The organism is Paenibacillus sp. GCM10012306, from assembly GCF_042649265.1.
In the GTDB taxonomy this organism is placed as follows: Bacteria; Bacillota; Bacilli; order Paenibacillales; family Paenibacillaceae; genus Paenibacillus_AQ.
The window spans coordinates 1-115,343 of sequence record NZ_JBHRYW010000003.1; the positions used below are offsets into that span (position 1 = coordinate 1).

At 45.6% G+C, this 115,343-nt stretch carries 115 protein-coding genes and 1 pseudogene (1 of these 116 running past the window's edge); 85 read left to right on the forward strand and 31 right to left on the reverse strand.

Going from position 1 to position 115,343, the window contains the following annotated elements:
- Positions 1–306 precede the first annotated feature (306 nt).
- The gene (locus ACFORK_RS07220; RefSeq protein ID WP_379197181.1) at positions 307–948 is read right to left on the reverse strand and encodes a TetR/AcrR family transcriptional regulator; all 642 of its coding nucleotides are present in this window, start codon (positions 946–948) and stop codon (positions 307–309) included.
- Between the two features lie 286 nt (positions 949–1,234).
- On the opposite strand from ACFORK_RS07220, the gene ACFORK_RS07225 reads away from it, so the two are divergent.
- Entirely contained in the window at positions 1,235–2,743 is a 1,509-nt protein-coding gene (locus tag ACFORK_RS07225) for a DHA2 family efflux MFS transporter permease subunit (RefSeq protein ID WP_379197183.1), read from the forward strand.
- Between the two features lie 25 nt (positions 2,744–2,768).
- Positions 2,769–3,128 (forward strand): DoxX family protein, encoded by a 360-nt coding sequence (locus ACFORK_RS07230; RefSeq protein WP_379197186.1) that lies wholly within the window; start codon positions 2,769–2,771, stop codon positions 3,126–3,128.
- 94 nt (positions 3,129–3,222) lie between these two features.
- On the opposite strand, the gene ACFORK_RS07235 is transcribed toward ACFORK_RS07230, so the two are convergent.
- Both ACFORK_RS07235 and ACFORK_RS07240 read right to left on the reverse strand, forming a co-directional pair.
- On the reverse strand, positions 3,223–3,891 hold the full coding sequence (locus tag ACFORK_RS07235) for an S-layer homology domain-containing protein (protein WP_379197188.1): 669 nt from the start codon (positions 3,889–3,891) through the stop codon (positions 3,223–3,225).
- 86 nt (positions 3,892–3,977) lie between these two features.
- Positions 3,978–4,553, reverse strand: coding sequence for a hypothetical protein (locus ACFORK_RS07240; RefSeq protein ID WP_379197190.1), 576 nt, complete (start codon positions 4,551–4,553; stop codon positions 3,978–3,980).
- A gap of 283 nt (positions 4,554–4,836) precedes the next feature.
- On the opposite strand from ACFORK_RS07240, the gene ACFORK_RS07245 reads away from it, so the two are divergent.
- Entirely contained in the window at positions 4,837–5,307 is a 471-nt protein-coding gene (locus ACFORK_RS07245; protein ID WP_379197192.1) for a Fur family transcriptional regulator, read from the forward strand.
- A 101-nt stretch (positions 5,308–5,408) separates the two neighbouring features.
- On the opposite strand, the gene ACFORK_RS07250 is transcribed toward ACFORK_RS07245, so the two are convergent.
- On the reverse strand, positions 5,409–5,828 hold the full coding sequence (locus ACFORK_RS07250) for a GNAT family N-acetyltransferase (protein WP_379197194.1): 420 nt from the start codon (positions 5,826–5,828) through the stop codon (positions 5,409–5,411).
- A gap of 285 nt (positions 5,829–6,113) precedes the next feature.
- Here ACFORK_RS07250 and ACFORK_RS07255 point away from each other — a divergent pair, with 285 nt between their 5' ends.
- On the forward strand, positions 6,114–6,707 hold the full coding sequence (locus tag ACFORK_RS07255; protein WP_379197196.1) for a YdeI/OmpD-associated family protein: 594 nt from the start codon (positions 6,114–6,116) through the stop codon (positions 6,705–6,707).
- 125 nt (positions 6,708–6,832) lie between these two features.
- On the opposite strand, the gene ACFORK_RS07260 is transcribed toward ACFORK_RS07255, so the two are convergent.
- Positions 6,833–7,204: a cupin domain-containing protein gene (locus ACFORK_RS07260; protein ID WP_379197198.1), complete on the reverse strand. Its 372-nt coding sequence runs from the start codon at positions 7,202–7,204 to the stop codon at positions 6,833–6,835.
- A gap of 176 nt (positions 7,205–7,380) precedes the next feature.
- Here ACFORK_RS07260 and ACFORK_RS07265 point away from each other — a divergent pair, with 176 nt between their 5' ends.
- The gene (locus ACFORK_RS07265) at positions 7,381–7,968 is read left to right on the forward strand and encodes a TetR/AcrR family transcriptional regulator (RefSeq protein WP_379197200.1); all 588 of its coding nucleotides are present in this window, start codon (positions 7,381–7,383) and stop codon (positions 7,966–7,968) included.
- Between the two features lie 815 nt (positions 7,969–8,783).
- Here the strand turns inward: ACFORK_RS07265 and ACFORK_RS07270 are convergent.
- A pseudogene (locus tag ACFORK_RS07270) lies at positions 8,784–9,463 on the reverse strand (TIGR00266 family protein).
- 264 nt (positions 9,464–9,727) lie between these two features.
- Here ACFORK_RS07270 and ACFORK_RS07275 point away from each other — a divergent pair.
- Positions 9,728–10,138: a hypothetical protein gene (locus ACFORK_RS07275; protein ID WP_379197202.1), complete on the forward strand. Its 411-nt coding sequence runs from the start codon at positions 9,728–9,730 to the stop codon at positions 10,136–10,138.
- Between the two features lie 122 nt (positions 10,139–10,260).
- A complete protein-coding gene (locus ACFORK_RS07280; RefSeq protein ID WP_379197204.1) occupies positions 10,261–10,506 on the forward strand; it encodes a hypothetical protein in 246 nt (81 codons plus the stop codon).
- On the opposite strand, the gene ACFORK_RS07285 is transcribed toward ACFORK_RS07280, so the two are convergent.
- Positions 10,503–11,321 (reverse strand): helix-turn-helix domain-containing protein, encoded by an 819-nt coding sequence (locus tag ACFORK_RS07285; RefSeq protein ID WP_379197206.1) that lies wholly within the window; start codon positions 11,319–11,321, stop codon positions 10,503–10,505. The two genes, ACFORK_RS07280 and ACFORK_RS07285, sit on opposite strands and share 4 nt — an antisense overlap.
- Before the next feature lie 319 nt (positions 11,322–11,640).
- On the opposite strand from ACFORK_RS07285, the gene ACFORK_RS07290 reads away from it, so the two are divergent.
- The 5 genes from ACFORK_RS07290 (at position 11,641) to ACFORK_RS07310 (ending at position 16,810) form a co-directional block, all read left to right on the forward strand.
- Complete coding sequence (locus ACFORK_RS07290) at positions 11,641–12,408, forward strand: sugar phosphate isomerase/epimerase family protein (RefSeq protein WP_379197208.1); 768 nt, start codon at positions 11,641–11,643, stop codon at positions 12,406–12,408.
- A complete protein-coding gene (locus ACFORK_RS07295) occupies positions 12,401–13,498 on the forward strand; it encodes a Gfo/Idh/MocA family protein (RefSeq protein ID WP_379197210.1) in 1,098 nt (365 codons plus the stop codon). The genes ACFORK_RS07290 and ACFORK_RS07295 overlap by 8 nt, the downstream gene beginning before the upstream one ends.
- Before the next feature lie 48 nt (positions 13,499–13,546).
- Complete coding sequence (locus tag ACFORK_RS07300) at positions 13,547–14,629, forward strand: Gfo/Idh/MocA family protein (RefSeq protein ID WP_379197212.1); 1,083 nt, start codon at positions 13,547–13,549, stop codon at positions 14,627–14,629.
- Positions 14,630–14,681: 52 nt separating this feature from the next.
- On the forward strand, positions 14,682–15,650 hold the full coding sequence (locus ACFORK_RS07305; RefSeq protein ID WP_066370351.1) for a sugar phosphate isomerase/epimerase family protein: 969 nt from the start codon (positions 14,682–14,684) through the stop codon (positions 15,648–15,650).
- Between the two features lie 173 nt (positions 15,651–15,823).
- Positions 15,824–16,810: a phosphotransferase family protein gene (locus ACFORK_RS07310; RefSeq protein WP_379197215.1), complete on the forward strand. Its 987-nt coding sequence runs from the start codon at positions 15,824–15,826 to the stop codon at positions 16,808–16,810.
- Between the two features lie 100 nt (positions 16,811–16,910).
- On the opposite strand, the gene fabV is transcribed toward ACFORK_RS07310, so the two are convergent.
- Positions 16,911–18,101 carry an enoyl-ACP reductase FabV gene (fabV, locus tag ACFORK_RS07315; RefSeq protein WP_379197217.1) on the reverse strand — a complete coding sequence of 397 codons (1,191 nt, stop codon included), beginning with the start codon at positions 18,099–18,101 and terminating at the stop codon, positions 16,911–16,913.
- A gap of 234 nt (positions 18,102–18,335) precedes the next feature.
- On the opposite strand from fabV, the gene ACFORK_RS07320 reads away from it, so the two are divergent.
- From ACFORK_RS07320 to ACFORK_RS07330, 3 genes are all read left to right on the forward strand, one after another.
- Positions 18,336–19,403 (forward strand): ABC transporter ATP-binding protein, encoded by a 1,068-nt coding sequence (locus ACFORK_RS07320; protein WP_379197219.1) that lies wholly within the window; start codon positions 18,336–18,338, stop codon positions 19,401–19,403.
- Positions 19,404–19,650: 247 nt separating this feature from the next.
- Complete coding sequence (locus ACFORK_RS07325) at positions 19,651–20,397, forward strand: VOC family protein (RefSeq protein ID WP_379197221.1); 747 nt, start codon at positions 19,651–19,653, stop codon at positions 20,395–20,397.
- Between the two features lie 76 nt (positions 20,398–20,473).
- Positions 20,474–20,743 (forward strand): NifU N-terminal domain-containing protein, encoded by a 270-nt coding sequence (locus ACFORK_RS07330; RefSeq protein WP_379197223.1) that lies wholly within the window; start codon positions 20,474–20,476, stop codon positions 20,741–20,743.
- A gap of 85 nt (positions 20,744–20,828) precedes the next feature.
- On the opposite strand, the gene fabF is transcribed toward ACFORK_RS07330, so the two are convergent.
- A complete protein-coding gene (fabF, locus tag ACFORK_RS07335; RefSeq protein WP_379197225.1) occupies positions 20,829–22,067 on the reverse strand; it encodes a beta-ketoacyl-ACP synthase II in 1,239 nt (412 codons plus the stop codon).
- Between the two features lie 123 nt (positions 22,068–22,190).
- Between fabF and ACFORK_RS07340 the strand changes: the two genes are divergently transcribed.
- Positions 22,191–23,042 (forward strand): helix-turn-helix transcriptional regulator, encoded by an 852-nt coding sequence (locus ACFORK_RS07340; protein WP_379197227.1) that lies wholly within the window; start codon positions 22,191–22,193, stop codon positions 23,040–23,042.
- 449 nt (positions 23,043–23,491) lie between these two features.
- Here ACFORK_RS07340 and ACFORK_RS07345 read toward each other — a convergent pair whose 3' ends face one another.
- Positions 23,492–24,655 carry an MFS transporter gene (locus ACFORK_RS07345; protein WP_379197229.1) on the reverse strand — a complete coding sequence of 388 codons (1,164 nt, stop codon included), beginning with the start codon at positions 24,653–24,655 and terminating at the stop codon, positions 23,492–23,494.
- 158 nt (positions 24,656–24,813) lie between these two features.
- Between ACFORK_RS07345 and ACFORK_RS07350 the strand changes: the two genes are divergently transcribed.
- A complete protein-coding gene (locus tag ACFORK_RS07350) occupies positions 24,814–25,572 on the forward strand; it encodes an exodeoxyribonuclease III (protein ID WP_379197231.1) in 759 nt (252 codons plus the stop codon).
- Between the two features lie 78 nt (positions 25,573–25,650).
- Here ACFORK_RS07350 and ACFORK_RS07355 read toward each other — a convergent pair whose 3' ends face one another.
- Both ACFORK_RS07355 and ACFORK_RS07360 read right to left on the reverse strand, forming a co-directional pair.
- Positions 25,651–27,087: a serine hydrolase domain-containing protein gene (locus tag ACFORK_RS07355; RefSeq protein WP_379197233.1), complete on the reverse strand. Its 1,437-nt coding sequence runs from the start codon at positions 27,085–27,087 to the stop codon at positions 25,651–25,653.
- 71 nt (positions 27,088–27,158) lie between these two features.
- Positions 27,159–28,301, reverse strand: coding sequence for a VanZ family protein (locus tag ACFORK_RS07360; protein ID WP_379197235.1), 1,143 nt, complete (start codon positions 28,299–28,301; stop codon positions 27,159–27,161).
- An 82-nt stretch (positions 28,302–28,383) separates the two neighbouring features.
- On the opposite strand from ACFORK_RS07360, the gene ACFORK_RS07365 reads away from it, so the two are divergent.
- From ACFORK_RS07365 to ACFORK_RS07385, 5 genes are all read left to right on the forward strand, one after another.
- Complete coding sequence (locus tag ACFORK_RS07365; protein WP_379197237.1) at positions 28,384–28,731, forward strand: hypothetical protein; 348 nt, start codon at positions 28,384–28,386, stop codon at positions 28,729–28,731.
- A gap of 119 nt (positions 28,732–28,850) precedes the next feature.
- Entirely contained in the window at positions 28,851–29,453 is a 603-nt protein-coding gene (locus ACFORK_RS07370; protein ID WP_379197239.1) for a hypothetical protein, read from the forward strand.
- Between the two features lie 149 nt (positions 29,454–29,602).
- Positions 29,603–30,328 carry a response regulator transcription factor gene (locus tag ACFORK_RS07375; protein ID WP_379197241.1) on the forward strand — a complete coding sequence of 242 codons (726 nt, stop codon included), beginning with the start codon at positions 29,603–29,605 and terminating at the stop codon, positions 30,326–30,328.
- A 1-nt stretch (position 30,329) separates the two neighbouring features.
- Positions 30,330–31,670: a sensor histidine kinase gene (locus tag ACFORK_RS07380; protein WP_379197243.1), complete on the forward strand. Its 1,341-nt coding sequence runs from the start codon at positions 30,330–30,332 to the stop codon at positions 31,668–31,670.
- Between the two features lie 58 nt (positions 31,671–31,728).
- Positions 31,729–32,961, forward strand: coding sequence for an aminopeptidase (locus tag ACFORK_RS07385; RefSeq protein WP_379197245.1), 1,233 nt, complete (start codon positions 31,729–31,731; stop codon positions 32,959–32,961).
- Between the two features lie 43 nt (positions 32,962–33,004).
- Here the strand turns inward: ACFORK_RS07385 and ACFORK_RS07390 are convergent, their stop codons facing one another.
- The 3 genes from ACFORK_RS07390 to ACFORK_RS07400 all read right to left on the reverse strand — a co-directional run bounded on the left by ACFORK_RS07390 (position 33,005) and on the right by ACFORK_RS07400 (position 36,967).
- On the reverse strand, positions 33,005–34,621 hold the full coding sequence (locus tag ACFORK_RS07390) for an AraC family transcriptional regulator (RefSeq protein WP_379197247.1): 1,617 nt from the start codon (positions 34,619–34,621) through the stop codon (positions 33,005–33,007).
- Positions 34,622–34,730: 109 nt separating this feature from the next.
- Positions 34,731–35,747 (reverse strand): ABC transporter substrate-binding protein, encoded by a 1,017-nt coding sequence (locus tag ACFORK_RS07395; RefSeq protein ID WP_379197249.1) that lies wholly within the window; start codon positions 35,745–35,747, stop codon positions 34,731–34,733.
- 125 nt (positions 35,748–35,872) lie between these two features.
- Positions 35,873–36,967, reverse strand: a complete 1,095-nt coding sequence (locus ACFORK_RS07400) for a M23 family metallopeptidase (RefSeq protein ID WP_379197251.1) — start codon at positions 36,965–36,967, stop codon at positions 35,873–35,875.
- A gap of 212 nt (positions 36,968–37,179) precedes the next feature.
- On the opposite strand from ACFORK_RS07400, the gene ACFORK_RS07405 reads away from it, so the two are divergent.
- The 13 genes from ACFORK_RS07405 to ACFORK_RS07465 all read left to right on the forward strand — a co-directional run bounded on the left by ACFORK_RS07405 (position 37,180) and on the right by ACFORK_RS07465 (position 50,375).
- Positions 37,180–37,932, forward strand: coding sequence for a response regulator transcription factor (locus ACFORK_RS07405; RefSeq protein WP_379197253.1), 753 nt, complete (start codon positions 37,180–37,182; stop codon positions 37,930–37,932).
- A gap of 2 nt (positions 37,933–37,934) precedes the next feature.
- On the forward strand, positions 37,935–39,701 hold the full coding sequence (locus ACFORK_RS07410; protein ID WP_379197255.1) for a sensor histidine kinase: 1,767 nt from the start codon (positions 37,935–37,937) through the stop codon (positions 39,699–39,701).
- 307 nt (positions 39,702–40,008) lie between these two features.
- Complete coding sequence (locus tag ACFORK_RS07415; protein ID WP_379197256.1) at positions 40,009–40,710, forward strand: metallophosphoesterase; 702 nt, start codon at positions 40,009–40,011, stop codon at positions 40,708–40,710.
- A 31-nt stretch (positions 40,711–40,741) separates the two neighbouring features.
- Positions 40,742–41,416, forward strand: a complete 675-nt coding sequence (locus ACFORK_RS07420; RefSeq protein WP_379197257.1) for a hypothetical protein — start codon at positions 40,742–40,744, stop codon at positions 41,414–41,416.
- Positions 41,417–41,729: 313 nt separating this feature from the next.
- A complete protein-coding gene (locus tag ACFORK_RS07425) occupies positions 41,730–42,554 on the forward strand; it encodes an ABC transporter permease (RefSeq protein ID WP_379197259.1) in 825 nt (274 codons plus the stop codon).
- A 15-nt stretch (positions 42,555–42,569) separates the two neighbouring features.
- A complete protein-coding gene (locus tag ACFORK_RS07430) occupies positions 42,570–43,610 on the forward strand; it encodes an ABC transporter ATP-binding protein (protein WP_379197260.1) in 1,041 nt (346 codons plus the stop codon).
- A 27-nt stretch (positions 43,611–43,637) separates the two neighbouring features.
- Positions 43,638–44,831, forward strand: a complete 1,194-nt coding sequence (locus tag ACFORK_RS07435; protein WP_379197262.1) for an extracellular solute-binding protein — start codon at positions 43,638–43,640, stop codon at positions 44,829–44,831.
- On the forward strand, positions 44,828–45,718 hold the full coding sequence (locus ACFORK_RS07440; RefSeq protein WP_379197264.1) for an ABC transporter permease: 891 nt from the start codon (positions 44,828–44,830) through the stop codon (positions 45,716–45,718). The genes ACFORK_RS07435 and ACFORK_RS07440 overlap by 4 nt, the downstream gene beginning before the upstream one ends.
- 15 nt (positions 45,719–45,733) lie before the next feature.
- Entirely contained in the window at positions 45,734–46,216 is a 483-nt protein-coding gene (locus ACFORK_RS07445) for a hypothetical protein (RefSeq protein WP_379197266.1), read from the forward strand.
- Positions 46,197–47,207: a CehA/McbA family metallohydrolase gene (locus ACFORK_RS07450; RefSeq protein ID WP_379197268.1), complete on the forward strand. Its 1,011-nt coding sequence runs from the start codon at positions 46,197–46,199 to the stop codon at positions 47,205–47,207. Before ACFORK_RS07445 ends, ACFORK_RS07450 begins: the two co-directional genes overlap by 20 nt.
- Complete coding sequence (locus ACFORK_RS07455; RefSeq protein ID WP_379197270.1) at positions 47,200–47,925, forward strand: glycerophosphodiester phosphodiesterase; 726 nt, start codon at positions 47,200–47,202, stop codon at positions 47,923–47,925. Before ACFORK_RS07450 ends, ACFORK_RS07455 begins: the two co-directional genes overlap by 8 nt.
- 21 nt (positions 47,926–47,946) lie before the next feature.
- Positions 47,947–48,981 (forward strand): LacI family DNA-binding transcriptional regulator, encoded by a 1,035-nt coding sequence (locus tag ACFORK_RS07460; protein WP_379197272.1) that lies wholly within the window; start codon positions 47,947–47,949, stop codon positions 48,979–48,981.
- A gap of 20 nt (positions 48,982–49,001) precedes the next feature.
- The gene (locus tag ACFORK_RS07465; protein WP_379197274.1) at positions 49,002–50,375 is read left to right on the forward strand and encodes an MATE family efflux transporter; all 1,374 of its coding nucleotides are present in this window, start codon (positions 49,002–49,004) and stop codon (positions 50,373–50,375) included.
- A 78-nt stretch (positions 50,376–50,453) separates the two neighbouring features.
- On the opposite strand, the gene ACFORK_RS07470 is transcribed toward ACFORK_RS07465, so the two are convergent.
- Positions 50,454–51,755: an MFS transporter gene (locus ACFORK_RS07470; protein WP_379197276.1), complete on the reverse strand. Its 1,302-nt coding sequence runs from the start codon at positions 51,753–51,755 to the stop codon at positions 50,454–50,456.
- 198 nt (positions 51,756–51,953) lie between these two features.
- Between ACFORK_RS07470 and ACFORK_RS07475 the strand changes: the two genes are divergently transcribed.
- From ACFORK_RS07475 to deoD, 5 genes are all read left to right on the forward strand, one after another.
- The gene (locus ACFORK_RS07475) at positions 51,954–52,889 is read left to right on the forward strand and encodes a DNA-binding transcriptional repressor DeoR (protein ID WP_379197278.1); all 936 of its coding nucleotides are present in this window, start codon (positions 51,954–51,956) and stop codon (positions 52,887–52,889) included.
- Positions 52,890–53,054: 165 nt separating this feature from the next.
- Entirely contained in the window at positions 53,055–53,720 is a 666-nt protein-coding gene (gene deoC, locus ACFORK_RS07480; RefSeq protein ID WP_379198536.1) for a deoxyribose-phosphate aldolase, read from the forward strand.
- A gap of 59 nt (positions 53,721–53,779) precedes the next feature.
- Positions 53,780–54,175, forward strand: coding sequence for a cytidine deaminase (locus ACFORK_RS07485; protein WP_379198538.1), 396 nt, complete (start codon positions 53,780–53,782; stop codon positions 54,173–54,175).
- Positions 54,176–54,192: 17 nt separating this feature from the next.
- Positions 54,193–55,374 carry a phosphopentomutase gene (deoB, locus tag ACFORK_RS07490; RefSeq protein WP_379197280.1) on the forward strand — a complete coding sequence of 394 codons (1,182 nt, stop codon included), beginning with the start codon at positions 54,193–54,195 and terminating at the stop codon, positions 55,372–55,374.
- 26 nt (positions 55,375–55,400) lie between these two features.
- A complete protein-coding gene (gene deoD, locus ACFORK_RS07495; protein ID WP_379197282.1) occupies positions 55,401–56,108 on the forward strand; it encodes a purine-nucleoside phosphorylase in 708 nt (235 codons plus the stop codon).
- A gap of 124 nt (positions 56,109–56,232) precedes the next feature.
- Here deoD and ACFORK_RS07500 read toward each other — a convergent pair whose 3' ends face one another.
- A complete protein-coding gene (locus ACFORK_RS07500; protein ID WP_379197284.1) occupies positions 56,233–57,156 on the reverse strand; it encodes a LysR family transcriptional regulator in 924 nt (307 codons plus the stop codon).
- A gap of 117 nt (positions 57,157–57,273) precedes the next feature.
- Here ACFORK_RS07500 and ACFORK_RS07505 point away from each other — a divergent pair, with 117 nt between their 5' ends.
- The gene (locus ACFORK_RS07505) at positions 57,274–57,897 is read left to right on the forward strand and encodes a histidine phosphatase family protein (RefSeq protein ID WP_379197286.1); all 624 of its coding nucleotides are present in this window, start codon (positions 57,274–57,276) and stop codon (positions 57,895–57,897) included.
- A gap of 36 nt (positions 57,898–57,933) precedes the next feature.
- On the opposite strand, the gene ACFORK_RS07510 is transcribed toward ACFORK_RS07505, so the two are convergent.
- From ACFORK_RS07510 to ACFORK_RS07520, 3 genes are all read right to left on the reverse strand, one after another.
- Positions 57,934–58,911 (reverse strand): phosphotransferase enzyme family protein, encoded by a 978-nt coding sequence (locus ACFORK_RS07510; RefSeq protein ID WP_379197288.1) that lies wholly within the window; start codon positions 58,909–58,911, stop codon positions 57,934–57,936.
- Between the two features lie 215 nt (positions 58,912–59,126).
- Positions 59,127–59,378 (reverse strand): hypothetical protein, encoded by a 252-nt coding sequence (locus ACFORK_RS07515; RefSeq protein WP_379197290.1) that lies wholly within the window; start codon positions 59,376–59,378, stop codon positions 59,127–59,129.
- Positions 59,365–59,781 carry a hypothetical protein gene (locus ACFORK_RS07520; RefSeq protein ID WP_379197292.1) on the reverse strand — a complete coding sequence of 139 codons (417 nt, stop codon included), beginning with the start codon at positions 59,779–59,781 and terminating at the stop codon, positions 59,365–59,367. The genes ACFORK_RS07515 and ACFORK_RS07520 overlap by 14 nt, the downstream gene beginning before the upstream one ends.
- A 242-nt stretch (positions 59,782–60,023) precedes the next feature.
- Here ACFORK_RS07520 and ACFORK_RS07525 point away from each other — a divergent pair, with 242 nt between their 5' ends.
- From ACFORK_RS07525 to ACFORK_RS07555, 7 genes are all read left to right on the forward strand, one after another.
- On the forward strand, positions 60,024–60,152 hold the full coding sequence (locus tag ACFORK_RS07525; protein WP_379197294.1) for a YjcZ family sporulation protein: 129 nt from the start codon (positions 60,024–60,026) through the stop codon (positions 60,150–60,152).
- A 190-nt stretch (positions 60,153–60,342) separates the two neighbouring features.
- Positions 60,343–60,450 carry a YjcZ family sporulation protein gene (locus ACFORK_RS07530; RefSeq protein WP_379197296.1) on the forward strand — a complete coding sequence of 36 codons (108 nt, stop codon included), beginning with the start codon at positions 60,343–60,345 and terminating at the stop codon, positions 60,448–60,450.
- A gap of 204 nt (positions 60,451–60,654) precedes the next feature.
- Positions 60,655–62,472, forward strand: coding sequence for a sensor histidine kinase (locus ACFORK_RS07535; protein WP_379197298.1), 1,818 nt, complete (start codon positions 60,655–60,657; stop codon positions 62,470–62,472).
- Positions 62,462–63,547, forward strand: a complete 1,086-nt coding sequence (locus tag ACFORK_RS07540) for a response regulator transcription factor (RefSeq protein ID WP_379198540.1) — start codon at positions 62,462–62,464, stop codon at positions 63,545–63,547. The genes ACFORK_RS07535 and ACFORK_RS07540 overlap by 11 nt, the downstream gene beginning before the upstream one ends.
- Positions 63,548–63,638: 91 nt before the next feature.
- A complete protein-coding gene (locus ACFORK_RS07545; protein ID WP_379197300.1) occupies positions 63,639–64,934 on the forward strand; it encodes an ABC transporter substrate-binding protein in 1,296 nt (431 codons plus the stop codon).
- A gap of 100 nt (positions 64,935–65,034) precedes the next feature.
- Positions 65,035–65,916 carry a carbohydrate ABC transporter permease gene (locus ACFORK_RS07550; RefSeq protein ID WP_379197302.1) on the forward strand — a complete coding sequence of 294 codons (882 nt, stop codon included), beginning with the start codon at positions 65,035–65,037 and terminating at the stop codon, positions 65,914–65,916.
- Positions 65,916–66,743, forward strand: coding sequence for a carbohydrate ABC transporter permease (locus ACFORK_RS07555; RefSeq protein WP_379197304.1), 828 nt, complete (start codon positions 65,916–65,918; stop codon positions 66,741–66,743). The genes ACFORK_RS07550 and ACFORK_RS07555 overlap by 1 nt, the downstream gene beginning before the upstream one ends.
- A 642-nt stretch (positions 66,744–67,385) precedes the next feature.
- Here ACFORK_RS07555 and ACFORK_RS07560 read toward each other — a convergent pair.
- The 4 genes from ACFORK_RS07560 to ACFORK_RS07575 all read right to left on the reverse strand — a co-directional run bounded on the left by ACFORK_RS07560 (position 67,386) and on the right by ACFORK_RS07575 (position 71,946).
- Entirely contained in the window at positions 67,386–69,035 is a 1,650-nt protein-coding gene (locus tag ACFORK_RS07560; protein ID WP_379197306.1) for a DUF4179 domain-containing protein, read from the reverse strand.
- Positions 69,004–69,585, reverse strand: coding sequence for an RNA polymerase sigma factor (locus ACFORK_RS07565; protein ID WP_379197308.1), 582 nt, complete (start codon positions 69,583–69,585; stop codon positions 69,004–69,006). The genes ACFORK_RS07560 and ACFORK_RS07565 overlap by 32 nt, the downstream gene beginning before the upstream one ends.
- A 488-nt stretch (positions 69,586–70,073) precedes the next feature.
- Positions 70,074–70,496 (reverse strand): GNAT family N-acetyltransferase, encoded by a 423-nt coding sequence (locus ACFORK_RS07570; RefSeq protein ID WP_379197310.1) that lies wholly within the window; start codon positions 70,494–70,496, stop codon positions 70,074–70,076.
- Between the two features lie 871 nt (positions 70,497–71,367).
- A complete protein-coding gene (locus ACFORK_RS07575; protein WP_379197312.1) occupies positions 71,368–71,946 on the reverse strand; it encodes a hypothetical protein in 579 nt (192 codons plus the stop codon).
- 849 nt (positions 71,947–72,795) lie between these two features.
- On the opposite strand from ACFORK_RS07575, the gene ACFORK_RS07580 reads away from it, so the two are divergent.
- The 24 genes from ACFORK_RS07580 to ACFORK_RS07695 all read left to right on the forward strand — a co-directional run bounded on the left by ACFORK_RS07580 (position 72,796) and on the right by ACFORK_RS07695 (position 94,181).
- Positions 72,796–73,056 (forward strand): hypothetical protein, encoded by a 261-nt coding sequence (locus ACFORK_RS07580; RefSeq protein ID WP_379197314.1) that lies wholly within the window; start codon positions 72,796–72,798, stop codon positions 73,054–73,056.
- Between the two features lie 123 nt (positions 73,057–73,179).
- Entirely contained in the window at positions 73,180–73,569 is a 390-nt protein-coding gene (locus ACFORK_RS07585; protein ID WP_379197316.1) for a hypothetical protein, read from the forward strand.
- A 505-nt stretch (positions 73,570–74,074) separates the two neighbouring features.
- Positions 74,075–75,445 (forward strand): hypothetical protein, encoded by a 1,371-nt coding sequence (locus ACFORK_RS07590; RefSeq protein WP_379197318.1) that lies wholly within the window; start codon positions 74,075–74,077, stop codon positions 75,443–75,445.
- 22 nt (positions 75,446–75,467) lie between these two features.
- Positions 75,468–75,842: a hypothetical protein gene (locus ACFORK_RS07595; protein WP_379197320.1), complete on the forward strand. Its 375-nt coding sequence runs from the start codon at positions 75,468–75,470 to the stop codon at positions 75,840–75,842.
- 25 nt (positions 75,843–75,867) lie between these two features.
- A complete protein-coding gene (locus ACFORK_RS07600; protein WP_379197322.1) occupies positions 75,868–76,233 on the forward strand; it encodes a hypothetical protein in 366 nt (121 codons plus the stop codon).
- Between the two features lie 75 nt (positions 76,234–76,308).
- A complete protein-coding gene (locus tag ACFORK_RS07605) occupies positions 76,309–76,983 on the forward strand; it encodes a hypothetical protein (RefSeq protein ID WP_379197324.1) in 675 nt (224 codons plus the stop codon).
- 417 nt (positions 76,984–77,400) lie between these two features.
- A complete protein-coding gene (locus ACFORK_RS07610) occupies positions 77,401–78,408 on the forward strand; it encodes an ABC transporter substrate-binding protein (protein ID WP_379197326.1) in 1,008 nt (335 codons plus the stop codon).
- A 25-nt stretch (positions 78,409–78,433) separates the two neighbouring features.
- Positions 78,434–79,357, forward strand: a complete 924-nt coding sequence (locus tag ACFORK_RS07615; RefSeq protein WP_379197328.1) for an ABC transporter substrate-binding protein — start codon at positions 78,434–78,436, stop codon at positions 79,355–79,357.
- On the forward strand, positions 79,354–80,514 hold the full coding sequence (locus ACFORK_RS07620; protein ID WP_379197330.1) for a phosphotransferase enzyme family protein: 1,161 nt from the start codon (positions 79,354–79,356) through the stop codon (positions 80,512–80,514). The genes ACFORK_RS07615 and ACFORK_RS07620 overlap by 4 nt, the downstream gene beginning before the upstream one ends.
- Before the next feature lie 534 nt (positions 80,515–81,048).
- On the forward strand, positions 81,049–81,801 hold the full coding sequence (locus tag ACFORK_RS07625; RefSeq protein WP_379197333.1) for an ABC transporter permease: 753 nt from the start codon (positions 81,049–81,051) through the stop codon (positions 81,799–81,801).
- Positions 81,802–81,812: 11 nt separating this feature from the next.
- Entirely contained in the window at positions 81,813–82,574 is a 762-nt protein-coding gene (locus ACFORK_RS07630; RefSeq protein WP_379197335.1) for an ABC transporter ATP-binding protein, read from the forward strand.
- Between the two features lie 29 nt (positions 82,575–82,603).
- Positions 82,604–83,452, forward strand: coding sequence for a MerR family transcriptional regulator (locus tag ACFORK_RS07635; protein ID WP_379197337.1), 849 nt, complete (start codon positions 82,604–82,606; stop codon positions 83,450–83,452).
- Positions 83,445–84,278 (forward strand): sulfurtransferase, encoded by an 834-nt coding sequence (locus ACFORK_RS07640; RefSeq protein WP_379197339.1) that lies wholly within the window; start codon positions 83,445–83,447, stop codon positions 84,276–84,278. The genes ACFORK_RS07635 and ACFORK_RS07640 overlap by 8 nt, the downstream gene beginning before the upstream one ends.
- 195 nt (positions 84,279–84,473) lie before the next feature.
- Entirely contained in the window at positions 84,474–84,551 is a 78-nt protein-coding gene (locus ACFORK_RS07645) for a VOC family protein (protein WP_379198542.1), read from the forward strand.
- A 114-nt stretch (positions 84,552–84,665) separates the two neighbouring features.
- On the forward strand, positions 84,666–86,942 hold the full coding sequence (locus ACFORK_RS07650) for a preprotein translocase subunit SecA (RefSeq protein WP_379197341.1): 2,277 nt from the start codon (positions 84,666–84,668) through the stop codon (positions 86,940–86,942).
- Between the two features lie 232 nt (positions 86,943–87,174).
- On the forward strand, positions 87,175–88,035 hold the full coding sequence (locus ACFORK_RS07655) for a CPBP family glutamic-type intramembrane protease (protein ID WP_379197343.1): 861 nt from the start codon (positions 87,175–87,177) through the stop codon (positions 88,033–88,035).
- A 199-nt stretch (positions 88,036–88,234) separates the two neighbouring features.
- On the forward strand, positions 88,235–89,257 hold the full coding sequence (locus ACFORK_RS07660) for an ABC transporter ATP-binding protein (protein WP_379197345.1): 1,023 nt from the start codon (positions 88,235–88,237) through the stop codon (positions 89,255–89,257).
- On the forward strand, positions 89,254–90,063 hold the full coding sequence (locus ACFORK_RS07665; RefSeq protein WP_379197347.1) for an ABC transporter permease: 810 nt from the start codon (positions 89,254–89,256) through the stop codon (positions 90,061–90,063). The genes ACFORK_RS07660 and ACFORK_RS07665 overlap by 4 nt, the downstream gene beginning before the upstream one ends.
- Before the next feature lies 1 nt (position 90,064).
- Positions 90,065–90,868, forward strand: a complete 804-nt coding sequence (locus ACFORK_RS07670) for an ABC transporter permease (protein WP_379197349.1) — start codon at positions 90,065–90,067, stop codon at positions 90,866–90,868.
- A gap of 102 nt (positions 90,869–90,970) precedes the next feature.
- On the forward strand, positions 90,971–91,420 hold the full coding sequence (locus tag ACFORK_RS07675; RefSeq protein WP_379197351.1) for a GyrI-like domain-containing protein: 450 nt from the start codon (positions 90,971–90,973) through the stop codon (positions 91,418–91,420).
- Between the two features lie 16 nt (positions 91,421–91,436).
- Positions 91,437–91,805 (forward strand): VOC family protein, encoded by a 369-nt coding sequence (locus ACFORK_RS07680; RefSeq protein WP_379197353.1) that lies wholly within the window; start codon positions 91,437–91,439, stop codon positions 91,803–91,805.
- A 480-nt stretch (positions 91,806–92,285) separates the two neighbouring features.
- Complete coding sequence (locus tag ACFORK_RS07685) at positions 92,286–92,480, forward strand: hypothetical protein (protein WP_379197355.1); 195 nt, start codon at positions 92,286–92,288, stop codon at positions 92,478–92,480.
- A 129-nt stretch (positions 92,481–92,609) separates the two neighbouring features.
- Positions 92,610–93,512 (forward strand): metallophosphoesterase, encoded by a 903-nt coding sequence (locus ACFORK_RS07690; protein WP_379197357.1) that lies wholly within the window; start codon positions 92,610–92,612, stop codon positions 93,510–93,512.
- 45 nt (positions 93,513–93,557) lie between these two features.
- The gene (locus ACFORK_RS07695) at positions 93,558–94,181 is read left to right on the forward strand and encodes a C39 family peptidase (protein WP_379197359.1); all 624 of its coding nucleotides are present in this window, start codon (positions 93,558–93,560) and stop codon (positions 94,179–94,181) included.
- Between the two features lie 97 nt (positions 94,182–94,278).
- Here the strand turns inward: ACFORK_RS07695 and ACFORK_RS07700 are convergent, their stop codons facing one another.
- Both ACFORK_RS07700 and ACFORK_RS07705 read right to left on the reverse strand, forming a co-directional pair.
- Positions 94,279–94,800, reverse strand: coding sequence for a dihydrofolate reductase family protein (locus tag ACFORK_RS07700; protein ID WP_379197361.1), 522 nt, complete (start codon positions 94,798–94,800; stop codon positions 94,279–94,281).
- Positions 94,801–94,893: 93 nt separating this feature from the next.
- A complete protein-coding gene (locus ACFORK_RS07705) occupies positions 94,894–95,919 on the reverse strand; it encodes a LacI family DNA-binding transcriptional regulator (RefSeq protein WP_379197363.1) in 1,026 nt (341 codons plus the stop codon).
- 289 nt (positions 95,920–96,208) lie between these two features.
- Between ACFORK_RS07705 and ACFORK_RS07710 the strand changes: the two genes are divergently transcribed.
- The 9 genes from ACFORK_RS07710 to ACFORK_RS07750 all read left to right on the forward strand — a co-directional run bounded on the left by ACFORK_RS07710 (position 96,209) and on the right by ACFORK_RS07750 (position 107,526).
- Positions 96,209–97,261 (forward strand): 2,3-butanediol dehydrogenase, encoded by a 1,053-nt coding sequence (locus ACFORK_RS07710; protein WP_379197365.1) that lies wholly within the window; start codon positions 96,209–96,211, stop codon positions 97,259–97,261.
- 270 nt (positions 97,262–97,531) lie between these two features.
- A complete protein-coding gene (locus ACFORK_RS07715) occupies positions 97,532–98,005 on the forward strand; it encodes a MarR family transcriptional regulator (protein ID WP_379197367.1) in 474 nt (157 codons plus the stop codon).
- Positions 98,006–98,162: 157 nt separating this feature from the next.
- The gene (locus tag ACFORK_RS07720; protein WP_379197369.1) at positions 98,163–99,398 is read left to right on the forward strand and encodes an MFS transporter; all 1,236 of its coding nucleotides are present in this window, start codon (positions 98,163–98,165) and stop codon (positions 99,396–99,398) included.
- A 115-nt stretch (positions 99,399–99,513) separates the two neighbouring features.
- Positions 99,514–100,047 (forward strand): CueP family metal-binding protein, encoded by a 534-nt coding sequence (locus tag ACFORK_RS07725; protein ID WP_379197371.1) that lies wholly within the window; start codon positions 99,514–99,516, stop codon positions 100,045–100,047.
- Positions 100,048–100,321: 274 nt separating this feature from the next.
- Positions 100,322–102,547: a methyl-accepting chemotaxis protein gene (locus tag ACFORK_RS07730; protein ID WP_379197373.1), complete on the forward strand. Its 2,226-nt coding sequence runs from the start codon at positions 100,322–100,324 to the stop codon at positions 102,545–102,547.
- Positions 102,548–102,629: 82 nt separating this feature from the next.
- Positions 102,630–103,304, forward strand: coding sequence for a response regulator transcription factor (locus ACFORK_RS07735; protein WP_379197375.1), 675 nt, complete (start codon positions 102,630–102,632; stop codon positions 103,302–103,304).
- Positions 103,301–104,668: a sensor histidine kinase gene (locus tag ACFORK_RS07740; RefSeq protein WP_379197377.1), complete on the forward strand. Its 1,368-nt coding sequence runs from the start codon at positions 103,301–103,303 to the stop codon at positions 104,666–104,668. Before ACFORK_RS07735 ends, ACFORK_RS07740 begins: the two co-directional genes overlap by 4 nt.
- Before the next feature lie 201 nt (positions 104,669–104,869).
- A complete protein-coding gene (locus ACFORK_RS07745; protein WP_379197379.1) occupies positions 104,870–105,826 on the forward strand; it encodes an alpha/beta fold hydrolase in 957 nt (318 codons plus the stop codon).
- Positions 105,827–106,107: 281 nt separating this feature from the next.
- Positions 106,108–107,526: a GNAT family N-acetyltransferase gene (locus tag ACFORK_RS07750; protein ID WP_379197381.1), complete on the forward strand. Its 1,419-nt coding sequence runs from the start codon at positions 106,108–106,110 to the stop codon at positions 107,524–107,526.
- A 107-nt stretch (positions 107,527–107,633) separates the two neighbouring features.
- Here ACFORK_RS07750 and ACFORK_RS07755 read toward each other — a convergent pair whose 3' ends face one another.
- Positions 107,634–107,906, reverse strand: coding sequence for a barstar family protein (locus ACFORK_RS07755; protein WP_379197383.1), 273 nt, complete (start codon positions 107,904–107,906; stop codon positions 107,634–107,636).
- Positions 107,903–108,484, reverse strand: coding sequence for a ribonuclease domain-containing protein (locus tag ACFORK_RS07760; RefSeq protein ID WP_379197385.1), 582 nt, complete (start codon positions 108,482–108,484; stop codon positions 107,903–107,905). The genes ACFORK_RS07755 and ACFORK_RS07760 overlap by 4 nt, the downstream gene beginning before the upstream one ends.
- 206 nt (positions 108,485–108,690) lie before the next feature.
- Between ACFORK_RS07760 and ACFORK_RS07765 the strand changes: the two genes are divergently transcribed.
- On the forward strand, positions 108,691–109,287 hold the full coding sequence (locus ACFORK_RS07765) for a TetR/AcrR family transcriptional regulator (protein ID WP_379197387.1): 597 nt from the start codon (positions 108,691–108,693) through the stop codon (positions 109,285–109,287).
- A 183-nt stretch (positions 109,288–109,470) separates the two neighbouring features.
- Positions 109,471–110,292: an SDR family oxidoreductase gene (locus ACFORK_RS07770; protein ID WP_379197389.1), complete on the forward strand. Its 822-nt coding sequence runs from the start codon at positions 109,471–109,473 to the stop codon at positions 110,290–110,292.
- 205 nt (positions 110,293–110,497) lie between these two features.
- On the opposite strand, the gene ACFORK_RS07775 is transcribed toward ACFORK_RS07770, so the two are convergent.
- Both ACFORK_RS07775 and ACFORK_RS07780 read right to left on the reverse strand, forming a co-directional pair.
- Positions 110,498–111,277 carry a glucose 1-dehydrogenase gene (locus ACFORK_RS07775; protein ID WP_379197391.1) on the reverse strand — a complete coding sequence of 260 codons (780 nt, stop codon included), beginning with the start codon at positions 111,275–111,277 and terminating at the stop codon, positions 110,498–110,500.
- Between the two features lie 48 nt (positions 111,278–111,325).
- Positions 111,326–112,576, reverse strand: coding sequence for an MFS transporter (locus tag ACFORK_RS07780; RefSeq protein ID WP_379197393.1), 1,251 nt, complete (start codon positions 112,574–112,576; stop codon positions 111,326–111,328).
- A gap of 386 nt (positions 112,577–112,962) precedes the next feature.
- Between ACFORK_RS07780 and rpe the strand changes: the two genes are divergently transcribed.
- The gene (gene rpe, locus ACFORK_RS07785; RefSeq protein WP_379197395.1) at positions 112,963–113,637 is read left to right on the forward strand and encodes a ribulose-phosphate 3-epimerase; all 675 of its coding nucleotides are present in this window, start codon (positions 112,963–112,965) and stop codon (positions 113,635–113,637) included.
- Between the two features lie 16 nt (positions 113,638–113,653).
- Positions 113,654–114,598 (forward strand): ribokinase, encoded by a 945-nt coding sequence (gene rbsK / locus ACFORK_RS07790; protein ID WP_379197397.1) that lies wholly within the window; start codon positions 113,654–113,656, stop codon positions 114,596–114,598.
- Positions 114,599–114,700: 102 nt separating this feature from the next.
- Here rbsK and ACFORK_RS07795 read toward each other — a convergent pair whose 3' ends face one another.
- Positions 114,701–115,343: the 3' portion of a LacI family DNA-binding transcriptional regulator gene (locus tag ACFORK_RS07795; RefSeq protein ID WP_379197400.1), read on the reverse strand. 350 nt of this gene lie beyond the right edge of the window; the window shows 643 of its 993 coding nt (coding positions 351–993); the start codon falls outside the window, past its right edge; it ends in the stop codon at positions 114,701–114,703.

The window sequence follows — 115,343 nt, forward strand, 5'->3', positions numbered from 1 at the left end:
TGCACGGTGCGTTAGGGTATCTCTCTCCCGCTCGCTTTGCACAGCAATTTACTAAAAAATCCGTTGCGTGACTGTCCACTTTCTTGACAGAGGTCCAAAATAAGGTACAAAAATGCTCTTATTGCCTAATTTACCTCTATTTAAGAAAAATAAGGTACAAAAATGCTGTTAGTTGAGGAGGCAGAGTCATTTTTCTTTGTTAAGACTAATGGTACTGAGAATAGGAGATTTGCGACCTAAACTGAAGCCCAACTTCACCAGAATAACGCCTGGTCTTCTGTTTGAATCTTAATTTCACTTCATATGTCACTCTTTTTTTCTGGCAAGTCCGTCAATAAACAAGGTGAGTATTCCCTGAGTAATATCTTCCTTGGTAGATTGATGCGCCTTCTGCTGGTAGAGATAAAGATCAGGGCTCAGCACGGACAGGAGCGCAGTCACGGTAAAGTGAGGGTCAATGTCCATGATCTCACCATTCTCGGCAGCTTGTGACAGCAATTCTGTAAGAATAACATTTACCCGTTTGAAAAAAGGGTGCTCGAATTGGGTGAGCTGCTTCTTGCCCACAAACTCAGATTTGATCAGGTGCAGCAGCTCCGCATGCTGATCAATAAAATCGACCACTTGCTCGATGCTGTTCTTGAGGCGCTGAAGTGCTGGAACGTCTGCGGTGGGAGCTTGGCCTTCCCGTTCCAGCTCGGTCAAGAAACGTCCTGTGCTGTCGCGCAGTAAGGCTGAGCAAATCTCACCTTTGTCCGTGAAGCGGCGATAAAGAGAGCCTTGGCCGATCCCGGCCTGCTTGGCAATACTGTACATACTTACATTTTCCAGGCCTGACGCTTTGAACAGTTCTCGGGCTGCGTTCAATATTCGTTCATGATAGGGATCGATACTTTGTTTGTTTACTGGGTCTATAGGGGAAAGCGAGGATTCCTCTGTTTTTTTCATAAGGGGCTCCTTTTGGCAGCAGCGTATATTTAGGCTCTTTCTTTAAAAACAGCACTTGGGAAGAACCCTCTGACCCCGTAGCCTCTTCACGGATATGAGGTCAAGCGCTGATTTTGGTGATGAGCCTATTATTATTTTAAAAATAAAATAGGGAATTGACAATGCGGACAATTGTCCGTAGACTAATGAATGCCTATACGGACAATTGTCCGTTCAAACTAATTATAATTTGAATCCATTTCAAAGGTCAATGAAACCTGAGATGGCGATAGAGGAGGAAGAGAGAATGGAACATACGGTACAACCGGAGCAAGAATTTCGCATCACAAGCATCCTGATTCCGCTGATTGCGATTATTGCTGGCGTATTCATGGTAGCACTAGACTCCACTGCTATGAACGTTGCATTACCCACACTGTTGAAGGACTTCGGTACAAATTTGACTACATTGCAATGGGTAGTTACTGGCTACATGCTGGCACAGGCCACAGTGATTCCGCTGTCGGGTTGGCTTTCCGACCGGTTTGGAGCCAAAACAGTATTCTTGAGTGCTGTTGTTTTGTTTACGATAGGATCGATACTGTGTGCGCTGCCCAATAGCGCAGAATGGCTGATTACATTTCGGGTCATTCAGGGACTTGGGGGAGGTAGCGTAATTCCGATAGCCATGGCGTATGTCTACAGATTGAGCCCGCCCGGTAAGGTTGGCGTAGTCATGGGCATGATGGGCATTCCTGTCCTGTTTGCACCGGCAATAGGCCCTGTATTATCGGGCTGGCTTGTTGAATACCATTCCTGGCGTTGGATTTTTCTAATCAATATTCCAATTGGCATCATCTGTTTGTTAATCGGCATGCGAAAGTTGCCTAAAGTTGAGCGAACTCAAGTCCCGGGGATGGATAAGTTTGGAATGCTTCTCGGGCCGCTGGCTTTTGCCGCATTAACCTACGGTGTCAGCCAGGGCGCTGAGAGCTGGACGTCGGGCAAAACGCTGATCGGTCTCGGTCTTGGTGTCGTTGCCCTGATCCTGTTCGTTATTGTGGAATTAAGGGCGCGGACACCGTTATTGGAACTACGTGTGATGGGCTCCTTAGATTTCAGTCTAGGCATCATCGTCCAGTGGATTGGACAATTCGGGCTGTACGGTGCGTTGTTCCTAATGCCGCAATTCTTGCAGCAGGCCCGCGGTTTCGGTGCGTTTGATACCGGACTGACGATGTTGCCACAAGCCATTGCCTCCGGACTGATGATGCCGATTGCCGGGTTTCTGTTCGATAAAATCGGAGTGCGCTGGCTCGTCGTTGGCGGACTCGGCTTGATCTCCGGCGCGCTGTATCAGTACTCCCATGTGGATCTGACAATAACCTCACGGGATGTAATTTTGCCGCTGCTGATGTGCGGCGCGGGGATGGGGATGATGATTATGCCGATGAATACGCATCTCCTTAATAAAGCGCCACGCCATCTGGTAAACCGGGTGACTTCGTTGACCAACTCGATGCAGCAGGTAATTAATTCTTTGGCGATTTCGACACTTGTGACGATTCTAACCTCCAGAACAGCGACGCATGCACTTGAAATGAAGGAAGCGGCTGCTGCCGCGGGAGCAAGTTCTACAGCAGCTTCGCCGGAAGCGGTCAAGCTGGCTACCCAGAATTTACTTGTAAAAGGCTTCGACGACACCTTCCATATTATGATGTTCGTCGCTATTGGCGGCGCAGTGATGGGACTACTCCTTCGCAGAGGTAGCAAAAAGGCGGAAGAGACACCGCATACGGAGATCATGCACGGCTAAAGGATCAAGTGAGGAGAAACTTAGAATGACTATTGCCTTATGGATTGTCCAGATCTTATTAGCGCTCATCTTTTTAATAGCTGGTGCCATGAAATTGTTCCAGGAGAATAAAGCGAAGGAAATCATGATCTGGGCAAGAGAAGCATCGAGAAGTTTTATAGTATTTGTCGGGTGTGCTGAGATATTAGGCGGACTCGGTCTAATCTTACCTGGAGCTCTGGGGATATTACCAGTATTAACACTTCTTGCAGCCATTGGCACAGCTATCATTCTTATTTTAGTAGCATTATTACATGCAAAAAGAAAAGAAAAAGGTGTAGGGATTAACCTTGTATTTCTATTATTAGCTTTATTTGTGGTCATTGGTCATATGACCTTCAAGTAGACAAATAAAAAAGAACCTCTAACTTCGCGCAAACCGCAAGATCAGAGGTTCTTTTTCCGTTATAGATAGGGAGTTACTGCGAATATTGAAATCATTATTCAGCAACAGTTTCGCGGGATTTCAGGAAGTCCACGGCATTATAGACCATGATCGCGGCCTCCGCACGGGTGATTTCACCTTTTGGATTGAATTTTCCGTTGCTGTCCAGCGTGTTGATTTTGTAGACTAGCGAGCGTTGAACGGCACCTTGGTAAGAAGGGTCCAACTGGCTGTCATCCGCGATGTTGGCAGGCTTGATGTTGATCATTGGCAGATTGCCGATGGCTTCCACGCCCTGAATCAGCATGCTGGTGAATTTCTCTCTGGTCAAGGTTTGAGTAGGGTTTATATCTTTTGGAATGTCTACACGGTTGTAGTGTGCATTAATGAAGGCTTCTGCGTACCAGGCATTGTCCTTCACATTAGTGAACAGGCCGCTGGCTTTAGGGGCAATATTGAAATCTATCGCAGCCAGGCTGAGCTGAAGTCCTCCGGCAATGAATTGTACACCTTGGGCAACCGTCACTTTCGAAGCAGGTAGGAAGGAGGTCTCTGTAACTCCCTTGATCAAGCCTTGATCTTTAAGGGCAATAATCTTTTCTTTGCCAGCTACAGTATCAAGATCCTTGAAGCTAGTCTCTGCGGCAAACACTTGACTCCCGAGGGAGAAGGAGAGAAGTGTTACGGTAGCAATCGCTGCAAATGCGCTTTTTTTCAAACTCATGTTAGTTCCACCTTGTCATTGGATTGGCCGCTTGGCCATTATTTGTTTCCTTTGACGAGGCAATGATTGGAAAGGTTGCAGGCCATTTAATAGGATTCACGAAAAAGCAGATTACGGTAGGGATACTTACTGAACGGCGTCCTGAATAACAGGGCTACACCACTATCTTCGATGATTACAGAGCGCAGGGCAGCACTTTTCACGAGCTTTCGCACCAAACATTTCACAGTTCTTTGGTCTTTGCGGCGGATTGCGCATGCTAAGGTCTTGGCAAAACTGGAGTCCGTGGCCAGCTTTCGGTAGAAAGGCAGTAAAGCACGGGCAATGTAGCGGTGGGCTTGTGTATTAAAAGTAAATTGGACCAGACCCGGCGGGATCGTGGTTCCATTCGTATAATAGCCGACAGGCGAAGTAAAGGGAAAAGAAATAAAGTAACCGATGGCATTCGTGCCATAATTCTGATTTCCAGCCAGTGAGGGGATTTTTGCCAACAGCTCCTCCATAAGGTTGAGATTTGCTGTAACTACTGCTTTTGACCACTTCCGGGCGAACTTGTCGTCCTTGGCGATTTTTATATAGAACGGCAGCATGGCCCTGGCAGTTTTGCGCAAAACATAAGCCGTGACATAGGCCCGGGATTTCTTCCGTACCAATTGCGACATACACACCATCTCCTTCATATAGGTTACACCCGTCTATATAAAGTATGGGGGTTGGGCTTATATCTGATTGGGCGATTGCTCCGCATGTGAAAATATATTTTTGACCTGTATACGGTTTTGGAACACTGGACAAGGATGTTATAATAGATTTAGACTCTTTTCAAGTGATGGTAAATTTGTTATGCTCATATCGTAATCATTACTATTTGAGTGTTGAGTGTTTGGAACAGTATCGTCTCAAGGGAGTGTAGATGCTGATTCGTTCTGGAAAGGCGGGAGACTTATGAATCCAATTGAAAATATTAGCCAGCAGTTTGCAGCACACAATTATAAATTAACGCGTCAACGCGAAGCCATAGTCCAGGTATTGCTGGATAACGAGAAGGATCATCTCAGTGTTGAGGAAGTGTACATGCTGGTCAAGAACAGCTATCCGCATTTGGGACTGGCAACGGTGTACCGGACGCTGGAGCTGCTGTCGGAGCTGCATATTGTTGAGAAAATGAACTTTGGTGACGGCGTGGCCCGTTACGATCTGCGTGATGAGTCGCATGCTCATATGCACCATCATTTGATCTGTCATGTCTGCGGCAGACTCGAAGAGATTAAGGACGATTGGCTATTGGATCTGGAGAAAAGGCTGGAGCATGAATACGGCTTCACCGTTACCGATCATCGTCTGGATTTCAAGGGTACATACGGTACCTGCAAGCAGACCGGCTGCAAGCGTGACAAGGAGAAGAAGGCAGTTTAAGGAAAATTTAAAGCCAGTCCAGTCTGGGTGTATCCAGACCACAACTGGCATGAGAAGTGAGGAGCGGGGGCAACCCCGCTTTTTTCAAATTCAAGACGGTCTTAAAGGTCCTTTTTGAGATAATAATGGGTGTGGCTGCCTGCATTTTCAAGGGTACCGTATACTTCAAATCCTAGTTTCTTGTAAAAATCCAAGGCTTGGAAGCTTAAGGTATCTACTTTTATGAACTCGCACTTTTTCTCTCTGGCCAATGATTCAGCTTCTAGCATTAGTGCTTTGCCATAACCTGACTTTCTAAGCTCTTCGTTAACAAAAAGATATTCGATCTCAAGCCAATTCCAGCATATCTCCCCAACAAGTCCCCCATAGATTTGATTATCTGCATCCTTCAGGAATAGATTGACCACTTCGCATCTACCTTTTAAATCGTCCGGAAAATGTAACATATTATATTCGAACATTTTATTCTCAATATATGCCTGGTGCTCGTTATTATTTTCTTTGTGAATATGAAGATTCATCTAGTCGTCACTCCTGTTTAGTAGTTTTATGGTGATGCAAGAGCTGTTCAACTTTATTGTATTAGTGATACAGGGAAGATGGAGTGAAGAGAATAACTATAATTAAAATATACTAGAATCTGGTATGTAATCTGTACAATCTTTAAAAAAGCATTAAAATTGAAACAGTGATAGTCTGTGCCGACCAGCATGGATGAAGTGCAAAAGGGGCAAACTAAGGCTAGTAGACTTGAAAAATGAACTGCTTATTTTGTAAACATAAATTGATGATAAGGGTGTTTCTTGATGACAACTAGTAGATTGAATCCCAAGGTTGATGAATTTCTAGGTAAATCTAAAAAGTGGAAGGAAGAATATGAGAAGTTGAGAAATATCGTTCTCGACTGTGGGTTGACCGAAGAATTTAAATGGATGCATCCTTGTTATACGCATGAGAATAAGAACATCGTTTTAATACATGGTTTTAAAGAATATTGTGCACTGCTCTTTCATAAAGGTGCCTTGCTTAAGGATGCGCAGGGTATATTGATCCAACAAACGGAGAATGTTCAGGCGGCGCGCCAGATTAGGTTCACCAATGCTCAAGAAATAGCTGACATGGAAACCATTTTAAAAGCTTATATTCATGAAGCCATTGAAGTTGAAAAGTCCGGTTTGCAAGTGGAGTTGAAAAAGAACACAGAATACACTATTCCTGAAGAATTGCAGAATAAATTCGCTGAAATCCCTGGCTTGAAAGACGCCTTTGAAGCATTGACGCCGGGACGGCAAAGAGCATACATTCTCTATTTCTCTGATGCCAAACAATCCAAAACTCGAGTAGCCAGGGTTGAAAAATATGTGCAGCACATTCTGGATGGTAAGGGATTGAATGATTAAGATCGCCTTTCTGTCAAAATGCTATATTCTGATTTTAATTAGATCAATGAGTCCTGTTTATTAGGTTCATTGGTCTATTTCTTGAATAGGTGCTTCTAAATGTTCTGCTAGAAATCTAATGTGATCTAAGAAGGATGGATCGTGTTTTTTGAAGTCATATAAACTGCAGGATTCAATGTCTCACTTTCAATAATGAGGGCTGTTAACCCTGTACTTGTTTTTGTTTCGTGCCATTCCTCCTTTTGCCAAAACACAGCATCTCCAGCTTGAACTTTAACATACTCATCTGTTTCACCTCTTACCAAGCCCTCTCCTGCCATAATAAGAAGAAGTTGAGGTATCACTGCTTGATGATATCCAACGATCCCGTTTCCTTCTAAAAACATACATCCAATATGAGCTGCCGATTCTGTCTGAATAATACGAGACATCATAAAGTCAGAATCGAGCTTCGTAATTCTTTTCCCGGTTTCTTTACTAAAACTATAAATCTCCATGGTAGGCTCCTTTTTGTTTATATTTGAAAATAAGGGGTTTATTCAAACGGTAGGCGAATCGGGTGTCTGCTCAGGCAATCATCCCGTGTCCGAAGGCGATGGAAGTCCCGATATACATAGCGGGGAGACTATATGCGAAGGTCCATTATTTAATACAGCTGTGCTATACTCGGAACATGCCCAAAATAGTAAATCATGATGATCGTCGAAAGTTATTTGCAGAAGCGGCCTGGCGAATTATACGCTGGGAAGGCCTGAAAGCCGTGTCTGTGCGGAATGTTGCCAAGGAGTCCGGAATGTCGTTAGGGTCGTTGCGGCATTATTTTGTTACCCAGGACGAGCTACTGTCATTTTCCATGAAGCTGGTGTTGGAGCGGGCCGGTGAGCGTATTCGAAGGATAACATTTTCAGATAATCCCCGTAGTGCTGCTGAGCTGCTGATTGGTGAACTGCTGCCGCTGGAAGAAGAGAGGCGTGCGGAAGTCGAGGTTTGGCTTGCTTTTGTCGGCGGGGCGGTAGCGGTATCTGCTCAGGGACTAAAACTGAAGATACATAATGAGTTATATGAATATTTTCGGGGACTCATCCATTATCTCGCTGATCGTAATTTGTTGAAGAAGGGTGTGGACCTTGGCCTAGAGAGCAAAAGACTACATGCGATGATAGAGGGCTTAGTACTTCAACATATTCTTCATCCCGAAGAATTAACTCCGGAGGAGATGACCCGGCTGGTTGCATATCATCTGGATAGCCTGATAGTCTAAGCAAACAAATCCAAATCCAAATCCCAATGCAAATCCCAATGCAAATCCCAATGCAAATCCCAATCCCAATGCAAATCCCAATCCCAATGCAAATCCACTCAACCTTCAGACGTGCAGATCCGGTAAAGTGAAAGTGGATGTAATGCAGCGCTTAAACAACTGGAAATTCTCAGACTGTTGAGAAAGTAGTTGTTTTGAGAAAATCGATACCCTTGATTAATGAACTGATCTCGAAATCCGGACTTGCTTCTTGTTCCCTCTGGTAACGGACCTCAGATCCGTTATTTCCTAACAACTGATCGTTCCAGAAAATAACGGACTCCAGAGACGCTATTAGCAGAAATCGGGTGTGAAATCCACGGTTTGGGAGGAAATAGCGGCACCTGAGTCCGTTACATGTTCCAGAAGCTGCTTGATGTGTAAATAACGGCGCTGGGGTCCGTTAGCCCCCATGCATACGTCTTCAACCTTCTGAAGCAGTGGTTTTGACATGCATTGATGATGACGCTGAGCCTGATTTATAAGGCTATTTCGCATCAACAATCGTAGAGAATGGTGTTTCTCGACAGTCTGAGAAATTCCCTTTATTTCGAGCAAAACCGTTGAAAGGGGAGAATTAACGGTACATTTTCCTGTTAAATCAGAGCCAAGCCCCCAAAGGGTGTGAGGAGGACCTGTATCCGGCTCTGATCAGTCCAACTCCACCGTGCTGCGCGACCTGCGTACGGCGGCTTTATTTGCACAGCAGCTCATCTCGAAAGGCTGTGCCACCGAGGTGGAGGAGCAAACGGTTCAAGGCCCCAAATATCAGAGCGTTAACTTCGGTTAGGTACAAACGACTTGATCCAATTTCCAAAGCTGCCAGGGTTCCGGCTCTGTACGTAAATCACGCCTTCGCCGCGGAAGCGGCAGACGAGCGCCTCTCCGCTGGTGATGCTGCTGAGCCAGCCGGAGGAGGCTTTTTCAATTTTGTAATCCATATAATCCGGCCAAGCCACCAGATGCCCGTTGTCGATGATCGTTTCTTCGCCAGGTCCTAGATGGATGGGATGAATGGCGCCGAAGGAAGAGAGGAAGACGGTGCCTCTGCCGCTGATTTCGACAATGAAAAAACCTTCGCCAGAAAAGAGGCCTCGGCCAAATTTTGCATTTTGGTGCTTACTTGAATACCTTGTGTTCCGGCAAGGAATCCGTCCTTTTGCACGAGTAGCCGGTATGAACCGTCTAGCTCAATGGCCTGCACATTTCCGATTGACCTCGGTGATAGCAGCACTTCACTATGTCCTCGCGTGGCTGTCAGCTCCTGAAAGAAGAACTTTTCTCCGCTCAGCATTCGCCCAAGCCCTTTCATAAGTCCGCCGTCCACAGTCCCCCGCAGCTCTACGTTTGGTGACATCGCCACCATTGCGCCCATTTCAGCTTTGACACTTTCACCCGGATCGAGATCCACCTTCAGCATAGCGAATGCACCTTCATGCAAAACCTCGTATTTCATCCTTTGTTCCTCCGATTCTATGGATTAATACTGCTTACACTATATCCCAAGTATACCGAATTCCTGCTGGTGTTGATAGTTGCTATGAAAGTAAGCGATTTTGGTATAAAAGCCAAGCCTGAATACTATAATATACTATGCCCTAGACCCCAGAAAGCTTGTCCCTTCGTTTGAAAAATGGCTATTTCGGTTATATGAAAGATACAGTGCACTGGAATTCCTGTTCGACCAAGCTACAATACGCCATACAGAAGAGGTGCAGCTATGAAACCAAAGAATATCAAGGAATTTGCATTCCCGTTGATAATATCTATCCTGCTTTTGTCCCTGTTCGGTCAAGCCGCCTTTGCCCATCCCGTTAAGGGTGGCACATTTGAGCAGAGTCAGAAAAAGATCGTAACGAGAGAGAGAACGCCTTTGATTAAAAAGACTGTTCATGCCACCTATGAGGGTCAGGCAGACGGTCATACGGTCGAAGTTTCGGTATACGGTGAACCGATAGCCTTGCAGTTCAAGCAAGGTCTGCAGCCGGCAATCAGCTCGCTGGAGACCGGAGATGCAGTGGTCATCAGCTACACCGTACAGAAATTCGTGGATGATCCAGTAGTTCTGCTATGCAATCTGCTGTCCATTCGAAAACTCGAGCCTGGTGAAATCAAGCACAGAACAGATTAAAGAATATTTTACCGGGGCTTCATTCCTCCTGTCTGCTGTTATGATATGTTTTCTGTGCTACAATAAAGAAGAGCAACAAGCATACACACCATGGTCAAAATAGAACAGGAGAGTGACGCCACATGGCACGTACAAAAACGAAAAAAACACTTCTGAAAGCAGAGCGCTCGGGAACCTGGAGCAATGTCAGTCAACGCAGAACCAATGAAGATTACAGCGCAATCTCACAGCATGTGCGGGTGACCCCGACCAAACGACAGCAATTGAACAAAATAAAACACAAGGAGCGGATCTTCCATGATGGCGCTCCTTTTTTGTTGGGCAATACTATGATAAGAACCTGCCAATACGCCGTAGCCGCAGCTTAAATCTGGGATCTACTGTGGGCCCGGTACTCTTTTGGCGACATGCCGAATCGGCTTCGGAAAATCCGGTGAAAATAAGTATAGTTGGCAAAGCCACAGGTCTCCGCCACATGCTCTAGTGGCATTGGACTGAATGTAATGCGCTCCCGCGCCATTTCCAGTCTGACGTCGTTCAGATACTTGACGATACTCGTCCCGAAGGCTTCCTTGAACAGATGAACGGCCCGGGAGACAGAGATATCGACATGACTAGCCACATCCTCCAGCTTGAACGGCAAGGCGGCGTGTTCTTCTATATATTGCTTCATACGGTAGGCTAGGAACCCTTTGGGGCTAACGGTTGGCTGCTCGGTCGTCAGTCTGTCGATTTCCATACATACGATTTGCAGATAGCAAGATGAGATTTCCGGTGAAAAATCCGATTGGCGGCGCTGCTCCAGCACGAGCTGACGGAATAGCCCGAGGAAGTTGTCGCTGAGCGGTACACTGACCTTGTCCGGACGTTTTCTGCTATACCACCACTCTTCAATCCAACTCCCTCCGCAATAAATGTGATAGTCCCCACTTTCAATACGTGGTCTGCCTGAAGGGAATTCCTCTTCGTCGATGATGAGATTATAAGGGGCGGTAGGCGTGAACAGCATAATATCGCCCGGCTCCACCGGAGAGATTACTCCGTCGATCAAAGCCCGGCACCGGCCTTCGCTCTGGAGACGAATGAGGTAATACTGAATGCCCTGGCTTAACGACATCCGGAACGGCTTGCGGTGAAAAGAAAATCCCGCGGATAGTACGTGACAATCAGCTGCTTGTATCATTAGTCCTCCAAATATTTTTTTAAAAGATAACCAAATTGTTCATGTTGGAATCATATTATTCATTTTATTATAAACGCTCTCATATTACCATATAGCTAGGTTCAAGAGAAAGAAATTGAACAGATAAGGCTGAAATAGGGCGCTGTAGGTTGAAAAAGGGCATTTTATATTTTTTAGTTCAAAAATATGGTAATAATGTCTTCATACTATACATGACCCTATTGTTCATGTCGTAAATTTAGATACTATCCATAATTTGGTGTACCTGAATGAAGAACGCAGTAGAAGTTAACCCTAACCCAATTGGAGTGATCAGACTATGTTGAAGATTGGTCTTCAGCTATACACGCTGAGAGAAGAACTGGAGAAGGATTTCGAAGGAACCGTTCGTAAAGTGGCAGCCCTGGGCTACCGTGGTGTGGAGTTCTTCAATTATTTTGGACGTACGCCTGAACAAGTGAAGCAACTGCTGGATGAGACCGGACTCGTTGCCTTAGGGGCACATAGCCCATACAATGCCATGATTAAGGATGCGAAGCAGGAAGTAGCATTCAATCTGCACATCGGCAATCCAAACCTCATTATTCCGTACCTTAATGAAGAAGAGCGGAATTGGAAGGATGTTGCGGTTAATCTGCGAGTGATCGGTGAACAATGCAAAGAACAGGGTGCTGTTCTTTCCTATCATAACCATGATTTTGAATTTACCGAGCAAGTAGAAGGCCGTACGGCTTGGGATTATCTGTTTGATGAAGTTCCAGCAGATCTGCTTCACGCTGAACTTGATACCTGCTGGGTACATTTTGCCGGCTACGATCCGGTAGAGTACATCCACAAATATGCAGGTCGCCTGCCGATCATCCATCTCAAGGATGTGAAGAAACGCGAAGACGGTTCACCGGAAACGGTTGTACTGGGCGAGGGCGAAGTGAACCTGACTGCGATCCTGAAAGCAGCAGAGCAAGCAGGCGTGGAGTGGGCTGTTGTAGAACAGGATTACTGCAGCCGTCCAGCGTTTGAAAGCGTTACAGATAGTTTGAACTGGGTAAAGGCATACGCAAATCAAGGGGGAAATATAAATGTCTAACAAGTTGAAAATTGCAATTATCGGGTGCGGAGGAATCTCGAACGGTAAACATATGCCGAGCTTGTCGCGTCAGGCTGACGCTGAGATGGTAGCTTTCTGCGATATTATTGAAGAGCGTGCTCAGGAAGCGGCTACGAAGTACGGTGTCGAAGGCGCTGCTGTCTATACCGATTTCCGTGAAATGCTGAAGGACGGGGGGTTCGATGTTGTCCATGTATGTACACCGAACGATAGCCACTCCGAAATTACGGTAGCTGCATTGGAAGCAGGCAACCATGTTATGTGTGAGAAGCCGATGGCGAAGACTACTGCCCAAGCGCAAGAAATGCTGGATGCAGCCAAACGTACAGGCAAGAAGCTGTCTATTGCTTACCAGAACCGTTACCGTTCCGATAGCGAATATTTGAAGGCGATGTGTGAGAACGGTGAACTGGGCGATATCTATTTCGCCAAAGCAATCGCGTTGCGTCGTCGTGCAGTTCCAACCTGGGGTGTATTCCTTGATGAAGAGAAGCAAGGCGGCGGACCTCTTATTGACATCGGTACCCATGCGCTCGACCTTACGCTGTGGATGATGGATAACTACAAACCGCGCAGCGTAGTTGGCTCGACCTTCCATAAGCTGGGCGATCGGAAGAATGCTGGTAATGCTTTTGGCGAGTGGGACCCTGAAGAATTCAAGGTTGAAGACTCTGCCTTTGGTTTCATTACGATGGAGAACGGTGCAACGATTGTGCTGGAATCCAGCTGGGCACTTAACGTTGCCGAGTACGGAGAGGCTAAGACTTTGCTCGCAGGTACGGAAGCTGGCGCGGATATGACCAATGGTCTGCGTATTAATGGTGACCGCGGCGGACGTCTGTACGAGACCAAAGTAGACTTGTCTTCCGGCGGAGTAGCTTTCTATAGTGGCGGACAAGAGGATGCATCCGATCGTGAAGCGCGTTTGTGGCTGGAAGCGATCAGAGAAGATAAAGAACCTGTAGTGAAACCAGAGCAGGCATTTGTGGTAACGCAAATTCTGGAGGCTGTTTATGAGTCGGCACGTACTGGGCGTGCGGTGTATTTTGACGGAACATCCGATAATTAATTCAATACCAAAGCTAAATTACTTTAAATAAAAGCAGGTGTGGAAACGATGAGCGCAAACAAACATTCTCTGGTTATTGTAGGCTTCGGAGGCATGGGCAGTTATCACAGCAAATTGATTAAGGACAACAGCCGTCTGGAAGTTACAGGAACCTTCGATCTACTGGAAGATCGTCGCAAAGCCTCCGTTGAAGCAGGCTATACGTCTTATGCAAGCTTTGATCAGGTGCTGGCCGATCCGACGGTTGAGGTGATCCTGATTGCTACACCTAACGACGTGCACAAAGACATTGCTATCTCTGCATTACGGGCAGGCAAGCACGTCATTTGCGAGAAGCCGGTGGCGATGAACAGTCAGGAATTTGAGGAAATGATGTCGGTTTCCAAGGAAACCGGCCGTGTGCTAATGGTGAATCAGAACAGACGCTGGGATGAAGACTTCCTGGTGATCAAAGAAATGCATGCCAAGGGTACAATCGGTGATCTGTTCCAGATCGAATCCCGTGTTCATGGAGCCAACGGTATTCCGGGCGACTGGCGTCATCTGGAGGCTCACGGCGGCGGAATGCTGCTGGACTGGGGCGTACATTTGCTGGACCAGCTGCTCTTTCTCATCGACAGTAAAATCACCAGTGTATCCAGCCGCTTGAGCTTTATCCTCGGCGACGAGGTGGATGATGGCTTTGAAGCGTATCTGCAATTCGAGAATGGCGTAATTGCAACGGTAGAAGTGGGAACGACGAACTTTATCCAACTGCCAAGATGGTATGTCAAAGGGATTGAAGGAACGGCTATCATCGAGGATTGGTCGCTGTCTGGAAGAGTCGTGACCAGAAACCATGAGTCCGTCAAGGTTGAACCGAAGCCGATTCAGGCAGGGGTAGGACTGACCAAGACGATGGCGCCTCCTTCTGAGGGTGCGACCCTAACAGAAGCATTGCCAGCACCGTACAAGATGTCCTCTGGCTTCTACGATAACTTTGCAGATGTCATTGAAGGAACCGCAGAGCCTATTGTCAAGAATACAGAAGCACTGCGTGTGTTGAAGCTGATCGAGGCGATTTTTGAATCCAGCCGGAGCAAGCAAGCGGTGACGGATTTTGATACCTATGAGACGTTAGTTCTAAGCTAAATCTTGGATTCGAACTGAATAATTCTCCTAAAATAGAGAGGTGGCACATACTATGAAACTTGGCGTATTTATGGTTCTCTTCGGCGGACGCAAGCTGGAAGACGCATTGGATTATGTAGCATCCAAAGGATTAAAGGCTGTGGAAATTGGTACCGGTGGTAACCCGGGTAAAAGCCACTGCGATCCGGCCCTGCTGCTTGAGAACGAGACAGCGTTGAAGGAATTCAAACACGCGGTAGAGTCACGCGGATTGACGATCAGTGCTCTGAGCTGTCACGGCAACCCGTTGCACCCGCAAAAGGAACTGGCCCGCAAGGATCACGAGGACTTCGTGAACTCTGTGAAGCTCGCTCAAAAGCTGGGCGTTCCGGTAGTCAACACCTTCTCCGGTTGTCCTGGAGACCACGAGGATGCGAAATATCCGAACTGGCCAGTAGCCCCATGGCCGAATGACTATCAGGAAATTCTGACCTGGCAGTGGGAGAACAAAGTAATTCCTTACTGGAAAGAAACGGGCGCTTTTGCCGCTCAGCATGATGTGAAGATCGGTCTGGAGCTGCACGGCGGATTCTCCGTACATACTCCGGCTACACTGCTTCGTCTCAGAGAAGCGGCGGGCGAGGTTATCGGAGCCAACCTGGACCCGAGCCATATGTGGTGGCAGGGTATTGATCCTGTACAAGCGATTCACATTCTTGGTCGTCAAGGCGCGATTCATCACTTCCACGCCAAGGATACCGTCATTGATCCGGTGAACGTGAACATGCACGGGCTGACTGACATGCAGCCGTACACCAATATGCTTGACCGTGCTTGGCAGTTCCGTTCCGTTGGCTTCGGTCATGATGTGAAGACCTGGGCGGATATCATCAGTGCCCTGCGTCTTGTAGGCTACGATTATGTAGTGAGTATTGAACACGAAGACGGACTGATGTCGGTAGAAGAAGGCTTCTCCAAAGCCGTTGATAACCTTCGTCAAGTTCTGATCGAGGAACCATTGGCCGATATGTGGTGGGTCTAATCATCAAGAGCAGTAGAACATAGAACGGAGAAAGTTCCCCTCAGAAAGCCGCCAGCTGCTGGCGGCTTTCTGCTGTGACCGAGGGATCGGAAGAGCCCTCTGAATCCGTAGCGGCCCAATGAAGCGTCGACCGCTGATTTTGGTTTTAAGTCGATAATAAGGGTGGTTATTTCATGGAGAGCGTAATCAAGGCTAAGTTAAATGATGAGCAATTGAATCTGCTCGTCAAATCAGCATTTGGTGCGGCGACAGTCATAATGCGGCAAACAGAGCTGACCGCAGGCATGTTCAATACAGGGTATGATCTGGAATTAAACGACGGCAGGTCCGTTATTCTGAAGGTCGCGCCTGCGGCGGAAGTGGAGACGTTAAGCTGTGAAAAAGATATTATGCGCACCGAAGTTGAAGCACTGCGTCTGATCCGCGCCACTGGACTTGTACCGGTGCCGGAGGTGTTCAGCTATGACCTGAGCCTGAAGCTTATCCCTTATCCTTACTTTTTTATGGAGAAGATTGAGGGTCAGCCGTACAACGAAATCAAGGAAGGTCTCACTCCGCAAGAGAGGGAAGCGATAGAGTCCCAGATTGGGCGGTATAACAGGTGTATTAACGAGGTCACAGGGGAACACTTTGGCTATTTCCATCAGGAGAAGAGCAGTCTGACAGCCACATGGCGTGCAACTTTTGAAATGATGATGGACAATCTGCTACAAGATAGCGAGCGACTAGGAGTGCAACTGCCGGTCTCTTATGCAGAGATTAGGGAGAGAATAAATACACAGCTCCCGACTCTCGATGAAGTAACTCAGCCCAGACTGGTGCACTGGGATCTGTGGAACGGCAACGTCTTCGTAAAAGACGGGAGCATTACAGCGATTATCGACTGGGAGCGGGCGCTGTGGGGTGATGAACTGATGGAGTACTATTTCAGACGTCAAGAGGGTTCTCCCGCCTTTTATCAAGGGTATGGGATGACAACGGATAGTCCAAACCAGCGGATACGTAAAAAGCTCTATGATCTCTACTTTGATCTCATTATGGTCATCGAATGCTATTCACGGAAATATGAGAATCAAGGCCATGTTGAATGGACGCATCATAATTTTGTTCAGGGCTGGGGACTATTCTGTGGTGAAGAAGAGGCGGGTTCAGTGGTCTAGGGTGCATTGTACTGCCTAGTTACATTAAATAAGCCGGAGCCCTCTGAGAAGAGGATTCCGGCCTTGTTTGATATTTTTTTATAATACACTTGTCAAGAGATCAGCGAACATTGGGAACACTGACAATAGGATTGGATTCAGCTTCATAATCTATGCCCGCTGTCTCGAAACCGAATAGTTGGAAGAATTCACGCCGGTATCCCTGAAGGTCTGACAGCTCGTAGATATTCTCTGTTGTAATCTCGTTCCATAGCTTGGTTATTGTCTCCTGTACCGCAGGAAGCATCTCCAGGTCGTCCAAGCGAATCCGGCCTTCCGTATCCACCGGTGTACCTTCCGGAGCATACAGGCGGTCTGAGAGCAGGCGGTAGGCTTGCTGTATGCAGCCTTCGTGAAGCCCTTGCTCTTTCATGACTTTGTATAGTAGAGAGATGTACAGCGGGACGACAGGAAGAGCGGAGCTGGATTGCGTGACCAATCCTTTCGTAACGGCTACGTAGGCTTTTCCGCCCTGTGGTGCCAGCTGGGCATTTATTTCTTTGGCTGTTGCCTCAAGGTGATCCTTGGCTCTCCCGATGGAACCATCGCGGTAGATGGCACGGGTCAGCTCGGGTCCAATGTAAGAAAAGGACACAGTGGTGGCATCGGCAGCGAGTACGCCGGCTTCATTAAGGGCAGTGATCCACAGTTTCCAATCGTCTCCACCCATTACCGCTACAGTGGCGTCCAATTCTTCTTCAGTAGCGGGGTCAAGGGTGACGAGCCCGACTTCTCCATTATGAAAATTTACGGTTTTGTTAGTATATGGATGCCCAACCGGCTTCAGTACGGATGTATGAGTGATGCCAGTGGCTGGATCAGTCCGCCGCGAAGTGGCTACACTGTAGACAACGAGATCGACTTGGCCCAGCTCGCTGCGGATCAGTTCAATAGTTCGAGACTTTGTCTCGTCGGTAAAAGCATCACCAGTAATGCTGTAGGATTGCAGACCGGCCTCTGCCGCAAGCTGTTCAAAAGCAGCGGAGTTGTACCAGCCTGCTGAAGCCGTACGGGTGTCGCTGGCTGTGCTGGGGCGGTAGACGCCAATGGTGGCAGCCCCCGACCCGAAGGCTGCAGCAATGCGTGAAGCAAGACCGTATCCGGCTGAGGCTCCAATCACAAGGACTTTTTTCGGGCCGTTGATCGGCGGCTGTGAGGTGATATATTCCACTTGCTCAGCCACCTGGGCGGCACAGCCTTCGGGATGGGCTGTTGTGCAAATAAAGCCGCGCGTTCTCGGTTTGATCATCATAATGACGTTACCTCATTTCAATGGTAGAATTGGGGAATGGCTATTGATATAGCGTGTTCTTATCTTAACAAGGACTTCTCCAAAGGAGAAGCTGAATAAAAAATTGAACACCTGTTAATTTCAGAAAACGCTTGACGTAGGGCTATGAAACTAGATAAAATTATACTTATTGCTCATCGTGGAATGAGATTTTTTATCATAATTTTCGGGAAATTGAGAGGGTGACGTGATAAGATGGAGCGCCTATTAGAGGTAAAAGACTTAGCGATTTCGTTCAACACACGTGGTGGAGAAGTACAGGCCATCCGGGGTGTTAGCTTCCATGTAGATAAAGGTGAGACACTTGCGATTGTTGGTGAATCCGGTTCCGGTAAGAGTGTAACTTCACAAGCTGTAATGAAGCTCATACCTGAACCGCAGGGTATTTATAAGCGCGGACAGATCCTGTTCGAGGGACAGGACATTATCAGTAAGACCCAGAAGCAAATGCAGAAGGTTCGTGGTAAAGAGATCGGTATGATCTTCCAAGACCCTATGACCTCGCTTAACCCAATGATGAAGGTGGGTAAGCAGATTACAGAGGTGCTGTTCAAGCACGAGACTATCACCAAAGAAGCCGCAAACAAACGTGCAATTGAGCTGCTCTCACTTGTGGGAATTCCTTCCCCAGAGAAACGGTTCCAGCAGTATCCGCATGAATTCAGCGGCGGGATGCGTCAGCGTGTCGTTATCGCGATGGCACTGGCTGCTAACCCTAAATTGCTGATTGCGGACGAGCCAACGACTGCGCTCGACGTAACTATCCAGGCGCAAATTCTGGATTTGATGAAGGATTTGCAGAAGAAGATCGGTACAGCGATTATCTTTATCACCCACGATCTAGGGGTCGTTGCGAGAATGGCTGACCGGGTTGCCGTAATGTATGCTGGACAAATTGTTGAGACAGGTACTGCGGAAGAGATTTTCTATGATCCGAGACATCCGTACACTTGGGGTCTGCTGGCTTCGATGCCAAGTCTGGAGAGCAAAGGCTCCCTGCTTACTGCGATTCCGGGAACACCTCCCGATCTGATCAAGCCGCCTAAGGGCGATGCTTTTGCCCTGCGCAGCTCGTATGCTATGCAGATTGATCTGGAGAAAGAACCGCCACTTTACAAAGTATCAGATACGCATTTCGTGAAGTCCTGGCTGCTGCACCCGATGGCACCTGCGGTAGAACCGCCTGATGTGGTGAAGAAGAGACAACGTGTTCTGAAGAACACGTATGCAGAGCCTGTGCTGGTTGAAGGCGTAGTTCTGTAACAATAGATGTACAAGTTAACTTTAATTGCAATGCTTAAGTCCTGCAAGGGGCTTATATAGTAACCGGGTCGCTGCAGCGGCCCGGTTTTTATGTTTTCCAGAATAAAATTTTGTGCGTTCCAGGAAAAATGCTGTACATTTCAGGATACAGTTAGCCGTAGCCCTCGTGTTCTCAATAGCGGCAGCCTGTGATACACTTTATTTAAAATATTTTACCAATTGAAATCATTCTAGGTGAGGTGATTCTTTGAAGATTAATCACTTGGTCGTGAATGTGGACGCTTACATACAAGAAGACAAAGAGAGAATAGCCGATATCGAGTCCATAGGATTGCCTTATATGCCCAAATGGGGCAAGGGGACAAAAGGGTTTAAAGTATCCAATCTATGGATTGGGCAGGAATACTTCGAGTTCGTCAGAATTAAAGCTAAAGACGGCGGGGGATGGGTTCAGGAATGGACTACAAAATATCTTGCTGGGCATAGAGGTCTGATTGGCTTTGCCTTGGAAGTCGAGAACATAGAAGACACTTATCACAAACTGCGTAGCTTAAGCGTCGATGTAACCCCGCCGGAGCCACTTAGGTTCCGCTGGTTCTTCAATCTTTTGACCAGGACGATGCCTTGGCGTAATGCATACCTGCCTGGATTTACAGGCGTGCCTTTTCAATTCTTTCTCCAGCAGATGAATGATGAGAAATCTCGCAAGTTCATGGAACAATATATGGTGCCGAACAGTCAGGATCAAGGGATTACAGGCATTTCAGAGGTGAACATTCACGGTGAACTAACGGAAGACGACACCCGGATCATATTCGCGTTATTCGATGACTGTGAGCAGAGGGACGGCACAATAATCATTCGTTTGGGTGCGCAGTGTATTCGTTTTGTAAATGCAGTTGACTATAAAGTGGAAGTTCTTCTGGCCTGCAGCAATCCGCTTTATGCTGGTAAGGAGATAGATGTACATAATCTCCACATACGCAACATGTAGACTCCTTCGAAAAAGCGCACAGATTGGGCAATTCAGGACAGCCGTGCTACAATGGCTTGTGAAGGAGAGTGGTACCATGTCTATTCAAATCAATGTTCAGAACACCCCTAATCCCAATTCGGTCAAAATCAACACTAACCAAACTATCTTTGAGGGACCCTCAAGCACATCCCTAAAAAGCGGAGATGTCACAGAGCATCCTTTGGCACAAGCGCTGCTGGCGATTGAAGGTGTCGATAACATCTTCGGCATTCGCGATTTCGTAACGGTCAGCAAACTTCCGGATGCGGAGTGGGATCAAATTTTGCCTCAAGTAGAGCAAGCCTTTACAACAGTATACGAGTAGGACAACAACCGCAAAACCCCCCAGTATCGCAAGTACGCGATACTGGGGGGTTTTTAGATGTGGTGCTCAAAGTGCGTCTTGCCAGTTACTCTTCGTATTTACGAACCACGATGACAGCATTATGGCCGCCAAATCCGAAGGAGTTCGAGATCCCGATATTGAGATCCGCTTTGCGCGCTGTATTGGGCACATAGTCCAAATCGCAGATTTCATCAGGGGTTTCCTGGTTGATGGTAGGAGGGATGATTCCATCCTGAAGGCTTTTGATCAGGGCGATGGCTTCCAGGCCACCTGCGGCACCTAGAGCATGTCCGGTCATGGATTTGTTCGCCGTGACCGGAATGCGGTAAGCGGCTTCGCCAAACAGCTTCTTAATGGCCATAGTTTCGGAGCGATCGCCAACAAGGGTGCTGGTGGCATGCGCGCTAATCACGTCCACATCCTCCGGCTGAACCCCTGCTTCGGCTAGGGCCAGCTTCATCGCCTGATAGGCGCCGATGCCTTCGGGATGAGTCGCGACCATATGATAGGCATCTGAGCTGGCGCCATAGCCAATGACTTCGCCGTAGATGACGGCATTTCTGCGCAGGGCGTGCGAGAGAGATTCCAGGATGACAATCGCCCCGCCTTCACCGATGACGAAGCCGTCCCGACTGCCGTCAAAGGGACGGCTGGCTTTAGCCGGTTCGTCATTACGCGTGGACAGCGAAGTGGCATTGCCGAAGCTGGCCAGCGCGATTTCTGTAATAGCGGCCTCGGAGCCCCCGGAAATTATGACATCGGCACCGCCGTAACGGATCAGGCGGAACGCTTCTCCGATCGCGGTATTGCCGATGGAGCAAGCTGTGACCGGAGATAATGTAGGTCCCAGCGCCCCGAGCTTGATGCTGATCGTCGCTGCCGCCATATTGGAGATCAGCATAGGGATCAGCGTCGGGCTGACTTTTTGCGGGCCGCGTGACTTCAGTATAGCTTCCTGCTCCATCAGGGTCTGGATGCCTCCCACCCCGGAGCCGACATACACGCCTAGACGTTCGCGATCTATCTCGTCAAGATTAAGGCCGGAATGCTTCCAGGCATCCTCTGCGGCAGCCAGAGCAAACTGCGTGAAGCGGTCCATCCGCCGGGCCTCCTTGCGCCCGAATCTGGACTCTGCATCGAAGTCATGTACCACCCCCGCGATTTTGCTTTTAAAGGCCGATGTATCAAAAGAAGTAATCTGCGTAATGCCAGATTGCCCCTGAACCAAACCATTCCAGAATTGCTCCACCGTATTTCCTAACGGCGAGATTAATCCCATACCTGTTATAACTACGCGTTCCATAATGCAACCTCCCAGATAAAGTGTAGGTTTATTTTTTCATTTTCGATATCCTATTACAAGTTGTAGTTTATCCTAGTATAATCAGTGATATAATAAATTCAGAGTTAAGGGGGGATTAACAGTATGTCCAATCAGACGAGGCTTCAGGCTCTGTCCGATTTTCTAAAAGCGCGCCGTGCGGCCATTTCGCCGTCTTCCGTGGGACTGCCTGAGGGAACAAGACGTCGGACACCGGGCCTGCGAAGAGAAGAGGTTGCCCAACTGGCAGGCGTCAGCAGTACCTGGTATACCTGGCTGGAGCAGGGGAGGGATATTAAGGTCTCTTCGTCCGTACTGGATTGTATAGCGACAGCGCTACAAATGACCAAGGATGAACGAAAGTATCTGTTTGCGCTGGCTTTGGAGACGGGAGCCGGAAGCCCGGTGCTTCCACAGGAGGAGACTTCGGTCATCAGCCCGTCCTTGCAGAAGATTCTGCAGGAGCTGAAGTATTGCCCGACGATTATTTCGGATCGCCGCTGCGGGATTGTCGGCTGGAATGAGGCCGCGGCGCATGTATTTCTCAATTTTTCCAAGCTGCCTGCTGAAGAGAGGAATATGATCCGATTGTTGTTTGTGCGCAAGGAGTTCCAGCGTCTCGCAGTGAATTGGGAGCAGTTCGTGAGCGGGTACCTGTCCATTTTCCGTGCCTATTACGGTCAGTACGTTGAGGACCAATGGTATGATGATTTTATTGCGGAGATGAGAGAGACGCATCCTGATTTTAACGAGCTTTGGGAGCAGAGTCGTGTCAGCACGGCCCCGGATGTGGTGCTAGAATTCAGGCATGCCAAGGCCGGGAAAATGCTTTTTCATCTCACTTCCCTACAGGTTCACGGCACTACGGATCTAAGATGTAGCATTTATACGCCAGCAGGTGATTCCAATACAGAAGCGAAGCTGAAGCAGTTACTGGAGCAGCACGAGTTGAGCTAGAGGGGAGAAGCCCCGATAATCCAATGATCAGGACCTCATATTTAAAAGCATCACCAACCAGAGTGCGGTCAGTGATGCCAAGGAAGGGGAAAATCAAGGGGTGAGTATGGGCGGATACTCGGTAAAGCTTTAGAAATCGGTCGTGGCGATTTCAATTGTGCCGGATACGGCTCCGGCCGCTGTGCTTAGCAGTCCAGCAACAAGCAGTCTGTTCACGGAAAGTGTGAGACTGTTGAAAGCGGGAATTGTGTAAGTGATCACTGGCGCGTTAACACGGGTAAGAACAAGTTCTACAGGAAAAGCAGAATTGTTCTGTACAGTAGCTATTGTATTAACCTCCTTTTCGCTTTGATAGAATATGATATGCTGGAAATCTATCAATGCTTTCTTATATGACTTAGGAGGTAAGCACATTTTAATAGCGTTAAGAGTATGTATCCCGATTTCAGCTAAGCAACATCTTCACTCCGGAGAGGTCGTTTTCCATACACCCGGTACAGCAGGAACCCAACGATCATCCCCAGGAAGGACATGAGGGAAATTGTCAAGTAAAGCGTCTGACCGCCAAAGGTTTTGTACATTGCTCCGCCTGCATAAGAGGCGAGAATACCCGAGACTCCGAAGAACAGCAGGGCAAGTACGGTCTGACCTGTAGCCCGCCATTCCACCGGCACAATTCGGTACAGATATTGAATCGCAGCAGAGTAGAAAACCGGGAATGTCAGGAGTTGCATAATTTGCAGATAGACAAGCCAGTGGGGATCGGTAATCCATGCCGAGAGGAAAAAGCGAACACAATAAAAAGCAGCCGCAAGGGTGATAATAATCAGTTCTTTCCCTTTGCGCAGCCACCAGAAGCTGAGGGCGAACACCGCAATCTCACTGGATGCCGCTAAAAACCATGCCTGTCCAACTAGTTCCGGACTACCTCCCAGTTCTTTGATATAGACCCCGAGGAAAATATCATTCATCCGGGCGGGAACGGAGCAGATGAAGACCAGCACCAGGAATAATAAGGTCTCTTTGTTGCTTAGGAATTGTTTGAGACTGCCTAGAGTGACCGGCTTGCTTGCGACTGGCGCATCAGGCATAATCCAGCTTATAGCAAAGCTGATTACGCCAATACCTGCGAACAGCCAGGCCATGCTGTGTGCTCCTAAATAAGACATCACATAACCTGTAACGAGAGCAGTTACTCCATATCCCAGCGCACCATATGTACGAATGGACCCGTAGCTGACCCCGGAAGCCTCAGCGATGCTGAAATTAAGGCTTTCAGTCAGTGGATCAATCGGCATGAGGAAGAAATATAAGAGCATAGCGAATAGGACGAGCAGGATGTAGCTGGTAGAATCGTATAGCAGATATCCGATAACGCTGGAGAACAGCAGCAGAAGCAGCAGCACCTTGCGGATCGTTTTTGTTTTATCGCTGATCATCCCCCACAAGGGTTGAGCGATAAGCGTGACGAAGCCCCCGGTTCCGACGATAAAGCCGATTTGGGCCGGGTCCAGTCCCTGCTCACCAAGATAGACAGGAAGAAAGGGAATAAACATCGCCAGTAGTGAAAAATACAAAAAATTAAAGCCTCTTAAAAGTTTTGGTGCATTCATAGAAATTCTGATCCCTCACGTATTCCATAGATTATGTTGACTCGTCATTGTATTGTATCATGAATATCTAATCTGTTATGAATGAAACTGAGAAATAATGGAGCAAAGTTGGAATTAGTGGTTGAACTCAAAACAAAAGAGATGGAGAAAATGAGATTATGAAGCTAGTATCATGGAATGTGAATGGCCTGAGGGCCTGTGTGACTAAAGGTTTTAATGAGTTCTTCGAAGAGATGGATGCCGACATCTTCTGTATCCAGGAGACCAAGCTGCAAGCGGGGCAAATCTCGCTGGAACAGCATGAAGAATATTACCAATACTGGAATTATGCGCAGAAGAAGGGCTATTCGGGGACGGCGGTATTCAGTAAAGTCAAGCCGCTTAACGTGAGATATGGACTGGAAAGCGATGAAGAGGCGGAAGGGCGGATCCTTACTCTGGAATACGAGAGCTTTTATCTGGTGAACGTATATACTCCGAACGCCAAGCGCGACCTCGCCAGGCTGGATTACCGGCTAGAGTGGGAAGATCGCTTCCGCAGCTACTTGCAGGGATTGGACGCCATCAAGCCGGTCATCGTGTGTGGTGACCTCAATGTCGCTCATGAGGATATCGATCTTAAGAATGCCAAGTCTAACAGAGGCAATTCTGGTTTCACTGATGAGGAACGAGGCAAAATGACGGAGCTGTTAAGCACTGGCTTCATAGATACGTTCAGAACTTTTAATCCTGAGCTTGAGGGGGCTTACACCTGGTGGTCCTACATGCCAAAAGTGAGAGAACGGAATGTCGGCTGGCGTATCGACTACTTCCTGGCTTCGGCCAGACTGGCCCCACAGCTAGTATCCGCAGGGATTGAATGTCATGTGCTGGGCAGTGATCATTGCCCGATCACACTGGTTATTGAGGAGCTATAAAAAAAGGGCGTTCCGGCAGCCATGTACAATGGTGCGGAGCGCCCTGTTTGTATGATTAGAAGAGTGGAGGGTGGTGAACTATATTCTTCCGATTATGGCATCACGATTATCTGTATCAGGAACCACGTTAACTTTTTCCTTCAGCGCAATGGTTTGTCCATCCATCTTTACTTCCACTGTGATGAGGATAGCTGTTTCAATAAACCGGATCGTGTATTCAAACGTATCTTCGTCTTTCCAGGTGAAGGAACTGACTACTTTAAGATCTGTTTCTTCTATCAAATTGCTTCTTCCCGCCAGCCATGCACTGCGTCCGGCTCTAATAGTATATGAATTTTCCTTGTGGACCATTGTAATAACGGCTTCATTCCCGGTGAAGGCTACAGAAAATGATATCCAGCCCTGTGGATCCTCAAATTTATAAATCTTCCCATTCATCAATTCCTCATTATCCGAAAAATCCAGGCCATGGGGCGGAAGAATCGCCAGTTCTCTTAATTGAACAGCAATTCGCTCGGCTTCGATCTCATTAGCAGCTAACGTTTCAGGTTTCATCGCTGGAAGCAGATGATCCCATATCGTGTTAAGAACGAGTTGCGTATCTCCTTGCGCGCCTGTAATGGCTATCACAGCTTGCTGCTCCGGCATAACCAGGCAAAATTGGCCGAAGAAGCCGTCACCACGGTAAGCATGATGGCGACATTGCCAGAATTGATAGCCATAACCTTGGTTCCAGTCGCTATCTGGATTGTCACCATTAGCAATTTGCTTCGTGGTAGCTGCCTGTATCCATTCTTCGTCCAGAAGGCGTTCGCCGTTCCATACTCCTTGTTGCAGGTATAGCAGTCCCAGCTTAGCAATGTCTTCCGTAGTCAGACTGAGGCCGAATCCTCCGGCACTGATTCCCCGTGGACAAGTGTCCCAATGCGGATTAATAATGCCGAGTGGGGCGAACAGTCTTGGCCCCAGATAGTCCAGCACCGTCTGTCCGCTCACCTTTTGGATAATGGCGGACACCATATAGGTAGCCCCGTTGTTATAAAGGAAATGAGTGCCTGGTTCTTTCTCCAGCGGGACTCCCAAAAAAGCTTTAACCCAGTTGCCTTCCGGCTGTTGGTTCATGGTCTCTATAGTATCTTGTGTATGTCCGGAAGCCATCATCAGTAAGTGCTTGATAGCCAGCCGTTCCAAATAAGGTGAGATCTTCTCCGGCAGATCTTCCGGAAAGAATGAAATGATGAGATCATCTACCGTCAGAAGCTTCTCTTGTACAGCAAAACCTACAGCAGTTGAAGTGAAGCTCTTACTGACTGAATACAGCGCGTGTGGAAGATCAGCACTGTAGGGATTCCACCAGCCCTCGGCGGCAACCTTGCCGTGCCGGAGTAGCATAAAGCTATGTAGTTCCACTCCGCTGCTGCTTATAGCAGCAAGAAAACGCTCTATACCCTTAGAGTCTATACCAAGTGCCTCAGGCTGGCTTCTTGGCAAGCTTACATTTATGCTGGATGTCATTCTAAGCTCTCCTCTGCTCGGATTCTGTCACTCCATCTATTGTAAACAATTCCCATTGCGCTGGACAATCTTTAATTCACGGAAACAGGGGGTACTTCCTCTTTGGGTGACCCCATTTTCTCCGGCCAGGATATAGCATGGCTTGTCCCGCTGATGCTCTCATAGAACAACACGGAGTCTTTCTTGAGAATCTTGATTATCAGATGAATAAAGAATAGTAGATCGATTAGCATGAACAACCCTTGTAGCCTTAGATACCAAGAAGAAGACAATGCATCTACTACCTTCGGTTCAAGAAGCAGTACTTGTAGTCCAAAGAATCCCCAATAAAGTACCCCGTACCGCTTAACAAGCTCCCAGAGGGTGATTTTTGTTCCGTTTAATCCCTGTAGATGAATCCGTACAACCCATTTGCCAAAGGTCCGCCCGTTGGTCAGCCGCGGCAGCAAAATGTAGTAGATACCTGTTGCAATCCAATACGCACCTGGGACATTTAGGAAGCGTAGTAGCAAGTAGATGAGAAGGAGTACACAAAGGTCCATCATAAAAGCGAGACTGCGGCGTAGCGAAGTTACCCGTTTGTTAACAAGGTTAGCTTCTGCATCCAGTTGTTCAATCCTCGGAAGCAATCCCGATATCCAAGAGGCTGCCCGGAAGCCGAGAATTCCGCCCAGCGTATTGGCCATGAGATCGTCAACATCAAATACCCGGTAAGGATGGTCGTAGAACCCATAGATCCCTGTAATCTGCGTGACCTCGAAGAAGAGGGACAGGCTAAAGGACAGCATGAGACATACCACCCAGCGGGTACGGAAATAATAGTTCAGGAACATGCCGAAAGGCACCGTCAGCAGAACATTGAACAGAACCTGAAGAAAGGCTGGTTCACTCAATATGGACCAGTAGGACTTCGGAGCATCCGCAGATCCCGCGCGAAAACCTTGCATGATATCCTGAATAAACTGGAAGGGAATACTCTGGATGGAGTTGCCGGTCGGCGCCAGATTATGACGGGAAGCCGGAAGAGGCAGAAGGACTAGATATAAGGCGTTCATTAAGTAGAGCAGAAGCAGATACAGCATTAATGCCCTCACCTTATGAATATAGCCATGCCTGCGGTATTGGACGATCATAAACGGCAGCGTGAAGAACAGTGCTGCAATTGGAAACGTCATAAAAGCATAGGAAATAGGAAACAAATACGATCGAAACATGATACACCTGCCATTCAGTTTTTTAGCATACTTATTTAATCGACTCTTCCGGCATAGATATGTCAGAGAGGAGCGTGATGCAATGGAGAAGAAGGTACAGCAATACTATAAACTTAAGCAGAAACAAAAAGAGATTGAGAAGGAACTGGCGGAACTTCGGGAAGAAATTATTGCTTATTGTAGCAGTCAGGACTTAAGTGATGCTGAGCTTGGGGGTTATAAGGTCAAGCTTGTGGTGCAGAACCGCAAGGAATACGATGATGCCAAGCTCTATGAGACATTGTCTGACCCCGAGGTGTGGCGTTTGCTGTCCAGAACAGACCCGGCCAAAGTAGCAAGTCTTGTGAAGCTGAACGTGATCGCAGATGAGCGCATCCATCATACCTATACATTAAAGACAGTGACTTTACTTCAAGTGGATAAAAAATAGCTTAGAAAGGTCGCAGATTGCTGCGGCCTTTTTTCATATACTTTTCTCATAATTTTCCCACAGAAATGCCGTAACCGCCTGCTAAGATGAAGATACTTTAAAGAAAGAGGTGGTTCAAGATGAACAAATGGACAAAAAAAGCAATCTCGATGTTGGCAGTGGTGAGTGTACTGGGTGGAGCGACTAGCGCGTTTGCGGCAGCAGGACCGGTTAAACCGGTTACCCCAACTGTAAAAGCTGTAGCGCCTGCAACAACTTCCACCAAGCCGGTCTCAAGCACTAAAGTAACTCCGGCCCAAACAACCGCTGTTAAACCGGCAACAACCAAGACTGCTACTGCACCAAAAACCTCTACACCAGTGAAACCTGCACCAGTGAAATCTACACCTGTCAAGCCCGCACCAGCTAAAGCAGCACCAGCCAAAGCGGCAACAACTAAAGCCACTCCAGCAAAAACTACAGCAGCTAAAGCAACTCCTGCAAAAGCTAAAACAGCTAAAGCAACTCCAGCTAAAGCCAAAGCAACAACTGTCAAAACAACTGCTGCCAAAGCTAAAACTACCAAAACTGCTGTGAAGAAAACTGCTGCCAAAGCTAAAACTACTAAAACTGCCGTCAAGAAAACTGTTGCTAAAAAACCAGTGGCTAAAGCTCCGGTAAAAAGCACGCCTAAAAAGACCACTGCCGTGAAACCAGTGATTGTTCAACCTAAAAAGAAATAAGGTCAGCAGCGGAAATCATAGTTATAAATAAATACTAGAGTAGTATTATGCAATAGACGGGACCGTAAAAGGGATACCCGTCTATTGTCATTTATGATAACCTGAAAGAACAGATTTTTGAACAACGAACGGTGAAGGGGCTAGGTATTATGAGCAAAATAGTAGTCGTCGACGACGATCTTTTCATTCTGCAGTTGCTCTCCGAGTATTTGCGTAAAGAAACCTACGAGGTAACCTCCTTTTCCAGTGGCCACAATCTGGTGGAGCATGTCCGTGTTAACACTCCGGACTGTCTGATTCTGGACATCATGATGCCCGGAATTAACGGGCTGACTCTGTTAACAGAGCTGCGCAGCTTTACCGAAATGCCGATTATTATGATCTCGGCACGGGGTGAAGAGAATGACCGTATCCAGGGGCTGGAGCTCGGTTGTAGTGATTTTCTAAGCAAGCCCTTCAATCCCCGCGAATTGGTAGGCCGGGTCAAGGCGATGCTTCGTCTGGCCAAGTCAGGAGGTGCAGGGAGCAGTGCTGCTACAGACGATACTTCTGCGCAAGAGAATAGTGAAAGTGTGTACAAATTTGGTAATGTAGAGATTCAGCCAGAGTTACGCAAAATAACCGTAGGTAAAATCTCACTTAGCCTGACTTCGCGGGAATTCGAGCTGCTGATGTTCCTGGCGATGCATATTGAACGTCCCTTTGAACGTGAGCATCTGATTCAACAGGTGTGGAAATATGATTTTTTTGGCGATGTAAGAGTAGTGGACGATCTGGTGAAGCGTATCCGCAAAAAGCTGGGTGAACTGGATTCCATGCTGCAGATCGATACGGTATGGGGCTTTGGCTACAAAGCCATCGTGCGGAAGGTGTAGCATGAGAACGATTCGGGCTAAAATGCTGCTCTCCCTGTTCATTGCCATGCTGGTTACGGTCGGAATCACCGTGTTGCTGTTTGTACGACTGATTGATGATATTCTGGTGAATCAGGTGAAGTCTCAACTGCATGTTCAAGCGCTGAAGGCAGCCAGAATTCTGCACGAAGGGGATATCAATGGCCTGAGCAGCACCGAATTTCGCTTTGTCGTGCGAGGTCTGATGATGAATGCCGACTATCTTCTGCTCGACAGTCATAACAAGATTATCGACGCCAGCGATGCCAGACAGGAAGGGAAGACGCTGCATGATTCGGTGAGGGGGAGTGAAGGAATCACGAAACTCCACGGCAAAAAAGTGCTCTACAATGAGGAGGCGGTCAGAGGGTTGCCTTATCATATTTTCATTTATTCTCCACTCTCCTCGCTTAGAGCCTTGTATGGACCGCTGCTGCGGACCACGCTGCTGTCGATTGCTGCGAGCTTTTTTGGTATACTGGTCATCGGACTTCTAACCGTATCACGGGTCGTTCGTCCGCTGAACCGTTTGAAAGAAGCGGTAAGAAGCTATGAGCCGAATCGCGCCCAGAGCCAGGATTTCCCGGAGGGAGATCGGACTGAGATTGGCGAGCTGATCACAACCTTTCATTCCATGTCCGGACGCATTCGGCTGCATCAACGCAACCAGATTGAATTTTTGCAGAATGTGTCCCATGAGCTGAAGACGCCGCTGATGTCGATTCACGGCTTTGTATATGCTATTCAAGATCAGGTTGTCTCCCAGGAAGAGGGGCTGAACATCATTACCGTTCAGTCCCAACGGCTCATGGACATGGTCGACAAGCTGCTGCAGCTCTCGCGGCTGGAGGCAGTCGACGAGCATTGGCCTGCTGAAGCACTGGACCTTAGAGACATAGCGGAGGAGGCGGTACAGCTCCTCCTGCCTGCTGCTGCAGAGAGAAATGTCAGGCTGGAAGTCGAAGGGGCAGGACTTCAAGTGATGGTACCCGGCGAGCAGTTGTTCCGCATTCTGCTCAATCTGCTGCAGAATGCCGTCAGACATACGTCAAGCCGGGTTAAGGTGCGGATTGAAGGGCGTGGGACGGGGACAGCCTGGGCTATTCATGTCGAGGACGACGGCCCCGGTCTGAATGACGAAGAGCAAGAGGCTGTATTCCAACGCTTCTATACTGGCTCCAATGGTGTAACCGGACTGGGGCTGGCGATCAGCCGGGGAATCGCTGCTAGATTAAGCGGGGAGTTGAGCTATACTCGTTCTTCACTTGGAGGGGCTTGTTTTAGCTTCCTGAAATATGAGGATGAATATCCTCAGAGCGGATAGAGGCAGCATAACATTTGACAGTCAGAGTTCGAAGATTAGAGAGATGGAGGACAAAATGATGAATAACTTTGAGCACATGCTCAACAAATATGCAGAGCTAGTAGTGAAGGTTGGAGTCAATATACAGCCCGGACAGGTGCTGATGGTGCATGCTCCAATGGAAACTGTAGAGCTGACCCGCCTGATTGTAGGCAAGGCCTATGAAGCAGGAGCGAAATATGTAATTGTGGATTGGGAGGATGAAGCTACAACACGTATCCGTTATGAAAAAGCTTCAGAGGATTCCTTCGATTATTATCCGCAGTGGCAGGCCGATATGATGGAGAAATTTGCTGAGGAGAACGGCGCCATTTTACATATTAAAGTGCCTGACCCGGAATTGTTCAATGGAATTGACTCTTCCAAGGTATCAAGAGCTGTTAAGGCGGCTGCTGTTGCACGTAAGAACTATTCTAAATATACACGTAATAGTAAGATTAGCTGGTCACTTGTTAAAGCTCCAACCCGTGCATGGGCGAATAAGGTATTTGCTGATCTCCCTGAAGAAGAGCGGATTAATGCAATGTGGGAAGCCGTATTCCAGATGACCCGTGTGGGCAGCGATGATCCTGTAGCAGCATGGAGAGAGCATATTGCTCATTTGAAAGAAAGTCAGGACAGAATGAATGCTAAACGTTATAAAAGCCTGCACTACCGCGCTCCGGGAACGGATCTGCGTGTGGAGCTTCCAGAAGGGCATCTATGGCGTGGAGGTGGCGGTGAGAACGATCATGGCGTATATTTTGTTGCGAATATGCCAACCGAAGAGATTTATTCCATGCCGCATCGTACAGGAGTAAACGGTACGGTTGCTAGCACACTTCCTTTGAATCTGAACGGGCGCTTGGTTGAAGGACTTTCGTTTACTTTTAAGGATGGTAAAGTTGTGGCTTATGAAGCTGAATCAGGCCGTGAGCATTTGACATCATTGCTTGAGACAGATGAAGGTGCGTCTTATCTTGGCGAAGTGGCACTGGTGCAGCATGATTCTCCAATTTCTCGATTGAACCGAATCTTCTATAATACAGGGATTGATGAGAACGCCTCATGTCATTTTGCGCTCGGAAGCGCCTATCCGGTGAATATCGAAGGGGGCACGAAGCTTAGCAACGAAGAGCTGCTGGCTAAAGGCGCGAATGTCAGCTTGACGCATGTCGATTTCATGATCGGCTCCGCAGAGCTAGATATTGATGGTGAACTAGCGGATGGAACAGTTGAACCTGTATTCCGTAAAGGGAATTGGGTACTGTAAGCTGTTCTGCAAATAAACATTGAAAAAGATAAGGCCGTAAACCTCACCAATGACGTGGATTTACGGCCTGTTTGCTGTTGAGCAGGGCATGCATACCGTCCAGCTGCCATTCCAGGGCAATAGTACTGTCCAGTGTCCAATGCTCATTGACATAATATACATGTCCTGAGCGGACGGCTTCCAGAGCCTGCCACGCTTTACTATGCACGATCTGCTGGAAGGTTTCGCGAGCTCCGGGCATATGGCCACAGACGATAAAGATCCGATCGGCTTCGTAGCGGGCAAAGCGGTCTGCCGGGATGAACATCCTTGAGGTGGAGACTGAGATCAATTGCTGAAGCGAGATAGGCACCTCCAGCCCCAGTACGTCATACAGCACAGGGCATTCTTCCGGTCGGTACAAATAGATATTGTCATGAACAACATGGAAAAAGACAGCACTTTCCCCTCTGCGGATGCTTGTCCGCGTGCGTTCCTTGAGTTGTCTAGCCTTCAGCCTGTACCGGGTCAGCCAAGCACGGGCCTCCGACTGCCTTCCCAAAAGCTCCGCGACATCTCTTAATCCAGCGAAGAGATCCACGCGACGGGTATTTAATTGGACAGTGGGTGCAATCTGCTCCAGACCGTCCTTAAACCAGGGATCGGTGTAGTCATTAACAAGAATTAAATCCGGCTGCAGCCGGGCGATTTCGTCCAGACCAGAGGATGAGGTATCAATGCCCTGAATCCCCTCAGTGTAGCCGTTATCCAACCATTCTAATAGATGCTTCTCCACGGCCAGTGGCTTGGTACCGAGGGAGAGGATATCGCCCAAATGGGTAAAAGCAACAGTTTTCAATTTTGACTTGTAGTTGCGTATATACTGGCGGGGGGAGGTGCCGACAATTTCTTTGAATCGACGGTTAAAATAGTACTCGTCCTTGTAGCCCACACTATGAGCGACATCACTCAGCGGTGCATCGGATACTAGCAGAATTTCCTTGGCCCGGTTGATTCTGAGTTGTGTAATATATTCGGTCGGATTAAGACCTGTCAATTGCTTGAACAATTGCCGATATTGCCAAATTCCAATATTGGCTCTCTGTGCCAGCTGTTCCACTGTGATCTCATCACTGTAATCCTGCAGCAGTTGATCAATGGTTTCTTGTACCGCTAGCAAGGAATTTGGCACGGGCTGAACAGTGTCGTTCTGTTTGAACAGGAAATATAACAGTTCTTGAAAATCCAGATGGGCCCGAAGGGCGTTCAAACCACGGCCGCTGGTTTGACGTCCTGATATTTTGTGGAGATAATCCAATAATTGCAAGAACGGAGACACATTAAGCTTCCCTTCGTAAGGAAGTAGAGCAGATGACTTTCGTCCTTGAACTTCCACACTAAGAGGGGTAAAGGTTAATTCGTAATAGCTTAATTGCGCTCTAGAATCATTGTTGATACTGACCACCGTGTTCGGAAGAAACAAATAACAATCGCCTGACTGAAGCCGACGTTGCTGCCCTTTGAGCTGAAGACTACTCGTACCCTCGGTAACGGCAATTAGCATATAAGTGTTGTCTGGGCAGGTGCTGATTGACGTCCAGTTGGCATCACGCTGCTGTAAGGTCAGTGCCTGCTGAATAAACAGCAGGTCCTTCAAAGGAGAGGATTCGGAAGCGCTCATGCAGCAGCCTTCTTTCTAATTGAGAATAATTATCACAATAGTAAAGCAAAAAAAGAAATCCTTCAACCATCTGGCTGAAAGATTTCTTCACGGTAATTGCAATACGTGTTTATTTTACAATTTGCGCTTGTGCTTCTTCCAACTGGGCATATAGAGAAGAAGCGTCACCGAGACCCCATTTGTTGGAGACGGTGTAAACCTTGTTATTTTTTACAGCATTTAAAGACTTCCAGACACCACTTTCTTTCAGCTGCTCAAAGGTAGACTGCGTTAGCTCGCTGTCGTCATCCATCTCCACGAACAGGTTGTCAGGGCTATACTTGGGCAGAACTTCAAGCGAAATCGTCTCAAAGCCGAAGTTCTCGTTCTTATCCAGCAGGGGCTTCATTTCTGGAGTCGGCGTGAAGCCTAACTGGCGATAAAGAGTATATCCGCCATTGCGGATGCCGGATATGCCCAAATCTTTGCCGGAGATGATGAGCAGCAGCGCTGTTTCACCTTCTTTTACCTTCGGTCCAATAGCTTGCTTCACCTCGCTGACTTTGGCGTGATACTGTTCCTGCCAGCTTTGCGCTTCCGCTTGTTTGCCTAAAATCTCTGCCAGCTGATTAAAATGAAGGAAAGGGTCTTCCGTCCAGAATGGCAGGGTTATTGTTGGTCCAACTTTGGCTAACTGCTCACCCTCGCTGGCATCGCCTGTATCATCGGTCAGGATTAGGTCAGGCGCAGCGGCAAGCACATTCTCAAGACTCACCGGACGATTGCCCACGCTTTTAACCCCGTCCAAGGCCGCTCCGTAAGTATTCTTAGCATAGTCCGTCACATAAGCAGGCTTCACGCCAAGTGCTAACAGATCACCGGCATATTGAATCGCTACAATATTTTTGGGCGCGACAGGGATGGTAATCTCTTTGCCGGTATAATCCGTATACTGGCGGGTACCACCGGTAGTCTCGGCGGGAGCCTGGGAAGGTGTTGCGGTCTGAACAGAGCTTGTTGGCGCCGCGGTTGCAGAAGCCTCTTGTGTTCCTGCTGTGTTATTGCCTCCCTGACAAGCTGTTGCAAGCATTGTAAGAAGAAGGAGCCCGGCAAGCAGGGCCGTTCTTGATTTTCTGAATATTCTCATCGTCATATAACCTCCAGTAATGATAATCATTCTCATGAATGACTCTGAATAACTATATTACATCATTACACAGAGGGAAATGGATAGAAATGAGTTTATTTTGGGATTAAAGTGTGGCGCCATGTCTATGGATTAACAGTGACAGTCATCCCTTTTTTTGGATCGAGATTATTTTTCCACTGAATATTGATGGCATGTGAGTTGTAAAGATCTGAGCCGTCCGATACTTGGAAGTGCAGATGAGGCTCACTGGAATTGCCTGAGTTGCCGAGCAGTCCGATGACATCACCTGTTTTTACCTTGTCGCCGGGCTTTACGGTAGCAGAACCTTTTTTGAGATGGGCCAAATAGCTGTATTCGCCGCCGTGATCAATGACGACCACATTGCCTGCAGGATGCTTTTCGTTCATTACTCCAACTGGGACATTATCGGCGATATCATTTACAACGGAGACAACTGTGCCGTCGGCAGGGGCTAGCACATTTTGTCCAAAAGCATAATAGCTCTCATTCTTCAGCGGATCACCTTTGAAGGAGTAATGGTTAACTGCTCGGATAATGTCATAGGCGTAACGTTGAGCGGCAAAGGAGTAGTGGGCATTCTCCATTTCATTGTTCCCTCCCCAGAAGATATACCAGTCTCCGCGCAGGGGCAACTCATAGGCGATCTTGGTTTTGATCTTGTCAGTATCAGGATGAGTCTCCAAGTGGGTGATGGCCATCTGAAAGATGGTCCCGTTTGGATCGAAAAGGGCCGTAATTCCTTTGTCTCCGGCATCGCTTTTCCAGAAACGTTGATCTCCGCCATTCAGAAGGCTAACGGAGCCGGGAGTGAAGGACTTAACGCCTGCTATGAAGGAGGCGGACATCTCGCTGAATTCTTTTTCCGTAACATCTTCTTTAAAAGAGTCGCTGAAACGCTGGTAGATACCGCTGAAATTACCTTTCAACATTTCCTGTGCCAGCGCCTCGGGTTGAACCTTGGATGTGGCTGTGTTTCCCGGCTGCTGCGTTGCAGAAGTGTTGGTACTCGCCGTTGCCTGTGGCTGACCTGTTGCACCTGTTTTTCCCTTATTCTCCACTGCTTTTTCTCCTCCACAAGCGGTGAGCAGAACGGCTAACGCTGCTGTTCCCACTATCAATTTGGTGTACCCAATCGTTCGCCTGCCATATCTCTTGTGCTTTCTGTTCATTCTGTTCATTCTGTTCATTCTGTTCATTCCTGTTCCTCCTTGCATGATGCTTGCCATCCTCACTTCATTATTGTAGCGGCTTAACTTTTCGCCATATGAAACGGAGCATTAGCAGTACCTTAACTTTTAACAGCTTGTGCAGCGAAGAATTAAGATTTTGTTAAGGTTGGGGTCATCACTTCTATAGAAGGAATTCATGTTAAGATGGGGAAGACAAGAAGTGTGGGGGAGGACCCAGAATGAAAGATGCTTCCATTCTGCTCGTGGATGATGAGGATTCCATTATAGAGCTGATGAAGACCGTATTGCGCAAGGAAGGATATACCCATGTTGATTCCGTCGGAAGCGGGGAAGAGGCGATTGCCGCTTGTTCAACTACTACCTATGATTTGATTGTACTGGATGTGATGCTGCCGGGACGAAGCGGGCTTGACATCTGTCCGTTTCTGAGACAAACGACGAATGCACCGATTCTGTTCCTGTCCGCCCGCGTATCCGATTTTGACAAGCTGACCGGCTTTGCCGTTGGGGGCGATGATTACATTACGAAACCGTTCAACCCGCTGGAATTGGTCGCGAGAATCAGGTCGCAATTACGCCGTTATTTGGAGAAAACAGCCACAAGCGGTGCAGGGATAGATCCCGGCAAGGACAGCAAAAGCCAGGCGGCCAACGTTTATGATTTCGGAAGATTTCAAGTCGATGAAGTCGCCGGTGAGCTGAGGGTAGAAGGGCGAACGGTTGCCTGCCCTGCGCTAGTGTTTCAACTGCTGCTGTTTATGTGCAAGCATCCTAACCGTCTGTTTACCAAAACAGAGCTGTACGAAAGTGTATGGGGTGAGGAGGCTTTTTGCGATGACAATACGGTTATGGTTCATATCCACCGAATCAGAGAGCGTATTGAGCGGGAGCCATCGAATCCGGTTTATCTGGTGAATGTAAGAGGAATGGGATACAAGCTCGTACAGGAGAACCAGAGGAGATCACTGTAGACATGAACATCAAGCGACAATTAACATTGCGTTTTGTCCTGCATTCCGTCATTGCGGGTTTGGTCGTGCTCTTGATCGCCGCTTGTACTCTATGGTGGGTTATGCAGCGCATGAATGATGTTAAACTGCAGAACAATTTTTACTCCGTAGGACTGGAGCGTCTCGTGGAATCTTCCCAATTTGGAGAGGATGGTGTGATCTTCGATCCCGAGCTGCTGGAGCAGGTGAAGAAGAATCACGGATGGCTACAAAGCCTCAACGAAGTGGGTGAGGTCGAGCAATCCTACAATACACCAAGCGATGTTCCCAAGCAATATGCGCCGGGAGAGTTGATTGCTTACTGGCAAGGGCAAAAGGAGTTTCCTTATGGACTGTATTTGTGGATTCAGGAGAAAAACGGTGTTCTCTACACATTGCTGTACGGTGTTCCTAAGACCTTGGAGCCTCTGCTGAAAAGCATCACGGAAAGTAATCCGCGCTATTCGGATGGAAGGTTGTTGCTCCCGGAAGGCATAGCCGACCGTATGTATGCCAAAAAAGGATACGTGCAGCTAATTAACAACTCGGGTGCTGAAGTGGCCTCCTTTAACCGCCCTTTATCGGTCCCGGACCATTATAATGTTCAAGAATTGGCGCTGCGAACAGAGTATGGGGACCGATATGGTTATGATGTTTCATCTGCTTATGATGAAGAGACAAGTTTGACTTGGGTGATCGGATTACCTCTTAACGCCAACATTTATTCGGCACAAGAGTTTTTTGTCTCGGCAGAAACCCGAATCACCTGGAGTGGGGTAGGAATTATGCTTACCGCAACCCTGCTCATCTTTGCCCTGCTTTCCTTTCTAAATGCCCACCGATTTGGCAGCCCCATGCTGCATATGCTGGCCTGGCTGGATTCGCTCGGCAAATCATCCTTTAAAGAACCTGCGAACCGGAAAGGACAGCCACGTAGTCGGATGAAGTCAGGTAAATGGAGAAGGCGCTATCGCGTGTTCGGAGATGTGATGCTCTCCATCGACAAACTGTCGGACAGCCTGCAGCGCGAGCAGGAGAACCGCCGGCAGATGGAGATTTTGCGTGAGGAATGGATCAGTGGAATTACCCATGATTTGAAGACCCCGCTGTCCTCTATCAAAGGGTATGCCCATTTGCTAGCAGAAGAAGAATATGAATGGTCAGCCAGTGAAGTACGCAAATTCTCTGCAATCATGCTGGAGAAATCCGCACATATCGATACATTGATCAGTGATCTGGCGATCTCCTATCGGATCCGAAGCGGTATCACGCCACCGCTGGCCGAAGAGATGGAACTGAACGGCTGGCTGGCTAATGCGCTGGATCAAGCAGCAGCCAATCCTGCCTACGGAGAGGGGAGGATCATCTACCAAGGTGTAACCAATGAGATCAGAGTTCATCTGTATACGCCTTGGCTAGAGCGGGTTGTCAATAATTTGACAGCCAATGCCTTGCTTCACAACTCTCCCGAGACCAAACTTACAGTTACTCTTACCGGTAGCACCGGTAAGGGAGTGATGATTCATTTCAGCGACAATGGACAGGGGATGGATCAGCGAACGGTCAGCAATTTATTCGAGCGTTACTACCGTGGCGGTAATACCAGTGCCTCAACCGATGGGTCCGGGCTGGGACTGGCCGTCTCCAAAGGACTCATTGAGGCGATGGGCGGCCGGATTGTTGTGAAATCGAGCCTTGGCAAAGGAACGTCTATTTGGTTAATCTGGGATCAAAACAGTCAGAATGGTTGATTCATCGCTTGAACCTGCGGAACCTGTTCCGCAGGTTTTTTTTATTTGAGAGGATTAATTGTTAGAGAATGGTTTCATTCACATCTCTTGATTAACTGATTGTAGGAACAATCAGATATAAGTTAAGCTTGTTGACACATATGTAGACCAAAGGTAGAATTATAATGTTAATACTTGGTAATTTTAAAAAGATGAAAAATGAGGGTACTAGGTAATGTACTTTTTGTTAATTTTAACAACCATTTTAATTATTTTTTTTGTTTTTTATAGTACTAATTATGTGAAGGTTAACTATCAACCTCTTAACTTGGGTATACCTACCCCTATAAAAGTAGTACATATAACAGATCTTCATGGTAAGACCTCATTTATTAATGGTAGTTTATCAAAAACCATTAATTCTCTAAACCCTGATATGGTTTTAATCACTGGAGATCTTGTTTCAAAGCAAAAATCATTAAAAAAAGTAATATCAGAATTGAAAAAAATTAACCAAGATGTTCGCTATTTTGTCCCCGGAAATTATGAGAGAGAGACCCTAATGAGTTTAGGAAGGAAAAGGAATTTATCGAATGAGGAATATCGCGATAATTGTAATCTTATTGGCAGTGTGGCAACCTACTTGGAAAATTCGGGGGATATAATTAGAGTCAAAGATACTTCCATATCCATTTATGGATTAGATAATTCAATCTATGGTCTCGAAAAGCTGGAGAATAAACATCAACAGAACCACCATGCAGACTTGCAATTTGTTTTAGCTCATTCACCCAACATAATCAATGTAATTCACAAAAATAAAGTTTCATACGACCTATTACTTACTGGACATACACATGGTGGACAATTACGTTTATTCAATAAAACAATAGGGGGATATAGACATTTTCATGTAGGTATAAAAAAGATTGACGATTCTTATTTTTATATTTCAAGGGGAATCGGAACTGTTAAAATACCAATTCGATTTAATTGCCCGCCGGAGATTACTTCTTTTTACATCTATTAAATTATCTAGAGCAAATTAATGGAGATTTATCATGAATCTAACTCACAAATTGAATCAAATCAGATCCGCGAGCCAATCAACCACGAAGCAAAAGGTGTTTGCAATAATCAAAGCAATGATTATCGGAGTTCTTTTGGGTCTAGGGGCAAAACTCGTGGATACACCGAATTTCAACCCCATCTTTGACAATATTGGTGGACGACTTGGCATCTGGGTGTTTGTGGCCACACTGTTGTCGGTGTTCAGTTCTTCGCCCAAATTAGCCGCTGTAAAAATATTTGCTTTTTTTGGATCGATGCTTGCCGTGTATTATGTGTATACAGTGCTTGTGCTGCATTTTTTCCCGCGAAAAGAAATTATTTTTTGGGGGATATGCGCGCTGGTGTCTCCTGTTTGTGCCTATTTAATGTGGTATGCGCGTGGAAAGGGGATGTTACCTACTCTTATTTCGGCGTTTCCAATCACAGCCTTGCTGACAGAAGGGTTCGAATTGCGTCACGCCTTCTTGCCTATTCACACTCATTACTATTTAATTCCATACCTTATGGGGATCTATCTAATCATGATCCTTATTTTGCTATTTAACATTCCGAAAAAGAAAATGCAATTTATGTATATACTTCCGATAGCTCTTATACTGTCAATTATTACGATCTATTTTAATATCTTTGGCCTGATTTTTGGTGGAATGAACGGGTTTTTATAGGATTTTGAACCTTAAACAGGGCTTCTCACTATGTTAAAAAGAGGGCCTTTTTTGTTGTGAAAGGGTAAAATGATGACGGTTTTTGTCTTCATTTTATTTTACAAACTGCATATATAGATTTCACAATTGTCCATTATTCTAGGAGAGTACTAGACAGGCAAGGAGGCACAGGATCAGAAATACAGTGTGTTTTATCAAAATTGGTATCGATACCAATTTGTGTTCAATGCGTTGTAGTTGAGGATTAGCAGGGGATTAGAAGGCAATTTCAAGTCAAATTGGTATCGATACCAATTTGAAAGTGGAGGTTCGGATGAGTTGGTATTTTAAAAGTTTGGGAACAAGGAAGATAATAGAGTTTATCATTTTTGCGCTGTTTATTTTCTTTTTTCTCGGTCCGCTTATCAATCTGGCAGTACTGGCGTTTTCAGGTGAATGGCGGTATCCGGCGGCGCTCCCGCAAAGCTGGTCATTTACTTGGTGGAAATTTGTACTGACCCAGCCTGAGATTCTGAAGTCGATTGGCTTATCTTTTCTGATCGCTATTGTTGTAACGATCGTTTCGATCGCGGTTTGTGTTCCTGCGGCGTATGCCTTTGCCCGTATTAAGTTTCCGCTGAGTCGCTGGTTTCTATTTTCATTTCTGCTGACGAATGCTTTCCCGAAAATGGGCTTATACGTGGCGATCGCCGTGCTGTTCTTCAAAATCGGATTGATGAATACTTTTCTCGGAGTCGTGCTTATTCATGTCATTAACACCTTGATGTACATGACCTGGATTCCCGCCGCTTCATTTAAAAGTGTTCATAAAGCCCAGGAAGAAGCAGCACGTGATGCAGGGGCCAGTCCTTTCCGAGTGTTCTGGAATGTGACACTGCCGATGGCATTGCCAGGAATTATCGTGGCTTCGATCTTTACGTTCTTGTCTTCGCTGGATGAAGCACAGGGAACGTTCATGGTAGGAATGCCTGATTACAAAACAATGCCGCTCATTATGTACGGAGCTGTTCAAGACTATCCGGCTACTGCCGGTGCGGTCTTCTCAATTATATTAACCCTGCCGACGATTATTCTGCTGTTCGTCTCCCGGCGTTTTGTCAGCGCAGATGTGATGTCCAGCGGGTTCACCATGAAATAACAAGGAGGACGGGTAATGACTGCACCAATTCAATTATCGATCCAAAAATTATCGAAGCGATACAAAACAGGCGACGGGGTCACCGAGATATCGCTGGATATCGCACACGGAGAGCTTGTCACGCTGCTGGGACCTTCCGGTTGCGGTAAAACAACGGTACTGCGCTCTGTGGGTGGCTTCCTTGAACCCGACTCTGGCGATATCCAAATTGCCGGTAAAAGTGTACTGCACTTGCCCCCTGAGAAGCGTCCCACGGCGATGGTGTTTCAAGGCTATAACCTGTGGCCGCATATGAACGTCTATGAGAACCTGGCTTTTGGTCTCAAAATACGCAAACAAAGTAAAGAACAAATTCGTGAAGCGGTAGATCGGGCGCTGCAACTAGTGCGGCTGCCAGGTGCTGAGAAGAAACGCCCTACTGAATTATCGGGTGGACAGCAGCAGCGGGTGGCTGTAGCCCGTGCGTTACTGTTGGAACCGGCGGTATTGTTACTGGACGAGCCTTTCTCAGCACTTGATGCCAAATTGCGCGGTGAATTGCGCGAGGAACTGCGTGAGATTCAGTCGTCCACCAAGCTGACGATGATGTTCGTAACCCATGATCAGGAAGAAGCCCTTTCGCTATCTGACCGCATCATCGTAATGAACAAAGGGAATATCGAGCAGTCGGCATCCCCACAAGAAATTTATGATACTCCCCGATCGTTATTTGTTGCTAATTTTATCGGTCGTATGAACATGCTGGAGGGGACAGGAGAGCATGATAGTGTCCATTTAAAAAATCTCCAGTTATCCAATCCTGATCATCTTCTTGGCGATGTAGTCGTTGCTATTCGTCCTGAGGATGTGAAATGGAAAGATGCATCCTTGCCAGGTCTTGCCGCAACGGTCAAACAGGTTATGATTCTGGGACATTACGCAGAAATTACTCTACTCACTGAAGCAGGCGTTGTACGTATGTTCCTGCCCCGGGAAGAATCCACCGAGCTATCCAGTGGGCAATCGGTCTCCCTTTCGTTTACCAAACATGCAGTTTATTCAAAATCATCCCTATAACACAACCATTTGAGGAGGATTTACAACATGAACAACTATGGCGGAATGAAACACAAGGGAAAAACTTTGCTGGCTACTTCACTTGCAACAGTAGTACTACTGGCAGGATGCTCGTCCGGTACAGGCGGAAACAGCAGTAATAACAGTGCTGCGGCCAAGGACAATGCACCAGCGAGCAGCAGCAAACCGACCGAAATCTCGTTCTACTTCAGCGGATCACAGAATGTTCAGGAACTGTGGGAGCATTTGAAGGAAATGTATGAGAAAGAGCAAGATAAAGTGAAAGTGAAGCTGGTCTATATTCCTTCTGGACAAGGCGAACAAGCAACGATGAACCGGATTGTAGCCGCCAAGCGTGCTGGCAAAGATACTGTTGACGTTGATTTGTATGAAGCCAATGGTGGTGCCGATCTGGCTGCAGACAAGAAGGATGGCGTATTCCAGGAGCTGGGTGAGGCACAGATTCCAAATATTAAGTTAATGAATCCGCAAAATATGCTAGATACAGGCAACAAAGCCGTTCCTTATCGTTCTTCGTCGGTCATCCTTGCCTACAACAGTGAGAAAGTGCCGACACCTCCAAAAACGCTGGATGAATTGTACGCATGGATTCACGAGCACCCAGGAAAGTTCGCCTACAACGATCCAGCCACTGGTGGTTCCGGGGGATCTTTCGTAATTACTACCTTGTACAAGTCCCTGCCTGAAGATGCGATTCATAACCAGGATCCAAGCATTATGCAACAGTGGGATAAAGGCTTTGAACAGCTCAAAGCACTGGGTAAAGACATGTACCAGCACGGCGTGTATCCAAAGAAAAACCAAGGTACGCTGGACTTGCTGGCGAACGGCGAGGTGGATATGATTCCAGCTTGGTCAGATATGGCACTTGAGCAAATCAACAAAAAGCTGCTGCCGGCGACAACCAAGGTGGCACAAATTGATCCTGCGTTTACAGGTGGCCCTGGATTGCTGGCTGTACCGAGCATGTCCGAGCATAAAGAAGCCGCTTATGACTTCATAAACTTCGTATTAAGTCCTGAAGCACAAGGTGAAGTAGTTAATAAAATTTACGGTTTCCCAGGTATTGAATGGTCCCATATGCCGGCTGAATTGCAGAAGAAATTCGAAGGCGTGTCGGTCAATTACCGTTCCTTTAACTTGGGTGAGCTGGAAGGCGAAGCGATGAAACGCTGGCAGAGAGAAGTAGCAGGCCAATGAGCGGACAGAGTCTAAGTCCATCCTTGGAAAGGGGAACACCACAGAAGAAGACCTTGTTCAGTCGCGGAGCGAAAAGCTCCGCACTGGGCTTAGGGTTAGTGCTTCCCTCCTTTTTGTTGCTGTTATTCATGATCGTCGTACCAATCTTTACTTCCATTCAAGAAAGCTTAACAGGGAGTAACGGATTTACCTGGGATAACTATAAGTTTTTGTTCACAGATATTGCGATGCGCAGAAATATTATTTTTACGCTTCAATTGACGGCGGTTTCTTCGATCATGGTGCTGGTCATCGCTTATATGCTGGCCGTATTTCTTAGATTCAGTTCGGGACGTGTAGTGAAATGGATTCAGAGCTTGTACTACATTCCGATGTTCATTCCTTCCGTTATCGCAACGTATGGGATTATGAATCTATATGGGAATCACGGTTGGTTAGCTCGTATATTGATGTTATTTACGGATGCTCCGTTTGCTAGAATCATTTTCGATTCCAAAGGACTTATATTGGCGAATCTATGGTTCAATATTCCGTTTGCTACGATGCTGCTGAGTTCGGCTCTATCGGGTATCCCTAATGCTGTCATCGAAAGTGCTAAGGATGTGGGAGCAGGTAAAATACAAGTATTCTTCCGCATTATCTTTCCGTTATCCTTCAAATCGATGCTGGTTGCGGCAACATTCGTCGTCATGGGCATTATTGGTAGCTTCACAGCACCGTTCCTGATCGGTCCGAATGCACCGCAAGTGCTCGGTGTGGCGATGCAACAACAATTCTCGGTGTACTTTGAGACGGGAATTGCCAGTGCATGTGCTGTATTTATGTTTGGCATCTGTTCCTTGGTCGGTTATTTCTACATTCGCAACATGATGAAGGAAGAAATGTAAGGAGGGGGTAGAGGGATGAGAGATTTACTGATTGTTGAAGGTCAGTTAACTCCTCTGAGCTCCAAAACGCATATCACGTACCAATTCTATTTGCCGGAAGGTATCGATAGTCTAGCTATTGATTTTAAATATAGTCCTAAAATCCTGGAGGATAAGGACTTGTCACAAGAGCTGATTACAGAAGCGATTCACAAATATGTTGATCCAACGCTTCAGCAGGTGTATGCGGAGCAGTGGGAAAGATTCTTTCCACTGCAAAATCTGCTTACGTTGTCGATTGATGACCCCGAAGGCTTTCGTGGTTCAGCCCATCGACATCCCCCTGTGCAGCAGCATGTCTTGTCACAGGAGACAAGTTCACCTGGATTTTTTGCCGGAAAAATCGGGCCAGGCGTATGGAAAGTAACCATTAGTGTGCACTGTGTCGTTACACCGGAGTGCCGTTATCAATTGCATATACGGGAAGGAGCGGTAGATCATGAAGTGGCTTCCCTTTGAACTGCATACGCATACCCCACATAGTGATGGCACTCATACACTGCTTGAGATGTGCCGAAAAGCGAAGGAGATGGGCTATAGCGGAATCGCGCTAACAGATCACAATACAACATCAGGGATGGTCGATGCCGCTGCTGTAACCGCAGAGACCGGAATCATCATTGTCCCTGGCCTGGAATGGACCACCTTCTACGGTCATATGCTGACGCTTGGTATTCCTTATAGTGAATGGCGCGACTTAGGTCCCGGAGATATTCATAAGGGCATTGAACGCGTGCATAATCAAGGTGGCATTGTCGGGATTGCCCACCCATTCAGCTTGGGTAGTCCGATTTGTACAGGTTGTCACTGGGAATATGAGATCAAGGATTGGAATGAGATCGATTATATGGAAGTGTGGCATGAGACGTTGCCACCGATGCGGAACCATAATGCACCGGCCTTTGAACAATGGACACAGCTGTTGAATCAAGGCTACCGGATCTCGGGTACCGCGGGGCGGGATTGGCATGTTTCTACGGAAAGTGATGATCCTCCTGCATACACTTACCTAGGGGTACCAGAAGAAGGTGAGGTAGGTAAGGAGCAAGTGGTTGAGGCGATCCGCTCTGGTCGCATTTGCGTAAGCATGGGTCCACGCTTGGAGCTTCATATCAAGGCTGGGGAACAGCAATATAGCATAGGCGATGTGATTCCTGCACTTCATGGCAAGGGAGAAGAAGTGGAGCTTTCGGTCTCTATCCATTCCTCCATGCAGGAGAATACCTTGCTCAGCGCGGGTCAGCCGTTGATGCTGATTGTTGAGTCGAACTTGGGTGAGCTAACGCGCAGCGGATTTTCGGAAGACTTAACTGAATTTCACTATACAATGACTACAGAAGGGCTTCTTTGGCTGCGAGTGCGTCTACGCGGGATGCTAGGCGGTGCACTCTCCACGGTAGCTTTTACCAACCCGATCTACTTTGATGAGAGGAGCGAAGGACATGAGTAATCCATTAATTATTGCGCATACCGGTTGTGAAGGCACACCGTACAATACATTAGAGTCAAGCCTGGCGGGAAGAGCAGCTGGTGCCGAGGTGCTGGAGGTGGATGTGAGAGCGACGAAGGACGGCGTATGCGTATTGTTCCATGACGACCATACTGCCTTCTCTGAACTTACATTTGTGGAGATAATCGCGCAGAATCCATTGCAACTGTCAGAGGGCAGCAAGCTCGAACAATTAGAAACGGTCTTGCTTGAATTCAAAGGCCAGCCCGTTTCATTCAACCTGGATATCAAGAACGACGAAGCGGTAGCTCCAACTCTGGCCTTACTTGAGAAGCTGGAGATGTGGGAACAAATTTATTTTACAGGTGCCACTAATACGATTACAAATTCTTCATATCGTGCTAGAGTTATGTGGAATACTCCGGAAACGTTGAGAGCTATGAACGATTCCGAGTACGACGCCACAGCACAAGAAATGTGCAGTATGGCCAAACAAGCGGGTTATTCGGGTGTGAATGTGGATTATCCTTCGTGTCGTCCAGTTCTGGTACAGTATGCTCATGAGCAAGGTCTGCGGGTATGGATCTATACTTTGCAGGATCAATCTTTGTTTGCTGCTTATGAAGATATGAAGGTCGATGCGATATCGACTATTGATGTGTCTGCGGTTGTGTCTGCGCGGGCCCGAAGGCATTCAACTGCTCCCTCCCAAATTTGATCGAAACGGGGACAGCAAGGTATGGATGTGAAAATTAAAGATGTGGCGCGTTTAGCAGGGGTATCGGTGACGAGTGTGTCCCGAGTATTAAATAAAGGCGACCATGTAAGCGAGAAGCTTGAAAAGAAAGTGCGGCAGGCAATCGAGGAGCTGAATTACTCGCCGAGCTTGATCGCCAAGAGTCTAAAGCGAAATAAGACTAACCTGATCGGGGTCATCATCCCTGATATCACCTCTAACTTTCAGGCAACCATACTCAGCACCATTGAAGAGATAGCAGGCCGCAAGGGCTACAATCTGCTAGTCTGCAACATTGTTGAAGATACGGATAAAGTAGTGAAGTATTTGAACATTTTTCAAGAGATGCGTGTCGATGGCATTGTACTTATGCATGAAAAAATAAATGAAGATATCGAGCTGTTTCTGGAGAAAACACAAATTCCACTCGTAGTCCATTTCGATCTGGATATGAACTTGTCCAAGGTCTTCATCGATGACTTTCAGGCGGCTTATGATGCGACAACTTATCTGATTCGTGAGGGTCACCGGAGAATAGCGATGATCGCGGGCGATATGCGGGACTTGTGTGCAGGCAGAAAGCGTTATGAAGGGTACTGCGCTGCTTGTGAGGAGCATGGGATTGCAGTAGATTCGTCGATTATACGGTTTGGCGACTATAAGCTGGACACCGGATATTGGTTAATGAATGACCTGCTGACAGAAGAGGGGGGATCGTTCTCCGCAGTATTTGCTGCGAGTGATGACATGGCGGTAGGGGCGATCAATTGTATTCAGGATCATCAGCTCCATGTGCCTGGCGATATTTCTATTATTGGCTTTGATGGAAGCGTTATTGCAGATGTGGTTAGGCCCAAGCTAACAACGATTCAACAGCCTGTGGACCAGATTGGTCAGGTCACCATTGATTTGTTAATGGAGCTTATTGAGCAGAGGGAAAGCTCGCAAAGGCCGCAGACAATGAAGGCGATTGTGCTGGGGCATGAGTTGGTGGAGAAGGGCAGTTGTCGCAGCCTGCAGGAGACGAAGGCTCTTTGAGATCGAAGAAGGCGGGCTTTATGGAAAAACAACAGATTAAACGGTTAACATTGTTCGGACTCACAGGACCTATTTTTCTGGAACAATTTTTAAATACGATTATATTAAATATTGATACCTTGATGCTCAGCAAATATTCAGATCATGCGGTAGCTGCCGTAGGGGTAGCCAATCAGATTCTGGTCGTGGCGCATTTCTTGTTTGGATTTGTCACGGTGGGTCTCAGCGTACTGATCTCCCAATTACTTGGTGCCGGCAAAGAGAAAGAAGCAGTCAAAGTAGCTTCCGTCTCTATTGGTTTGAATATGATTCTAGGTGTAGTTGTGAGCCTAGGCTTGGTTATCTTCGCTAAACCCATGCTAATCTTGATGAAACTGCCGCCGGAGTTGATGGAGGAGGGGTATACCTTCCTGACTACAATCGGCACATTTATGTTCACAGCTGCTTTCATCAGCACCGCGGATACGATACTACGGATGCATGGTTTTGTGAAGCAGATGCTGGTACTGTCTTTTACGATCGTTCTACTCAATATCCTCGGAAATTACCTGTTCTTGTATGGACCTTTTGGGATTCCGGTGCTGGGCGTACACGGGGTTGCGATTGCCACGAATGCCAGTCGGATCATAGGTGTGGGCATCGCGTTAGTGATGCTTATCAAGATTTTACCGTTTCCGCTGTCTGTTCGAGATATGGTACGCATGCCTTGGAATTATGTAAAAGAATTGATCACCATTGGCATTCCCTCTGCGGGTGAGAGCATTTCCTATAACGCTTCGCAGGTGTTTATAACGTATTTTGTGGCGATGTTAGGCACATCGGCCTTAACCACCAAAATATACACGCAGAACATTACAATGTTCGTATTCTTATTCTCGATTTCAATAGGTCAAGCCACCTCGATAATGGTAGGACGAATGATTGGCGCCAAACAGCATGATGACGCCTATCGGGTCGGGTATAGAAATTTACGGATCGGGTTGTTGATCACGTTTGGCGTAGGCTGCGTATTAGTCCTATTCTCAAAACAGCTGCTAAGTTTGTTTACTGCTGATCCGGAAGTCATCCATCTGGGGCAGATGCTGATGCTTCTATCCCTGATCCTCGAAGCAGCCAGAGCCTGCAATGTGATTGTCATAGGAGCGCTGAATGCAGCAGGTGATGTGAAGTTCCCGGCTTATGTCGGGGTGATTTCGATGTGGGGCATCAGCATTCCGCTAGCGTATTTGTTCGGTATTGTATGGCAAATGGGCATACCAGGGATATGGCTTGCCTTCATTGTAGATGAATGGCTGAGGGGAATACTGATGATTATGCGCTGGCGTTCGCGGAAGTGGCAGCATATACGGATAGGGATTGTTAACGGTGAAAAGGAGCACTTCAACGTGGGTTGAGTGCTCCTTTTTCTTTTCGACGAAAAATTCACCTGAAGCACAACGTTGCTTGACTGCTTTTGATGCAAATTCCGTTACCTATGATCTTTGGGCACGGGACCACAATAATACAGGCACGAGCAGCAGGGCGAGAATTCCCCCGGCTAGTGAAAGGGTACCATAGCTGGAGTGAGCTACCACCATTCCGGATAAGGCTCCGCCAGAGGCACCAGCCAGTGCGATTAAGACATCCACAGATCCTTGAACTTTAGCACGATTGGCTGGTGTTGTAGCATCGACTACGAATGCTGTTCCGCTAATCAGGCCGAAGTTCCAACCCAGTCCAAGCAAGGCTAGGGCAATAATCAGTAAGGTCATAGACTGAGCAGGTGCGATGGCTGCCAAGATTCCGGCTAGAAGCAAGGTCACACCTGAGGCAATCGCCATGGCTCTGCGACCAATTCTATCTACTAACAGGCCTGTTACGAGCGAAGGCAGATACATAGCTCCCACATGAATACCAATCACAAGTCCTACCTGACTTAACCCATGCCCATGATGTTTCATATGTACAGGCGTCATGGTCATAATCGCAACCATCACAATTTGCGTTAGAATCATGATGGTTGCCCCAATAGCGATTCCTTGTCTTTTTACGGTTGGAGCACTCAGCTTGTCGTGAGCTTGTTGCAGCTTGTTTATACTCTGATGCTCTGCGATGGCTTTGGCTACCAATAGAGGATCAGGACGCAGGAATATTAAAAATACTAATCCGGCTACAATATAAGCTGCGGCGGCAAGAATGAACGGACCAGCTAGTGCAGGGACGCCCAGCATCGTAGCAAACCTGCCCATAGGTGAAACCAGGTTGGGACCTGCGACCGCACCAAATGTGGTAGCGACCATGGCTATACTTACCGCTGTTGCCCGATTCTTGGAATCAGCCAAATCAGTTCCTGCATAACGAGCCTGCAAGTTCGTTGCTGTCCCGGCACCATAAATGAATAAAGAAATAAAGAGTAGTGGAAGATTAGTCGTTAGAGCGGCAAGCACAACGCCAATAGCACCCAGTCCGCCGGTCAAGAAACCTCCAGCAAGTCCGAGGCGCCGTCCAAAGCGTTGAGAGAGTCTGCCAACAATCCAAGCCGCAGCGGCAGAACCGAAGGTAAAGAGCGCTGTAGGGACACCTGTGAAGCTATCTGCACCGAGCATTTCCTGAGCCAGCAGCGCTCCAACCGTGATCCCGGCAGCAAGACCCGCACCTCCGAACATTTGTGATAGCACTACAACGAACAACGACCTTCGATATAATCGTTGCTGCTCTTCCGGAGAATGAACATATTGTTGCAGTCTGGAAGGGTTTCCTTCTGTCGATGCTTTAGCATCTATTTCTGAATTCATAGTAACGTTTTCCCCCTGAATCTGATGGAATAGAGAATCAATATTATCAACAATTCAATTAAGTAATTGAATTAAGATCATTATAGGAGCAGTGCTTTTTGTTGTCAATTCATTTTCCTCTATTTTCATCCTTCATTATGGTTTAAAATCGCTATAGAACTATGCGGGACAAAACATACTAAGGTAGTTGGGGTGACCATGGATATTGAAAAGCAACGTTTGAGCATACAAGCAGCGAGACTCTATTATCAATCCGATTATAGCCAGCAGCAGATTGCCGCCCAAATGGGCTTATCCCGCCCGACCGTCTCCAGACTGCTGCAATATGCCAAGGATCAGGGCTACGTGAATATCACGATCATTGATCCTAGTGAGGATCTGGACCTGCTCGCCAGCGATTTGAAACGAAAATATGGACTGGATACCGTTATCTTATGTAATTCGCCTACTAATGAGGCAGAAGAAATTAAGAAGCATATCAGTAAAAAAGCGGCAGACTATATCCACGAGACCGTGCAGGACGGCGATATTATCGGCGTGACCTGGGGCACCACGATGCATGCTGTAGCGCTTCAATTGCAATCCAAGCCTGTAAAGGGTGTGGAAGTTGTTCAATTGAAGGGCGGTGTGAGCCACTCCCAGGTCAACAATTATGCAGCGGAGATTGTTAATCTATTTGCGGAAGCTTTTCAGACCATCGCGCGCTATTTGCCGTTGCCTGTGATTTTTGACAGTGTTGCGGTGAAGACCATGGTAGAAGAGGACCGGCATATTCGGCGAATTATTGAGCTTGGCCGGCAAGCCAATATTGCTGCCTTTACAGTGGGAACGGTTGAGGAGGATACGCTGCTATTCCGCCTAGGGTATTTTAATAAGGAAGAGCAGGAATTGCTGCGCCGTACAGGAGCGGGTGATATTTGCTCACGCTTTTTTGATAAGGATGGGATGATTTGCAGTGAGGAGTTGAACAACCGTACGGTGGGTATTGATCTTGCTGAATTAGGCAGAAAAGAGAAGTCTATTCTCGTCGCTGGCGGTCAGCGTAAAACCGAAGCGATCCGCGCTGCGCTCACTGGCAGATATGCTAATATTCTGATAACAGATCAGTTCACCGCACAAGCGTTATTACGCTAAAGGTACGTTCGTTTTTTTAGCAAAAGGAGAAACAGGCTATACTTGATATGAACGTGAAGAGTAGCTTGTGAACGTAATTTCATACGTGTGTTTACAAGTGTTCAAGTGCGTGATATGGTAGCATAGACTCAAGAATTGTTCACGGGAAAGGTGATGGCGTAAATGTTGAATTTAGCAGGAATGATCGATCATACGCTGCTGCGTGCAGACGCAACTAAAGCGGAGATTTCCAAGTTGATAGAGGAAGCCAAGAAATATGAATTTGCATCCGTATGCGTGAACCCGACATGGGTAGGCTATGCTGCTGAACAGCTGGCTGGCACTAAAGTCAAAGTCTGTACCGTAATCGGATTCCCTTTGGGAGCAAGCACTAGCGCTACTAAGGCTTTTGAAGCTCAAGATGCGATTGCTAATGGTGCTACTGAAGTGGATATGGTCATTAATATCGGTGCACTTAAAGATGGCGACCATGCCTATGTAGAGCAGGACATCAAAGCTGTAGTGGATGCGGCAGCTGGCAAAGCCATTGTAAAAGTCATTATTGAAACCAGTTTGCTGACGAATGAAGAAAAGGTGATCGCTTCTCAATTGTCCGTCAAGGCGGGCGCAGATTTCGTGAAGACATCGACTGGTTTCTCGACCGGTGGGGCTACTGTAGAGGATGTTGCGTTGATGCGCAAGACTGTAGGCGAGAACGTTGGCGTTAAGGCATCCGGTGGTGTTCGTAATCTGCAGGACATGCAGAACATGATCGAAGCGGGCGCTTCTAGAATCGGAGCCAGCTCCGGCGTGAAAATCATGGAAGGCGAGCAGTCTAACTCTTCCTATTAATCTGTTATTATCTCAGGTCTGTTCCTTCAAGGGACAGGCCTTCTCAGGAGGGAATCATGATGAAAGAACAGCTGATCAAGGAAGCCATAGAAGCACGCAATGCTGCTTATGTACCCTATTCTAATTTTCCAGTCGGAGCCGCGATCCTTACGGGGGGCAAGAAGATTTACAAGGGCTGCAATATTGAGAATGCGTCATTTGGACTGACCAATTGTGCTGAACGTACAGCGATCTTCAAAGCAGTCTCCGAAGGAGAGCATGTCATTGAAGCCATTGCTGTCGTGGCGGATACTGAAGGTCCAGTGTCGCCGTGCGGCGCCTGTCGTCAAGTATTGGCCGAATTCTGCGATGAGAATACTAAAATTTATTTGACCAATTTACATGGAAATACCGAGGAATGGACGATGGCCAAGCTTTTGCCGGGTGCCTTCCAAGCGGATGATATGAGTAAATAGAGAAGGGGTCTTCACCAATGAAGCCATTTAAACGAATCCACCTAATTGTTATGGACTCTGTAGGAATAGGAGAAGCACCTGACGCTGCTGAGTTTGATGATTATGATGTAGATACACTGGGACATATTGCCCGCGCACGCGGGGGGCTGAACATGCCGAATCTCGCAGCGCTCGGTTTATCCAACATCGAAGAAATTCAGGGTGTACCTGCTGCCCATCAGCCATTGGCTTATTATACGAAGATGCAGGAAGCATCACGCGGCAAGGATACGATGACCGGACACTGGGAAATCATGGGCCTGTACATTGATACACCTTTCCGCGTCTTTGAACATGGCTTCCCGGAAGCGCTGATCACACAGATCGAGCAAAAGACCGGACGCAAGGTGATCGGTAACAAGCCGGCCAGCGGAACAGAAATTATCGACGAGCTTGGTGAAGAGCATGTGAAGACAGGGGCGCTGATCGTATACACCTCTGCGGATTCCGTGCTGCAAATCGCGGCTCACGAGGATGTTGTGCCATTGAAAGAGCTGTATGAGATTTGTGAATATTGCCGGGAAATTACACTCGAAGATCCTTATATGCTAGGTAGAATTATTGCCAGACCGTTCGTTGGTGAGGTGGGTCACTTCAAACGTACCGCGAACCGTCATGATTATGCGCTGAAGCCATTCAGCCCAACAGTGATGAATGCTTTGAAGGAAGCTGATTATGATGTTATCGCCTTGGGGAAAATATCGGATATTTACGATGGTGAAGGTGTTACACAGAGTATCCGTACGGTGTCCAATTCGGACGGGATGGATAAAATCATCGCCACACTGGATGAACCTTTCCATGGACTCAGCTTCTTAAATCTGGTAGACTTTGATGCGTTGTACGGCCACCGCCGGGACCCGCAGGGCTATGCTGATGCTCTGGAGGATTTCGATACCAGACTGCCTGAAGTGTTGTCCAAAATGACCAGCGACGATCTTCTGATCATCACCGCGGATCACGGAAATGATCCAACGTACCGTGGAACGGATCACACTCGTGAGTATGTGCCACTTCTGGCCTATTCGCCGCGTTTTGCGGCAGGTGGACAAGCCTTGCCAGTTCGGAAGACCTTCGCAGATATCGGTGCAACCGTAGCTGAGAACTTTAATGTTACCATGCCGGAGTATGGTACGAGCTTTTTAGCGGATCTGAAATAATTAACCAGCCTAAAGGAGAATTAACCATGAGTGTTCATATTGGAGCCCAAGCGGGCGAGATTGCCGAAACGGTACTATTGCCAGGAGACCCGCTTCGCGCAAAGTTTATCGCTGAGACCTATCTAGAGGATGTGACCTGCTATAACCAGGTCCGCGGTATGCTCGGATTTACCGGAACTTATAAAGGCCAAAGGATTTCTGTACAAGGTACAGGAATGGGTGTGCCTTCGATCAGTATCTATGTTAATGAATTGATCCGCGAGTATGGCGTGAAGAACCTCGTTCGTGTCGGCACCTGTGGTGCGATGCAGGAGAGTGTTCGTGTTCGCGAGGTTATTCTCGCTCAAGCTTCCTGTACGGATTCCAGTGTGAACCGTCACGTATTCGGGGGCTATGATTTCTCGCCGATCGCTAATTTCCACATGCTCAAGTCTGCCTATGAGCGCGGTACTGCTAAAGGTCTGAAAATGCATGTTGGTAACGTCTTCTGCTCGGATACGTTCTATCGTGATGACAAAGCCATTGTGCAAAAGCTGATGGATCACGGTGTGCTGGGTGTAGAGATGGAGAGCACTGCACTTTACACATTGGCGGCAAAATATGGCGTAAACGCCCTTACGATTCTGACTGTAAGCGACCACCTGTTGACCGGTGAAGAAACAACCTCGGAAGAACGTCAAAGCACGTTCAACGACATGATGGAAGTAGCGCTGGATACAGTTCATTCCCTGTAATACCTATAACGTAAGCAAAGACATCCTTGTACCGGAAACGGTCGGCAAGGATGTCTTTTTTTATAAGTGAGTAACGGAATTCTGCAGGGGCTGAGGATGCAGTAAGCTCTTTATTCATTTCTTTTCATAAAATATGTTCACTACTCATGGAGCCTTTATTGTGGAGGGCAATCGCTGCAAATTTCTCTACAAGCGGCTCGACATGCTCCTGCTGTCTTGTACACATGACTATAGTGTTCTTCAAAATCACACCCGTTACATTTACTTTGGCAAGTTTTCCATGGGTGATATAGGAGTTGGCGACTAGTAATGAAATGAAACTCGCTCCATAACCGGCACTAACCGCATGAATGGACCCGCTCATTCCAGTGAATTGCAGTTCAATATTAGGAGGTGGGAGGTGGTGCTCCTCACATAACTGTGTGAGCCGCTCCCTCGCTACACTACCTGCCTCCCGCATGATGAAGGGCTCAGCCATCATGTCGCGCAGCGAAATTACCTGATTGGCATACTTATGCTCTGGTGACACCACGAACAAGAACTCATCAGCATACAATTCAGTCCAGTGGAGTCCTTGCGTAGCCGGCAGAGGCATATCGCCAAGACCGTAGATCGCAACGTCTGCTTCAAAATCCATTAATTTCTCAAGCGCTTCCCGGGAAGTAGTGGTGCTGATATGAACCTCCACCTCCGGATATTTCTTCTTGAACAAAGCGGCCATGGAGGGAATCAGGATGCTGGTAGAGAGGTAATTGCCGGCAATACGCAGCTTACCCTTGGGATGCTTGTGATGATCCTCGATGCGCAGCTGCACTTGTTCTTCAAGTGCAAATAGCTTTTGAAGGGGCTCGATCAGCTGCTCTCCAAGCGGTGTAAGTACAAGCTGCCTGCCTTTAGTGACGAATAAGACGATATTATGCTCCTTCTCGAACTTGTGAATTTGGGCCGAAATAGCAGGCTGACTGATATTCAGCATCTGTGAAGCCCGAGTTACACTGCCTGTAGTGGCTACGGTGTAGAACAGCCTCAAGATATGAAGATTTAACATAGAGTACGCTGCACCTCTTTATAAACTGAAGTTATATATTATAGATATTATATAATTTTAATCTATAGATATACATAGTATACTCCAGTTACATTCACAGCGAAGGAGATATACAACATGATTGAGACTACATTGTATTTGACAAGACACGGTCAGACAGAGTGGAATTTACAGGGACGGATGCAGGGCCATCAGGATTCTCCGCTAACCGCTACAGGAAAGCAGCAGGCCGAATGGCTTCAGGAGCGGCTGGAGAACGTGTCATTCGAGGCGATCTACAGCAGCACTAGTCCAAGAGCGATGAGCACGGCCCATCTTATTCAGGGTGACAAACCTGGGGAATTGCTTACCAAAGCTGAGTTAAGAGAGATAAACATGGGACACTGGGAAGGACAGTTCATTGAAGATATCCGGGAGCAAGACGGTGAACAGTTTCATAATTTCTGGGAAGCTCCCCACCTGTATCAGCCATCCGGCAAAGGAGAGACCTACGATGCACTGCTGGAACGGGTGATTCCTGCTGTGGAGGAGATCATGAGCAAGCATGCCGGAGGTAATGTACTTCTTGTGACGCACCGTATTACCTTGAAGGTTATTATGGGGCACTATCTGGGACGAGAGCTACAGGAGCTAAAAAAGCTGCCCGACATTCTGTCGACCAGCCTTAGCAAAATCGTATGGCGCAATGGTAGCGCACACGTAGAACTCTATGGTGATACCTCGCATTACAAAGAAGAATAGGGAATGGGGATCTGGGGTCTTTTCAAAGCAGAGGAATTATTCCCAGTAAGGTGTCCCGGTAAACAGGAAGGACTCTTCACGGATATAGTGTCTGAATTCTCTTTGTGCCAGCTTGCCAATATGATCGGGGAGCCATTCCATAACGTCAGGCAGTCCAAGCCAGAAATTCATCGTTTCAAGCTGTGTGGCTACGAAGAAGCCTTCCAATAGTGTGATGTGATCCTGAGGCAGTGGAAAGTGCTGCGCATAGGCCGCAATCATTGACTGTCTGAACGCCGGATGAATATAAGAGAACGCCCAGCCGAGATCGCCCAGGAAATATCCAAACCCACATGCTCCGAAGTCGATCGGGCAGGCCTCTCCGTTGTTGAAGATAAAATTACTGGGGATCAGGTCGGCATGAATCACACCCCAGCTGTCCCTATTTCTGTCTAGGCAATCGTTCATCAGGATTGCTTTGTTGCCGGCTTCAATCAATACAGCCGAGTCTGCTGGATCGAGTGTACCATTTGCCGCCAAGGCTTTGATTTTTTCCAGAGCTTGTGAAATACGATTTTGGTCAAAAGATGGACGGGTGAATGAGGCGGGAACGTCCCAGGCTGCCGACTGCTTATGCAGCTTGCCAATCATATCCCCAACCAGCTCAGCATCTTCCACGGTCGGGACAAACGGCTTTTGTTCGCCTTCTACCCAACTGATTAATGTACAACTGACACCATTTACATTGGTTATGAACTGCCCCTGTTTATTTCTGTATGGTTTTGGAGTGATGATATCTGTTCCTTCTGCTAAAGCCTCCAGCCATACCATTTCAGAAGCAATCACAGCCGTATCTGACCAGATGTTCTCCATAGTGGCACTATTAGACTGGTGAAATCGCAGACTATAGTTATTTTTATGAATATCAGTAACCTTATAAATCAAATTTGCACTTTGACCAACAAGCTGTACGGAATCCACCTGAATCTTATATTGCTGTAGTGCTGAAGCGGCTTTACCTAAGATTTGCTCCAAAATCATGCCCCCATCAATAAATTATTATTTGTTCCATTGTATCAAGGCAGGATAGGGGATGTTGAGGGAAAAATTGGTTATAAGTGAATTATGCCAGGTTGAAAAATTGTTTTAATCATTAGCCAGACAATATAAAATTACCGCCTGCTGCAGAAACAATAGATTCTTCTTGAATTCGTATCCGACGAAATAGCTAGAGGAAAGTACATCTTCGCTCAGCTCTTCATTTCTACGGCTTCCAGATCAGTATGAAAAGTATAATTCAGGGAGGCTTCACACAGTTCATTGCCGCCAGTACAAACATGATAGAAAGTAAGATTCATAATCTTGGCTATGGAGGCCCACGATCTGGAGATGTTCGTCGCGGGGCCTACGAAGGTATAGACCAAATCTCGATAATTCTCTCTTAAGTTCTTGATAGAATACAAGTCGGCCAAAATCTCGCAAGGATGGTTATCCGCCGTCATAGCATTGATGACTGGAATTGAGGCGTGTGCCTAGGTATTGAATGACGTCCGATAATGCTTCCGGTCGATCCAGGGTTTCAGGAGGAAAAAGCAGGCTTTGGCCACCGAGCCTATGTATACCTTTTTCAAAGGTAATTCGAGTGCGCAGGCTGGTTTCCGGAAAAAACAAAGCAAAGGTTTTGCCATGCAACGGAAGTCCAGGCTGTTCCAGCCGCAGTTGATCGGTCAATGTAAAAATATCGTTGATTTGCTCTGATGTCAGGCTTTCAAGGTCAAGTAGATGCACCACATGCACCGCCTCTCGGTAATTAATAATCCCTGCTATAGCCATTGCCGCTGAACTCAGGAGCAATATACAAACAGGCAAGCCAAGGGAATAAACCCTGACGGCTAATAAGATCATTCCTGAGTAAAGCGTATGTACCTACGATCGAAGAATCTTTTTGCAGCGTCAAATAAAATCTCGGCAGATTCTGATCACGCTGACAGGAGTGCTTCATGCAATAATAATAAAATGGTTAATTAGTCTCGCTTCTCCATTCATAAACTATTGTACTTCCGCGCATGCCCAAGCAAGAGGCGAATGAACTACATATGTTGTGGTGTATTCAATTATAAGGGTCTATGACGAAGGAGGAAAAAATAATGAGTGACAAAGTCGCAGGAGCAGCGTGGGGCCACCATCATCACCCTCACGTGGGTTTTACATCGACAACTGCTATTCTTGTTCTGTATATCTTGCTGGTCATTATTCTTAGTGCAGGCATTTTCTAAATGATACTTTATTTTGGAAAAGAACGTAAGTATTTCAGTAATGACCTCTGAATGATAGGGGTCATTTTTTTTCATTGATAAGATCCATATATTTAATTTAATTTTTATTTATTTTTTCTCATTCACCCAAGCGGAAAGGTCAGATATGCCATATTCTAAGCTGTACTCACAAATAAAGGAGGAATAACAAATGGGTGAAGTTGCTGGAGTTGGCGGATACGGTGGTTTTACTTCTACAACAGCGATTCTTGTCTTGTTTATCTTGCTGGTCATCATCTCTAAAGCATTCGTTATCTAATTCTTTCTCATCATAAGTTTGCGCTCATGTGAAAAATCGCCAGTATTCATACTGGCGATTTTTGATGTACATATTGTATATACAACTCTTGATGTAATCAAATGCTCCGAAGAAGAAGACGGATTGACAATCTGGCGAAGCTTGATGTAACCTACCTAAACCCATACAGCTAAAGGCTGAGGTGTTGAAGTATCATATGAACTTATGAATAACAGTGGAGACAGAGGGGAAGAGATGCTTTTGAATTGGCCAGGCCGTATCTATCGATGGTTGTCAGAGCCGTTTAAACGAACCATCCGCAGCAAGCTTATCTTGATTATGCTTTGTATTTCTGTCATTCCAATTATTGTGGTGACCCTGCTCGCGACAGATAATACTCGCAAGGTGATGGAGCAAGAAGTTATTCAGTCCAATCTGACACGGATTGCCTGGTCCGGAGAGGCTGTCGACAAAAATTTAACACAAATCAATAATCTAATCTATACCATTTTAATCAGCCCGGCGTTCAATGAATATGTGAATGAAGATGAAGGTAATCTATCGGATAGCTTTATCCTCCAGCGCAACGTGATTAATACGATGACTTCAATTTTTTATTCTGGTTATTACAGTCTGGTGGAGATTCAGCTCTATTTCAAGGATAAGAACAAGCTGTTTACCCTCAACGATATGCGTAACACCATTCAGACTCCGATACCGGAGGCACCAATGTGGCGTGACCTCGTGGATCAAAAAGCGGATTTTATTATCAAGGACAGTCCAGGTTCTGAGTCTGATTTTCGCCTAATCCGCAGCATTAATCGGTTCGAGAATAAAGAGAAGATCGGCAGCATTCAGTTTGATGCAAAGTGGAGAATGATGGACAACGCCCTGGAACTGCTGAACTCCGAGCAGGAATCGGGTGTGTATATTGTCGGTGCCGGTGACAAAGTGATGTACCAGTTAAAAGAAGGCACTCCGCCAGCAATGAAGGGAATCGACCCGTCAAAGCAGGAAACAGGTTATGTACGCACATCCGATCATTACGTTTTCTATCACTATCTGGAGCCCTGGGGTCTAACCTTGATTAAGGTGCTTCCGGCGAGTTATGTGAACCATAGCGCTTCAGTTACGCAAAAGTATGGCCTGATTGTCGGCGTGCTGTCTGCATTGTTATCGGCGGTTATTGCCGCATTTGTGGCTTATAGAGTGTCGGGGCCAATCATCCGTCTGGCCAGATCCATGAGCGGGTTGAACTGGCTGAAGGGGGAGGGATTGCCTAACTCCAATCGTGAAGACGAAATCGGGATGCTGGAGAAGAGGTTCAAGACCATGTCCAGCCGAATCCGTGAGCATATTCACAATGAATACATCATTAATCTAGAGAAGCAGACAGCCCAATTGAAAGCGCTACAAGCACAGATCAATCCGCATTTTCTGCAAAATACACTGCAACTGATCGGGAGTATGGCTTACTCCAAAAAACCAAGCGATATCTACAGCGTCATTCAATCGCTCAGCGATATGTTCCGTTATACGATCCGTGATCCGGGAGAGCTGACTACTCTTGGCAAGGAAATCAAGCATTTGAACAACTATATGCATATTCAACAGCAGCGCTATGCCGATAAGCTGAATTATGAAGTGGAGATTCCACCCATGTGGCAGGATATCCTGGTTCCGAAGCTGACGCTTCATCCCTTGGTGGAGAATGCGTTCATGCATGGTTTTGATCGTAAAAAAGGGGCATGGAATTTGAGCCTTCGCCTGCATCCATACAAAAACGGCCTTCTGCTTCAGGTCGAGGATAACGGAATGGGCATCCCGCCAGCCCGATTGGAAGAGGTTCGTGCCCGCTTGGCCGAGCCGCTTGATCCTTACTGGACCAGCGGGAATTCGATAGGGCTGTATAATGTGAGTGCCCGGATTAAGCTTTATTTTGGCGAAAATTACGGACTGATGATTGATAATCACCCTGCTGGCGGTGCCCGGGTGAGCATGTATATTCCTATAGTGAAGGTTGGTGATCAGCATGAATATTAACGCTATGATCGTGGATGACGAGCAATGGAATCGAGAAATTATTAAAACCTTTGGAAACTGGGAACAGTATGGTATACACCTTGCAGCAGAAGCAGAGGATGGGGATGAAGCGATCAAGGCAATAGAGGCGGGTGATATTCATATCGTCATCACAGACATGAACATGCCGGGTGTGGATGGGGTTGGATTGTTGCAATATTTGAATGACCATCATCCAGAGATTCGGATTATTGTGATCAGTGGATATGAAGATTTCATGTACACACGGCAAGCTATCCGCTGCAGGGCGGACGAATATTTATTGAAGCCTGTCGATCCCCAGGAGCTGAATCAGGTGCTGCTGCAGTGCCGGCAAAAGGCAGAAGAAACGTTGCTTAAGAAGTCTGGTGATGGCATGGGTCTAAGATTGGATCTGCTTCAGGCCATACTAACCTTTAAGCCAGCATTGGCTGCTCATTATAATGACTTGAATGCGGATAGCTTGCAGGACAGTCTGAGTGAGTTGCAGGACAAGCTGATCCTGCTTGGGGTCACCCCTTCAACGCTCCCGCGAATTGGAGAAGAACTGGTGCTGCTGCTCCGGGACTTGATGCACAGTAATTCTCAAGATATTCCGAGTGAATACGCAGAAGAGAACTTGACTCACCTCTCAACAGTGGATGAACTGATGGAGCAGATCTCGGGAATGTATATGTCTGCGTTGAAACAGCTTGTACAGCATAGAAAAAACAAGAACCGATTGAATTTGGAAGAAATTAAGCGTTTTGTAGATCAGAATTTTACAGAGAATATAAAACTGGAAGCCCTGGCGAAATCCTTTTTTGTCAGCAAGGAGTATTTGAGTAAGGTGTTTAAGCAGGAATTTGGGCTAAATCTGACGGATTATATGACCAAATTACGAATGGAGCGAGCGCGGCATCTGCTGCTTCATGACCATCTCTCCATCAAGTCTGTGGCTGAGATGTGCGGCTATGAGGAGCTGGGGTATTTTTACAGAGTCTTCAAGAAGCAATTTGGCGTGGCGCCCGGTGAAATGCGAAAAGGAGAAGGTGAGGTTCAAAATAGTACAAGCTAAGAGACTAATTTTGTCTAATTAACCGCTTTCATTTTGGATGTACAATGAAAGCGTAAACAAGAACAAGACAACATTTGAGGGGGTTTACAGAATGAAGAAGTCATGGAAAGTAACGGCAAGCGCAATGATGACAGTATTGCTTCTAGCTGGTTGTGGTTCTAACAGTGGTGCGAACAGCGGAAGTGGTAATGCCGAAACTAGTGGAAAAGGCTCGGAAAAGACAGTGACGCTTAAAATGTTCATCGGATTACCGCGCTTTAAGGATCAGTTTGATCAATACATCGATAAATTTGTTGCCAAAGAAAAAGCAGAGAAAAACATAGATGTGAAAGTCCAGTTGGAAATGCCTAACTCGGACAACGCATCCCAGATCCTTAAAACAAGACTTGCATCCAACGACGCGCCGGACATTTTCTCCATTCACGCGATCAACGAAATTCCATCGTTCTACAAAGCAGGATATCTTGAAGACCTCACCAGCCAGCCATTTGTAGGCAAACTGCTGGAAAGCGTGAAACCTTCGGTAACCATCGATAACAAAGTCGTAGCAGTTCCGCTGGAGAGCGTATCTTGGGGTTACTTGTACAACAAGAAAATTTTCTCTGACCTTAAGCTAACACCACCAAATACACTGTCTGAAATGAAGACGCTTGTAGAGACACTGAAGAAAAACAACATTACACCGTTTGAACTTGCTTATAAAGAATCATGGATTCCACAGTTGTTCCTGCCATTGTCTGTAGGGGCACAAATTGAAACAGGAAATAAAGATTTCATCGAACGGATGAACAAAGATCAAGGTTCCTTCTCAGAAATGAAATCCATGTTCGATATCATTGACCTGGTTAACGCAAACGGCACGAACAAGGCGCTTGAAGTCGGCGGTGACGACGGCGCGGCTGCCTTTGCTAACGGCAAAGCGGCAATGTGGGTACAAGGTCCTTGGTATGCTGAAACCATTCAAAAAGCTAACCCGGACATCGACTTTGGCGTAGCACCACTGCCACTCAGCGACAACCCTGCTCAGACATTGATTAACCTCGGTGCTTCTACTTCCCTGGTTGCATCGCCAACAAGCAAGAACAAAGATGTTGCTCTGGATTTCCTCAACTTCGTACTGGATGACAAAGAGTCCAGCGGTTTCTACGAAAGCATGAAGTTTAACCCTGTAGCAAGTATTCATAACTATAAGAGCTACCCATGGGTTGACGACGCTACTGTGTATGTAAAAGAAGGAAAAGCTTACCGCGATCCATCCATCCCGCAAGCTGTAAAAGATGAAGTGGGTAAGGGACTGCAAAGCTACTTCTCGAAACAATTGTCGCAGGATGATGTGATTAAGGCGCTCGACAAAGCTTGGAAAGATTACAACAAAGTAAATAAATAAATTAGAGTAAATAATAATGGATAGGGAGGGCAGAAAGGCCGTTTCACCCGAAATTGCCTTTCTCCCTCTGGATTTTAAATCTAAAGAGGTGAGTGCCATCATGTTAAAGAAATCCCGCAACCTGCGCTCGATGTTATACTTCGTGGGCCCAGCCTTACTGTTCTACACTTTGTTTATGCTCATTCCAACGATTGGCGGGATGTTCTACAGTATTACAGACTGGAACGGGCTGAACCGCAATTATAGTTTTGTCGGCCTTGCCAACTTTGTGGAAGCATTGACCGATGACCCGGATTTTATCAATGCCTTGCTGTTTACCCTTAAGTACGTTGTAGTAATGGTAGTTCTGCAAAATGTGCTGGCTTTGCTGCTAGCTGTGTTTATTGAATCACGGACACGCTTCAAAGGTTTCTTCCGAACCATCTTTTTCATGCCAAACATGATCAGTTTGATCATTAGTGCATTCATGTGGACGTTCGTCTTCACCCAAGTGCTCCCACAACTTGCTGAAAAAACAGCCTTGCTGTTCCTGGATCAATCCTGGATCGGCGATCCTAAATATTCCTTCTTCTCGATTGTCATTGTGTCATTATGGAATGGTGTAGGATACATGATGATCATTTACTTAGCCGGCCTGCAAGGTGTTCCACAAAGCTTGAAGGAAGCGGCAGTTATTGACGGTGCCAATCCGGTGCAAACCTTTAGACATATTACACTGCCAATGATTTCTCATGCGATTACAATCTGTTTCTTCCTCACCCTAAACGGTGCGTTTAAAGTATTTGAAGTAGTATTTGGTTTGACAGGCGGCGGCCCTGGTCGCAGCACACAGGTTATTACGATGAATATCTATGAAGAAGCGTTCTCCAATAACTTCCGTTATGGATATGCGAGCGCCAAATCAGTCATCCTGTTCATCATTATCCTGCTTGTTACCCTGATCCAAATTCGCGTAACGAAAAGAAATGAGGTGGAGGCATAATGAAAAGCAGCAAACTGTCCTCTACAATCATCCTGATTGTCCTGATCATCGGAGCTGCGCTAGCGTTTTTCCCGATCTATATGGCGATCATCAACTCCTTCAAGACACAAGGAGAGATCTTTAAAAACATTCTGTCCTTGCCTACCCAGCTTCATTTTGAGAACTACAGTCAGGCCTTCGCGAAGATTCACCTGTTCAATAGCGTTAAGAACTCTGTCATCGTCTCGGTTGTAGGCATCGGAGGTATCCTGTTGTTCGCTTCCATGGCCGGCTACAAGCTGTCCAGAACACCAGGCAAACTGAGCAGTGCGTTGTTCTTCCTGTTCATCGCTTCGATGCTGGTGCCATTCCATTCCATCATGATCTCGTTGTCACGTGTTACCAGAACTTTGGATGTACAAGGCAGCGTGATTGGTCTGGGCCTGATCTATATCGGACTAGGTGTGAATATGGCCGTGTTCCTCTATCATGGATTTGTAAAAGGGATTCCTAAGGAGCTTGAAGAATCGGCTCACATGGACGGATGTGGTGAGTTCCAGACCTTCTTCCGAATCATTCTGCCGCTGCTGCTTCCGATCACTGTTACGATTGGTATTCTTGACTTCCTGTGGATCTGGAACGACTTCCTGCTTCCGCTGCTGATGCTGACAGACGTGAACAAGTACACCCTGATCTTGTCCACGAACATGCTGTTCGGTGAATACAACAAAGAATGGTCGCTGATTCTGGCCGCTCTGGTGCTGACCGCAATCCCGGTTGTCATCATCTACGCTTTCTTCCAACGCTTCATTATGGAAGGAATCACAGAAGGTGCGGTTAAGGGCTAAGTCAAAACGCAACTGAAATGACCACTGCAAAGTGGTAACTATACTTAATGGAAACAAGCCGGCAATCCTCGAAGAAGAGGTTGCCGGCTTGTTTTATTTTTGAATAAGGTATCATTAATTGAACAATTTACAGAAGTGGATAGTCGCTTGGTTCAGCCCCGGTTTGCTTCCATCCGCGCGGATACGTAAATAAGCGCATTTTTGTACCTTAATTCGGCGACAACGAAGGAGAAATGGTAATTAAGAGCATTTTTGCATGTTAATTCTTTGGGGAGGCCGTCTTTTTAAGGATATATAGGAAAATAAGGTATAATAATGCTCTTAATTCCCTTTTTTACGCTAAAATAATCAATTTAAGGTACAAAATGCCTTTATTTATGCACTGAGCACATTTTGAAATAATATGAAAAAGAAGCTTTTCACACAGTAAAAGTTACAAGCAGGAAAACTATGGGATAGTAACTTTAGCAGTACAGGGAATGAAGTGAAAGCTTGGGTGTTCAGATTGACTAAACTTGTACTCGGTTAATCCCAGAAAGGGTTGCGATTTCTTGACATGAACTTTTCACTGTCCAATATATTATCAAGAAACAAAAACAGACCGCAGTTTCTAAGTGAAAGAGCAACGGTCTGTTATCTTAGTTAATGGTCAGAAGCATTCTGTGGAACAGGAATGGATTTCAGCGCTTCGTTACGTTCGATTTTAGGCAGATCAAAGCTCCAATTCACATCGGTATATCGTTTGTCCGTAACGGTGCGTACAAGTGTAAGCTCCTCTGGCAAGGTAGTGAGTCCTTTGGCGATAAGATAATTAGAGTTATCGTCACTACTCTCTCTACTAATGACGGACTTCTCTCCACGACTAAATGCGCCCCTGAAGATAGTTGGATATTCCGCTCCGTTTTGATCATAAGTGACCCACTGGTCGGCCAAGAACTGATTGGTGAAGCTGCCACTGACCGTCATCCACCCGGAAATACCGGGTTCATCTTTTATTTCAGTTATTTTCATGTAATGGATTTCCAAATGATCGCCTTGTTTATCGAAAATGGCTGGCTGCTGCTTAAGCTCCTCTGGTCGGAACGTCAATCGATCATTGGATTTTACGGGAAGCGTATAGCCATCCAGCACAAAACGAATGTTCATGCTGTCATACGGAAGGTAAGAGAAATAGTAGGTCCAATGCAGTGCAGCGGCATTTTCTTCCTCTTTCAATGTGTAGCCTAAGAATCTCTCTCCACTTCCTACATCCCTGAAACCGTCAATTTGAGACAACATCTGTCCGTTTTTATCTTCCAAATGGAACCTCAGCTTGAGCTTATTCCTCAGCTCCATTGGAGCGAGGGCAGCCGTAGCATCAGAGAGCGAGGTCGTGAACTTTAGCTGTACACCTGCAGGCGTGTGGACGAGCTGATTCATCTTCACATGAAGTCCTTCCGGGGTGGTGTAGGACTCGTTAAGGTCTGATGTCACGACCAGGCTATTGGCTTTTGTCATATCAGCGGTGTAGCTGAAGCTCCAGTTCCCCTTAAGTGATTTATCGCGGCTTCTTTGAGACTTGAGTTCGTTCACATCGCTCTGAATGAGTACTTTGTCTTGGGGCTGCTTATCTGGGAAAATGTAGGTTAGTTTAATATACTTCTGTATGGAATTGTCCGAACCATTGCGGGTTTCCAAGGGGCTGCTTCCCCTGAGCTGTCCAATTTCTTCACCTTGCTGATCCATGATATGCAATTGCGTGAAATCAAAACGATCCAGCGCCTGTTCTGCAGGCTGCCCGTTCTGGTCAATAATCTGAATAAACAAAACCATTCGGGTAGGATCTGCCACAATATCACGTAGCATAAGGGTATAGCCTTTGTCAGTTGCCTGAACATCGGCCTGTTGTACCACCCCGAGCGCATGAGCCTCCATCAGACCGGCATCGATATCCTGTGTATCACCACCAAACATCAAGCTGGGCAGTGGTGCTGAGTAAGTGTAAGTCTGAATGATTTGTGGAGAATTTCGTACATAAGCAGAGTAAGATGCATTGAGTAAAATGGCTGTAGCGACCGTTCCAATGGCGACAGCACTGCCCCATTGTAGCCGTTTAATGACTCTGTTTCTGCGCATACCGGATAATTTTCTTAGGTTGATTCCGTTTGGTGCGTCCATCTCTGTATGACGTACTTGTTCCATGACCTGCTCTGTGAAAAAATCAGGAAGCGTTGCCGGGATCACCTGCATTTGGTGTGATATCATCTCATCTGCATCACGATCATCGCGTTTGATAAAGCTCCATTTGCTCACTGGAATCCTCCTTTGCTTGTGACCATTGTTTCTTCAACTTCTGCCGGGAACGATGGAGACGATTCTTGACCTGATGCATGGACAGTCCTGTAATCTCGCAAATTTCCTCGTAGGTTAACTCATTGGCATAACGCAACAGCAGGACGATGCGATATCGCTCTGGCAGCTTAACTAATCTTTTCTGCCATTCTAGTTCCTCTTCCTTACGCATGTACTGCTCCTCCGGTGTAAGAGGCGGACTTGTCTCTGCCAGCAAGGGGAGGGCTGCAAGGCTGACTTTTTTACGTCGTTTCAAATCTCTTAAACGATTGATGGCAATGGCGTATAACCAGGCGGCAAAGCTGCTCTGGCTGTTGTGATCCGGGAGCTTCTGGTACGCTTTAATAAAAGATTCCTGTGCCAGATCCTGTGCATCCTGGGCATTCGCGCCCATGCCAAGCAGCAGGCGGTATAAACCGGACTTGTATTTGTCCACCAGTAGCGCAAAGGCTTCCACATTTCCTCCCAGTATCTCCCGTATCACCAGCTTGTCGTCTATCTCTTCATTCACTTGGATGCCTCCAGACAAAATCGATTTATATATAAGACGTTGCAGACCTGGAAACTTCTCACTTTATGGGAAATAATAAAAGCCTGCGACACGCGCAGACCAAGAGAGGGAAGAGTATTCAAAGTATTCACTTGAAAAATCTCTTTATGTATATTTCTTTCGGCTCAAAACCAAAACCAGCGGTTGACGCTCACGCATGGGGCTAACGGACCGTATGGTCGTTATTTGCACATGAATCTGCTTCTGCGACATGAAGTGGACTCAGGTGACGTTATTTCCACCTAAATGGTGGGTTTTGAGCACAATTTCTGATCATAGCGTCACTGGAGTCCGTTATCTTCCTGAATGGTTAAAATGATACGCGATAAAGCCCCTGTAGTCCGTTACTTGGCAATGCACGAAGCAAGCACTGATTTGGAGGGGAGATCCGTTTCTTTCTATATAAAAGTATAAATTCAGGTCTGTATAGCACTACACCTTAAGCCTGCTCACTGCTGTCTGCCTTGAGCTGGTCTTCTCATGAATCTGTCGTTTTCGATCTCGAATCCGTACTGGTTATACAGCCCGTGAGCGTCTTTGGTAGCAAGGACTCCGGACATCCATTCAAAATCAGGTGAATTCGTGATGACTTCGATCAGTTTTTTCGAGAAGCCTTGCCCGCGGTAATCTTCCAGCACAAACACATCACACAAATAGTAGGTTGTGGCGCCATCCGTGATCAGCCTTGCGAAAGCAATCATTTTGTCCTCATCATACACACCGTAGCAGAAAGAGTTCTGAATTGATTTCTTGATCTTCTCGGGAGATCGTTTATTGCCCCAGTAGCTGGTAGTCACAAAATCGATCACTGTGGGGACGTGAATTCGCTGTTGATCATCGCTAATCACATACTCTTTAAATGGATACTCCATAACGCACCTCCGGCACTCTATCTGCAGTTCTTTTTGTATTATTACGGCATCTGTTTTGAAAATCAATATCTGATTGAGAAGGATAATATAGTTATTCTCTTTTTCCTTTACGGTGAAGATTACCAAGGTAGTCGGAAACAAGACGATATCGATTCTTCAGCCGTTCGCCGGAGGAATCTACGCTTGGGGAAATAAAGGCGGCAGAGGCGGAGAGATTCCTTAGTTTAAAGCTCCAGAGGCGATCCAGAAAGTGCTCATTGACGGTCCTGAATTTGGAACGGATTTATCGCTTGAATTACTGCCTTAACATGCTGGATTCTACATCTTTATAAGCAATTGGGGATGGGACGACGGTAATGCGAATGTTGTGTAAGACAGCGAGCTGTTGAAATCTCTCCCTGCGGTGAAGAATAACCAAGTATATTTAACTAGTGAAAAGGGTTCCTATTACAATGATCCGATCTCATTGGAAACACAGATGGATTTGATTGTTAAGAGCTTTTGGGGAAAATAAGGGAGGGGCGGTAGTTTTACCGTTCTTCAATTGAAAGGTTAGATAAAATAGCCAACTTGAGCAGGTAGCTGTTTTTGTATGCTTGGAAAGAGTATGGATTTCCTGGTGTCAAAGCTCTATCGTTTATTTACTCTTGTTCAGTTTTTAAAATGATCACTTTAAAAGTTGTATTGTTTGATATTTCTTCAAGACTCATTACAGAATATAAGGTTCTACCCAATCGCGTTAAAATTACCTTATTTGGGATTGTTTCATCCCATGAGTTTATTGTTTTAATTTCTCCTTCCGAGGTTTTTGTAAATCACCGCCAGGTGCAAAGCCATTCTCATCGGGATCTGGGCTCAGTATTTGAACCAGTCAATGTTGATATAACCCGTTTATTTCTTGTAGTACTTTAGCTATTTCTTTAGAATAATAAGTTCGCTCCATATTACTTAAGTTTTCTTCCTTGGAATATAGAATAGAAAGTAAACAAATTTGCCGATATGTGAGTTGTTTAGCAAGTTTAATATAAAAGTTTAAATCGGATATGGAGTGGCTATCAAAAGTAGCATTTGCATATATGTACCCTAAATGTTTTATTTTCTTATCTTCATGTTCGAATCTACTTTTGATTAATATGCCCTCAAGTGTCTCTTCAGATGAAGAACAATAATTCTCATTATTTGCAAAGAAGTAGTCATCCGTCCTTAAATGTTCGCTATTATCTAGTCGATTCTTAATCTTCTCCGCAGCAAGAAGAAAAACGGCGCCTACCTTCTCCTTCACTTTGGTAGATAACACTCTATCGGAATAGTCTGCTAAAAAAATTTCCGAAACAGTTCCTGAAATTTCTCCTAATAGTGTTATGAAATTTCCGCCAGATATTGATTGGACTAAAGATTTTGTAGCAGTGCCGGCCAACTGCACAGCGGATTTCAAAATTGTATTGTTCATTTCAAACCCTTATTTTTTAAATTATGTTTGGTTATCAAGTATCGACTTGTAAGAGAACAAGAACATAGTTCGAATGGAATCCGCGCTGGGCGTGGTTATTTTATCGGTATAAGTTCTTGTCCTTTTCTCAGAACAAGAACTTGTACCGATTGCCGATTATGGACAAGAAGATGGTCCGATTACCGATTCAATGTTAGTCTAAGTTATCGACCAGCTCAAAGGCACCTTAATTCCCTTCCAGTATTTAAAACACATTTTCTAGAAACAGGGAAAGCATGTGCAAATTATTCAATGGAAACTTACTCTGTAGAGGATATTTAATATAATATTAGTTTAGTTAATTCGATCCTAATCTTAGTTATGCCACATAATTCGACAAAATAAATTGTATTTAGTTGTTATAATAAATCTATATAGCGATAAAAACTTTTACAAACTTGGATAATGTGGTCGATTAAATAAATGTGAATTGTATATTCGCTTAATTACCTCGGACAACTATTAAATCAACAAAATTACTACTATCAAGAACTAGCACTATTAGAATCTTACTTTTACGCCACGAGTTAATTGAAGAGAATGAACAGGTTATTACGAGTTGATATTTGAGGATTATCTCTTTTGGTATTTCTTGTGTGGTAGCGGTACTTCTAGTACCAATTTTAGAATCAGTGCAACCATAGCATTGGCAAGGACGATGCTTTTGAATACTCGTTTACAACTTTGTGGTATTACAGAAATAAACAGCTGTACATTTTTTTGGAATGATTTGGCCAAAATTTTCAATAATTATGGACCCAGCTTACAAGAGAAAGCTGGGTTTGAAACTCAAATTATTACATCTATGGAATGATAAATTGTGAAGTTTGTCACCAGAAGATCACTAGAAATGACGAGTATTACATCGTAACAGTCGATGATAGTGATTTGCAAGAAGTAGTAATTAAGATTACAACAGATATTGGTGGTTGTGAACATTGCGAAGGAGATGAAAGAGCGTATCTAGTATATAAATTTAATAAAGAATTAGATCCAGATGAAATGGATATGGTTGTATCTGGAGAATTATTGAGTAGTTATTTAAGTGATCATGGTGTAACAGACAAATAAATTGCGCTTTTTGCCGGTTATGCTAATTGTCCTCGTTGCAGAAGTGGAAGAAATGACAATCCACACGATGATTTTAGTGAGCAAGGGCTTGATGAAAATTCGGAAATCTATATACTGCGTGATATGATCACTTTTTGGGAGGGTAATTTCTATGATGAAGCAGTCTTATATCAATACTGTAACTTCACAAGAAGCTACAGTATTGATGTGGATCATGTGGATTTAACAAGTTTAAGTGAATTCCTAATTAAACATCCTAATATGGGCACGAAGCATCCTGTTGGTGATATGCTTATTCAAGCAATTGAGCGCCATAAACAAGAAGAGCAAGGAACAAGGCTAAAACCTACAGCAGATACAGGGATGCTGCTATATCGCGGACGAAATCGTAAAGAGGAATCTAAGGATAAATATCCTTTTGCAAAAATGTGGGCACCGCCTAAAGGACATGCCAATTATGGACGGTACAATGCAATTGGTGTGCCGGTATCATATCTTTTACCGATGACCTAGGGGCTGTTCCCTATGAAATCCATACCACAGATGACGAAGTAATCGATATAGTAACCTTCGAGATAAAAAAAATCTTGCTTTTTGATATTGGAGTTTTCGATGAGAGATTTGAAGGTTTCTTTGAAGATAGTGGAGCAGATTCCGGTTGTTAAAGCATCCGATATTTACTACCCAACTTTATTGGTGCATGCTACAGTCTAATCGAATATGATGGAGTATTGTATACCGGCGTACGAGGATCTGATAAATATTTTAACTATGCGCTTTCACTTATGAAGAGAAATATGAAGTAGGTATCACCCAAGAAATTAAAACATATAAACAGACGGTCCTAAGGGTGATCAATGTTCTTGAATCTCTGCCTGAACAAAAAGACCAAGACGTTGTGGAACCACAAGATTCGGAACTACCTTTCTGACGATCATTCAAGGTAACTACGCTTGGGTTTAACGAGAATCGACAGAGAACTAATAATGCATACTTGGTTGTGATGGAGGAACTAATCATGTTAATAAGGCCGAGACTAAATGATTTTCATAACCTTGCATTTACGCAGGAGGAAGTGGACTTTGCAATTCCTTTTCTTAATGAAGACATTCCATTATATTTAGACCCGTTTTTGTTATGGAAATCACCATCAATGCAAGATAACTCTTTACATACGGCCATTTCGAATTCATTTAACCATTTAGGACATCTAATTAAGAAAGGTGATGAAAAAGATGCCATTGCTATATTAATGAGATCATCTGAATGTGCTGAAGTTGGGCTGGGTTCCTCCTCCAACAGAATTGGGGTGAGAATTGGCGAAAAAACAGCAACTTCAATATTAAATCTTTTCTCAACTGTACCTCAAATCTCAGAAAATGGATTTACTCATTTTGAAGAAATACAACTTTACATCGATCAAATTTCTAAGGATCGAGTTAGTGATATTGCGTGCAACTTTTTAAAGTCGTTCTTAATTGATTTTACAATCCAACAAAGTGAAAGGCATCAGATACCTATAGAAAAGGTGAGGATTTATGATTTGTATGACTACAAGACAAATCAGTTTGTTGAAGAAACTACGTATTTGCCTATAAACCCCGAAACAAAGAAACCGATACTATTTGTTCCAAAGCGTTGGCTAAGGTATATCCCTTGGATTAATTATGAAGACTACTTTAATGGTTATTTTGTTAAAGAAATTTTACAGGGAAAAGATAACAAACCTTCGAGAGTTGAGATTCTAGAATATAATCGAAAAAACTATGATGTAGTTCAGAGCTACCTCAAGCAGAAAGAAAAAACCTCAGACGATTGTAAAAATGACCCCTTGTTTAAGCAAATACCCGTAGTTTCGGCTAAGAGAAAATTAGATTCTATTATCAAATTACCATCTGGAAAAACAGATAATGCTGACAAAAAATATGAGGATTCTGTCTGTCAGCTTATGGCATCGGTACTTTACCCCCACTTGGATTTTGCTGAAACACAAAGCAGAACGGACTCAGGAACTCAAATTAGAGATTTGATTTTTTACAATAATCGCTCTTACGATTTTTTAAAAGATATTTATGATGATTATCAAACTAGACAAATTGTAATGGAATTAAAGAATGTCGCAAAGGTAGAAAGAGAACATGTCAATCAACTTAATCGTTATTTATCTGAATCGTTCGGTAGATTTGGTGTTCTTATTACAAGAAATCCTTTGCCAAAGCCAATTTTCAAAAACACCATTGATCTGTGGTCCGGTCAAAGAAAATGTATTATCGCACTAACGGATGAGGATTTAAAATTGATGATATCGGTGTATGAAAGTAAACAGCGTCATCCGGTCGAAGTAATTAAAAAGAAATACTTAGAGTTTAGGCGCAGTTGTCCATCCTAATATTACTAAGGAGAATGAGAACATGAATATAGATGTTAGCTTTTTTGAAAAAACACAAGCTCAACTTCAAGGTTTATTTGATGAAATTGGAATCCTATCTAAGAAAAAACCTGATGACGCTATCAACAGGTTTAAGCTTAAAATCATTAATCCAATTTTGTCGCAAGCAAATGAGTTGTTGGACGAAGATTATAAACCGTTTTCCGATTTCGAGATATTTGATGATGAAAGCCTTCCTACTAATAGTGATATTTTATTAATTTTGTCGCAATATATAAATTGTTTAGAAAAACTCAGAGCTGATAATATTGTTCAAAGCAATTTACGATGGTTTTGGAAAAAGAATGGGGTTAGAACAGATATACCTACGGCTCCGCCAAAGAAAATATCTTGGTAACTTTTAACGAGGAGAATTAATTCACATGTCATATAAAAATAGCAAGGCTAACTTACCTACTACCGAATTTGTAGCTAAATTTGAAATGTTTGCACCTATGTTAGATTCAGCTTTATTAGAAATGCGTGAGTTCTCAAAGAAGAAACAAGACGGTGTTTTGAATCCATTGAAGGTAAAAGTAATTAATCGACTATTAGTGGACATCAAAGAGTTATTGAGCTCAGATATAAGTACAACCTACCTTGATTTGTTGGATGATGAATTATTGCCACAAAATAGTGATGCTGTTCTAATTCTTGGTCAATTTAAAGCAGCTATGGAACAATTTAAGACGAAAAACTTTGGCTATCATAATGGCACATATCGTTGGCGTACTGCTGAAAACCCATGACCCATGTCAAAGCTATAAGAACTTATACCTGGGACGTGAAATCATTAGATAGAGAAGGGAATATGAATCTCTAGAATGAAAACTAGAAATCCAAGTGCTGTTAAGTTTGAAGAGATAGATACTGCGAGTCGTTATATAAGAAAAAAATATCATGTTGGTTCAATGGGAATAGGCTTTTTTAAACTTGATGAAATAAATAAATTGAAAGATAGAATGGTTGACGATCACTCAGAATCAGAGATAGTTACTATTAAAACTAGCATCGATGCTCAGTTTGAACATTATAAACAGCTTACTTCAATAATAGCTATCTTGGCCTTAATATTTACAATGATTTTCACAACTATAAATGCTCAGATTAGTTATACGATGAAGCCAATTGATTGGATTTACAATCTTAATCAAGCCGTAAATACTGAATCATTAAAAGGCTTGAAATTGGATGAGATAACGACTAAATTAACTGAACAGACTAACCAAATGACTACAGAATACTTAGGTGTTATTAAAGCGGCATCACAAGCACTACAAATGAATATTTTTACGATAGGAATATTCCTTTTTGTATTAATTTATATTTATTTTGGTAGATTTCGTTGGATAGTCTTAGTGAAGAATGTTACTGAAGAGGCTCTAAAGGAGAAAAAACGACAAGCTGAAGAAATAACAAAGATCCAAATAAAAAGAGAAGTAAGCAAAAAATTGAGGATTGAAGTAAGAAATCAACGATTAGCTAGAAAAATCAAATAATTGACAAACAAAGAAGAACATTCGAAAAGAAAAGCTATTGGCCCCAAATGAAAGTTTCCGATAGAAGACGTAAAAGTCGCAGGAGTTGTTCGCTTACTTATTGTCTAAAAGGAGAAGATAGATCAACCACAAAGAAAGTTATGATGGTTGAAAAGGCTGTTCCGAGCGGAAGCAAACAATAGCTTTATCAGAGGTTGTAGATTTACTCATATCATCACCTCAGGAATTTCCCTGAATTATACATTATGAGCTATAATTTAGTCATCGGTAAAAGAAAATAAAATGAAATGCTAAAGAAGTTTAGAAAACACTTGACCCTCCAGTTACATGGAGGGTTATTATTTTGTCTATAACATTGTAAATACATCGGAATAGAATTTATTTACTTGAGAGAGTTTTGGAGAGGGATGATATGATATGAAATCACGTTTATTCACTGTATTAGGGATTACAGCTTTGTCGGCTATGCTCCTGTCCGGATGTGCAGGTAGTGGGAAAGAGCAAGCGCAAGGTACGAACTTGGAACCTACCAGCGTTATTCTGGACTGGACGCCCAATACGAATCATACCGGTCTATATGTTGCTTTAGAGAAGGGCTATTACAAGGATGAAGGATTGGATGTACAAATTGTGCAGCCGTCAGAAGGAACGACATCGACTTTGATCGCCGCTGGAAAAGGGGACTTTGGCGTCAGCTACCAGGAGGATGTAACTTATGCGCTAACCGGCAAGGAACCGCTGCCGATCAAGGCGGTCGCTACAATCATCCAGCATAATACTTCAGGGTTTGCTGCACCCAAAAGCAAGAACATTCAAAGTGTGAAGGACTTTGAGGGTAAGGTATATGGCGGCTGGGGTTCTCCTTCGGAGGAAGCGATCCTGCAAGCGGTTATGGAAAAGAACGGAGGCGACTTCAACAAGCTGAAGCGAGTAGATATCGGTAATGATGATTTCTTCGCCGCTACCCAGAAAAACGTTGATTTTGCCTGGATTTTTGAAGGCTGGACCGGCATACAAGCTAAGCTTAAGGGTATTGAACTGAACTATATTCCAGCACGGGAACTTGACCCGGCTTTGGATTACTACACACCGATTCTGATTACTGGAACCAAGACGATTGCAGAGAATCCCGATAAAGTACGCAAGTTCCTCAAGGCAACCGAAGAGGGCTACCAATACGCCATTGATCACCCGGAGGAAAGTGCGGAACTATTGTTGAAGCATGCACCGGAGATTGATAAAACGCTCGCCGTGGAAAGTCAGAAGTTTTTGGCGACACAATATATTGCCGATGCACCGGCATGGGGGCAGATGAAGACCGAGGTATGGAGCGGTTATGCGAAATTCCTCAAGGATAAAGGGCTAATTCCAACGGATTTGAAACCGGAAGAGGCTTTTACAAATGAATTCCTCCCGAAAAAATAAACCTAACGAAAAGGATGTTATCTCGATGAAACACTTGAAGGTTATGCTTGAATATTTCTACCCTTGGACCAATTCAGCCGGATTCTATTATGCGCGTGAGCAGGGCTGGTATAAAGATGCGGGACTTGATGTAGAGTTTACGGTGTACGATCCACAAAGGGGCGACACATTAGCCTATCTAGCCAGAGGGGAAGCGGATTTCGGCATTTTCCCTAGTAATCGGTTATTGGTACAAAGAGAGAAGCAGCCAGTGGTCGTGGGCGTAGCAGCCATTAACCACAGGGGAATGGAAACCGTGCAGACTGTGAGAAGTACCGGGATTCGTCGCCCGGCTGACCTCAGCGGTAAGCGGGTGGCTTTGAATCCGACTCCACGGGGTATGGCCATGATCCGGCAACTGGTTAGCGCGGATGGCGGGGACCCGGATGGGATTATCGTTGTAGACAGTGGTACAAGAGAGTTGACCCCGGATGATATTGCCGCAGGTGTGGCGGATGCAACCTTCGGAAGCTATTGGGCCTGGGAAATTCTCATGGACACTGCGGTTCCTGAAGAAGAGAGAATCGTATGGCCTGTGGATGAGATTGGTGCGCCGCCCTATCATAGCTATCTTATAGGGACACAAGAAGAAAAAACTATTCAAGATCCTGAGACTGTTCGCGCGTTTTTGGCGGCTACGGAGAGAGGTTACCAGGCCTTGGCCGCTGATCCGCTACTGGCTGCACCAATTTATGAACGGATTATTCCATTTTTCCCTTCCCAGCTTGTGGAGCGCTCATTGCCACTAATAGCCAGCACCTGGCTGCATAACGGAATCTGGGGTGTACAGCGTACGGAATTGATCGAACCTTATTCCGAGTGGCTTGTAGACCATGGTATTTTGCAGGATCGGAATGGCTGGAAGACTGCTTATAGCAATGCCTTTTTGCCTAAGGGGAATGAACGATGAGCCCAGAAACTAACAGTCCGGATCTACTGTCACATGGCATGGGAACGACCCTTGTTCGGCCGGATTGGGCACCAATTACGCTTGAGGAAGTCAATCAGCTATTTAGCTATTATCCTGATTTAGAAGAAGCTTCGGAACTGGCTTGGCATAGCCCTAGGCCATTCTCCAGTGCAACGATTGTGAACACCGCTACGGAGCGCCTGTTCGTTAAGCGACATCATCATACAGTGCGTGATGTACCAGGGCTGCTGGAGGAGCATCGTTTTATCCGCCACTTACGAACCCAGGGAATTCCGGTGAGCAATATTGTTGCCGGGAGAGATGATTTGACGGCCTTTGCGCTTGAAGAATGGACGTATGAGGTGCACCGCTTGGCACAAGGGGAGGATTTGTACCGGGATGCTGTTTCGTGGAGTCCTTTTCTGACATCCGGTCACGCCTATGCGGCTGGCGAAGCGCTGGCTCGTCTGCATCATGCGGCGGAGAGCTTTGAAGCCCCGGCAAGACCTGTCCGTGCCTTGGTATCAAGCTTCTCGATCTTTGCTTCAGCCGACCCGCGTAAGGAAATGGCGGCCTATATTGCGCCACGCGAAGCCTTGGGCAAGTATCTAGAGAGCCGATCTTGGGAGCAGGATTTGGAAACGGTCTTTATGCCTTTCTACGCTAAGCTTGCGCCTTTACTCGACGTGTTGAAGCCACTCTGGACACATAATGACTGGCATGCCTCTAATTTACTGTGGAGTGATAGAGATGAACTGTCGCATGTTGAAACAATTCTGGATTTCGGTCTCGCAGACCGTACGAGTGCTATTTATGATCTGGCTACGGCAATTGAACGCAATATCATAGAATGGCTGGCCTTAGATGATCAAAAACAGGACGACATTGTGCATTACGCTCAACTTGAGGCCTTGTTGTTAGGATACGAGTCGATTCGACCCTTGAACAGTAAGGAGACAGCTGCACTTGTGGCGATCCTTCCCCTGGTCCATGCAGAATTTGCACTGAGCGAGATGGATTACTTTATGGGGATTGTTAAGTCCAAGTCCAACACGGATTTGGCCTACGACAGCTTCTGGCTTGGTCATGCCAAGTGGTTTCAAGGACAGCAGGGTCAAGACTTACTGACCTATCTGGAACAGAGGGCTACTGAGTGACCAGGCGGTACTATATATAGAAGGATAGAAGTGAAATTAGTGGCATTTTTGTACCTTAAATTCTCTGCAACTAGGGGTTATTGGAGATTAAGTGCAAAAATGCTGTTAGTTGAGGAGAAGGTCCCTCTTGCTCACTGTTAAGATGACTGGTGAAGGGGAATATACCGATTCTAGTGAGATGCTGGTTTTGAACAGCCATCGATTATAGGTCTTGTTGTCGAGAGTCTATGTTCCGGTGAAAGCTTTGCGCCTACAAAGCTCAAACTTCCCGTTCGCTCAGCTTCGCTTTTTGTTACAGTGGCCGAAAGTCCAAACATTCCACTGTAGTGACGATCAAGTCTTACGTTTGTATCTTAAGTTCGTCTTATACAGTTAAAGATTAACATTGACAGATTGTTATGAGGTTGTTAATTTATAATAAACCCATAGGATTTATATGAAATATAAAAAAGCGATGAAGGACCATACTTCCCATGATCCCGGGATATGGTCTCTTTATTAATCGCGGGAGACAATTGCAAAGGCGTGACTACCATGGACAAACTTAAAAAGATAGATGAACGGATCTATCCGATAGCTACACTTCTCATTGCCGTCATTGTGTGGCAGCTAATCGTGACGTTGAACCACGTACCACTTTATATTTTGCCTTCGCCGGTGGCTACGATCAGTGCTTTGATTAGTGACTTCGGCACCATTGCGGGTCATGTCGGCACGACGTTGTATGAATCTGTCCTCGGCTTTGCATTATCGATTGCATTAGCTTTCGTTCTCGGTATATTGATGGACAGCTTTGTCGTTATCAAGAAGTCGCTATATCCTATCTTGATCGTCTCACAGACCATTCCGACCATTGCGCTTACACCGCTACTAATCGTCTGGTTTGGTTTTGGCATTTTGCCGAAAATCCTCATTATTGTGATGGTCTGCTTTTTCCCGATATGTATTAGTCTGGTGGACGGGTTTGAGAAGGTGGACAAAGACTACTTGAAGCTTTTCCACTCCTATAAAGCATCCAAGCTGCAAACATTCATCCATTTGAAGCTGCCGTATGCCATGGTGAATTTTTTCTCCGGACTCAAAATTGCGGCAACGTATATGATTATGGCGGCGATTATCGGGGAATGGCAAGGCGGAACCAAGGGAATCGGGGTATATATGGTTCGGACCAAGAATGCTTATGCGCTGGATAAAGTGTTTGCCTCGATTTTGGTCATCGTGATCATCAGTGTAGGCTTTATTTACCTTATCAATTATATATCCAAAAAAACGACTCATTGGAAATAGTGGAGGTTACGATGCAAGATAAAGCACTGTTGGAGAAGACTGTCCCTAGTTCCGGCGAGAACAACGCCTTGATTACACTTGATGGTATCAGCAAATCGTATGGTTCTGCGGAGATCTTGAAAGATGTTTCTCTGCATATCCGAAAAGGTGAATTCGTATCCATCCTGGGTCCGAGCGGTTCTGGAAAAAGCACCCTGTTTAACATCATTACCGGCCTATTGCCGGCAGATAGGGGCACGTTGGACGTTCATGGGGAGATCGGCTATATGCAGCAGAAGGATCTGCTTTTGCCGTGGAAGACGGTTCTGGACAATATTGTTTTGCCGCTGGATTTGAAAGGTTCTAACAAGGAAGCTTCACGATCAAAGGCGGTATCATTGATGGACCGGATCGGGTTAAAAGGCTATGAGCAGCGCTATCCTAGTGAGCTGTCCGGGGGTATGAAGCAGCGCGCCAGCTTTCTTCGTACGTTCCTGGCCTCTGGAGAGATTATGCTGCTGGATGAGCCCTTTGGTGCGCTGGATTCCATTACGAAAGGCAGCATGCAAGCCTGGTTGCTGGAGGTCCAAGAAGCTTTTGACGTGACCATCCTATTCATTACCCATGACATCGAAGAAGCAATCTTTCTGTCTGACCGGATCTATGTGCTGTCTTCGAGACCAGGAGTAGTGAAGGAAGAGCTTACCGTTGGTTTTGACCAGAAGAATAAGAGAGAGCGGCTCGTAAATCCTGAGTTATTAGTATTGAAGGAAACCATTAAAGGTCTTTTGTAATAGCAAGGCACTGAAAAGGGGGAGACGAATTGGAATGGTACACCATTGGAGAAGTGGCAAAGACATGCAATGTTCCGATTCGGACACTTCGTTATTATGACGACATCGGCTTGCTGACACCTGACCGCATCGCTCCTGAAAGCAACTATCGGTATTATTCTGTGGAAAGTATGCGAAAGATTCCGCTGATTAAATATTACAAACAACTAGGCTTTAAGCTTGATGATATTCGTCAGATGCTGGAGCGTTCTAACTTTGAAGTGCTGGAAGACTATATGAATAAAGAACTGTTGATCGTTGAGCAGCAGATGGCGGAGCTGCAGAAGAAACATTTTGCCATTCAGGAATGGCAGCGGCTGCTGAAGCAAGGGGAGACGTTGCTGGCGAAACCACGGAAGGAGAAGGATATCGAGATTGCACCTTTTCCACAATACCGTACGATGAAGTTCCGTTATGAGATTCAGGACCCTCAAGCCGCTAATATCGAAGTACTTTATAGCAACGTGCTCGTCGCGCTCTGCAACCGGCATAATGTATTTGCATATGGTCCGTTTATGCTGTTCTTCGAAGATTTTGGCCAGCGCATCAATCATACCTTCACATCCGTAGATTGCTACACGGCAGTGATTGAGGATGAAGCAAATGCTGAGCTGACTACAGAGGTGGGAGGGTTTCAGGCCTTAAGTGTAGTTCACAAAGGAGATTATAGTACCCTCTCTGAGACGTACCAAAAGGTACAGCATTGGGCTGAAGAGCAAGACATTCCGCTACAGGGGGCTTCCTACGAAAGATACATTATCGATCCATGGAGCACCGCGGTCAGCGATAACTATGTAACCGAACTGATTTTGCCTATTGGAGGAACTGATTATGTCTAATTTGATTCATTCAACAGAAGCTGTATTGCGGCTGAATGATCCTAACACAGTATTTGCGGACGTTCGTTTTATATTAGGCGAACCATTAGCGGGCAACGCGGCTTATTTGCAGGGTCATATTCCCGGTGCTGTTTTTTTTGACCTGAATACCGATCTCTCGGGCCCAAAAGAGATTCATGGAGGCGGTCACCCATTACCCGATCCTGCTGTGTTCGCGGAGAAGCTGGGACAAGCCGGGATTGATGAGGGGAAGGAAGTCATTGTGTATGACGATCAGGGAGGCAGTATTGCGTCACGGCTGTGGTGGATGCTGAAGCATGCCGGCCATGAAAATGTGAAGCTGCTGTCAGATGGTTTTTCCGGCTGGAGTCAAGCAGGTTATCCAGTAACGGATGAGCCTTCGCAGCCTGTGCATACAACATTCTCCCCCCGGATTAACGACAGTCTACAGGCTACGATCACTGAGGTTAAAGCTGGTATCGGTCAGGAAAATAAAGTATTAATCGATTCACGGATACATGATCGCTATACGGGTGAGGATACATCGAAATATCAGAAGGCAGGTCATATTCCTGGTGCTATTAATCATTACTGGGAAGATGGTTCTCCCAGCGGCGTATTCCTTGATGGCATTCAGCAGCGGGAACGCTTTAAGGCCATTCCGGTCGATCGGGAAATTATCGTGTACTGTGGCGCTGGAGTCACGGCTTGTCCCAACGTGCTGGCCTTAACGGAAGCAGGATATAACAATGTGAAGCTGTATGTGGGAAGCTGGAGCGATTGGGTTAGCTATGACGAGAACCCGGTGGCTACTGGAGAAGAGTAAGTGCTGAGAGCCGCGGCGGACGCGGGTTGGAGGGATGCGACAGGTTGCCAGCAGGCAGGCTGTCACATCCCTTTTTGTGCTTTTCGTTCAACTTTGGAAGCGATTCGCTTGGCTTTCCTCGGTTGTTCCCGGTATCCCCCAGTTTGGCGGCAACAGATAGGTTCATATATAATAATTACATGATATGGAAGTACAATTAGAAGATCGGTTGAGTGGTACAAGAATGCATTGGGTTTTCAGGTTATTTGGGAAGAGGAGCACTCTTTTCCCTAATTGCATTTAATAGAATTTTTTGGTAGATTGAACAAAATGACAGAGACTCCGACAGATCAGCGCAATTATTGTTGGGCACTAAGCATTTTTCTAGCGAGGGGAGATCAAATTCCTATGAATATCGCCGTCAAGTTGATGCAAAAATTCAAAGACCACGATAACCAGAATAAGCTGAAAGCCTATCAGGACAAAACGGAGCTCATCAGGAAACGAAATTTGGTAGCATGGGATGATGGGCAGCTGCAAGCGGAATCCCTCCGACTGCAACAAGAAGCAAAATCGGGCACTCCTTTGGATGAGCTGCTTGTCGATGCGTATGCATTAGTCTGCGAGACAGCGAAGAGAAAGCTCGGATTACAGCCTTACGACGTCCAGATCATGGCTGCTATCGCTCTCCACGAGAGATTTTTGATCGAGCAGCATACCGGTGAGGGAAAAACGCTCTCTGCTGTTATGCCTGCTTATCTAAATGCGCTGACTGGCAAAGGCGTTCATGTGCTGACTTTTAACGATTATTTGGCAAATCGAGATGCGGAGTGGATGGGCCCGATCTATCGTTTCCTCGGGTTAACGGTAAACTCGGTTCAAGCGGGCATGAGCCTGTTCGAGAAACGGGAAGCGTACGCCAAGGATATAACTTATGTTACGGCTAAAGAAGCGGGCTTCGATTATTTGCGCGACACGATCGCACTAACCGAAGCAGATACCGTGCATCGCCCTTTCCACTACGTCATCGTCGACGAAGCCGATTCACTCCTTCTCGACGAAGCACGGGTGCCGCTAGTCATCAGCGGCGAGTTGGGTTCTTCCAAGAGCGACGGTATTCTTTTTGCAGAAGTGGCTCGGCAGCTACAGCCAGTGGAGCATTATGACTTCGACGAGTTCCAGCGGAACGTTTACTTGAATGAAGCAGGTGCTGCGAAAGCGGAATCGCTGCTGGGATGCGGTAGTTTGTACGATATCCATAATACTCATTTGTTAACATCATTAAATTGTGCGCTGCATGTGGAATCGTTATTAAAAAAAGACGTCGATTATATCGTCCGGGACGGTAAAATCGAGCTGATCGAAGAATATACCGGCCGCGTGGCCGAGAACAGGTATTTGCCGGACGGTCTGCAAGCCGCGCTTGCGGCTAAAGAAGCGCTGCAGTGGAAAGCCGGTGGGAAAATTCTCGGGACGATCACCCTGCAACACTTCATTAGCCTGTATCCGAGGATTTGCGGAATGACGGCTACAGCGCATGCTTCCGCAATGGAATTCGAAGCTATCTATGTGCTGCAGGTCGTGCAAATCCCCCCGAACCGGCCAAACATACGGATCGACCATCCGCACCGAATTTATACCCATAAAGAAGCCAAACTTAAGGCGCTTGTACAAGAAATCTCGTCCGTCCATACGACGGGACGTCCAATTCTCATTGGTACGTCAAGCGTCGAGGAGTCTGACATGCTTGCGGAGGCGCTAGCGGTTGCCGACGTACCTTGCCATGTTTTGAATGCGAAAAACGACGTAGAAGAAGCCGAGATCATCGCCAAAGCGGGAGAAATCGGCGCCGTGACGGTGTCTACGAATATGGCGGGACGCGGCGTCGACATTCGGCTCGGCGGCGGCAACCCCGCGCAAGCAGAAGTTGTCGCCAAGTTGGGTGGGTTGTACGTAATGGGTACACATGTAAACGAAAGCGTGCGGATCGACGACCAGCTTCGCGGTCGTGCTGGCCGCCAAGGCGACCCGGGGTCTTCCATATTTTTCGTAAGCTTGGAGGACGAGATGCTGCTTCGGTTCGGTATCCATAAATCGATTCGCGCTCCTAGGCAGGAGGAGGCTCTCGAAGAGCCGGTGCTCCGCAGCAAAATCGCGCATATTCAGCGCGTTATTATGGGCCAAAACTTCGATATCCATCAGGAACTGAACTGTTATTCGGATATGGTGGAGGATCAGAGGCGAATTCTATATGAGGAGCGGCTCGAAATTTTGAAACGCGAGAAGCCGATGAGCCCTTCGGAGCAGCGGGTACGGCTTTTTTATATCGACGAGTTCTGGGCCGACCATCTGGCTTACGTTTCTTATCTTCGCGAAGGCATTCACTTGGAGAGCCTTGCCAGCCGCAATCCGATCGACGAATTTCATACGCAAATCACCCAAGCATACGAGGAAATTCCGGATAAAATCAACAGTGCGTCGGCGAATATGCTTGTAAGGCTCGGAGGTTCGAATGATCCGGCGCTGTGGGAACAGTTCGGTCTGAAGAGCCCTACTTCCACTCGGACTTATATTATCAATGATCAATATATCCAGAATAAGCGCAGCTCATGGACCGGAACGACCGTATTTTCTTATTGGCTTCGCACGATTGCGAGGCCGATATTCAGGCTATCAAAATATTGATGCAGCGTACTGTTCAAGGATAACCGTGTTCTACTGCGCGAAATAACAGCTGCTCTGAACTATTGCTCCAAAGGCAGTTTAGTTGCCTATAAATGCCTGTACTTAAGTCTTATAGCTACTAGGCTTAAGTCTGGGAAAAAGACTAGGCTTGAGTTTATTCTGATAAAGGCCTCTTCATTGATATACTTCTAAATGTTATTAATACATACTAATCAATGAAGGGACTACAACCATGAGAACTGACTTCACCAATCCTCCAGCCACAGGGGCAATAGGAGAACAGGAACGCATTCGTCGTGCGAGACGGGGGCTCCTCGTATTCTTTGCAGGATTGATCCCGCTGTCCATCCTCGGATATGTATTGGCACTACAATCAGAGCTTTTTGTTTTACTATTAATGTGGGCACCAGGGCTTGCATCTATTATTGCCCGTTTAGTGCTTCGTGAAGGAATAGCAGATATTTCTCTTAAAATTGGATTCAAGAAGCTTTTAAAGACGTTGCCTATGGTGTTATTGTTTCCTGTAATTATTGGTTTCTTAGGTTACGGTATCGCTTGGACAACAGGACTTGTTCAGTTTGTTGCACCAGACGGTACTAAAGGTTCACCAGAAGTTGCATTTCTAGTTGCAGTGCTAATGCAAATGACCGTTGGAACACTAATTGGTTTAATTACTAGTTCGGGAGAAGAGCTTGGCTGGAGAGGGTATATGACTACACGACTCGTCGATGCCCGGATTCCACGTCCTTTGCTGGTCGGCGGAATCATCTGGGGTGTATGGCATCTTCCAATTATTATACTTGGTAATTATAATTCAGGTTCTAACCTTGCAGTTTCGATCCTTCTCTTTATGGTCTCTGTGAGCTCATTTGCTTATATTCTTGGACGTCTACGCTTAACAAGCGGAAGCCTATGGCCTGCAGTTCTTTTACATGCTTCATGGAATGCAATCATTCAGGATGCCTTTGATGCATACACTGGTGGTACAAATGCGATGTTATGGACAGGAGAGTCTGGAATCCTAGTTGCGTTATTCTTACTGTTAGCAGCCTGGATGATGTCGAGAAGACCGATTCGTGTGCACCAATTATAAGCAACAGTCATTATGATTTGAGTACATCGCCACTAAGGTTACTTACCTGGGGCGATGTATTTTTATATCCAACCATATCTGAACTTATATCAGGTTATCAATTTGAGTAATACCACACTGGAAAAGATTACATTACCCTCTATACATTTCTTTTTCTACCTTTTATGATGGGAAAAGACTGTATGAAGGAGGGTCGGCCATGCCACTGATTCAAGTCGAGCATCTGCGTAAAGAATTCAAAAGACAGAAGCGCAAGGACGGATTCTGGCCATTGATGAAAAGCCTTGTGTACCGGGAATATGAACAGAAGGTTGCGGTGGAGGACATTTCGTTTACGATCGATCAGGGTGAGATTGTCGGTTATATCGGGCCTAACGGAGCTGGGAAATCGACAACGATCAAAATGATGGTAGGCATCCTCGTCCCGACCAGCGGTGATGTACGTGTGAATGGACTCGTGCCATTTCAGAACCGCATCGAAAATGCTCGGAGAATTGGTGCCGTATTCGGCCAGAAAAGCCAGCTATGGTGGGATACCCCGGTGATCGAATCACTCCGGCTGACGAAGTATATGTATGAAATTCCTGAGGATCGTTTTCTGCAGAATATGGCGCTGTTCAGTGATATTTTAGGACTGGATGAATTTAAAAATGTTGCCGTACGCTCGTTAAGTCTCGGCCAGCGGATGCGTGCAGATCTGTGTGCGGCGCTGCTGCATGATCCGCAGATTGTTTATCTCGACGAACCCACGATCGGACTCGATGTTGTTGTAAAAGAACGCATTCGCGAGTTCATCCGCCAAATTAATCGAGAGCGAGGTACCACAGTCATCTTGACGACCCATGACATGGCCGACATTGAGAAGCTGTGCAGTCGCGTGATGGTCGTCGATCACGGTCGACTGATGTATGACGGCAATCTGCATACGCTCAAGAACGATTACGGCAATATGGAGAGCATGGAGCTGGATACAGAAGAGGATTTTGTCATGGATGATGCGCTCTTACGAATGGGGATTTCGTTCAATCGGACAGAAGAAGCCAGAACCCAGCTACTCTACGATAAGAATAAAATCAACTCGTCTGCGGTTATCAAGTGGATTATGGATCACTATTCCGTTCGTGATTTCAAGGTCAAGGAGACAGAGATCGAAGAAATTATCCGGAATTTGTACTCCGGCTTTAGTCAGGAAGAGCACAAGCGGCAGGAAGTGAGCGTATGAGAATCGCGCTTTATCGGGAAATGACGCTGAACGCCTTCCGATCACTGCTTGCTTTTCGTGCTGAGGTTTTGCTCTATCTGTTCGGTCAGCTATTCAAGGTCCTCGTGCAGATCTATATTTGGTACGCTTTGTTTGAAGATAATAATCTTTTAAGCTCACAAGCCGGTACGGTTAGTTTACAGGAAATGATTACATATGTTGTGATCAGCTCGGTAATCTCGGTGTTCGCTACGAATGACGTGATTTTCAGCGTAAGCTCCAAAGTATCCTCAGGAGAAATCGCCATGGATCTCATAAAGCCGATGAGCTTTCGCTCCGTCATTTTCTGTCAGACTTTAGGCGCGAACATGTACCGTATATTATTCGAATTAATTCCGTTAGTACTCGTCAGCATGTCCTTCTTCCACGTACAGCTCCCCTCGCTGGCTAACGGCCTCATCTTTCTTATTCTTGTCTTCAATGGCTTAATTCTTAATTTCCTGATTACGTATACGATCGGTCTGATCGCCTTCTGGTACATTCTCGTCTGGCAAGTAAATACGGTGTTGAATGGACTGGTCCGGCTATTTTCGGGCGCATTTATTCCCATTTGGTTTTTCTCCGATTCGCTGATACAGATCTCCTACGTCCTGCCGTTTCGTCTTATCTATTATGAACCAATCTCCGTTTACTTGGGGAAAGTAACAGGCTGGTACGATCTGCTTGCCATCGTTCTCCAGCAATTAGCGTGGATGGCCGGTTTTTTATTGCTGCAAAAATGGATGTGGTCGCGAGCCGTTCACAAGCTTGTCGTCCAGGGAGGCTAAGATGAGATACCTTAAACTCTACGCGCGTTTTATCCCTATTTACTTCAAAAGCAAAACAGAGCACGGCTTCGGATTTTATATGGACTTTATCGGATTTGCCCTTACGCATGTGGTTAGCTATACCGTGATTTGGGCACTGATGAGCCGGTTTCAGAGTATCAATGGCTGGAATATGTATGAGGTCATGCTGCTGTATACCCTCAATATGCTCACCTATGCGGTGGCAGCTATCTTTTTCTTTTTTCAAATGAATGATGTTGAAGAGGATGTGCATAAAGGCTCTTTCGATAGCCTGCTCGTCAAACCGATCAATCCTTTTATTCATATGATCATTCGCAGCTTTGGTCATTTCTTTCTTGGCGACATTGCCATCGCGGTGATTATGCTGGGCGTTTGCTTCAGCCAGCTGGATTTACATCTTGCGTGGAGCGATTATATCAGCTTTGTTGTTGTGCTGCTGGGAGCGGTGCTGGTTCAAGCTTCTTTTATTATCATCACCGGTTCCATGTGCTTCTGGCTTGTTCGCGCAAGGTCGGTGAAGAATATTGTGATTTTTGGCATCCGCGGCTTCGCCGATTATCCGATTTCAATCTATAGTAAAATATTGCGGATCGTCCTGACGTTCGTCATCCCTTACGGTTTTGTCAATTTCTATCCATCATATGTCATTCTGGATAAGCAAGAAGGGGTGCTGTTCGCATCATGGCTGCCTTATATGACTCCGCTTATCGGTCTTCTCCTATTCTTCATCGCTTATCGGGTATGGAATGCGGGACTGAACCAATATCAGGGTACGGGGAGTTAAGCGTTAAAATATCGGCGACCGATCTGCAATGAGTCCACCAACAAGTTGCACATAGCTCACATGGATCTAGGCAGACTATTATAAGTACGAGGAGTGAGGTTCATGCAGAACAATCAAGTAGAGATTGTAACGCTTGAAGAGAAGCATTTTGTTGGAGTAGCGGTGACCAATGTTTTTCAAAGGTTTGATGACAATAGCATGAAAGAAGCCAATCAAGTATTTCTCGATAGAAAGAGCGAGATTATAGGGGTTATAAATGAGCACGAATATGTATGTCCGCATTTTGCCAGCGATGTACTCTTTACATACATCTACTGTATGGAAGTAACGAGAATTGAGAAGGTTCCCAGAGGCATGATCGGATTCAGTGTGCCCAGTCAACGGTATGCCAAGGTAAGATCATTAGATCAAGATCCGTATGCGCTAATCAAATCTTTCTTGGAAGAAAATAGTCTGCATAATAATCCAAGGTCGCTTGCACTTGAAGTATTCAAATTTGGAGAAGAACAACACTTTAATAACGCTAGTATTTTTGTGCCTATATTCAGTTAAGAGAGGAGAATGCAACATGTTAACGTCATTAGAGCATGTTCAGATTCCAGTTCACCAGTTGGAGCGGGCCATCTCATGGTACACTGAGCAGTTAGGATTTCAATTGAGCAGCCGGGACGGGGACCGCATTGCGTTTCTTACCTTGCCCGAAGGGCCTCTCTTAATGCTGTGGCAAACGCAGGACGATTCAACATTTGCGCACTATACAGTGGACGGAACGGATTTCCCAGTGTTGTTATATCGAACAACGAGGATTCATGAGCTGCATGATAACTTGGTAGAACTCAACACTCGCATTCAGCTATATCAAAACGATGGATTATTCTGGGTCCTCAAATTTTACGATCCAGAAGGCAATCTATGGGGTGCCATACAGTATAATTAATAGATTATTAAGGCGGATGGTGTTTGCAAGACACTTCATACACAAAAGTGATTCACTGCATACACAAAATCAACAAAGCGCCACTCCTTCAGAGGAGTGGTGCTTAGACTGTCGACAAACACCATTTTCTACGATTGCTGATGATAGCCTTATAAATCAGGCTCGACTTCATCATCAGCGCTTACCAAAATCACTGTTTCAGAAGGTTGAAACTTATGTATGGGGGCTAACGGACCCTATCGTCGTTATTTGCACATCAAGTCGCTTCTGGAACCTGTAACGGACTCAGGTGCCGCTATTTCCTCCCAAACCGTGGATTTTACATAGGATTTCTGCTTATAACGCCTCTGGAGTCCGTTATTTTCTGGAACGGTCAGGTGTTAGGGAATAGCGTCTCTGAAGTCCGTTAAGTTGTTAGGAAATAACGCCTCACGAGGCTTGTTAGTTGTTATGAAGCACGTAGCTGGGGACCGTTGCCAGATGGAACAAGAAGCAAGTACTGATTTCGAGATAGGTTCATTAATCAAGGGGTTAAGTATGGATTTCGCACAACAACTACTTTCTCAACTATTTTCTAAACTATTTCCTCAGCAGTCTGGCGCCACCCCTATAGGTGTGGCGTTATTTGAGTTGTTCGATTATTTTCACAGCCAAGTGTCTATCATTCATAAATAGTAGCGGTGGGTGACATAGATTTACATAATGTTACATTTGTAATACGATATAGTAATGTTCAGTCTGGTAACTCTTGTTCTGTCCATAGAGGGGAGCCGATAGAGTTCTTTTGCATGGGGAGGTTAGTTAATGAAACGGTGGGCCAAGCGTGGAGTGTTGGCGCTGCTCTTGTTGTTATCCTTAGGTTCGGCTTATCTTTACGGTCAAAATAACTGGATACAAACAACAACATACACTGTCACTTCTGAGAAAATTCCAGCCGAATTCGAAGGATTCCGTATTATCCAGCTGTCTGATTTGCACAGTAAAATGTTTGGGGAAAATCAGTCAGTGCTCTCTAAAGAAGTGACTAGCCTTGCGCCCGATGCAATTATTACTACTGGAGATATGATTAATGGTACCGACAGGCAAGGGGAGGCTTTTCTCCAATTTGTGCGTCAGATTCGGGATGTACCAATCTATTATGTCTCCGGCAACCATGAACAAATCGCTGCCAGCAAGGCGCACAATATTGGTCTCTCTTGGTACCAAAATTATTTGGACGAGCTTCGTTCCCTCGGAGTAAATATTGTAGATGATGCAGATGTAGAGATCAAGCGGGGGGATAGCAGCATTCAGCTTGCAGGGCTGATCTTACCTATGCGGTTGTATAAGCGCTATGATACTGCCACTTATGTAGGAGAAAAACCATACGGAGCGGATCGCATCGAAGAGAGTGTGGGACCTGTCAGCAAAAGCCTGTTTCAAATCCTTATTACCCATAATCCGATGTATGCTGACGTCTACGCAGATTGGGGTGCCGACCTTGTGCTTACAGGCCATGTCCATGGCGGTATTATACGTATTCCATTCGTAGGTGGTCTGTTGTCGCCAGAACGTGACTTTTTTCCAAAATACGATGCTGGTATGTTTAAAATCGGCGATGACAATCAGACGCAAATGCTCGTAAACCGTGGTCTGGGCAGTGCCGAATTTAGCTGGCGGGTTAACAATCGCCCGGAGATCTCAGTAGTGAAACTGCGTACTGAGTAGGCTGGAGCACTTATTAAATTTCAGATATTTTGGAGGGTTTATCTATTGAAAGCAAATGAGCGAAAAGAGATATTAACAGTTTCATATCCTATTCCTTTTTACACGCAGCTAGTTGATTTTAATGATAGTAGTTTGCAGGGATTTAAGAATAAACAGGATGCTGAGCACTGGCAAGTACGTGGTTGCGGGATTGCATCTATCAAAATGATTATCGACGGATTCCAGAGCTATCGCGGCAATAAACTAAGTGAGACCTATGGCGAATTCGTATATAGGGGATTAGAAATCGGAGCCCATTGTGAGCGAGGATGGATACATAAAGGGTTAGTTGAGCTTGCAAAAAAATATAATGTATCAGGTCAGACTTTTAGACAAAGTAATGTAAATGATGTGTTTTTTGAAATAGAAAAGAATAGACCGTGTATTACATCCGTAACTGCCGGTTTTCATGGCGGCAAAATGGACAGTAACGGCGAGATCATCCAAGCGGGCGGGCATTTGATCGTTGTGATCGGAGCGGTGAGAGAAAATGGAGAGTTGCAAGGTTTTATAGTAAATCATCCATCATCTAGTACAGAGCTAAATTGGGAAAATCATTTTATACCCATTGAAGATTTTAAAAGATCGTTTTCTGGTGCCTTTATGTCATTTTGGATAAATGAACAATAAGATATTTCAGTTGGTAGAGATAGTAAGTCACGGATATGTGATTAAGCAGCAAGAACCGCCTAACCCGAATAAGGGAGAGGCGGTTTTTTCGCATCCGCTATTTTACAACATAATGAAGCTCAACGAATTGCCCTGATGGCTTCGCTTCTTTAAGCGTGAGTTTTATTTCCGGGTTGTCACCTTTGAACAGTGGAATGCCATTGCCGAGTACAATTGGAGTGATTGTGACTATGAATTCATCCACGAGCTTTTCTTTCATAAGCACATCGAGTATATCAGCTCCGCCAACGATCCAAATCTTGGCACCATCCTGTTCTTTTAGCTTGTGCACGAAGCCAGCCACATCTTCATGAACGAAGGTGACATGCGGGCTTGGCGGTTGCTCGGAACGGGAGAATACGTAACACTGTTTATCCGGATAGGGGAATTCGTCCGCTAACTCAAAGGTTTGATCATAAGTTTTTTTACCAATCAGGACGGTATCAATGGTTTGATAAAATTCACTGTAGCCATTGTCGCCTTCTCCCTCGACGTCATTAAGCCAATCCACTCCGCCATCCTCTTTCGCAATGTAACCGTCCAGTGAGGCTGCGATGTATAGTACAACTGGTCGTGTCATAAATTTTATTTCTCCCTTCAGACATTAGATTCATCTTCATCATAGCAGTGAAATACGTCATCTTCTGTCATATTAAAAAAGAGTGAAGGGAGATTACTTGGAAGTATAGTAATTCGCTGTTACGCTGGACTCCCTAACAATGAGTCGTGGTTCAAATTCAACTCGCTCATAATCTGTCACGCTTGTTGATTGAATTCGCTTGAGCAGCAGCTCTGCTGCGAGCCGACCGACTTCACTCCCCATAATGGAAACGGATGTGATTTGCGGTGTGGTCACGGTCGCCCACAGGTTATTATCGATGCCGGCAATGGCCACATCCTCAGGTACGCGAACACCCAGCTCTTTGAACCGATTAACAATTCCGATGGCAATCATGTCATTGACAGCATAAATCGCATCCGGCATGTGCTTAAGGCTGTAGAAGTAATTCGCTGCCATTCTTCCTGTTTCAAATGAAAAATCCTCACCAAAATAGACAAGAGAAGCATCTAACTGCGACAAAGACTGTTCATAGGCAAAATAACGCTCTTCTATTTTGTCCTTTGGAGCGCCGGCATAGGCAATCCTCGTTCTCCCGATTCCCTTCAAATGCTCCATGACCAGCCGACCTTCCTGACGGGATAAACCGACGACATCAGCCTTCAAGTCCGCGCTGAGTTTTTTACTATAATTGATCACGGAGATCGGTAGATTGGCATGGTTGATTAGGCTCTCCAGCTGTTTGGGATAAGCCAGGGGCATAATCACTAATCCATCTACATGAAGCTTCTTGATCTCACGTAGCGTCTCCAGTTCCAGCCTTGCATTACCAAGGGTGTTAATCTGCACCACCCGATAGCCATGCTGTTTGGCAGCTTGTTCTACGGACCATGCTATATCCGGGATGATCGCGTTGCGGATATCCGGAACAGCCAATGCGATCTGAGAGGTCTGACGAATTTTGAGGCTTTGGGCTGAGGTGTTCGGACTAAACCCCATCTCTTTAATGACCTCAAGGATTCGCTCCTTCGTCGCTGCGCTGATTCCTTCCTGATTGTTAAGTGCACGGGAGACGGTAGCAATGCCTACGCCTGCTTTCTTGGCAACATCCGCAATCGTCACCTTTTTGGGATCGGTCATATTTATTCCTTTCAATCCGGAATCGTTTCCGAATCTATGTTGTTTATTTCATCTCTTATTTTTATTATAGCATAGTCGGCATTGCTGAGGATTATGACTTGTACAAAGTGGATTTTGATTATTATATACAGAAAAAATATAAATCCCACACTTAAATTACGCTTTTTATTCCAATTCACATTTGACACTTTGAACAAATTGTGACATGATATTACTCGGAAACGTTTCCGGTTTTGTTTTGGATTTTACTTAACTCATTCATTAATCAAGTGTATAGGAGATGACTCACATGCAAGCGCTCAGATGGCATGGTGTGAAGGACTTACGCGTAGAAACGATTCGTGAGCCCGAAGTTCAGAAAGGTCAAGTTAAAATCAAAGTGGAAGCCTGCGGCATTTGCGGAAGTGATTTGCATGAATATGCGGCAGGGCCGATCTTCATCCCGGAAGGAGCACCTCATCCATTAACGAATGAACAGGCTCCAATCGTCATGGGTCACGAATTTTCCGGTCAGATTGTTGAAGTTGGAGAAGGGGTATCGTCCTTACAGATCGGTGATCGGGTAGTGGTTGAGCCCATCTTTGCGTGCGGTAAATGTGCTGCCTGCAAACAGGGTAAATACAATCTGTGTGAAAAAATGGGATTCCTCGGTCTGGCCGGTGGTGGTGGCGGCTTCTCTGAGTACGTGGCTGTTGATGTGAATATGGTGCACAAGATTCCAAGTAACCTGTCCTATGAACAGGGCGCATTAGTTGAACCTTCCGCTGTTGCGCTGTATGCGGTTCGTTCCAGTCAATTCAAAGTCGGAGATCGTGCAGCCGTATTCGGTACAGGACCTATCGGACTGCTTGTTATAGAGGCACTTAAAGCATCAGGCGCTTCCGAGATTTATGCTGTTGAGTTATCGGAAGAACGTCGGAACAAGGCAGAGGAGCTTGGTGCTATAGGCATCAATCCTGCTGAGAAGGATGCTGTTCAGGAAATTATCAAGCTGACTAACGGTGGAGTAGACGTGGCTTATGAGGTTACAGGGGTTCCGGTTGTCCTGACACAAGCGATTCAATCTACCGGTATCGGTGGACAAATTATGATTGTCAGTATCTTTGAACGCGAAGCATCCATTCATCCGAATCAGATTGTCCTGCAGGAGAGAAATATTGCGGGCATTATCGGATACCGGGATGTATTCCCGGCGGTGATCAGTTTGATGGGGCAAGGCTATTTCCCAGCGGAAAAGCTAGTTACGAAGCGCATTTCTCTGGGTGATATCGTGGAGGAAGGTTTTGAGACCTTGCTGAAAGAGAAGAACCAGGTTAAAATCATGGTTTCTCCGAGACCCTAGCAAGTAATTAAGAACCGAAAATGAAAAACTAACCTATAGCAAAACGCCGCCTTAGTGAGACTAAAGGCGGCGTTTTTGCGTGGATAGCTCGTACTTCGGGTCAGGCTGATCCGAAGTTTTTTATTGGATGTGCACATACAGCATAGCTCTTTGAATATTCCTATGGCCGCTAAATCAGTAGGATATCAGGACTCACTTTTTACATAAATAGAAACAAAAATTTAATGTGATATAATATTGATAATGCAACAACGGGTGGGAGGACAGGCCATGAACAAAGAAGAACAGCTCATGCTGGGTTTTAGGGACTTATATAACAAGATGGTATGGCTTAACAAAGATAAGATGGAGGAGAGTCTTAAGGGTCTTAAGTCCTCTGAAGTACATTGCATCGAATACATTGAGAAAAATGCAGATTCCAACGTGACCAAGCTTGCGGAATCCTTTTATATGACTCGTGGCGCCATAAGTAAAATTACTCAGAAGCTCCTGAAAAAAGGTCTTATCGAGAGCTACCAGAAGTCGGATAACAAGAAAGAAATTTATTTTAGGCTTACTGAGCAGGGGAGGGTAATTTATAACATCCATGAAGATCTGCACAAAGAATTCCGGGAGCGGGATGAAGCCGTATTTGAGCAGGTAACGGAAGAGCAATTTGATAGTATGCTTAGCTTCGTGAAAAAGTACAGCAGTCATTTGGATGCGGAAATTAAGAAACAGGGTATAGAGATGAAGTCGGAATAAAGTTTGAATAATAAAGGTGAAAACACAGGCAGTCGTGCTCTTTTAAGAGTAGGCTGCTTTTTTTATTGATGTTATTTTGTTGACGAGGAAACAAAAGTGATATACTATGAGTTTGTTTCCGAGGAATCAATTTATCGCTTTTGAGGAGAGAAGTATAATGTCGAACGTTAGATCACACAATGAACAGAACGCAGAGCAAACCGTAGATAAACACGCTTTAATATTCGGTCTAATCTCTGTGTTCCTTTGCGGAGTAGGCTTTAGTATCATAACACCTGTCGTCCCATTCTTAGTGCAGCCTTATGTAAGTAATCCAGGAGAGCAAGCAGTAATAGTTACGCTGTTGACCTCTGCTTATGCCTTCTGCGTATTTTTTGCAGCCCCCGTGCTTGGAGCTTTGAGTGACAGATATGGCCGTCGTCCATTGCTCTTGCTATGTCTTTTGGGTTCAGCAATCGGGTACGTAATTTTTGGCATTGGGGGAGCGCTATGGGTGCTATTTGTTGGGCGCATAATTGAAGGTATAACAGGCGGGAGCATAAGCACGATCTTCGCCTACTTTGCAGATATCATTCCTCCGCAGCAGAGAACCAAATACTTTGGATGGGTGAGTGCGGTAGTAGGTGTGGGTACTGTTATTGGCCCAACGCTAGGTGGATTTCTTGCCAAGTTTGGTTATTCTGTACCGATGCATTTTGGAGCAGTAATAACGCTATTGAATGTTGCTTATGGATTCTTTTTTATGCCTGAGAGCCTTGATAAGAATAATAGACTGAAAAAGATTACCGTTGTACGACTGAATCCATTTGCTCAGCTTGCAAACCTACTTTCTATGAAGAACTTAAGCAGACTCCTTATCTCAGCGTTCTTACTTTGGCTGCCTAACGGATCCTTACAGGCTGTTTTCTCGCAATTTTCAATGGATACTTTTAGTTGGAAGCCTGCAATAATCGGGCTTATGTTTTCAATCATGGGCGTTCAAGATATCGTTTCACAAGGTCTCATTATGCCTAAGCTATTGAAAAAATTTAATGATAAGCAGATAGCCATACTTGGCATGGTGTCGGAGATTATAGGATACGGTCTTATTGCATCATCTGCTTTGGTCTCATATTATCCCCTTTTTATCGTTGGAATGTTTATATTCGGGTTTGGTGATTCGATCTATGGGCCTTCTTTCAACGGGATGCTCTCCAAGTCTGTCGATTCTAGTGAACAAGGAAGGGTGCAAGGGGGGAGCCAATCTATTCAGGCTTTAGCAAGAATGATTGGACCTATTATTGGAGGTCAGCTTTATGTATTCCTTGGTCATGCCGCACCCGCTTTTATGGGGATGATCCTTATAGCAGCGGCAATACCGGTACTGTATAAGAGAGCGCAAGTGAATATATAAACTATCAAAGAAACTCAGATAAATATGATAATACCGTGTCTAAAAGACTTTCTCCTGTCTATGATCACTGAATCTCGATTATAATGGTAAAAACAGACAAGGGGATGAATGCAAAATGAGATGGAAAACATTGGCGGCCGCTGGTGTAGTTGTTATCGCGTTAGGAACCTACCTACTTGTGAACAATAATGGAAACAAAGGTAATAATGAGCCTGTGAATATTAAGCAAATGGTGCAGGATTTCAGTACACGTAAGGCGACAGCGACGTCGGCTTCAATCACTTCCAAGCAACTGATCGTAACAGGCGAAAATGCCAAGGAAGTAGCCTACGATCTGCCAGACAATGAATTCTTTCTGTCGATTGCACCGTACATCGATCAAACGCATCCTTGTGCGATCCATAGCTTGACTGGCTGCCAAGGTGAATTGGCGAATCAAGAGTTCAGTGTGACCATCAACGACTCGGAAGGGAAATCAGTGATGGACAAGGTTGTCATGAAATCCCAGGCTAACGGATTTATAGATCTGTGGCTGCCGCGTGATGATAAATACCAAATTACTGTGGAACGTGAGGGGAAAACCGCAAAGTCGGAAATTTCTACCTATGAGAACGACAATACTTGTGTTACAACGCTGCAACTTAGTTAGAAGCGACATGAATTTTGCCATAGCGGGATAGGTTATAATTTAATTTAGGACACATTGCAAACTGCAGTGTGTCTGTTTTTTTATACATATAGTTAAAAATATACTAAATTCACGTATGAATTATTACGCGAGTATGTTACTATTGGCTACATGAACGCATTAATACATTAAAGGGGACGATTTACGCTTCCTTATTCTTTATTTTTTATAAAAATGAAGAATTAAAGTGATGAAAACTTACATTGGGAGCGGTGATTGTAGAGGAGGGGATGTCATGTTTAGTTGGCTGGGATGGAAAACAGGCTTACCGCTATGGTGGTCAAATCGGCTGAACCGGAACCTGGAGTCTGATATTGCCGATATCTTTGAAGGAATTGCTGAAACAAGGCAAGAGATATTACATAATTGGGCGGAGTTATATTGGGGTTACTTAAGCAGGTTGCATGAGCAATTACGAATGCTTCAAGGCGAGTCCCGTTTTCCAGAGGGGCATGACTATTCGACATGGGAATCCTTATTTATGGCTACACGTGGCAGAGCGGCAGACTTTTCGGAGATTTTTGTACTGAGCCAAGAGGGGGACGTAATCTCGACCACCTTTCCTGCACATCGTGGAATGCGGTATGGCGAAGAGAGTGTAATTCGCAAGGGGTTACAGTATGCCTCAGAGGGTGCGGAGGGACAAAAATGCTTGTTCGGGCCTTACGCTGATCCAGTGACTCTGCAAGCTGGGCCGAGCACTTCATCGTTCTTTGATGAGATGACGTTATTATTTATTTTGCCGATTGTCAGACAAGGGAGAATTGAGAGCTTCTTGTGTGGACGTGTGCCCAATGATGTGATTGGGGATCTAATTCAGCGGGAATCGGGGCATATCTATCCTGATTCAGGCGACCATTATCTTTTTATGGCTGAGCCCCGCTTACAAACTGAGATTAAACCAGGTACTGCGTTATCCCGCAGCCGATTTGAGGATCGTACCTTCACACATGGCGAGAATCTGAAGGATGGTGTGACGACCCGCTGGGGTACAGTCAAGGTGGACAAGCATACGGAGTTGGAGCTGATGTTCACCGATCCTGCTTCAGGCGAGCTTCATCCCGGTGTGGCGAATACGATTGATAGCGGCAGCAATTTATTTGTTTCTTTTCCCGGATATTCGGATTACCGCCACATTCCTGTGATTGGAAAAGGGGTAACGCTTCAGCTGCCCCATTGCCCTGATGTATGGGGGATGATGTGCGAGGCTGACTTTGAAGAGGTCTATCGAACTCGCAGTCTTGGCTGGAATGTCACTAAGCGGATGCTGCCTCTGTTGCTCGCTATGACTGTTCTGATTGCAGGGATTGCTGGATTTTTGACAGGGGGTACAGAGGTTGGCGCGGTGGGCAGTGCTTTAATAATTGGTGCAGCAGTACTGATATATGGGCTGATAGGCTGGCAGATTATCCTCCGAACAAGCCTTCTTCCAGAAACGGGACGTATACGGCAGTTAAATCGCTTCTTACGTCACAGCACCGAGGGCAGCAGCGATCTGACGCAAAGAATCCCGCTTCAGGATTTTGGAAGAGATGAGCTGTTAGATACGGCCAAATGGATTAACAGTATGATTGACTCGCAGGAAGGGATTCTGTTGAAGGTCAAGCATGCGGCGGATGATGTGATGGTGAGCCAGCGGCAGCTGAGCACTTCAACTGTGGAGACAGAGCAATCGACTGAACGTGTAAATGAGCGGATTGAAATTATGGTGGAGAGTATCCTGCGTCAGCTGCAAGATCTTGATGCTGTAAGTGATGCCGTTGCGGACATGCGCGTGACCCTGCATGAGCTTGAACAACAAGCTGCGGATCAGATCTCAGTTGCCCGACAAGAGGTGGAGAACATTGGAGACAAGATGGCCGACATCACTCAGCAGGTATCAGCGACACATGAGACCATGGACTCTTTTGTAGGCACAACGCGCAGTATTGAGGATGTTCTGCAGATTATTGAGCGTATATCTTCACAGACGAATCTGCTCGCATTGAATGCTTCGATTGAAGCGGCAAGAGTAGGGGAGCATGGAAGAGGCTTTGCGGTTGTGGCTGCGGAAATTCGTAAGCTGGCAGAGACAACCGGTCAATCTGTAGCGGAGATCCAGGGGACCATCGGTCAGATTTATGCCGGTTCTGAGCGTGCGCAGCAATCCATGGCCGAGGTTACACAGGTTGTGAAGGAGGGCAGTGTCAGGGTTGCGGCAGCAACCGAACTGCTAATTCAGGCTAACGATCGGGAGGCTAGCAAATCTGAGGTCGTTGAACGGGTAGTGCGGTTGATGGCGGAGATCACGGCAGTTAGCATGGATAACCGGAATATTTCCGCCGAGGTCGAACAGAAGCTGGCAGCGCTCAGGAATGACTACGTACAAGTACAGCAAAGCGCTCAATATGTAGAGGTTATAGGTGAATTTTTGCAACAACTAATGGGGCAGTTCAGGTTAAAGGAAGTCAGAAGAAATTAGTAGATACAAGGGTTGTAATTTAGGCAATGTCACTGATTTATAGTATAGTGGTTAGAATGGACAACAAGAAAAGAGGGAACGAATGCCTACTATACTAGTTGCTGACGATGATGCGAACATTCGCGAACTTGTCTGTTTATTTCTTCGTAATGACGGATTTGAAACAGTCGAAGCGGCGGACGGCAAGGAAGCACTGAGCGTCTATGCCGCGGTGCCGGTCGATCTTGTCGTGCTTGATATTATGATGCCGGTTATGGATGGTTGGGCGTTATGCAAGGAGTTGCGAAGAGCCAATCCTGACCTTCCGCTACTTATGCTGACTGCGCGAGGCGAGACATGGGAGAAAGTGAAAGGATTTGAGCTAGGGACAGATGATTATTTGACAAAACCCTTCGATCCGCTAGAGCTGACGGTTCGGGTCAGGGCATTGCTGAAACGTTACCGGATTGGTTCCACGCAGACGATTCAGTTCGGTGACGTCACTCTGGACCGGCAGACTTATAAGGTGATGAAAGGGTCAGAGACGCTTGCATTGCCACTCAAGGAGTTCGAATTGCTGTACAAGCTGGCTGGAACACCCGGACAAGTCTATACGCGCGAACAGTTAATCGACCAGATTTGGGGTCTTGATTACGCAGGCGATGATCGAACGATAGATGTACATATTAAGCGCCTGCGTGAACGGTTCGGAGCCTCACCTGATTTTCGGATTGAGACGGTACGGGGCCTTGGTTACCGCCTTGAGGTATATGAATGATCAGATCTATCTATACACGTGTTGTCCTGACATTTCTAGTCTCTGTGGTTGGAGGCTCACTCATTGCTTTGTTGGTGGCAACCTGGGTATTTAAAGGTCAAGTGAACGAAAACGCGCAGATCCCTTTGCGTAACTTTTCGCAGGACATCGTTCGGCTTTACAATACGTTTCCGTCATATGAAGCCGACACATTCGTAAGTGGAATGAAGCAACTCAATTCCTATCATATTCAAATTTACGATGACATAGGTCAGTTCAGATCTTACGGAGCGCGAGAAGGACACAATCCTGTCCATGTGACAAGGGAACAAGTGAAAAAAGTGCTTAACGGAGAAGTGGTGCAACTTCATTTTTTTGGCGATACCACTAATCTTTTAGGAATGCCATTGAAAACAGAAATGGGAACGAAAGCGATGTTTGTGGAGATGCTCACTCCTCCATCAATTTCTTTTAACAGGAAACTGATATTGAATTTGTTGACCTATGCTTTGATCGCAGGTAGCCTACTGATTCTGGTTGCTGCCATGTTCCTGGTCAGACCGATCAAGAGGCTGACCAAAGCGACCAGGCGTGTAGCAATTGGGGATTTCAATGTTAAGCTGAAAATTAATCAGACCGATGAGTTGGGTACTTTGGCTCGCAGCTTTGAAGATATGATGCACGATCTACAGCAGCTTGAGCAGATGCGCAGAGAGTTCGTATCGAACGTCTCGCACGAGGTACAATCGCCGCTCACCTCAATATCCGGTTATGCTATTGCACTGAAGAACGTAGACCTTGCCGATCACGAGCGAAGACGTTATCTCGATATTATTATCGCTGAGGCTGCCCGAATGTCCAAAATGAGCGATAGCCTGCTAAAGCTGAGTGTGCTTGAATCACAGTCACAGCAACTGCGGCTGTCCTCGTTCAGCCTGGATGAACAAATCAGACGCGTCATCGTGGCGATCCAGCCCCAATGGTTGTCTCGTAATATCACTTTCGATCTTCAATTGAAGGCAGTGAACGTGTCGGCTGACTATGATCTATTAAATCAGGTATGGACGAATATACTCGGCAATGGCATCAAATTTTCCAAGGACAACGGCGTTATTCATGTCAGTGCCCTTTCAGATACCAAAGGCGTAACCGTCCGGATCTCAGACCAGGGCATCGGAATTTCCTTGGAAGATCAGCAGCGTATATTCGAGCGCTTCTTCAAGGCGGATCGTTCCCACAGCCGTAAATATGATGGTAGCGGTATGGGACTTGCCATCGTTAAACAGATCGTAACGCTTCATCAAGGTGACATCACAGTGGAGAGTGAGCCTGACCGAGGAACGACCTTCATTGTTACTTTGCCGATCACGACGCCAGAAGATTAGTCAGATTCTTAGGGTATCCAACACAAAGTCTAAATGGTGGTCCCTAGATCTCTCATGCTACGGCATTATGTGCAAGCTTGCTTGCAGATGAAGCTGTAGCATTTTTTTGTGCTTGTTCATACTCCGTTCATATTGGCGTCACGGGGAGTACATTTTTGTCATATAAGCTTTGTTTAGAGTGAAACTAGGGGAGGCAATAAAATGAAGATGGGCCCAAAGATGAAAAAAGCGCTCAATATTTTATTAAAAACAGTAGGCGGTATAGTGATAGCAATTGTGCTATTTCTAGTTGTTACATCTACAGTTAACGTTATTAGCACAAAGTCGGAGGCCGCAAAAATACAATCCTATGGTCAGTTAGTACCAGTAGACGGGAAAAAGATGAATGTAATGATTCAAGGAGATGGCGAGGAAACGGTTGTACTACTACCGGGTTATGGAACAGCATCACCAGCGCTTGATTTCAAGCTGCTGATCGATGAATTATCCCCATACTACAGAGTTGTAGCGGTTGAGCCTTTCGGTTATGGATTAAGTGATCGGACTGAAAAAGAGCGAACCACCGAAAATATTATTAGCGAAGTTCATGAAGCCTTGCAACAGCTTAATATTGACCACTATGTACTAGGAGGCCATTCTATTGCAGGTATTTACGGGATAGCTTATGTGAACAAATATCCAAACGAAGTAACCGGATTTGTCGGGGTCGATACCAGTGTTCCAACACAAGCTGGAATGGATGCTAAATTGCCAATTAAAGAATTCGCATTTCTTGAAAAAGCAGGTCTGGTAAGATTGATTAAGAAAGTAAGTGGTGATCCATATGCTGGCTTAGCATTTGATGAGCAAACCAAAGAACAAATGAGATTGATTTCGAATAAAAACTCGAATAATTCCACCAACTTAAACGAAATGCAGCATATTGCTTCTAATTTTGTAGATGCTCGAGGTTTAACATTCCCTAAAGAGCTGCCCCTAATCTTCTTTATCGATGCGAATAATACCGCTAACCAAGGCTGGCAACAGCTGCATGAAGATCAAGTCAAAGATTCTGTACATGGAAAAGTAGTATCATTGCCTGGCAGTCATTACTTGCACCATACGAAATATAAGGAAATCGCCGAAGGCTTTAGGGAATTCATGGAACAAGCGAAATAAACAGAATGAATAGAATATTCATCTTGTCAAAAGGGTTCGTGTCCGCACGAACTTTTTTTGGCATAGAATTAGTTTATTAATACTATACCTTGATAGGGTGATGGGTAATGTTCCACCATATTATATGGGGGATTTGCTACATAATGCTTGTCAACAGTCCCTACTAGAACTAGAAGGAGTGATGGTGTTGTGAAAACAATTAATCCAACAATAGAGCCTATGAGAGGTTGTTATTGGTAAAAATGAGAACCTCTCGTTAGGCAACGGGAGGCAGATATTATATGATGTTACTAAAAAATATGGTTCGGGGATCAGAGAATGATTCCGTGGCCAAACAATTGATTCAGCGCTGGGAACATGACAGGGATACGCTGAATTTTTGGAGAGCTAGCAGCAATTTTATCTACGAGTTTAAAAGAAACGATATTCCGTATTTTCTTCGTTTCGTCCATGAAGAAGACAACAATATCGATAATATTCAAGCTGAGCTTGACTTCATGAATTACCTCCGAGCAGAAGGCTATTCGACGGTTGCTCCAGTCCTTTCTACAAACGGTCACAGCATCGAAACGCTAACCGTAGCTGGCGAGGGAAGATACTTTGGCGTAGTGTTCGAACAAGCGCGTGGGGATCATCTTCCGCTTGAGCAAATGACGTATCAGCAGATCGAAGATTGGGGCAGATCGCTAGCTACATTACATATTTTATCGAAGTCCTATTCTTCTGAAGGGGTAGCCCGAGGAAGCTGGGAGGATGCACTGACGTTCGTCTCTTCCGTATTAGAACTTGATCCCGGGGAGCGGGAAGCCCGGCAAGAGCTTGAAAATTTGCGTCATCATCTATTGGAGCTTCCGACCGATGCAGAACATATGGGATTAATCCATTATGACTTTGAGACTGACAATCTCTTCTACGAGGCCGGGGAATCACGGTACTGTGTCATCGACTTCGATGATGCAATGGTGCACTGGTACGCAATGGATATTGTATCGGCCATTTCAGATCTACTGGATCAAGGAGATGAGGATAGTCAGCGGAAAATAGAGCATTTTCTAATCGGCTATCGTTCCATCAAGCATTTGGAGGAGACTTTCGTACAATACTTTCCGATCTTCCAAAGGTTTGCTGACCTTTATAAGTATGCTAGGCTCCTTCGCACTATAGAAGGGCTGGATATTCATTCCTCACCGGAATGGGCTGTAAGTCTCAGGGAGAAACTGGTGGGGGTCTGTCGTGGAATGCGCGAACGTTTTAGTCAACGTGAGGTGAGGCTCCGTCCGATAGATCAAAGTAATTGGTATGCTTGCACGCAGCTTGAGGTAACAGCAGAACAGAAGGAAGTGTTTCCAGTTCCGGCGATCTACTGGCTTGCAGAATCAGCCTATTGTGGCTTTACACCGCTGGCTATTTACGCTGGCGAACAATTAGTGGGATTGACAGTCTATGCGGTTGATCCCGAGGATGGAGCCTATTGGATTATGGCCTATATGATCCATCATAAGTTTCAACAGCGAGGATTGGGGTTGGCTGGAATGAAGTCACTCCTACGAACGATCCAAGAAAAGCATGCTTGCGATAAAATAATGTTGGGTCATCGAATGGAGAATGAGGTAGCCTCACGCATGTATGCTTCACTGGGCTTTGCAGAAATAAGCCGTAACGAAGATGAGGTCATACGTGAATTGCAATTTATGGGCTGACAGTCGATAGACTATTGATAGCCTGGGGTACTGTATACAAAAGAATCCACCGTCTAATGAGGGACTCATTAAGCGTTGGATTCTTTATTTTTTGCACAGAATAATCCTTACTGTTCAGTCACATAGTCAAAGCTTATCTCATCATACTGATCGTCAGCATCCTCCAAAACCTCAATCACCGCGGAATAGCGTTCCCCGCTCTTGGAATCTGCAACCCATATGATCTTCAGGGGTAAAGGCAGATGTCCGGTTACACAATCCCATAACGCATCCAAATTACGACCGTACCATTCAGGCAGACCAAGGCTTTGCTGTAGCCAATCATGGATGTCCTCGTAACGATCTCCCTCTGACTGTCTCAGTTCCACAACGTTGCTCATTCGGAGACACTGCCTTCCTTGGTAATATCCGTAAACGACTTATAATGATCGGTAGTCATGTAGATCAACCCGTCATTTGAATAGAGAATACGATCCGCGCCACGGGAGCCCTTCTTATAGTTAATATCCGCTTCATACCAAATCCGGTTCTTTGCCTTGGGTAAGAGTCCTTCCCGGTTGCCAAAACGGTCCCCGCCGATGCTTTTGCCTGGTGCGACCTTGTTTAGATTCCCTTTGGAAGCAACCCAGCCGAGCCCTTCGGCTTCCTTCTTCGTAATGAAATTATCCGGAAGGGTATGGTGCTGTCGAATATAATCCGAAACCTCTTTGAATCCTGTAAGCGGAGCCTGGGACTTGTCCGGTGCCTTGGGAGCGTTGGAGGCTTTCGGGGAAAGGGTGGATTTCGGCTGTGCCGTTTGGCTGGTGGACGTTGGAGTTGGCTCATGGAATTCCGAAGAGTTGTTGTTGCTGTTGATGATCTCTCCGCAGCCAGTCAGGGCAATGACCAGAATTACCGCCATCACGGCGAGCCAGGAACGCGACCAACGGCTCAGCTGTTGCATCAATACTTCAAACATGGTGTTACCTCACTTCTGTTTATCTTTTTGTCCAAGTGTACCAAATTCAGCGGGAATAAGACAGTGCAACGAACGCTGGTGATCTGAAAGTGGGTCGTTACCCTAACAGGACTTTCGTTGACATCGGCATACTGATACGTTAAAATTAGAATGATCATTCTGATTTGGTGATGACTGTTCAATTTTCAATGGGGGATACACATAGCATGTTTGAGAAATATAAGAAATCTAAAAAAGCTGTACTGGAAACCACACTTCGGCTTCTTAGCCAGCATGATCTTCAAGCGACCTCGATGTCTTTGATCTCCAGTGAATCCGGAGTTTCGATGGGCAGTATTTACAATAGCTTTTCGGGAAAAGAAGAGATTATTAATGAGCTGTATACCAGTATCGTGAAGTATCAGACGGAATATGTGCTTCAAGGCTTCAATGACAGCACAGATATTTTCGAACGTTTCCAAAAAGCTTGGCAGCGGGTTGTTCAGTCTAGTGTCGACAATCCCGAGGCATTTCAGTTCATGGAGCAGTATTCGCTGTCGTCGTACATTTATGATGAATCCAAGAAGTTTGCTTATGAGGAAAACTGGTGCGGTCCGCTGGCTGTAATGTATGCCGAAGCTATGGAACAACAAATCTTCAAGCAGAGCGATCCTCGATTGATGGTGCAAATGCATTGGGGAACGTTTGTGTTTCTGGTTAAAGGGCATTTGCAAGGCAACCTGAAGCTTAATCCTGAAGTCATGAAGATGGCGATTTCATCGAGTTGGAACTCTATAAGTACAGTGAAGGCTTTCTTGCCGTAGATTACGGCAGTTTTTTAGAGAAAATAGAATGAACGTTCACTACAATAAAGAGATTATTTCGATTGTTAATTTTGGACAGAATATCTAATGAACCCCTGCTTGACAAGGAACAGAGAAGATCATAATATCTAGAGTGAACGTTCATTCTATTTTTTATATCAAACCATTGAAGGAGAGATTCAAATGTCAAAAACTATTTTTATCACCGGAACTAGCAGTGGTTTGGGTAAATTAACAGCAATTCATTTCGCGAAATTGGGCTGGAATGTGGCAGCAACGATGCGTTCTCCAGAGAAAGAGACTGAGCTTACAGGATACAGTAACATCAAAATATTCAAGCTGGATGTAACAGATGTGGAGCAGGTGCGTAAGGCGGTTCAAGAGGCAACTGAGGTTTTTGGTAAAATTGATGTCGTTGTTAATAACGCAGGAATGGGGGCTTATGGTGCGTTGGAGCTTGCCGATGAAGAAACTATCGACTGGCAATTCGCTGTGAATGTCCGAGGACCGATTAATGTTATTCGCGGATTCCTGCCGCATTTTCGGGAAAATGGGGGCGGTAAGTTTATTAACATCAGTTCGCTCATGGGCTTGACTACGGCTGTACCAATCGGATCACTGTATAACATGTCCAAATTTGCACTCGAAGGGCTGACAGAAGGACTGTACTATGAATTGAAGCCGCTCAATATTGGACTGCACTTGATCGAACAAGGCGGTTCGGCCGGAAACAATTTCTTGAACAACATCATTTGGAGCAGAAGTGAAGAGATTCGAGCTTATGATGATGTAATCGCTACGGTAAAACAAAGCTTCGAGCGCTCAGCAGAAAGTCCAGCCGATGATCCGCAAGAAATCGTAAATGCGATTGCCAAGCTGGCAACCGGTGAAAGCAACCAGTTCCGCACACTTGTCGGAAAAGCGACCGAAGATTTGGTAGCCCTCAGAGAGTCTGTGCCGATCGAGCAGTATCTGGAAACGATAGCCGCCAACTATAATTTGTAATTAATTGTAAGAACAATACTCCATCATTTAGCAGGGGATCTGGTGGTGTATTTCATAACAACTCTGAACGGATAAATAAAGAACCATCGCCCAAGCCAAAACAGGCTTGAGGCGATGGTTCTTACTTCATACGCTATATGTTACATGCTACATGTTATATCATGTAAGCTCTTGAATCCCGGATAAACAGTTCGTTGTGTACATATTACAGCGCTGTGTAGCCGCCATCAATCGTAAATACGCTTCCGGTGACAAAGGAGGAGGCTTCAGAAGCCAAATAAACAGCGATACCTCCCAATTCTTCAGGTAAACCAGGACGTTTCATTGGTGTGAGCTCCGCCCATTTTTTCACCATATCGCCATTCTCTTCAAAATAAGGACGGGTCAGCTCTGTCACCATATAACCAGGAGCAATGGTGTTTACGCGAATACCATGCTCGGCCCATTCCACTGCAAGGCTTTTGGTGAACATAATTACCGCGCCTTTGGAAGTATTGTAAGCAGCCTGCGGTTGAGGCCAGTTAACAATTAATCCTGACATCGAAGAAGTATTGATGATCGTTCCCCGTTTTTGCTCACGCATAACATGACCAACGGCATTGCTTACCAAGAACATGCTGTTGATATTGACATCCATAATTTTCTGCCAGGCACTATACTTCATTTCTTCAATTTTAATATGCTGTCCAATGCCGGCGTTATTGAAGAGAATGTCGATCCGGCCGAACTTGTCCTTAACAACTTCTACCATTGCATTAACTTCGTCAGCGTTGGTCACATCCACCTTTACAGCCAAGGCTTGTACACCGGCCTGTGCTTCAATCTCTTTGGCAGTAATCATTGCTGCTTCGAGGTTAAGGTCAGCGATGACAACATTAGCACCTGCTTCGGCTACTGCCGTAGCAATGGCTTTTCCTAAGCCAATAGCTCCTCCTGTTACAATAGCAACCTGATCATTTAATTTAAATTTATCCATAATACTCATATGAATTCCCTCCATGATTTGTCCCTTATATAAGGGAGTGTAATTGAATTAAATCGCTTCAGCCTCGCGTTCTACTTTTAAGAAGAATGCCAATACAGCACCTAATAGATAAAGGCCGGCCAAGCTCCAGATGAAGCCGAGGATTCCAAAGATCGAGAAAAGGGTACCGGCCAGCACAGGGCCGATGAATTGGCTTAATCCGGCAGACAGGTTATGAATGGACATTGCTGCACCTTTGTTTTTGGGGTCAAGAGCAGGGAAGATAGCCGACATCGGAACAAATCCGGCTAATCCGATACCCAGAAAACCTGATACACACATCATTAACCAGAAATTCGGACCAAACCAGATAGGAACATAATAGAACAGTAGGCACGCCACTGCACACCACACACACCCAGCCCACATAACGACTTTATTCCAGGCAATTTTGTTAGCAACCAACCCCCAAATCAAATTAAAAATAATATTGACAGCATACATAGCTCCCCAAATTCGTAGCCATTCAGAGGTAGTGAATCCAACTTGACTGCTAGTAAGGAAGATTGGCATAGCCACAACGAATCCATATACGACAAGCTGGTTGATAATGCGTATAACGAAAGCAATTGCGATTTTGGAATTTGTGAACAGAATAGTTATTCCCTTTTTCATGGTTTCAGCTACATTGTTTCCATCGGCCTTTTCTCTATCAAATCCGCCTTTAGTAAAGAAGACACCAATGGCTCCGCCAATGACAATAAGAATAGTAGATAACCAAAGGGTTCCTGTGAAGCCGATATGAGGAATTGTGAAGCTAGGTAGATAGGTGCCAATTACACCAAGCCCTAATGAATGGGCAAACCAGAACAAGCCCATCGCACCCGGCAGATTTTTATTCGGAGTTGTATAGGCAATCCACACCACAAACGAATAAGCGAACAGAGGGTAACCAAACCCGCGTAAACCGTACATAATCAGCATCATCGTATAATTTTCAGGTAGGATCCCGAAGGTAATAAATCCAATATGGAATACCACCCAGATCGCTACGCCTGTCAACATAACTATCCGTGGTCCCCAAATTTCAGCAAACAAGGCTGCGAGCCATGAGGAGGCTGCTACAGCTACTCCGTAAAGGGTGAAAAGCAACGCGGATTGACTGCTGCTAAACCCCATATCAACAATTTGTTTGGACAAAAACGCCTGCTCGATTCCATCTCCTGTCATGAAGATGGCCAGAGCGATTAAGCCCCAGAATAATAAGCTTGGCATTCCAAGCACTGATCTTTTAGGTGAACCATTCTCTGCTTTTGTCATGAAGTCCTCTCCTAGATCATATTCAAATGTATAAAATTTAAATCTAGCAAAATAACAACTTGAAATACGAACGTAACCGGTTACGAAGATATGATTGAATCACTACTATCGTCTCACATTCGTATGTTTAAGATGAATTTTGTTTCTGTATCGTAGCACACCTTTTTTTATTGCGCAACCGGTTACAAGCTGTTTTTTTGTTGATTAACTAGAGAAAATCAGCTTATTTCATCAAAAAAACCTTCTTGTTACGCGCATGACTATTAATGTTTGACAAATAAAAATAGAGGGTGATATAGTTACGTAACCGGTTACGAAATATTGAATACTCTGCTTTAAGTAAGCTACTAGAGTACATTTACTATTTTACAGGAGGAAAATTTATTATGGCTTTAATTGGTCCATCACTAATGTGTGCAGATATGGGGATATTACAAGAAACAGTCATAAGGCTTGATCAAGCGGGTGTAGATTTCTTTCACCTGGATGTAATGGATGGGAGCTTTGTACCGAACTTTACGTTAGGACCCGACATGATAAAAAGCATACGACCGCATACAAGCAAACCATTCGATGTCCACTTGATGATTAAACAGCCTGAGCACTATTTAAATCTATTCATTGATGCGGGTGCTGATATGATCTCTGTGCATGCGGAAGCAACGGAGCATCTACAAAGAACTTTGCAAACGATTCGTAATCAGGGGATAAAAGCTGGCGTTGCTTTGAATCCGTCCACTCCGATCAACGAACTTCAATATATATTGGATGTCACGGATTACATTACGATCATGACGGTTAATCCCGGATTCGCCGGTCAAAAATTCATTCCTTCCATGTATAAAAAGATTGCTGATATCAAAGAAATGATTGATCGTGAAGGCTACAATGTGCAAATTCAAGTGGATGGTAATATTGGCTACGAGACGATCCCAGGTGTATTAGATAACGGGGCAGACATGCTCGTGTGCGGCACATCATGTTTGTTCAAGCCGGATATTACCTTTGAAGAAGCGGTAGCAACACTAAGAGCGTTTAACAAAAATTACATTAAATCATAAAGCTGGAGTGGAAGTAATGGGAGAAATAACTGTAGTTGGGAGTCTAAATGTAGATATCGTTGCTTTTACGAAGGATTACCCCAAGCATGGAGAAACCCACTTTGGTGAGCGGATGTTGACATTGCCTGGCGGCAAAGGGGCTAACCAGGCTGTTACAAGTGCTCGCTTGGGAAAAGCAGTGCAGATGATTGGCTCGATTGGCACCGATTTTTATGGGGATAGCATGGTTAAAGCGATGCAGGACAATGGAGTCGATACTTCATATATCAGACGGGCAGAGGAGCATTCGACTGGATGTGCAATTATTACAGTTGATCATACAGCGGAGAACACAATGCTTGTAATCAAAGGCGCCAATGATTGCTTGTCTGCCAAAGATATTCAAGATGCATTCGCTAATATAGAAAATAGCAAGATTTTGCTGGTCCAGATGGAGATTCCTGAAGAAGCAATCATTGAAGCGATGGTTCAGGCAAAAAAGAAAGAGATGTTTGTGATTCTTGATCCCGCACCGGCGGATGGTATTGTGAAGCATGCTCTGCCATATGCGGATTTAATCGTTCCTAATCAACAGGAAACGAAGGAACTCACCGGAATAGATGTTACAGATATAGACTCTGCGATACAGGCTGGTGAATACTTTGATCGCTTAGGGGTGAAGAACTCTATTATTAAAATGGGCGATAAAGGATCATTGGTGTACAAGCAGGGCAAGGTGGAATATGTCGAGGCAATTAAAGTTAAAGCGATCGATACGGTTGGTGCAGGGGATTCCTATGCAGGAGCTATCGGCTTTGCGCTCGCGGATGGAACAAATCTTGTTGCAGCAGCACAATTTGCAAGCATCGTCGCGGCAATCAAAGTCTCTAAACGAGGTGCCCAGGCAGGCATTCCTACACTTGATGAGGTTAATCAGTTTTGTTTAGAGAAGGATATTTCCTATTACTTATTGGATGCTTAATGAGGATTGAAGCGGAATTCCACAGCATAATCGTTCTTATTTGAAACAAGAGCCGTCTCATTGTAGTTAAAACTACTTGTGAGACGGCTCTTTTGTTTGGTGTTATTTCATAGAAGACTCGCGGACAATAAGCTCCACATCGAGTTCAATCTTTTTAAAATCAGACGCTGGTTCTTTCATTAATCTGAGCAGCTCTTCCATAGCCACTTCTCCCATTTTATAGCTTGGTTGCTTGATGGTTGAAATCGGTGGGTTCGTATACTGGGACATGTCAATCCCGTCGAACCCGACGATGGCTAATTCATCCGGTACCTTACGGCCCCACTCATGAGCAGCTTTTAATAAACCGATTGCCATCAAATCATTGGATGCAAACACGCCATCTATGTCGCTATGACGCTGAAATAATTCTTTCATGCAGAGGTAACCGCTTTTTACACTGAAATCTCCTTGGGCAATCCAGCTTTGATCAAACCAATCGGCATCTTTTACACAGTCCCTGTATCCCCACATGCGCTGAACAGCTGTAAAATCATCCTCTGGACCACGAATAAGTCCGATTCGTTGACATCCAATGTCGAGAAGATGCTTGGTAGCCAATTGAGCGCCTAGCCGATGTTTAACCCCGATAGAAGAAAATTCATGCGTTGTGAATGTCCGGTCAAGTGTAACTATAGGAATCCCGCTGGCATGCAGTTCTTCCAAGTCTTCTTTGTTTATGTTAAGTGAACTGATGATGATCCCA

Excerpts from the sequence above, each read along its gene's own strand:
- ACFORK_RS07595 (WP_379197320.1), top strand. The coding sequence starts at position 75,468 with ATGAATATAGATGTTAGCTTTTTTGAAAAAACACAAGCTCAACTTCAA.
- ACFORK_RS07720 (WP_379197369.1), top strand. The coding sequence starts at position 98,163 with ATGTCGAACGTTAGATCACACAATGAACAGAACGCAGAGCAAACCGTA.
- ACFORK_RS07355 (WP_379197233.1), bottom strand. The coding sequence starts at position 27,087 with ATGACATCCAGCATAAATGTAAGCTTGCCAAGAAGCCAGCCTGAGGCA.
- ACFORK_RS07350 (WP_379197231.1), top strand. The coding sequence starts at position 24,814 with ATGAAGCTAGTATCATGGAATGTGAATGGCCTGAGGGCCTGTGTGACT.
- ACFORK_RS07240 (WP_379197190.1), bottom strand. The coding sequence starts at position 4,553 with ATGTCGCAATTGGTACGGAAGAAATCCCGGGCCTATGTCACGGCTTAT.
- ACFORK_RS07285 (WP_379197206.1), bottom strand. The coding sequence starts at position 11,321 with ATGATACAAGCAGCTGATTGTCACGTACTATCCGCGGGATTTTCTTTT.
- ACFORK_RS07655 (WP_379197343.1), top strand. The coding sequence starts at position 87,175 with ATGAGAACTGACTTCACCAATCCTCCAGCCACAGGGGCAATAGGAGAA.
- ACFORK_RS07375 (WP_379197241.1), top strand. The coding sequence starts at position 29,603 with ATGAGCAAAATAGTAGTCGTCGACGACGATCTTTTCATTCTGCAGTTG.
- ACFORK_RS07540 (WP_379198540.1), top strand. The coding sequence starts at position 62,462 with ATGAATATTAACGCTATGATCGTGGATGACGAGCAATGGAATCGAGAA.
- ACFORK_RS07440 (WP_379197264.1), top strand. The coding sequence starts at position 44,828 with ATGAGCGGACAGAGTCTAAGTCCATCCTTGGAAAGGGGAACACCACAG.
- ACFORK_RS07385 (WP_379197245.1), top strand. The coding sequence starts at position 31,729 with ATGAATAACTTTGAGCACATGCTCAACAAATATGCAGAGCTAGTAGTG.
- ACFORK_RS07400 (WP_379197251.1), bottom strand. The coding sequence starts at position 36,967 with ATGAACAGAATGAACAGAATGAACAGAATGAACAGAAAGCACAAGAGA.
- ACFORK_RS07220 (WP_379197181.1), bottom strand. The coding sequence starts at position 948 with ATGAAAAAAACAGAGGAATCCTCGCTTTCCCCTATAGACCCAGTAAAC.
- ACFORK_RS07225 (WP_379197183.1), top strand. The coding sequence starts at position 1,235 with ATGGAACATACGGTACAACCGGAGCAAGAATTTCGCATCACAAGCATC.
- ACFORK_RS07735 (WP_379197375.1), top strand. The coding sequence starts at position 102,630 with ATGCCTACTATACTAGTTGCTGACGATGATGCGAACATTCGCGAACTT.
- ACFORK_RS07370 (WP_379197239.1), top strand. The coding sequence starts at position 28,851 with ATGAACAAATGGACAAAAAAAGCAATCTCGATGTTGGCAGTGGTGAGT.
- ACFORK_RS07275 (WP_379197202.1), top strand. The coding sequence starts at position 9,728 with ATGAAACCAAAGAATATCAAGGAATTTGCATTCCCGTTGATAATATCT.
- ACFORK_RS07730 (WP_379197373.1), top strand. The coding sequence starts at position 100,322 with ATGTTTAGTTGGCTGGGATGGAAAACAGGCTTACCGCTATGGTGGTCA.
- ACFORK_RS07460 (WP_379197272.1), top strand. The coding sequence starts at position 47,947 with ATGGATGTGAAAATTAAAGATGTGGCGCGTTTAGCAGGGGTATCGGTG.
- ACFORK_RS07235 (WP_379197188.1), bottom strand. The coding sequence starts at position 3,891 with ATGAGTTTGAAAAAAAGCGCATTTGCAGCGATTGCTACCGTAACACTT.
- ACFORK_RS07545 (WP_379197300.1), top strand. The coding sequence starts at position 63,639 with ATGAAGAAGTCATGGAAAGTAACGGCAAGCGCAATGATGACAGTATTG.
- ACFORK_RS07330 (WP_379197223.1), top strand. The coding sequence starts at position 20,474 with ATGTCTATTCAAATCAATGTTCAGAACACCCCTAATCCCAATTCGGTC.
- ACFORK_RS07420 (WP_379197257.1), top strand. The coding sequence starts at position 40,742 with ATGAATCTAACTCACAAATTGAATCAAATCAGATCCGCGAGCCAATCA.
- ACFORK_RS07740 (WP_379197377.1), top strand. The coding sequence starts at position 103,301 with ATGATCAGATCTATCTATACACGTGTTGTCCTGACATTTCTAGTCTCT.
- ACFORK_RS07515 (WP_379197290.1), bottom strand. The coding sequence starts at position 59,378 with ATGACGGCGGATAACCATCCTTGCGAGATTTTGGCCGACTTGTATTCT.
- ACFORK_RS07775 (WP_379197391.1), bottom strand. The coding sequence starts at position 111,277 with ATGAGTATTATGGATAAATTTAAATTAAATGATCAGGTTGCTATTGTA.
- ACFORK_RS07590 (WP_379197318.1), top strand. The coding sequence starts at position 74,075 with ATGTTAATAAGGCCGAGACTAAATGATTTTCATAACCTTGCATTTACG.
- ACFORK_RS07470 (WP_379197276.1), bottom strand. The coding sequence starts at position 51,755 with ATGAATTCAGAAATAGATGCTAAAGCATCGACAGAAGGAAACCCTTCC.
- ACFORK_RS07300 (WP_379197212.1), top strand. The coding sequence starts at position 13,547 with ATGAGCGCAAACAAACATTCTCTGGTTATTGTAGGCTTCGGAGGCATG.
- ACFORK_RS07425 (WP_379197259.1), top strand. The coding sequence starts at position 41,730 with ATGAGTTGGTATTTTAAAAGTTTGGGAACAAGGAAGATAATAGAGTTT.
- ACFORK_RS07250 (WP_379197194.1), bottom strand. The coding sequence starts at position 5,828 with ATGAATCTTCATATTCACAAAGAAAATAATAACGAGCACCAGGCATAT.
- ACFORK_RS07705 (WP_379197363.1), bottom strand. The coding sequence starts at position 95,919 with ATGACCGATCCCAAAAAGGTGACGATTGCGGATGTTGCCAAGAAAGCA.
- ACFORK_RS07690 (WP_379197357.1), top strand. The coding sequence starts at position 92,610 with ATGAAACGGTGGGCCAAGCGTGGAGTGTTGGCGCTGCTCTTGTTGTTA.
- ACFORK_RS07660 (WP_379197345.1), top strand. The coding sequence starts at position 88,235 with ATGCCACTGATTCAAGTCGAGCATCTGCGTAAAGAATTCAAAAGACAG.
- ACFORK_RS07765 (WP_379197387.1), top strand. The coding sequence starts at position 108,691 with ATGTTTGAGAAATATAAGAAATCTAAAAAAGCTGTACTGGAAACCACA.
- rbsK (WP_379197397.1), top strand. The coding sequence starts at position 113,654 with ATGGGAGAAATAACTGTAGTTGGGAGTCTAAATGTAGATATCGTTGCT.
- ACFORK_RS07520 (WP_379197292.1), bottom strand. The coding sequence starts at position 59,781 with ATGATCTTATTAGCCGTCAGGGTTTATTCCCTTGGCTTGCCTGTTTGT.
- ACFORK_RS07670 (WP_379197349.1), top strand. The coding sequence starts at position 90,065 with ATGAGATACCTTAAACTCTACGCGCGTTTTATCCCTATTTACTTCAAA.
- ACFORK_RS07340 (WP_379197227.1), top strand. The coding sequence starts at position 22,191 with ATGTCCAATCAGACGAGGCTTCAGGCTCTGTCCGATTTTCTAAAAGCG.
- ACFORK_RS07640 (WP_379197339.1), top strand. The coding sequence starts at position 83,445 with ATGTCTAATTTGATTCATTCAACAGAAGCTGTATTGCGGCTGAATGAT.
- ACFORK_RS07630 (WP_379197335.1), top strand. The coding sequence starts at position 81,813 with ATGCAAGATAAAGCACTGTTGGAGAAGACTGTCCCTAGTTCCGGCGAG.
- ACFORK_RS07610 (WP_379197326.1), top strand. The coding sequence starts at position 77,401 with ATGAAATCACGTTTATTCACTGTATTAGGGATTACAGCTTTGTCGGCT.
- ACFORK_RS07755 (WP_379197383.1), bottom strand. The coding sequence starts at position 107,906 with ATGAGCAACGTTGTGGAACTGAGACAGTCAGAGGGAGATCGTTACGAG.
- fabF (WP_379197225.1), bottom strand. The coding sequence starts at position 22,067 with ATGGAACGCGTAGTTATAACAGGTATGGGATTAATCTCGCCGTTAGGA.
- ACFORK_RS07745 (WP_379197379.1), top strand. The coding sequence starts at position 104,870 with ATGAAGATGGGCCCAAAGATGAAAAAAGCGCTCAATATTTTATTAAAA.
- ACFORK_RS07575 (WP_379197312.1), bottom strand. The coding sequence starts at position 71,946 with ATGAACAATACAATTTTGAAATCCGCTGTGCAGTTGGCCGGCACTGCT.
- ACFORK_RS07260 (WP_379197198.1), bottom strand. The coding sequence starts at position 7,204 with ATGGAGATTTATAGTTTTAGTAAAGAAACCGGGAAAAGAATTACGAAG.
- ACFORK_RS07535 (WP_379197298.1), top strand. The coding sequence starts at position 60,655 with ATGAATAACAGTGGAGACAGAGGGGAAGAGATGCTTTTGAATTGGCCA.
- ACFORK_RS07290 (WP_379197208.1), top strand. The coding sequence starts at position 11,641 with ATGTTGAAGATTGGTCTTCAGCTATACACGCTGAGAGAAGAACTGGAG.
- ACFORK_RS07675 (WP_379197351.1), top strand. The coding sequence starts at position 90,971 with ATGCAGAACAATCAAGTAGAGATTGTAACGCTTGAAGAGAAGCATTTT.
- ACFORK_RS07700 (WP_379197361.1), bottom strand. The coding sequence starts at position 94,800 with ATGACACGACCAGTTGTACTATACATCGCAGCCTCACTGGACGGTTAC.
- ACFORK_RS07625 (WP_379197333.1), top strand. The coding sequence starts at position 81,049 with ATGGACAAACTTAAAAAGATAGATGAACGGATCTATCCGATAGCTACA.
- ACFORK_RS07485 (WP_379198538.1), top strand. The coding sequence starts at position 53,780 with ATGAAAGAACAGCTGATCAAGGAAGCCATAGAAGCACGCAATGCTGCT.
- rpe (WP_379197395.1), top strand. The coding sequence starts at position 112,963 with ATGGCTTTAATTGGTCCATCACTAATGTGTGCAGATATGGGGATATTA.
- ACFORK_RS07585 (WP_379197316.1), top strand. The coding sequence starts at position 73,180 with ATGATCACTTTTTGGGAGGGTAATTTCTATGATGAAGCAGTCTTATAT.
- ACFORK_RS07620 (WP_379197330.1), top strand. The coding sequence starts at position 79,354 with ATGAGCCCAGAAACTAACAGTCCGGATCTACTGTCACATGGCATGGGA.
- deoD (WP_379197282.1), top strand. The coding sequence starts at position 55,401 with ATGAGTGTTCATATTGGAGCCCAAGCGGGCGAGATTGCCGAAACGGTA.
- ACFORK_RS07725 (WP_379197371.1), top strand. The coding sequence starts at position 99,514 with ATGAGATGGAAAACATTGGCGGCCGCTGGTGTAGTTGTTATCGCGTTA.
- ACFORK_RS07665 (WP_379197347.1), top strand. The coding sequence starts at position 89,254 with ATGAGAATCGCGCTTTATCGGGAAATGACGCTGAACGCCTTCCGATCA.
- ACFORK_RS07230 (WP_379197186.1), top strand. The coding sequence starts at position 2,769 with ATGACTATTGCCTTATGGATTGTCCAGATCTTATTAGCGCTCATCTTT.
- ACFORK_RS07615 (WP_379197328.1), top strand. The coding sequence starts at position 78,434 with ATGAAACACTTGAAGGTTATGCTTGAATATTTCTACCCTTGGACCAAT.
- ACFORK_RS07600 (WP_379197322.1), top strand. The coding sequence starts at position 75,868 with ATGTCATATAAAAATAGCAAGGCTAACTTACCTACTACCGAATTTGTA.
- ACFORK_RS07395 (WP_379197249.1), bottom strand. The coding sequence starts at position 35,747 with ATGAGAATATTCAGAAAATCAAGAACGGCCCTGCTTGCCGGGCTCCTT.
- ACFORK_RS07780 (WP_379197393.1), bottom strand. The coding sequence starts at position 112,576 with ATGACAAAAGCAGAGAATGGTTCACCTAAAAGATCAGTGCTTGGAATG.
- ACFORK_RS07555 (WP_379197304.1), top strand. The coding sequence starts at position 65,916 with ATGAAAAGCAGCAAACTGTCCTCTACAATCATCCTGATTGTCCTGATC.
- ACFORK_RS07685 (WP_379197355.1), top strand. The coding sequence starts at position 92,286 with ATGGAACAAGAAGCAAGTACTGATTTCGAGATAGGTTCATTAATCAAG.
- ACFORK_RS07750 (WP_379197381.1), top strand. The coding sequence starts at position 106,108 with ATGATGTTACTAAAAAATATGGTTCGGGGATCAGAGAATGATTCCGTG.
- ACFORK_RS07465 (WP_379197274.1), top strand. The coding sequence starts at position 49,002 with ATGGAAAAACAACAGATTAAACGGTTAACATTGTTCGGACTCACAGGA.
- ACFORK_RS07475 (WP_379197278.1), top strand. The coding sequence starts at position 51,954 with ATGGATATTGAAAAGCAACGTTTGAGCATACAAGCAGCGAGACTCTAT.
- ACFORK_RS07500 (WP_379197284.1), bottom strand. The coding sequence starts at position 57,156 with ATGTTAAATCTTCATATCTTGAGGCTGTTCTACACCGTAGCCACTACA.
- ACFORK_RS07605 (WP_379197324.1), top strand. The coding sequence starts at position 76,309 with ATGAAAACTAGAAATCCAAGTGCTGTTAAGTTTGAAGAGATAGATACT.
- ACFORK_RS07360 (WP_379197235.1), bottom strand. The coding sequence starts at position 28,301 with ATGTTTCGATCGTATTTGTTTCCTATTTCCTATGCTTTTATGACGTTT.
- ACFORK_RS07450 (WP_379197268.1), top strand. The coding sequence starts at position 46,197 with ATGAAGTGGCTTCCCTTTGAACTGCATACGCATACCCCACATAGTGAT.
- ACFORK_RS07435 (WP_379197262.1), top strand. The coding sequence starts at position 43,638 with ATGAACAACTATGGCGGAATGAAACACAAGGGAAAAACTTTGCTGGCT.
- ACFORK_RS07430 (WP_379197260.1), top strand. The coding sequence starts at position 42,570 with ATGACTGCACCAATTCAATTATCGATCCAAAAATTATCGAAGCGATAC.
- ACFORK_RS07710 (WP_379197365.1), top strand. The coding sequence starts at position 96,209 with ATGCAAGCGCTCAGATGGCATGGTGTGAAGGACTTACGCGTAGAAACG.
- ACFORK_RS07770 (WP_379197389.1), top strand. The coding sequence starts at position 109,471 with ATGTCAAAAACTATTTTTATCACCGGAACTAGCAGTGGTTTGGGTAAA.
- ACFORK_RS07280 (WP_379197204.1), top strand. The coding sequence starts at position 10,261 with ATGGCACGTACAAAAACGAAAAAAACACTTCTGAAAGCAGAGCGCTCG.
- ACFORK_RS07505 (WP_379197286.1), top strand. The coding sequence starts at position 57,274 with ATGATTGAGACTACATTGTATTTGACAAGACACGGTCAGACAGAGTGG.
- ACFORK_RS07245 (WP_379197192.1), top strand. The coding sequence starts at position 4,837 with ATGAATCCAATTGAAAATATTAGCCAGCAGTTTGCAGCACACAATTAT.
- ACFORK_RS07295 (WP_379197210.1), top strand. The coding sequence starts at position 12,401 with ATGTCTAACAAGTTGAAAATTGCAATTATCGGGTGCGGAGGAATCTCG.
- ACFORK_RS07380 (WP_379197243.1), top strand. The coding sequence starts at position 30,330 with ATGAGAACGATTCGGGCTAAAATGCTGCTCTCCCTGTTCATTGCCATG.
- ACFORK_RS07715 (WP_379197367.1), top strand. The coding sequence starts at position 97,532 with ATGAACAAAGAAGAACAGCTCATGCTGGGTTTTAGGGACTTATATAAC.
- ACFORK_RS07320 (WP_379197219.1), top strand. The coding sequence starts at position 18,336 with ATGGAGCGCCTATTAGAGGTAAAAGACTTAGCGATTTCGTTCAACACA.
- ACFORK_RS07390 (WP_379197247.1), bottom strand. The coding sequence starts at position 34,621 with ATGAGCGCTTCCGAATCCTCTCCTTTGAAGGACCTGCTGTTTATTCAG.
- fabV (WP_379197217.1), bottom strand. The coding sequence starts at position 18,101 with ATGATGATCAAACCGAGAACGCGCGGCTTTATTTGCACAACAGCCCAT.
- ACFORK_RS07580 (WP_379197314.1), top strand. The coding sequence starts at position 72,796 with ATGATAAATTGTGAAGTTTGTCACCAGAAGATCACTAGAAATGACGAG.
- ACFORK_RS07570 (WP_379197310.1), bottom strand. The coding sequence starts at position 70,496 with ATGGAGTATCCATTTAAAGAGTATGTGATTAGCGATGATCAACAGCGA.
- ACFORK_RS07265 (WP_379197200.1), top strand. The coding sequence starts at position 7,381 with ATGCCCAAAATAGTAAATCATGATGATCGTCGAAAGTTATTTGCAGAA.
- ACFORK_RS07345 (WP_379197229.1), bottom strand. The coding sequence starts at position 24,655 with ATGAATGCACCAAAACTTTTAAGAGGCTTTAATTTTTTGTATTTTTCA.
- ACFORK_RS07760 (WP_379197385.1), bottom strand. The coding sequence starts at position 108,484 with ATGTTTGAAGTATTGATGCAACAGCTGAGCCGTTGGTCGCGTTCCTGG.
- ACFORK_RS07310 (WP_379197215.1), top strand. The coding sequence starts at position 15,824 with ATGGAGAGCGTAATCAAGGCTAAGTTAAATGATGAGCAATTGAATCTG.
- ACFORK_RS07455 (WP_379197270.1), top strand. The coding sequence starts at position 47,200 with ATGAGTAATCCATTAATTATTGCGCATACCGGTTGTGAAGGCACACCG.
- ACFORK_RS07255 (WP_379197196.1), top strand. The coding sequence starts at position 6,114 with ATGACAACTAGTAGATTGAATCCCAAGGTTGATGAATTTCTAGGTAAA.
- ACFORK_RS07550 (WP_379197302.1), top strand. The coding sequence starts at position 65,035 with ATGTTAAAGAAATCCCGCAACCTGCGCTCGATGTTATACTTCGTGGGC.
- ACFORK_RS07650 (WP_379197341.1), top strand. The coding sequence starts at position 84,666 with ATGAATATCGCCGTCAAGTTGATGCAAAAATTCAAAGACCACGATAAC.
- ACFORK_RS07445 (WP_379197266.1), top strand. The coding sequence starts at position 45,734 with ATGAGAGATTTACTGATTGTTGAAGGTCAGTTAACTCCTCTGAGCTCC.
- ACFORK_RS07530 (WP_379197296.1), top strand. The coding sequence starts at position 60,343 with ATGGGTGAAGTTGCTGGAGTTGGCGGATACGGTGGTTTTACTTCTACA.
- deoB (WP_379197280.1), top strand. The coding sequence starts at position 54,193 with ATGAAGCCATTTAAACGAATCCACCTAATTGTTATGGACTCTGTAGGA.
- ACFORK_RS07525 (WP_379197294.1), top strand. The coding sequence starts at position 60,024 with ATGAGTGACAAAGTCGCAGGAGCAGCGTGGGGCCACCATCATCACCCT.
- ACFORK_RS07305 (WP_066370351.1), top strand. The coding sequence starts at position 14,682 with ATGAAACTTGGCGTATTTATGGTTCTCTTCGGCGGACGCAAGCTGGAA.
- ACFORK_RS07410 (WP_379197255.1), top strand. The coding sequence starts at position 37,935 with ATGAACATCAAGCGACAATTAACATTGCGTTTTGTCCTGCATTCCGTC.
- ACFORK_RS07680 (WP_379197353.1), top strand. The coding sequence starts at position 91,437 with ATGTTAACGTCATTAGAGCATGTTCAGATTCCAGTTCACCAGTTGGAG.
- ACFORK_RS07405 (WP_379197253.1), top strand. The coding sequence starts at position 37,180 with ATGAAAGATGCTTCCATTCTGCTCGTGGATGATGAGGATTCCATTATA.
- ACFORK_RS07365 (WP_379197237.1), top strand. The coding sequence starts at position 28,384 with ATGGAGAAGAAGGTACAGCAATACTATAAACTTAAGCAGAAACAAAAA.